This is a genomic window from Streptomyces sp. cg40, assembly GCF_050320165.1.
GTDB classification, from domain to species: domain Bacteria; phylum Actinomycetota; class Actinomycetes; order Streptomycetales; family Streptomycetaceae; genus Streptomyces; species Streptomyces hokutonensis.
On the sequence record NZ_CP190128.1, the window covers coordinates 8,808,469 to 8,922,787 of the forward strand.

96 protein-coding genes and 2 pseudogenes (2 of these 98 running past the window's edge) are annotated in these 114,319 nt (G+C 69.2%); 55 read left to right on the top strand and 43 right to left on the bottom strand.

What is annotated here, in order from left to right; translation table 11 throughout:
- The 3 genes from ACQHII_RS39795 to ACQHII_RS39805 all read left to right on the top strand — a co-directional run.
- Window positions 1-1,959 carry the 3' portion of an ATP-binding protein gene (locus ACQHII_RS39795; RefSeq protein WP_427923786.1) on the top strand. It extends 588 nt beyond the left edge of the window, so the window shows 1,959 of its 2,547 coding nt (coding positions 589-2,547); the start codon falls outside the window, past its left edge; it ends in the stop codon at window positions 1,957-1,959.
- A 53-nt stretch (window positions 1,960-2,012) separates the two neighbouring features.
- A complete protein-coding gene (locus ACQHII_RS39800) occupies window positions 2,013-3,458 on the top strand; it encodes a glycoside hydrolase family 43 protein (protein WP_427923787.1) in 1,446 nt (481 codons plus the stop codon).
- 92 nt (window positions 3,459-3,550) lie between these two features.
- A complete protein-coding gene (locus tag ACQHII_RS39805; protein ID WP_427923788.1) occupies window positions 3,551-4,594 on the top strand; it encodes an endo-1,4-beta-xylanase in 1,044 nt (347 codons plus the stop codon).
- Between the two features lie 105 nt (window positions 4,595-4,699).
- On the opposite strand, the gene ACQHII_RS39810 is transcribed toward ACQHII_RS39805, so the two are convergent.
- Window positions 4,700-4,891, bottom strand: coding sequence for a DUF5999 family protein (locus ACQHII_RS39810; protein ID WP_427925512.1), 192 nt, complete (start codon window positions 4,889-4,891; stop codon window positions 4,700-4,702).
- A 284-nt stretch (window positions 4,892-5,175) separates the two neighbouring features.
- Window positions 5,176-5,760: a hypothetical protein gene (locus ACQHII_RS39815; protein ID WP_427923789.1), complete on the bottom strand. Its 585-nt coding sequence runs from the start codon at window positions 5,758-5,760 to the stop codon at window positions 5,176-5,178.
- Between the two features lie 524 nt (window positions 5,761-6,284).
- Here ACQHII_RS39815 and ACQHII_RS39820 point away from each other — a divergent pair.
- The gene (locus tag ACQHII_RS39820; RefSeq protein ID WP_427923790.1) at window positions 6,285-7,802 is read left to right on the top strand and encodes a glutamate-cysteine ligase family protein; all 1,518 of its coding nucleotides are present in this window, start codon (window positions 6,285-6,287) and stop codon (window positions 7,800-7,802) included.
- A gap of 12 nt (window positions 7,803-7,814) precedes the next feature.
- On the opposite strand, the gene ACQHII_RS39825 is transcribed toward ACQHII_RS39820, so the two are convergent.
- The gene (locus tag ACQHII_RS39825; protein WP_427923791.1) at window positions 7,815-9,602 is read right to left on the bottom strand and encodes a substrate-binding and VWA domain-containing protein; all 1,788 of its coding nucleotides are present in this window, start codon (window positions 9,600-9,602) and stop codon (window positions 7,815-7,817) included.
- Between the two features lie 139 nt (window positions 9,603-9,741).
- Between ACQHII_RS39825 and ACQHII_RS39830 the strand changes: the two genes are divergently transcribed.
- Window positions 9,742-10,542 (top strand): CPBP family intramembrane glutamic endopeptidase, encoded by an 801-nt coding sequence (locus ACQHII_RS39830; protein ID WP_427923792.1) that lies wholly within the window; start codon window positions 9,742-9,744, stop codon window positions 10,540-10,542.
- 28 nt (window positions 10,543-10,570) lie between these two features.
- Here ACQHII_RS39830 and ACQHII_RS39835 read toward each other — a convergent pair whose 3' ends face one another.
- The gene (locus ACQHII_RS39835; RefSeq protein ID WP_427923793.1) at window positions 10,571-11,383 is read right to left on the bottom strand and encodes a PhzF family phenazine biosynthesis protein; all 813 of its coding nucleotides are present in this window, start codon (window positions 11,381-11,383) and stop codon (window positions 10,571-10,573) included.
- Between the two features lie 819 nt (window positions 11,384-12,202).
- Window positions 12,203-12,871 (bottom strand): class I SAM-dependent methyltransferase, encoded by a 669-nt coding sequence (locus ACQHII_RS39840; protein ID WP_427923794.1) that lies wholly within the window; start codon window positions 12,869-12,871, stop codon window positions 12,203-12,205.
- Here ACQHII_RS39840 and ACQHII_RS39845 point away from each other — a divergent pair.
- Window positions 12,870-13,427: a hypothetical protein gene (locus tag ACQHII_RS39845; protein ID WP_427923795.1), complete on the top strand. Its 558-nt coding sequence runs from the start codon at window positions 12,870-12,872 to the stop codon at window positions 13,425-13,427. The two genes, ACQHII_RS39840 and ACQHII_RS39845, sit on opposite strands and share 2 nt — an antisense overlap.
- Before the next feature lie 215 nt (window positions 13,428-13,642).
- Here the strand turns inward: ACQHII_RS39845 and ACQHII_RS39850 are convergent, their stop codons facing one another.
- Complete coding sequence (locus ACQHII_RS39850) at window positions 13,643-14,533, bottom strand: aminoglycoside phosphotransferase family protein (RefSeq protein ID WP_427923796.1); 891 nt, start codon at window positions 14,531-14,533, stop codon at window positions 13,643-13,645.
- 126 nt (window positions 14,534-14,659) lie between these two features.
- Here ACQHII_RS39850 and ACQHII_RS39855 point away from each other — a divergent pair, with 126 nt between their 5' ends.
- Window positions 14,660-15,295 carry a PadR family transcriptional regulator gene (locus ACQHII_RS39855; protein WP_427923797.1) on the top strand — a complete coding sequence of 212 codons (636 nt, stop codon included), beginning with the start codon at window positions 14,660-14,662 and terminating at the stop codon, window positions 15,293-15,295.
- A gap of 105 nt (window positions 15,296-15,400) precedes the next feature.
- Here the strand turns inward: ACQHII_RS39855 and ACQHII_RS39860 are convergent, their stop codons facing one another.
- Both ACQHII_RS39860 and ACQHII_RS39865 read right to left on the bottom strand, forming a co-directional pair.
- A complete protein-coding gene (locus tag ACQHII_RS39860; RefSeq protein ID WP_427923798.1) occupies window positions 15,401-15,829 on the bottom strand; it encodes a type II toxin-antitoxin system Rv0910 family toxin in 429 nt (142 codons plus the stop codon).
- 133 nt (window positions 15,830-15,962) lie between these two features.
- Complete coding sequence (locus tag ACQHII_RS39865; protein ID WP_019071081.1) at window positions 15,963-16,130, bottom strand: hypothetical protein; 168 nt, start codon at window positions 16,128-16,130, stop codon at window positions 15,963-15,965.
- A 219-nt stretch (window positions 16,131-16,349) separates the two neighbouring features.
- On the opposite strand from ACQHII_RS39865, the gene ACQHII_RS39870 reads away from it, so the two are divergent.
- The 3 genes from ACQHII_RS39870 (at window position 16,350) to ACQHII_RS39880 (ending at window position 19,114) form a co-directional block, all read left to right on the top strand.
- Window positions 16,350-16,901, top strand: coding sequence for a Clp protease N-terminal domain-containing protein (locus tag ACQHII_RS39870; RefSeq protein ID WP_427923799.1), 552 nt, complete (start codon window positions 16,350-16,352; stop codon window positions 16,899-16,901).
- An 88-nt stretch (window positions 16,902-16,989) separates the two neighbouring features.
- Window positions 16,990-17,994: an EamA family transporter gene (locus ACQHII_RS39875; protein WP_427923800.1), complete on the top strand. Its 1,005-nt coding sequence runs from the start codon at window positions 16,990-16,992 to the stop codon at window positions 17,992-17,994.
- Between the two features lie 175 nt (window positions 17,995-18,169).
- Window positions 18,170-19,114: a DMT family transporter gene (locus tag ACQHII_RS39880; protein ID WP_427923801.1), complete on the top strand. Its 945-nt coding sequence runs from the start codon at window positions 18,170-18,172 to the stop codon at window positions 19,112-19,114.
- Between the two features lie 6 nt (window positions 19,115-19,120).
- Here ACQHII_RS39880 and ACQHII_RS39885 read toward each other — a convergent pair whose 3' ends face one another.
- Window positions 19,121-19,753 carry an FMN-binding negative transcriptional regulator gene (locus ACQHII_RS39885; RefSeq protein ID WP_427923802.1) on the bottom strand — a complete coding sequence of 211 codons (633 nt, stop codon included), beginning with the start codon at window positions 19,751-19,753 and terminating at the stop codon, window positions 19,121-19,123.
- Window positions 19,753-20,439 (bottom strand): pyridoxamine 5'-phosphate oxidase family protein, encoded by a 687-nt coding sequence (locus tag ACQHII_RS39890; RefSeq protein WP_427923803.1) that lies wholly within the window; start codon window positions 20,437-20,439, stop codon window positions 19,753-19,755. Before ACQHII_RS39890 ends, ACQHII_RS39885 begins: the two co-directional genes overlap by 1 nt.
- 65 nt (window positions 20,440-20,504) lie before the next feature.
- Between ACQHII_RS39890 and ACQHII_RS39895 the strand changes: the two genes are divergently transcribed.
- Together ACQHII_RS39895 and ACQHII_RS39900 are read left to right on the top strand one after the other, a co-directional pair.
- On the top strand, window positions 20,505-21,836 hold the full coding sequence (locus tag ACQHII_RS39895; RefSeq protein WP_427923804.1) for an aminotransferase class I/II-fold pyridoxal phosphate-dependent enzyme: 1,332 nt from the start codon (window positions 20,505-20,507) through the stop codon (window positions 21,834-21,836).
- Between the two features lie 59 nt (window positions 21,837-21,895).
- Complete coding sequence (locus ACQHII_RS39900) at window positions 21,896-22,798, top strand: LysR family transcriptional regulator (RefSeq protein WP_427923805.1); 903 nt, start codon at window positions 21,896-21,898, stop codon at window positions 22,796-22,798.
- Window positions 22,799-22,940: 142 nt separating this feature from the next.
- Here ACQHII_RS39900 and ACQHII_RS39905 read toward each other — a convergent pair whose 3' ends face one another.
- The gene (locus tag ACQHII_RS39905; protein ID WP_427923806.1) at window positions 22,941-23,408 is read right to left on the bottom strand and encodes a pyridoxamine 5'-phosphate oxidase family protein; all 468 of its coding nucleotides are present in this window, start codon (window positions 23,406-23,408) and stop codon (window positions 22,941-22,943) included.
- A gap of 149 nt (window positions 23,409-23,557) precedes the next feature.
- Here ACQHII_RS39905 and ACQHII_RS39910 point away from each other — a divergent pair, with 149 nt between their 5' ends.
- A complete protein-coding gene (locus ACQHII_RS39910) occupies window positions 23,558-24,208 on the top strand; it encodes a cysteine hydrolase (RefSeq protein ID WP_427923807.1) in 651 nt (216 codons plus the stop codon).
- A 3-nt stretch (window positions 24,209-24,211) separates the two neighbouring features.
- On the opposite strand, the gene ACQHII_RS39915 is transcribed toward ACQHII_RS39910, so the two are convergent.
- Window positions 24,212-24,688, bottom strand: coding sequence for a Rieske (2Fe-2S) protein (locus ACQHII_RS39915; RefSeq protein WP_427923808.1), 477 nt, complete (start codon window positions 24,686-24,688; stop codon window positions 24,212-24,214).
- A 580-nt stretch (window positions 24,689-25,268) separates the two neighbouring features.
- Between ACQHII_RS39915 and ACQHII_RS39920 the strand changes: the two genes are divergently transcribed.
- The 7 genes from ACQHII_RS39920 (at window position 25,269) to ACQHII_RS39950 (ending at window position 31,335) form a co-directional block, all read left to right on the top strand.
- On the top strand, window positions 25,269-26,024 hold the full coding sequence (locus ACQHII_RS39920; protein WP_427923809.1) for a HipA family kinase: 756 nt from the start codon (window positions 25,269-25,271) through the stop codon (window positions 26,022-26,024).
- Window positions 26,021-26,437, top strand: a complete 417-nt coding sequence (locus ACQHII_RS39925) for a DUF3037 domain-containing protein (protein WP_427923810.1) — start codon at window positions 26,021-26,023, stop codon at window positions 26,435-26,437. The genes ACQHII_RS39920 and ACQHII_RS39925 overlap by 4 nt, the downstream gene beginning before the upstream one ends.
- A 142-nt stretch (window positions 26,438-26,579) precedes the next feature.
- The gene (fabG, locus tag ACQHII_RS39930; protein ID WP_427923811.1) at window positions 26,580-27,341 is read left to right on the top strand and encodes a 3-oxoacyl-ACP reductase FabG; all 762 of its coding nucleotides are present in this window, start codon (window positions 26,580-26,582) and stop codon (window positions 27,339-27,341) included.
- A 20-nt stretch (window positions 27,342-27,361) separates the two neighbouring features.
- Window positions 27,362-28,123, top strand: coding sequence for an SDR family oxidoreductase (locus tag ACQHII_RS39935; protein ID WP_427923812.1), 762 nt, complete (start codon window positions 27,362-27,364; stop codon window positions 28,121-28,123).
- 201 nt (window positions 28,124-28,324) lie between these two features.
- Entirely contained in the window at window positions 28,325-29,902 is a 1,578-nt protein-coding gene (locus ACQHII_RS39940) for an ABC transporter substrate-binding protein (protein WP_427923813.1), read from the top strand.
- 113 nt (window positions 29,903-30,015) lie between these two features.
- The gene (ung, locus tag ACQHII_RS39945) at window positions 30,016-30,699 is read left to right on the top strand and encodes a uracil-DNA glycosylase (RefSeq protein WP_019071064.1); all 684 of its coding nucleotides are present in this window, start codon (window positions 30,016-30,018) and stop codon (window positions 30,697-30,699) included.
- 102 nt (window positions 30,700-30,801) lie between these two features.
- Window positions 30,802-31,335, top strand: a complete 534-nt coding sequence (locus tag ACQHII_RS39950; protein ID WP_427923814.1) for a hypothetical protein — start codon at window positions 30,802-30,804, stop codon at window positions 31,333-31,335.
- A gap of 43 nt (window positions 31,336-31,378) precedes the next feature.
- On the opposite strand, the gene ACQHII_RS39955 is transcribed toward ACQHII_RS39950, so the two are convergent.
- Window positions 31,379-31,861: a hypothetical protein gene (locus ACQHII_RS39955; RefSeq protein ID WP_427923815.1), complete on the bottom strand. Its 483-nt coding sequence runs from the start codon at window positions 31,859-31,861 to the stop codon at window positions 31,379-31,381.
- A 120-nt stretch (window positions 31,862-31,981) separates the two neighbouring features.
- On the bottom strand, window positions 31,982-32,494 hold the full coding sequence (locus tag ACQHII_RS39960; protein ID WP_427923816.1) for a DinB family protein: 513 nt from the start codon (window positions 32,492-32,494) through the stop codon (window positions 31,982-31,984).
- A 98-nt stretch (window positions 32,495-32,592) separates the two neighbouring features.
- Between ACQHII_RS39960 and ACQHII_RS39965 the strand changes: the two genes are divergently transcribed.
- Window positions 32,593-33,504 (top strand): Gfo/Idh/MocA family protein, encoded by a 912-nt coding sequence (locus ACQHII_RS39965; RefSeq protein WP_427923817.1) that lies wholly within the window; start codon window positions 32,593-32,595, stop codon window positions 33,502-33,504.
- Here ACQHII_RS39965 and lnt read toward each other — a convergent pair.
- Both lnt and ACQHII_RS39975 read right to left on the bottom strand, forming a co-directional pair.
- Entirely contained in the window at window positions 33,422-34,996 is a 1,575-nt protein-coding gene (lnt, locus tag ACQHII_RS39970; RefSeq protein ID WP_427923818.1) for an apolipoprotein N-acyltransferase, read from the bottom strand. The two genes, ACQHII_RS39965 and lnt, sit on opposite strands and share 83 nt — an antisense overlap.
- 97 nt (window positions 34,997-35,093) lie before the next feature.
- Window positions 35,094-35,585: a nuclear transport factor 2 family protein gene (locus ACQHII_RS39975; RefSeq protein ID WP_427923819.1), complete on the bottom strand. Its 492-nt coding sequence runs from the start codon at window positions 35,583-35,585 to the stop codon at window positions 35,094-35,096.
- Window positions 35,586-35,745: 160 nt separating this feature from the next.
- On the opposite strand from ACQHII_RS39975, the gene ACQHII_RS39980 reads away from it, so the two are divergent.
- Window positions 35,746-36,486: an SDR family NAD(P)-dependent oxidoreductase gene (locus ACQHII_RS39980; protein WP_427923820.1), complete on the top strand. Its 741-nt coding sequence runs from the start codon at window positions 35,746-35,748 to the stop codon at window positions 36,484-36,486.
- Window positions 36,487-36,520: 34 nt separating this feature from the next.
- Here the strand turns inward: ACQHII_RS39980 and ACQHII_RS39985 are convergent, their stop codons facing one another.
- Entirely contained in the window at window positions 36,521-36,700 is a 180-nt protein-coding gene (locus ACQHII_RS39985; protein WP_026178900.1) for a hypothetical protein, read from the bottom strand.
- A 232-nt stretch (window positions 36,701-36,932) separates the two neighbouring features.
- On the opposite strand from ACQHII_RS39985, the gene ACQHII_RS39990 reads away from it, so the two are divergent.
- Window positions 36,933-37,238 (top strand): hypothetical protein, encoded by a 306-nt coding sequence (locus ACQHII_RS39990; RefSeq protein ID WP_427923821.1) that lies wholly within the window; start codon window positions 36,933-36,935, stop codon window positions 37,236-37,238.
- Here the strand turns inward: ACQHII_RS39990 and ACQHII_RS39995 are convergent.
- Window positions 37,235-37,522, bottom strand: a complete 288-nt coding sequence (locus ACQHII_RS39995) for a winged helix-turn-helix transcriptional regulator (protein WP_427923822.1) — start codon at window positions 37,520-37,522, stop codon at window positions 37,235-37,237. The two genes, ACQHII_RS39990 and ACQHII_RS39995, sit on opposite strands and share 4 nt — an antisense overlap.
- Window positions 37,523-37,662: 140 nt before the next feature.
- On the opposite strand from ACQHII_RS39995, the gene ACQHII_RS40000 reads away from it, so the two are divergent.
- A complete protein-coding gene (locus ACQHII_RS40000; RefSeq protein ID WP_427923823.1) occupies window positions 37,663-38,223 on the top strand; it encodes a carboxymuconolactone decarboxylase family protein in 561 nt (186 codons plus the stop codon).
- Window position 38,224: 1 nt separating this feature from the next.
- Here the strand turns inward: ACQHII_RS40000 and ACQHII_RS40005 are convergent, their stop codons facing one another.
- Window positions 38,225-39,100 (bottom strand): undecaprenyl-diphosphate phosphatase, encoded by an 876-nt coding sequence (locus ACQHII_RS40005; RefSeq protein WP_427923824.1) that lies wholly within the window; start codon window positions 39,098-39,100, stop codon window positions 38,225-38,227.
- A gap of 251 nt (window positions 39,101-39,351) precedes the next feature.
- Here ACQHII_RS40005 and ACQHII_RS40010 point away from each other — a divergent pair, with 251 nt between their 5' ends.
- From ACQHII_RS40010 to ACQHII_RS40020, 3 genes are read left to right on the top strand one after another with little or no spacing between them, the layout of a single operon-like run.
- A complete protein-coding gene (locus ACQHII_RS40010; RefSeq protein WP_427923825.1) occupies window positions 39,352-40,527 on the top strand; it encodes a Gfo/Idh/MocA family protein in 1,176 nt (391 codons plus the stop codon).
- The gene (locus ACQHII_RS40015; protein WP_427923826.1) at window positions 40,524-41,450 is read left to right on the top strand and encodes a PmoA family protein; all 927 of its coding nucleotides are present in this window, start codon (window positions 40,524-40,526) and stop codon (window positions 41,448-41,450) included. Before ACQHII_RS40010 ends, ACQHII_RS40015 begins: the two co-directional genes overlap by 4 nt.
- Window positions 41,402-42,178 (top strand): cupin domain-containing protein, encoded by a 777-nt coding sequence (locus ACQHII_RS40020; protein ID WP_427923827.1) that lies wholly within the window; start codon window positions 41,402-41,404, stop codon window positions 42,176-42,178. The genes ACQHII_RS40015 and ACQHII_RS40020 overlap by 49 nt, the downstream gene beginning before the upstream one ends.
- 13 nt (window positions 42,179-42,191) lie before the next feature.
- Here ACQHII_RS40020 and ACQHII_RS40025 read toward each other — a convergent pair whose 3' ends face one another.
- Window positions 42,192-42,674 (bottom strand): winged helix-turn-helix transcriptional regulator, encoded by a 483-nt coding sequence (locus tag ACQHII_RS40025; RefSeq protein WP_427923828.1) that lies wholly within the window; start codon window positions 42,672-42,674, stop codon window positions 42,192-42,194.
- A gap of 118 nt (window positions 42,675-42,792) precedes the next feature.
- On the opposite strand from ACQHII_RS40025, the gene ACQHII_RS40030 reads away from it, so the two are divergent.
- Complete coding sequence (locus ACQHII_RS40030) at window positions 42,793-43,962, top strand: thiolase family protein (protein ID WP_427923829.1); 1,170 nt, start codon at window positions 42,793-42,795, stop codon at window positions 43,960-43,962.
- A 4-nt stretch (window positions 43,963-43,966) separates the two neighbouring features.
- Here the strand turns inward: ACQHII_RS40030 and ACQHII_RS40035 are convergent, their stop codons facing one another.
- Entirely contained in the window at window positions 43,967-44,797 is an 831-nt protein-coding gene (locus tag ACQHII_RS40035) for a TVP38/TMEM64 family protein (RefSeq protein ID WP_427923830.1), read from the bottom strand.
- 50 nt (window positions 44,798-44,847) lie between these two features.
- Here ACQHII_RS40035 and ACQHII_RS40040 point away from each other — a divergent pair, with 50 nt between their 5' ends.
- From ACQHII_RS40040 to ACQHII_RS40050, 3 genes and pseudogenes are all read left to right on the top strand, one after another.
- Window positions 44,848-45,570 (top strand): DNA alkylation repair protein, encoded by a 723-nt coding sequence (locus ACQHII_RS40040; protein ID WP_427923831.1) that lies wholly within the window; start codon window positions 44,848-44,850, stop codon window positions 45,568-45,570.
- Between the two features lie 266 nt (window positions 45,571-45,836).
- Window positions 45,837-46,637: pseudogene (locus ACQHII_RS40045) on the top strand (GTP-binding protein); the annotation flags it as partial.
- Window positions 46,638-47,062: 425 nt separating this feature from the next.
- Window positions 47,063-47,449 (top strand): hypothetical protein, encoded by a 387-nt coding sequence (locus ACQHII_RS40050; protein WP_427923832.1) that lies wholly within the window; start codon window positions 47,063-47,065, stop codon window positions 47,447-47,449.
- A gap of 39 nt (window positions 47,450-47,488) precedes the next feature.
- On the opposite strand, the gene ACQHII_RS40055 is transcribed toward ACQHII_RS40050, so the two are convergent.
- Window positions 47,489-48,733: a hypothetical protein gene (locus ACQHII_RS40055; protein WP_427923833.1), complete on the bottom strand. Its 1,245-nt coding sequence runs from the start codon at window positions 48,731-48,733 to the stop codon at window positions 47,489-47,491.
- A gap of 151 nt (window positions 48,734-48,884) precedes the next feature.
- On the opposite strand from ACQHII_RS40055, the gene ACQHII_RS40060 reads away from it, so the two are divergent.
- The 8 genes from ACQHII_RS40060 to ACQHII_RS40095 all read left to right on the top strand — a co-directional run bounded on the left by ACQHII_RS40060 (window position 48,885) and on the right by ACQHII_RS40095 (window position 54,479).
- Window positions 48,885-49,106: a hypothetical protein gene (locus ACQHII_RS40060; RefSeq protein WP_427923834.1), complete on the top strand. Its 222-nt coding sequence runs from the start codon at window positions 48,885-48,887 to the stop codon at window positions 49,104-49,106.
- Between the two features lie 225 nt (window positions 49,107-49,331).
- Window positions 49,332-49,652 (top strand): hypothetical protein, encoded by a 321-nt coding sequence (locus ACQHII_RS40065; protein ID WP_427923835.1) that lies wholly within the window; start codon window positions 49,332-49,334, stop codon window positions 49,650-49,652.
- Window positions 49,652-49,909: a hypothetical protein gene (locus ACQHII_RS40070; RefSeq protein ID WP_427923836.1), complete on the top strand. Its 258-nt coding sequence runs from the start codon at window positions 49,652-49,654 to the stop codon at window positions 49,907-49,909. The genes ACQHII_RS40065 and ACQHII_RS40070 overlap by 1 nt, the downstream gene beginning before the upstream one ends.
- Complete coding sequence (locus tag ACQHII_RS40075) at window positions 49,906-52,050, top strand: type IV secretory system conjugative DNA transfer family protein (RefSeq protein WP_427923837.1); 2,145 nt, start codon at window positions 49,906-49,908, stop codon at window positions 52,048-52,050. The genes ACQHII_RS40070 and ACQHII_RS40075 overlap by 4 nt, the downstream gene beginning before the upstream one ends.
- 241 nt (window positions 52,051-52,291) lie before the next feature.
- Window positions 52,292-52,837, top strand: a complete 546-nt coding sequence (locus tag ACQHII_RS40080; RefSeq protein ID WP_427923838.1) for a hypothetical protein — start codon at window positions 52,292-52,294, stop codon at window positions 52,835-52,837.
- A gap of 5 nt (window positions 52,838-52,842) precedes the next feature.
- The gene (locus ACQHII_RS40085; RefSeq protein WP_427923839.1) at window positions 52,843-53,100 is read left to right on the top strand and encodes a hypothetical protein; all 258 of its coding nucleotides are present in this window, start codon (window positions 52,843-52,845) and stop codon (window positions 53,098-53,100) included.
- Between the two features lie 233 nt (window positions 53,101-53,333).
- The gene (locus tag ACQHII_RS40090) at window positions 53,334-54,062 is read left to right on the top strand and encodes a hypothetical protein (protein WP_427923840.1); all 729 of its coding nucleotides are present in this window, start codon (window positions 53,334-53,336) and stop codon (window positions 54,060-54,062) included.
- Between the two features lie 177 nt (window positions 54,063-54,239).
- Window positions 54,240-54,479 (top strand): hypothetical protein, encoded by a 240-nt coding sequence (locus tag ACQHII_RS40095; RefSeq protein WP_427923841.1) that lies wholly within the window; start codon window positions 54,240-54,242, stop codon window positions 54,477-54,479.
- Between the two features lie 983 nt (window positions 54,480-55,462).
- Here ACQHII_RS40095 and ACQHII_RS40100 read toward each other — a convergent pair.
- From ACQHII_RS40100 to ACQHII_RS40120, 5 genes are all read right to left on the bottom strand, one after another.
- Complete coding sequence (locus ACQHII_RS40100; protein ID WP_427923842.1) at window positions 55,463-55,885, bottom strand: hypothetical protein; 423 nt, start codon at window positions 55,883-55,885, stop codon at window positions 55,463-55,465.
- Window positions 55,878-56,696, bottom strand: coding sequence for a ParA family protein (locus tag ACQHII_RS40105; protein WP_427923843.1), 819 nt, complete (start codon window positions 56,694-56,696; stop codon window positions 55,878-55,880). The genes ACQHII_RS40100 and ACQHII_RS40105 overlap by 8 nt, the downstream gene beginning before the upstream one ends.
- A gap of 569 nt (window positions 56,697-57,265) precedes the next feature.
- A complete protein-coding gene (locus ACQHII_RS40110; RefSeq protein ID WP_427923844.1) occupies window positions 57,266-57,505 on the bottom strand; it encodes a hypothetical protein in 240 nt (79 codons plus the stop codon).
- A gap of 118 nt (window positions 57,506-57,623) precedes the next feature.
- Entirely contained in the window at window positions 57,624-57,950 is a 327-nt protein-coding gene (locus ACQHII_RS40115; protein WP_427923845.1) for a hypothetical protein, read from the bottom strand.
- A gap of 42 nt (window positions 57,951-57,992) precedes the next feature.
- On the bottom strand, window positions 57,993-58,409 hold the full coding sequence (locus ACQHII_RS40120) for an ATP-binding protein (RefSeq protein ID WP_427923846.1): 417 nt from the start codon (window positions 58,407-58,409) through the stop codon (window positions 57,993-57,995).
- A 351-nt stretch (window positions 58,410-58,760) separates the two neighbouring features.
- Here ACQHII_RS40120 and ACQHII_RS40125 point away from each other — a divergent pair, with 351 nt between their 5' ends.
- Window positions 58,761-60,203, top strand: a complete 1,443-nt coding sequence (locus ACQHII_RS40125; RefSeq protein WP_427925513.1) for an XRE family transcriptional regulator — start codon at window positions 58,761-58,763, stop codon at window positions 60,201-60,203.
- Here the strand turns inward: ACQHII_RS40125 and ACQHII_RS40130 are convergent.
- From ACQHII_RS40130 to ACQHII_RS40150, 5 genes are all read right to left on the bottom strand, one after another.
- Window positions 60,200-61,021 carry an alpha/beta hydrolase gene (locus tag ACQHII_RS40130; RefSeq protein ID WP_427923847.1) on the bottom strand — a complete coding sequence of 274 codons (822 nt, stop codon included), beginning with the start codon at window positions 61,019-61,021 and terminating at the stop codon, window positions 60,200-60,202. The two genes, ACQHII_RS40125 and ACQHII_RS40130, sit on opposite strands and share 4 nt — an antisense overlap.
- Window positions 61,022-61,086: 65 nt before the next feature.
- Window positions 61,087-61,815: a hypothetical protein gene (locus ACQHII_RS40135; RefSeq protein ID WP_427923848.1), complete on the bottom strand. Its 729-nt coding sequence runs from the start codon at window positions 61,813-61,815 to the stop codon at window positions 61,087-61,089.
- Window positions 61,816-61,840: 25 nt separating this feature from the next.
- On the bottom strand, window positions 61,841-63,400 hold the full coding sequence (locus tag ACQHII_RS40140) for an ATP-dependent nuclease (RefSeq protein ID WP_427923849.1): 1,560 nt from the start codon (window positions 63,398-63,400) through the stop codon (window positions 61,841-61,843).
- A 158-nt stretch (window positions 63,401-63,558) separates the two neighbouring features.
- Window positions 63,559-64,782, bottom strand: a complete 1,224-nt coding sequence (locus tag ACQHII_RS40145) for a hypothetical protein (protein ID WP_427923850.1) — start codon at window positions 64,780-64,782, stop codon at window positions 63,559-63,561.
- 54 nt (window positions 64,783-64,836) lie between these two features.
- Entirely contained in the window at window positions 64,837-65,226 is a 390-nt protein-coding gene (locus ACQHII_RS40150; protein WP_427923851.1) for a hypothetical protein, read from the bottom strand.
- Window positions 65,227-65,619: 393 nt separating this feature from the next.
- Between ACQHII_RS40150 and ACQHII_RS40155 the strand changes: the two genes are divergently transcribed.
- The 4 genes from ACQHII_RS40155 to ACQHII_RS40170 all read left to right on the top strand — a co-directional run bounded on the left by ACQHII_RS40155 (window position 65,620) and on the right by ACQHII_RS40170 (window position 68,044).
- A complete protein-coding gene (locus ACQHII_RS40155) occupies window positions 65,620-65,958 on the top strand; it encodes a histone-like nucleoid-structuring protein Lsr2 (protein WP_427923852.1) in 339 nt (112 codons plus the stop codon).
- A gap of 168 nt (window positions 65,959-66,126) precedes the next feature.
- Complete coding sequence (locus ACQHII_RS40160) at window positions 66,127-66,600, top strand: glycine-rich domain-containing protein (protein WP_427923853.1); 474 nt, start codon at window positions 66,127-66,129, stop codon at window positions 66,598-66,600.
- A 142-nt stretch (window positions 66,601-66,742) separates the two neighbouring features.
- Window positions 66,743-67,270 carry a class I SAM-dependent methyltransferase gene (locus ACQHII_RS40165; RefSeq protein ID WP_427923854.1) on the top strand — a complete coding sequence of 176 codons (528 nt, stop codon included), beginning with the start codon at window positions 66,743-66,745 and terminating at the stop codon, window positions 67,268-67,270.
- 108 nt (window positions 67,271-67,378) lie between these two features.
- Window positions 67,379-68,044, top strand: coding sequence for a GNAT family N-acetyltransferase (locus ACQHII_RS40170; RefSeq protein WP_427923855.1), 666 nt, complete (start codon window positions 67,379-67,381; stop codon window positions 68,042-68,044).
- Window positions 68,045-68,412: 368 nt separating this feature from the next.
- Here ACQHII_RS40170 and ACQHII_RS40175 read toward each other — a convergent pair whose 3' ends face one another.
- Complete coding sequence (locus ACQHII_RS40175; protein ID WP_427923856.1) at window positions 68,413-69,885, bottom strand: recombinase family protein; 1,473 nt, start codon at window positions 69,883-69,885, stop codon at window positions 68,413-68,415.
- 133 nt (window positions 69,886-70,018) lie between these two features.
- On the opposite strand from ACQHII_RS40175, the pseudogene ACQHII_RS40180 reads away from it, so the two are divergent.
- From ACQHII_RS40180 to ACQHII_RS40190, 3 genes and pseudogenes are all read left to right on the top strand, one after another.
- Window positions 70,019-70,408, top strand: a pseudogene (locus ACQHII_RS40180) (elongation factor Tu); the annotation flags it as partial.
- A 157-nt stretch (window positions 70,409-70,565) separates the two neighbouring features.
- Window positions 70,566-71,402, top strand: a complete 837-nt coding sequence (locus tag ACQHII_RS40185; protein WP_427923857.1) for a patatin-like phospholipase family protein — start codon at window positions 70,566-70,568, stop codon at window positions 71,400-71,402.
- 311 nt (window positions 71,403-71,713) lie between these two features.
- Entirely contained in the window at window positions 71,714-72,559 is an 846-nt protein-coding gene (locus ACQHII_RS40190) for a spermidine synthase (protein WP_427923858.1), read from the top strand.
- Here ACQHII_RS40190 and ACQHII_RS40195 read toward each other — a convergent pair.
- Complete coding sequence (locus tag ACQHII_RS40195; RefSeq protein ID WP_427923859.1) at window positions 72,521-73,828, bottom strand: MFS transporter; 1,308 nt, start codon at window positions 73,826-73,828, stop codon at window positions 72,521-72,523. The two genes, ACQHII_RS40190 and ACQHII_RS40195, sit on opposite strands and share 39 nt — an antisense overlap.
- A 74-nt stretch (window positions 73,829-73,902) precedes the next feature.
- Window positions 73,903-74,931: a hypothetical protein gene (locus tag ACQHII_RS40200; protein WP_427923860.1), complete on the bottom strand. Its 1,029-nt coding sequence runs from the start codon at window positions 74,929-74,931 to the stop codon at window positions 73,903-73,905.
- A 153-nt stretch (window positions 74,932-75,084) separates the two neighbouring features.
- On the opposite strand from ACQHII_RS40200, the gene ACQHII_RS40205 reads away from it, so the two are divergent.
- Window positions 75,085-75,522, top strand: a complete 438-nt coding sequence (locus tag ACQHII_RS40205) for a DUF4442 domain-containing protein (RefSeq protein WP_427925514.1) — start codon at window positions 75,085-75,087, stop codon at window positions 75,520-75,522.
- 69 nt (window positions 75,523-75,591) lie between these two features.
- Here ACQHII_RS40205 and galU read toward each other — a convergent pair whose 3' ends face one another.
- Complete coding sequence (gene galU / locus ACQHII_RS40210; protein ID WP_427923861.1) at window positions 75,592-76,545, bottom strand: UTP--glucose-1-phosphate uridylyltransferase GalU; 954 nt, start codon at window positions 76,543-76,545, stop codon at window positions 75,592-75,594.
- Window positions 76,546-76,964: 419 nt separating this feature from the next.
- Here galU and ACQHII_RS40215 point away from each other — a divergent pair, with 419 nt between their 5' ends.
- Genes ACQHII_RS40215 through ACQHII_RS40225 form a run of 3 tightly spaced genes read left to right on the top strand, consistent with a single transcriptional unit; the run spans window position 76,965 to window position 80,968 of the window.
- Window positions 76,965-78,719, top strand: coding sequence for a ricin-type beta-trefoil lectin domain protein (locus ACQHII_RS40215; protein ID WP_427923862.1), 1,755 nt, complete (start codon window positions 76,965-76,967; stop codon window positions 78,717-78,719).
- A 42-nt stretch (window positions 78,720-78,761) separates the two neighbouring features.
- On the top strand, window positions 78,762-80,258 hold the full coding sequence (locus ACQHII_RS40220; protein WP_427923863.1) for an amidohydrolase: 1,497 nt from the start codon (window positions 78,762-78,764) through the stop codon (window positions 80,256-80,258).
- A gap of 59 nt (window positions 80,259-80,317) precedes the next feature.
- Window positions 80,318-80,968 (top strand): isochorismatase family protein, encoded by a 651-nt coding sequence (locus ACQHII_RS40225; RefSeq protein WP_427923864.1) that lies wholly within the window; start codon window positions 80,318-80,320, stop codon window positions 80,966-80,968.
- Between the two features lie 84 nt (window positions 80,969-81,052).
- Here the strand turns inward: ACQHII_RS40225 and ACQHII_RS40230 are convergent, their stop codons facing one another.
- Window positions 81,053-82,363 carry a lysine N(6)-hydroxylase/L-ornithine N(5)-oxygenase family protein gene (locus ACQHII_RS40230; RefSeq protein WP_427925515.1) on the bottom strand — a complete coding sequence of 437 codons (1,311 nt, stop codon included), beginning with the start codon at window positions 82,361-82,363 and terminating at the stop codon, window positions 81,053-81,055.
- A 98-nt stretch (window positions 82,364-82,461) separates the two neighbouring features.
- Between ACQHII_RS40230 and ACQHII_RS40235 the strand changes: the two genes are divergently transcribed.
- Complete coding sequence (locus tag ACQHII_RS40235; RefSeq protein ID WP_427923865.1) at window positions 82,462-83,415, top strand: methionyl-tRNA formyltransferase; 954 nt, start codon at window positions 82,462-82,464, stop codon at window positions 83,413-83,415.
- Window positions 83,416-83,526: 111 nt separating this feature from the next.
- On the opposite strand, the gene ACQHII_RS40240 is transcribed toward ACQHII_RS40235, so the two are convergent.
- The 3 genes from ACQHII_RS40240 to ACQHII_RS40250 form a co-directional block, all read right to left on the bottom strand.
- Window positions 83,527-84,345: an ABC transporter ATP-binding protein gene (locus ACQHII_RS40240; protein ID WP_427923866.1), complete on the bottom strand. Its 819-nt coding sequence runs from the start codon at window positions 84,343-84,345 to the stop codon at window positions 83,527-83,529.
- Between the two features lie 220 nt (window positions 84,346-84,565).
- Window positions 84,566-85,633, bottom strand: a complete 1,068-nt coding sequence (locus ACQHII_RS40245) for a FecCD family ABC transporter permease (protein ID WP_427923867.1) — start codon at window positions 85,631-85,633, stop codon at window positions 84,566-84,568.
- Window positions 85,630-86,655, bottom strand: a complete 1,026-nt coding sequence (locus ACQHII_RS40250; RefSeq protein ID WP_427923868.1) for a FecCD family ABC transporter permease — start codon at window positions 86,653-86,655, stop codon at window positions 85,630-85,632. The genes ACQHII_RS40245 and ACQHII_RS40250 overlap by 4 nt, the downstream gene beginning before the upstream one ends.
- A 196-nt stretch (window positions 86,656-86,851) precedes the next feature.
- Here ACQHII_RS40250 and ACQHII_RS40255 point away from each other — a divergent pair, with 196 nt between their 5' ends.
- The gene (locus ACQHII_RS40255) at window positions 86,852-108,763 is read left to right on the top strand and encodes a non-ribosomal peptide synthase/polyketide synthase (protein WP_427923869.1); all 21,912 of its coding nucleotides are present in this window, start codon (window positions 86,852-86,854) and stop codon (window positions 108,761-108,763) included.
- Window positions 108,764-108,813: 50 nt separating this feature from the next.
- Window positions 108,814-109,017, top strand: coding sequence for an MbtH family protein (locus ACQHII_RS40260; protein WP_403658450.1), 204 nt, complete (start codon window positions 108,814-108,816; stop codon window positions 109,015-109,017).
- Between the two features lie 59 nt (window positions 109,018-109,076).
- On the opposite strand, the gene ACQHII_RS40265 is transcribed toward ACQHII_RS40260, so the two are convergent.
- The 3 genes from ACQHII_RS40265 to ACQHII_RS40275 are packed head-to-tail and all read right to left on the bottom strand — an operon-like array spanning window position 109,077 to window position 113,716.
- Window positions 109,077-110,153, bottom strand: a complete 1,077-nt coding sequence (locus tag ACQHII_RS40265; protein ID WP_427923870.1) for an iron-siderophore ABC transporter substrate-binding protein — start codon at window positions 110,151-110,153, stop codon at window positions 109,077-109,079.
- 48 nt (window positions 110,154-110,201) lie between these two features.
- Complete coding sequence (locus tag ACQHII_RS40270; protein WP_427923871.1) at window positions 110,202-112,010, bottom strand: ABC transporter ATP-binding protein; 1,809 nt, start codon at window positions 112,008-112,010, stop codon at window positions 110,202-110,204.
- Window positions 112,007-113,716 carry an ABC transporter ATP-binding protein gene (locus ACQHII_RS40275; protein ID WP_427923872.1) on the bottom strand — a complete coding sequence of 570 codons (1,710 nt, stop codon included), beginning with the start codon at window positions 113,714-113,716 and terminating at the stop codon, window positions 112,007-112,009. The genes ACQHII_RS40270 and ACQHII_RS40275 overlap by 4 nt, the downstream gene beginning before the upstream one ends.
- Window positions 113,717-113,934: 218 nt before the next feature.
- Between ACQHII_RS40275 and ACQHII_RS40280 the strand changes: the two genes are divergently transcribed.
- Window positions 113,935-114,319, top strand: the 5' portion of a protein-coding gene (locus tag ACQHII_RS40280) for a DedA family protein (protein ID WP_427923873.1). The gene runs 260 nt beyond the window's last position; only the first 385 of its 645 coding nucleotides appear in the window; its start codon is at window positions 113,935-113,937; its stop codon lies beyond the right edge, outside the window.

Below are 114,319 nucleotides of genomic sequence, written 5' to 3' on the forward strand. Positions count from 1 at the left end.
ACCGCGCTACGGGAGTTGGCGCTGCTCTGGCTCGCCGACCGGGTCGACGCCTACCTCCAGGAGTACCGCAGCGAGCACCGCGTCTCGGCGATCTGGGGCTCGCGCGAACGGATCGTCGTAGGACTGACCGGAGGCCCGGAGGGACGTACGCTCATCCGCCGCGCCGCCCGCCTGGCCGAAAAGGGCGCGGGCGGTGAGGTGTTGGCGGTCTACATCTCCCGCAGCGACGGCCTCACTTCCGCCTCCCCGAAGGAGCTCGCCCAACAGCGCACCCTCGTCGAGGACTTGGGCGGCACCTTCCACCAAGTCGTGGGCGAGAACATCCCGGTGGCGCTGCTGGACTTCGCGCGCGGGGTCAACGCCACCCAGATCGTCCTCGGCGTCTCCCGCCGCAAGGGCTGGCAGTACGTCTTCGGGCCGGGCGTCGGCTCGACGGTCGCCCGGGACTCCGGCCCCGACCTCGACGTCCACCTGATCACCCACGACGAGGCGGGCAAGGGGCGCGGACTGCCCGTGAACCGGGGTGCGCGGCTCGGGCGGGCCCGGATCGTCGGCGGCTGGCTGGCCGGTATCGGCGGACCGCTGCTGCTGACCTGGCTGTTGAGCAGTGTCGCACCCGAAGTGGGCCTGGCCAACGACATGTTGCTGTTCCTGACCCTGACCGTGGCGGCGGCCCTGCTCGGCGGACTCTTCCCCGCGCTGGCCTCGGCGGCGGTCGGATCGCTGCTGCTGAACTGGTACTTCACCCCGCCCGTGCACACCTTCACCATCGCCGACCCGAAGAACATCGTCGCCATCGCGATCTTCGTGGCCGTCGCGGTGTCCGTCGCGTCCGTGGTCGACCTGGCGGCCCGGCGCACCCACCAGGCGGCCCGGCTGCGCGCCGAGTCGGAGATCCTCTCCTTCCTCGCGGGCAATGTGCTGCGCGGCGAGACCAGCCTGGAGGCGCTCCTGGAACGGGTCCGGGAGACCTTCGGCATGGAGTCGGCCGCCCTGCTGGAGCGCGCCGGCGACGTCGAACCCTGGACCTGCGCGGGCAGCGTGGGCCCGCGCCCCTGCCAGAACCCCGAGGACGCGGACGTCGACGTACCGGTCGGCGACCACATGGCCCTCGCGCTCTCCGGCCGGGTGCTCCCCGCCGAGGACCGTCGCGTCCTCGCCGCCTTCGCGGCACAGGCAGCCGTCGTACTCGACCGCCGCCGCCTGCGCGAAGAGGCCGACCAGGCCCGCGCGTTGGCCGAGGGCAACCGCATCCGCACGGCCCTGCTGGCCGCCGTGAGCCACGACCTGCGGACGCCCCTCGCCGGCATCAAGGCGGCTGTCACCTCGCTCCGTTCCGAGGACGTCGCCTGGTCGGACGAGGACCAGGCCGAGCTGCTGGCCGGCATCGAGGACGGCGCCGACCGCCTCGACAACCTCGTGGGCAACCTCCTCGACATGTCCCGCCTCCAGACCGGCACCGTCACCCCGATGATCCGCGAGGTGGACCTCGACGAGGTCGTCCCGATGGCACTCGGCGGAGTCCCCGAGGACACCGTCGAACTCGACATCCCGGAGACACTGCCCATGGTCGCCGTCGACCCCGGGCTCCTCGAGCGCGCGGTGGCCAACCTGGTCGAGAACGCGGTGAAGTACAGCCCGGAGTCAACTCCCGTACTGGTCAAGGCGAGTGCCATCGCCGACCGCGTCGAGATCCGCGTGGTCGACCGCGGCCCCGGCGTCCCCGACGAGGCGAAGAACCGCATCTTCGAGCCCTTCCAGCGCTACGGCGACGCCCCGCGCGGCGCCGGGGTCGGCCTCGGTCTCGCCGTGGCGCGCGGCTTCACCGAGGCGCTCGGCGGCACACTGAGCGCCGAGGACACCCCCGGCGGTGGCCTCACTATGGTCCTCAGTCTGCAACTCGCCCCTGCGAGCGACCTTGCCCCCGTCGAAGGATCCACCTACAGTCCCGCTCCGTAAGGTTCGTAGAGCGGCCCGAATGTTTCGACGGGCCGGACGGAGGGCGGACACCCATGCGGACGTACGACAACCCGGTCATCGGCGGGTTCCATCCGGACCCCAGTGTGTGCCGGGTCGGCGAGGACTACTACCTCGCGTGCTCCAGCTTCGAGTACTTCCCCGGCGTCCCGCTCTTCCACAGCCGGGACCTGGTGCACTGGCGCCAGATCGGCAACGTCCTTGACCGGCCGGGCCAGTTGGACCTCCCGGACGACACCCCCGCCTCGGCCGGCATCTACGCGCCGACCCTCCGCCACCACGACGGCCGCTTCTACCTGATCACCACCGACGTGCGAGGCAAGGGCAACTTCCTTGTCACCGCCGACCGCCCCGAGGGCCCGTGGTCGGACCCGGTGCTCGTCGACGTGCCGGGCATCGACCCGGACCTGGCCTGGGACGAGGACGGCGCCTGCTGGTGCGCGGTCGCCGGGGTGAAGATCGCCCGCATCGACCCCACGACCGGCAAGGTCCTGGAGGGCCCGTTCCCCGTCTGGTCCGGCAGCGGACTCCAGCATCCGGAGGCCCCGCACCTCTACCGCGTCGGTGACTGGTGGTACCTGATGCTGGCCGAGGGCGGCACCGCACACGGCCACAGTGTCTCGATCGCCCGCGCCCGCTCCCCGCGCGGCCCGTACGAACCGGCCCCCGCGAACCCGATCCTCTCCCATCGCAGCACCGACCTCCCCATCCAGAGCACCGGCCACGCCGACCTGGTCACGGCCCCCGACGGCACCTGGTGGATGGTGCTGCTCGGCACCCGCCCCCGAGGCTGGTTCCCCGGCTTCCACGTGCTGGGCCGCGAGACGTTCCTGACCCCGGTGGAATGGGTGGACGGCTGGCCCCGGGTCGGTCCGGTACGGGAACAGCACCCGGCCCTGGCGGCCTGGCACCCCTTCCAACTCCCGCCGGTGCGCGACGACTTCGACGCCCAGACTCTCGCCTTCTCCTGGATCTCCCCGCGCAACAGGCCCGACGGCAGTTGGTCGTCGACCGAGCGACCGGGGTGGCTGACCCTCGACGCGCAGGCCGGCCCCGTCTTCCTCGGGCGCCGGCAGCAGCACCCCGACTGCCGGGTGGCGCTCCGCATCGACCCCGGCTCCGGGCCGGCCGGACTCTCCGTCCGCATGGACGAGGCCCATCACTACGACATCGAGGTCGCCGGGGGAGCGGTGAGCGTGGTCGGGCGGATCGGCCCGGTACGGCAGCGGGTCGTGGAGCAACCGGTGCCGCCCGGCCCGCTCACCCTCGCCGTCGCCATCAGCACGGCCGACACCAGCATGCGCGGCCCCGACACCCTCACCTTTTCCGTCGAGGGTCCCGAAGGCGCCGTAGAACTGGCCGAGTTGGACGGCCGCTATCTCTCCACCCAGGTCGCCGGGGGCTTCACCGGCCGTGTGATCGGCATGTACGTCACCGAGGGCACGGCGGCCTTCGACTGGTTCGACTACGAACGGCAGTAGCACAACTTTCTGGATGGATTCCGAAAGTTTCGACCCCTCACCGGTGCGGGCGCCAACCGACGTACTGCTCATCCATGGACAGGAGTCGCACCATGCCCAGAAACAGCCTGAGACTCGCGGGCGCGCTCACCGCCCTCCTCCTCGCCACGGGGATCGCCGGCGGCCCGCCCGCGCAGGCCCGGGAGAAACAGCCGAGCCTCGCCCAACTCGCCGAGCGCCACGGCCGCTACTTCGGCAGCGCCACCGACAACCCCGAGCTGACCGACACCGCGTACACGTCGGTCCTCGGCAGCGAGTTCGACATGATCACCCCCGGCAACGGCATGAAGTGGTACGCCACCGAGCCGCAACAGGGCGTCTTCGACTGGACGAACGGCGACCAGATCGTGGACCTCGCCCGCGCCAACCACCAGCGGGTCCGCGCCCACACCCTGGTCTGGCACAGCCAGTTGCCCGACTGGCTCACGTCCGGGACCTGGACGGCGGACGCGCTGCGGGCCGTACTGAAGAAGCACATCACCACCGAGGTGCGGCACTACCGCGGCAAGGTCTACTCCTGGGACGTCGTCAACGAGGCCTTCAACGAGGACGGCACCTACCGCGACACCCTCTGGTACCGGACGCTGGGCCCCGGCTACATCGCCGACGCGCTGCGCTGGGCCCACCAGGCGGACCCGCACGCGAAGTTGTACCTCAACGACTACAACATCGAGGCGACCGGCCCCAAGAGCGACGCGTACTACGCCCTCGCCAAGCAACTCAGGGCCCAGCACGTGCCGTTGGACGGCATCGGGCTCCAGGCGCACCTGGCGCTCCAGTACGGCTATCCGGCGAGCCTGGAGGACAACCTCCGCCGCTTCTCCCGCCTCGGGCTCGACACCGCGCTCACCGAGGTCGACGTACGGATGCAACTACCGGCGACCGACGCCAAGTTGGCACAACAGGCCGACTGGTACCGGGACCTGACCGGGGCGTGCCTCGCGGTGCGCCGGTGCGTGGGGGTGACCGTATGGGACTACACGGACAAGTATTCGTGGATTCCGGCGTTCTTCCCCGGTGAGGGTGCCGCTCTTCCGTGGGACGAACAGTTCGTGCCCAAGCCCGCCTATTTCGCGCTGCGGGAGGCGCTGGGATAGCGGTCGACTACGGGTCGACTACGCGGAGTGATCAGTCCCGGATATGCGTCGGGGCCGGTGCGCACCGAAGTGTGTGCGGCCGGCCCCTCATGTTCTCGGCAATGCTCAGGCGGCCGTCATCACCTGGCGGTGCGGGGCGATGATCTGGCCGTCGGGCAGGAGCTCACCGGTGTCCTCGAACAGGAGAACGCCGTTGCACAGCAGGCTCCAGCCCTGTTCGGGATGGCTCACCATGAGGCGGGCGGATTCCCGGTCGGCTGATTCGGCTGTGGGACACGGTGGCTGGTGCTTGCACATTGGTGGGATCTCTCGCTCTGTTGTGGTCATGTCCGTCCCCCGTGGTGTTGAGTTGGTCCGAACCCAGTGTTGCCCCACGGGCGTCAATCCGCAGGGATTTAGCGGCACCGCTTCTCACAGGTTGATGACGCATCACCCGCGCGGACGGTTCATCCCAATTCCCAGCTCGTACGAGCTATTTCCTGCTCGTACGAGCGTTGCGAGCATAAAGAGGATCGGAAACGCGATCGTACCCCGCCACCGGGAATTCGGTGACGGGGTACGGGAGTGACAGCGGAGAGAAGTCAGGCGGGTGAACTGAGTAGCGGCGCCGGAGTCACCCGATGAGTCAGCACCGGCAGCAACTCGGCGACCCGGTGCGGACGGTGGGCCGCGATGCCGGGGGGTGCCGGGGCCAGTGGGACCAGCAGATCGGCCGCGACGGGGTGGCCGCCGGTGCCGTCCGCGGTGAGATCGCCGTGCAGCCACAGCGTGAGCATGTAGAGGCCGGGCACGGACAGCAGGCGCGGCTGGTAGGCACCCTTCATGTTCTCGGCCTGGCGCAGCGCGCGCTCCGTCGCGGCGATGTAGGGGCCCTCGAAGAAGTGTGAGAACGCCCAGCCGTCGGGGGTCAGCATCGTCTCGGCGGCGGCGACCGCGCGGTCGCCGCAGCGGATCAGGAAACGCCACCCGGCCAGCGAGGTGACGGCCGTCCCCTCCGGCGTGACGCGGTCCAGCACATGGACGGGCAACGGGAGTTCGGGGGTGGCGGGCCCCTGGGCCGCGCGCAGAGAAGGTGTTCGGGCCTCGCGGACGGCGGTGGGGGAACCGAGTGCCGTGAGAACGGAGCGCAGTGCGGGCGCGGGAGCCGGGGGGACATGCAGCGGCATGGTGGGTCGCCTCTCATTCGACAGGCACGGTGGCGCGAGGGCGGGACGGGGGCGGACGGCGCTGTCAGCTCTCGGGGTCAGAGAGGCGGGGGCCGGGGGTGCTGTGAACATGGGTGCGGCCTGCCGCACGTCACCTCGACGGCAGGTTCCAGGACCGTGGCGCCAACCTTCTGCCTTGTTCGCGGAGTTTATACGACACGTGTTCAGACGGTGTTTCGTCTAACCGTTTCCCGTATGAACAACAAGGGACCATTCGGCCAGCGATTCGCGGGAATTATCCCGGTTCCGAAGCGGGTAAACGGCGATGACCTCGGGATATGTCACCCATGCGGTCGGCCAATTCTCGTCGGCGTTTTTCACGAGGTTCTCATTGCGCGCGGAACCGCGCATCGCCCCATGCCTCGTGAATGTGCCGCGGGTCACTTCGCACCAGAGTAGCGGGCGCCGGGCCGCCGCGGGACGTTATCGATCGCCAGGTCTGGGCATCATCCTTCCTGACCCGGGGACGAGGAGGTGACGCTTCGATGGGCGAGAAGGTGGTGGCGGGACCGTTCGAGCTGGCCGACCGCCAGCGCTACCGCGCCAAGCTGCGTCGGTGCCTGGCGGGACTGGAGCGGCTGCTGGCCGAGAAGCGGTTCGACCGCCCCAGGAACCTCATGGGGCTGGAGATCGAACTCAACCTCGCCGGTGCCGACGGCATGCCGAAAATGTTGAATGCGCAAGTCCTCGAACGCATCGCGAGCCGAGATTTCCAAACAGAACTCGCCATGTTCAATCTGGAAGTCAACATTGCCCCACATCGATTGGAGGGCCGGGTATTCGACCGGCTCGCCGAGGAGATCCGTACGTCACTGGCATATGCCCACCGGAAAGCGGGCGAGGTCGACGCCGGAATAGTGATGATCGGCATTCTGCCCACGCTCGACCGGGACGACCTGGTCTCCTCGAACCTCTCCGCGGTCGACCGCTACACCCTGCTCAACGATCAGATCGTGGCCGCCCGGGGCGAGGATTTCGTCCTCGACATCAACGGCGTCGAGCACCTCACCTGCACCTCCGGCTCCATCGCCCCCGAAGCCGCCTGCACCTCCGTGCAGTTGCACCTCCAGGTCACCCCCGACCGCTTCGCCGACGTGTGGAACGCGGCCCAGGCCGTCGCCGCCGCCCAGGTCGCCGTGGGCGCCAACTCGCCCTTCCTGTTCGGCCGTGAGCTGTGGGCCGAGTCCCGCCCGCCGCTCTTCCAGCAGGCCACCGACACCCGCCCGCCCGAACTCCAGGCCCAGGGCGTCCGCCCCCGCACCTGGTTCGGCGAACGCTGGGTGACATCGGCGTACGACCTCTTCGAGGAGAACCTCCGCTACTTCCCGCCGCTGCTCCCGGTCCACGACGACGAGGAACCCCTCGACGTCCTCGACGCCGGCGGAATCCCCACCCTCGCCGAACTCGTCCTGCACAACGGCACGGTGTACCGCTGGAACCGCCCGGTCTACGGCATCGCCGACGGCGTACCGCACCTGCGCGTCGAGAACCGCGTCCTGCCCGCGGGCCCCACCGTCACCGACGTCATCGCCAACACCGCCTTCTACTACGGCGTCGTCCGCGCCCTCGCCGAGGAGTCGCGGCCGGTGTGGACCCGGCTGCCCTTCGAGGCCGCCGCCGCCAACTTCGACACCGCGTGCCGCCATGGCATCGACGCCCGCCTGCTCTGGCCCCGGCGCGGACGGCTCGGCGGCACCACCGAGATCGACGCCGTGGCTCTCGTACGCGACGAACTGCTGCCGCTCGCCGAGGCCGGTCTGGACGCGTGGGGGGTCGAACCGGCCGACCGGGACCTCTACTTGGGCGTGATCGACGAACGCTGCCGGCGCCGGGCCAACGGCGCGACCTGGCAGTCCGCCACCTTCCACCGCGCTCTCGAACAGGGCCTCGGCAGAGAAGCCGCCTTCGCCGCGACGACCCGCCGCTACAGCGAGCTGATGCACCTCGGGGAGCCGGTCCACACGTGGCCGGTGGGGCTGCCTGAGCCGGCGTCCCTGGGGTGAACCGCCGTCGTTTCAGCCCGAGTTGGAGGAGGCGCCTGCCGCGCCGGCCGCGACGATCGCCTGGAGGATGACCGACTGGATCTGCGCGGGGTTGCTCACCTCGTGGCCCGAGCCGCCGGTCGCCTCGGCGATCTGCCGGGCCTCCTCCTTGTCGGCCTCGGGACCCACCGCGATCATGATCAGCGGCACCGGCCGTTCAGGGCTGGCGAGTTGGCGCAGCTCCTTGAGCAGCGTGGTGCGCGAGATGCTGCCCGGGTCCTGGTTGACCCCGTCGGTCAGAATCACCAGCGCGTTGAACTTCCCGTCCGCATAAGAGGATGTGGCCGCCTTGTACGCGGCCAGTGTGGTGTCGTAGAGCCCCGTCGCGCCGTTCGGCACCGGCTTCAGACTCCCGAACGCGGCCGACAGCCGGTCCCGTTGGGTGCCGCCGCCCACGCGGTCGCCGAGCCGCTCGGTGGGCACCAGGACGCGGTAGTCCTTGTCGCCGTCGAGCTTCGTGGAGAAATCCCACAGCCCGATCTCGTCCTCGGGCGTGAACGTGGCCAGCGCCTGCAACAGCGACGCCTTCGTGACGTCCATCCGCGACTGCCCGGTCCCCGGCACCGACTCCGACATCGACGACGACGCGTCCACGACCGTGGTGATCCGCGCGCTCTGCACCGTGATCGTCCACGTCCCCAGCGCCTCCTGGAGCGCCGCGTCGGAGGCCGGCTCGGCCGCTGCCACGGCGTACGGCTGGGGACTGCTGCCGCCGGCCTCGGCGACCACCGCCTTCGGCGCGTCCTCGTCATCGGTGCGGAACCCGTACTTCTCCATCAGCTTCTGCTGCGCCGGCTGACTGAGATACGTCATGAACCGGATCGCGGCCCGGCTCTGGTCCGTCGTCTGCCGCTCCCGGTCCACCAGGTTGTACGGGTAGTCCAGCCGGGGAGAGCCGTCCTTCGGATAGAACAGGTCGAGACTCCCGCCGCCGTCCGCCGAGGTGTTGTACGCGAACGCCGACTGCTCGCTCAGCACCAGCGCCTGGTTGCGCTTCGGATTGCCCTGCTCGGTGCCCGAGGAGTCGCGCGGCAGGGTGTCCAGGACCTGGCTGTCGGTGTCCGAGATCCGCTGCGACAGCGTCTTCATCATCGCCGCCGCCTGCGTGTCACCGCCCTTGACCTTCGCGGCGGCGGTACTCAACGCCGTCAGCGCGAGCAGCCCGGTCGCGCTGCGCGCCGGATCGGCCGCACCCAGCCGCAGCGAGTCGTCCTGGAGGGTGGCACCGGCCAGGTCCAGCCAGGTGTACGTCTTCTTCGGCCACCCCAGCGACTTCGCGGCGGCCGGGACCATCGCGACACCGACCGGGGTGGAGGCGACGTTGCCCGCGGGAGTCGCCTCCGTCGCGTCCGAGTCGGCGGCCGACGTGACCTGGTTCACCCACAACTCCGAGTCGGGCACCCACACCTGGACGTCCGGGTGCTTGCCCGACTTGAGCGCGTCCGCGAACTTGTACGACTCCTGGGCGGTCACCGAGATGTTCAGACACTGCCCGTCGGACGTGATGTTCTCGTCGCGCGCCTGTCCGGCCGCGGCACGCAGGGCGGGAGCCATGTCGGGGGAGGCGGCCAGTTTCAGTCGTACCGCGTCCTTGCGGCAGGAGGAACCGAAGGAGAGCAGTCCACTCTGCACCGCGACCGCGGTACCGCCGGCGACGGTCAGCACGAGCACCGTGGCGAGGGCCACCTTGCGGCGCCGCGCACGAGGACGGGGGTCGCTGCCGCCCGCCCGCTGCGGATCGGGCAAGCTGTGACGTCCCATGACGGTGGTGCCCCTCCCTGTTGAACCTCGTGCCTCCGTCTCCCCCAACGGCCTGTCGCGCACGATCTTCGTAAGTTCTTTCGAGACCCTAGCGGGGCGAAGATGGGCATGAGGCGGGATTTCCGAACTGAAGGCAGGTGTGCAGGTGGAGGCAGGGCAGGTGGCCGAAACTTTTCCGCTGGAGCGGCCCACACGGCGGATTCTCCGGTCCGAGGCGCTGCTCGTTCTGGGGCTTTCGCTCGGTGCGAGCGGAGTGTCCGCCCTGATCAGCTTTGTCGGATCGGTCACGAAACCGGGCGGTCTCAAGGACCAGGCGGCCACCCTCAACGCCTCGGCCGCACCCGGCCGTCCATGGCTCGATCTCGCCTGGCAGCTCTTCGGCATCGCGTCGGCCCTCGTCCCCGTCGCCCTCGTCGCGCACTTCCTCCTCAGGGAGGGCGAGAGCCTGCGCACGATCGGCTTCGACCGCACCCGGCCCTGGCCCGACCTCGGCCGCGGCGCGGCCATCGCGGCGGTCATCGGCAGCACCGGCATCGCGTTCTACCTGGCCGCACGGGGTCTCGGCTTCAACCTCACCGTGGTGCCCGAGGCGCTGCCCGACGTCTGGTGGAAGTACCCGGTCCTGATCCTCTCCGCGATGCAGAACGCGATCCTCGAAGAAGTGATCGTGGTGGGCTATCTCCTGCGCCGCCTCGGCCAGTTGGGCTGGACGCCGGGCACCGCGCTGGTGGCCAGTTCCGTACTGCGCGGTAGCTACCACCTCTACCAGGGCATCGGCGGCTTCGTCGGCAACATGGTGATGGGCGTGGTCTTCGTCTACCTGTACCGCCGTTGGGGCCGTGTGGGCCCCCTGGTCGTGGCGCATTCCCTGCTCGACATCGGGGCGTTCGTCGGCTACGCGCTGCTGGCGGGGAGGGTCGGCTGGCTGCCGACGGCGTAAGTCGCCCGAGCGGTCGGTCTGTTGAGGTTCAGGCGAGCAACTCGCCGTCGATGACGGTGACCGCGCGACCGGTCAACAGGGTCCGGTCGCCGCGCAGTTCGGTACGGACGCGCCCGGACCGGGGCGAGGCCTGAAGCCCGGTGAGGGTGGTGCGCCCGAGCCGCTCGGCCCAGTACGGAGCCAGCGCCGTGTGCGCGCTCCCGGTGACCGGGTCCTCGTCGATCCCGACGTTCGGGAAGAAACACCGGGAGACGAAGTCGTAGCCCCGCGTGGGGTCTTCGGCGCGGGCGGTGGCGATGATCCCGCGCTCGGAGTAGGCGGCGAGCGCCTTGTGGTCGGGCGCCAGTCCTACGACGGTCTTCTCGTCGGCGAGTTCGACGACCAGGTCGCGGATGTTCGGCCCGGTGTCGAAGGCGGTCAGCGCCTCGGCGCCCAGGGCCTCGGCGACGCCCTCCGAGATCTCGACCGGGGTGAGCGGCGCCGTCGGGAAGTCGAGGGTGATCGACCCGTCGGGCGCCGGTGTGGCGATGAGTACGCCGCTGAGGGTGGCGAACCGCACGGGGCCCTCGTGGACGCCGGTGGTGTGCAGCACGTGAGCCGTCGCGAGGGTCGCGTGTCCGCACATCGCGACCTCGGTGGCCGGCGTGAACCATCGCAGCGCCCAGTCGGCGGCGCCGCCCTCGGGCAACGGGTGCGTGAACGCCGTCTCGGCGTGATTGACCTCCATCGCGACCTGCTGCAGCCAGCCGTCGCCCTCCGGGAACGCGTCGAGAAGCACGACTCCGGCCGGGTTGCCGGCGAAGGGGCGGTCGGTGAAGGCGTCGACGATTCGAATCCGCATGCTTCGACGCTAGGTGGTTGCTGGCCTGTCTGACCAAGGCCAATTTGGGGATGGTGGACTGATTCGGTGCGGGGTGGGGCGGTGCGGTGCGGGGCGGGCAGGGGTGGGGTGGGGTGAGCGCGAGGGTGGCTCGGGTTGGTTCGGCGATGTGGGGCTTGGGGTGGTGGTGCTCGGGTGGTTCGGTGGTGCGATACCGGCTCGGTGGTGAAATCGGGCCAGTGGTGTGGGGTCCGGGGGGTGCACGGTCGGGTTGGTGGTGCGGGGCCGAGTCGGCGCCGACGGACTGATTCGGTCGTGCTGAGGTGGTTAGGCGGTGCTGGCCCGATTGCGTGGTGGTGGACCGGTCAGGCGGCTGGGTGCCGGTTCGGTGGTGCTGGATCGCGCCGGTGGTGTGGGGTCCGGGGGCGGTGCGGGGGCGGGTTGGTGGTGCCGGATCTGGCTGGTGGTGCGAGGTCCGGGGGCGGTGCTGGGGCGGGTTGGTGGTGCCGGATCTGGCCGGTGGTGCGAGGTCGGGTTGGTGGTGACGGACTGATTCGGTCGTGCTGCGGTGGTTCGGCGGTGCTGGGCTGATTCCGTGGCGGTGGACCGGAGTCGGTGGCGGTGGACCGGAGTCGGTGGTGCTGGACCGGAGTCGGTGGTGCTGGACCGGTTAGGCGGTGCAGCTCCGAATCGATGGTGCAGCCCGGAATCGACGGTGCGGCCCCGAATCGACGGTGCAGCTCCGAATCGGCGGTGCGGCCCCGAATCAGCGGGGCGATCGCGTCTCGCCGGTGCGGCCCCGAGTCGGCGGTGCGGCCCCGAGTCGCTTCGAAGAGGCCCCTATGACGGCGACGGCTGCTCCGGTTTCCGGGCCATGAAGGTGGCGTACGTCCTCTTCGATCCCGCGGCGGGCTCCTGGATCAACCGGGCGGTGATCTCGAACCCTGCCCGCTCCAGCAACCCGGCGATCCGCTCCGGCGGCAGCAGATGGGACTCGTAGGACACGGGATGCCCGCCGTACGCCTGCGTGGGGCGCCGGAGTTCGCCCTCTCCGACATGGCCGGCCAGCATCAGCTGGCCGCCTGGCGCGAGCGTGCGGTGGAACTCGCCGTACACGACGGGCAGTTGGTCCGGTGGGGTGTGGTGCGTGGAGAAGTAGGCCAGGACGCCGCCCAGTTCGCCGTCGCCGATCTCCGGCGCGGTCATCGAACCGACGGTGAAGGTCAGGTCCGGGTAGGCCCGGCGGGCCAGCTCGATCATCCTCGGGGACAGATCCATGCCGAAGACCGGCACCCCCAACTCCGCCACATACGCGGTGACTTTGCCGGGCCCGCACCCCAGATCCGCCACCGGCCCGAGCCCCGCCGACCGCACGGTCTCCGCGAAGGCGGCCAGCATCGCACGTGACAGTGGGTCCAACTCGGCCGGATTCTTGACGAGTTGGACGTAGTCGGCGGCGACGGTGTCGTACGACTCCCGGATCGCGGCGAGGTAGGAGGGCTCGGCCATGAGGGCGACCTTAGGGGAGTGGGCCGAGACCGAACGCGCGGAACGCCCGCTGCTTTTCCTGGACGTCGACGGAACGCTGCTGCCCCTCGGCGGGGCGCGGATGCCGTCGAGCCCTCAGGGGTGGGTGGACTGGCAGAGCACGTCGAACCCCCAGCTGGCGAAGATCGACACAGGTCATGTCCCGCGTCTGCTGGCACTGCCCTGCGAACTGATCTGGGCCACCGCTTGGATGGAGTACGCCAACGAGGTGCTGTCTCCGCTCCTCGGACTGCCGCGCTTCCCGGTGGCCGAACTCCCTGACCCACCGCAGGAGTACGAGCCCGCCGCACTCAACTGGAAGACCCGAGCCCTCGTCCGAGCCGCGGCGGGCCGCCCCTTCGTCTGGGTCGACGACGAGATCACCGACGTCGATCATGCATGGGTGTCGGACCATCACGGCGGACACGCCCTCCTCCACCGCGTGGATTCGACGACCGGCCTCACGGGGGCGGACTTCGGGGCGGTCGACGGCTGGTTGCTGGAGCGGGACGGGCGTCGTCGGCGGCGGAGCGAGTAGGTCGGCTCATGGCAGCCGTGCACGGCTGAGCACGCCTGTGCCGGCCGGATCCTGGAAGTGGTCGCCGCGCGTCCTATTGGCGAGCGATCGTCGAAGGTACGCGGCCCTGTGGCTTCCGGCGGACGCCTCGCCGAAGACTCCCGCCGCGGTCTCCTCCGCCGTCCTCCGTCCGCATTCGGCCTCGGACGGCTTCCAGCCGGGCTATCGGGCCCGCATCACTGTGTCGACTCGAGAATCCGGTCGAGTGTCCGGCGCCCCATCCTGCTCATCGCCGGATTGCTCTCGGCGTAGTACCAGACGAGCCCCATCGCCTGTTCGAACGCCCATGCCTTGCCGCGCTCCCATTCCAGGTCGTCGCAGGCCAGGGCCCGCCGGAGTACGTCCCGCGGGCCCGGCCGCAGCAGGTGCCAGGCGCTGACCAGGTCCAGTGCGGGGTCCGCCGGTCCGAAGCCGCCGGTGTCCAGGACGCCGCTGAGGCGGTCTCCCGCGACCAGTACGTTGCCGGGGATCAGGTCACCGTGGCTCATCGCGTCGGCGCTCGTGCGCGGCAACTCCCGATAGCGGTCCCACAGTTGCCGCAGCCGGGGTACGTCCAGCAGCCCCTCGCTCTCCTCGAAGCACTGCGCCATCCAGTCGTCGTGGTGGGTGAGGACGCCGCCGCGGTTGTCGCCGTCGAAGACCCGACCCCGTGTCTCGGCGTCCCGCATCGATGCGATGAAGGCCGCGAGGTCCTCGGCGAAGGCGTCGGAGCCGCTGGGGTCGGCGTCGAGGGCGATGGTTCCCGGCAGCCAGGTCTGGACGGACCACGGCATGGGGTAACCCGCTCCGGGCTTGCCCAGGGCGACGGGTTCAGGGACGCGGAAGCGGGACACCTGTGCCAGCTCCGCGCTCGCCCGGGCCTCCCGTTCCAGCAACGCCAGCACCTCGCCGGCATCGGCCGACCGCAGCGGGAACCGCGCGGAGAGGTCGTCCCCGATACGGAAGACGGCGTGGACCGTCCCCGTCGACGACAGGGGCCGGATCGCCCGGCCGCTCCACTGGGGGAACTGCTCCTGGATCAGGGCCGCGACGATTTCGCCGGTCACGTCAACTTGGTCGGCATGCATGGTCGTTCAGTTATCCATGCGTCGGGGGCCGGATCAACCGAGATTTTCCGGGGGGTTGTCATCCGAACAGTTCCGATATATCGTTGACGCATCGCGACAGATCAACGATGGAATGGAGTGATTGCGATGCGTACCCACGGATACGAGCGTGGACATGGACAGGAAGGCCACCCCCGGCGCGGCCGGGGCGGCCCCGACGGGCGGCGCGCGGCTTTCGGACCCTTCGGGCCGGGTGGCCCGGGTGGTCCCGGTGGCCCCGGCTTCGGACCGGGCTTCGGTCCCGGCCCCTGGGGTGGACGAGGGCGCGGCGGCCCGCGAGGCAGGGCACGGCGCGGCGACGTACGCGCGTCGATCCTCGCCCTGCTCAAGGACCGGCCGATGCACGGCTACGAGATGATCCAGGAGATCGCCGAGCGCAGCGGCGGCGCGTGGAAGCCGAGCCCCGGCTCGGTCTACCCCACCCTGCAGCTGCTGGAGGACGAGGGCCTGATCGCCAGCGCGACGGAGGGCGGCAAGAAGCTCTTCTCGCTCACCGATGCCGGCCGCACCACGGCCGAGGAAGGTCCGGACGCGCCCTGGGAAGAGGCTTCCCGAGGTGTCGACTGGGAGGCCCTGAGTGAGATCCGCCAGGCCGGCTTCGGTCTGATGGAGGCCTTCGGCCAGGTCTGGAAGACCGGCAGCAAGGAGCAGCGCGAGAAGGCGCTGACCGTCATCAACGACGCCCGCAAGAAGCTGTACCTGATCCTGGCCGACGAGGACTGATGTCCTCGGGGTCGGAAAGGGCAGCAGGTCAAGGCGCCCCACGGGAGTTCCGTGGGGCGCCTTCCCTGTGCGCGTTCCCGTTCCTGCGGTGCCCCGGCGCCTTCCTCAGGCCACCAGCCCGCCCAGTTTGCGCAGCGATTCCTTCAGGGCGGCCGTCCCCGAGTCCTTCAGTTTGCCCGCCATCAACGTCACCGCCGCACCCGTGAACTCACCGTCGATACGGACCGTCGTGGCGTCGCCGTCGGGCGTGAGCGTGTAGCGCGTGGCGACGTTCACGGCCATCGGACCCTTGCCGCGGATGGCCAGCACCCGGGCCGCCTCCACCTCCTCGACGGTCCACTCGACCTCCGCCGGGAAGCCCATCAGCTTCATGTTCTCCTGGAAGGTCGCGCCCGCTTCGAGGGTCTCGGGGCCGCCCTTGGGGAAGTTGGTGTGGGTCGTGTTCCACTCGCCGTACGCGGACCAGTCCGTGAGCTGCGTCCACACCTTCTCGGCCGGGGCCTCGATGCGTGCCTCCGCGCTGATTTCGGCCATACGACCACCTCTTCCTGTCGGGCTACGGTGCTGTCGGGCTACGGTGTCGCGGAACGTAGCCGCAGGGCGCGCAACATTCAATACTGATGAACCGTCAGGAAGTGTCCACGGCACCCGCATCGGGCACTCCGCCTCAGCCCACGCGCCGTATCACCGCAGCGTCGAAGAGATCCCACGCGCGCGGGTGGGCGCTCTCGTCGTGGCAGTGCCACGCGTCCCAGAACAGGTCGGCGGGCAGTGCGTCCTCCGGGGCGTAGACCCGGTACACGTACTGCCTGCCGTCGACCGCCGGCAGCGCCACCAGCCAGCACCTGCTCTCCACGTTCGCGAAAGACGTACGCCCGGTGCGGAGCGGTTGCGCAAGGGGCGCGCGGCAAGGCGGCGCGCGCCTCTCGGGGGTGAGGCGCGTGATCTCATCCGTAAGGAGGAGATCTCGTCGCCCCGGGTCCACTCTGTGTGGGAGGCCGAAATGCTTCCCTCCGGGGATGCCCTCAATGCGGGGGACTGATGGGGTAAGAGTGTGCAACCCCGTATTCCCAGGCAGTCGAACCGCGAGCAGGGCATTCACCGCGCGGACAGCGATGCCAGGCTCAGTGCAGAGCTGGCAGCGGTGGTGGCGGGTGCCCGCCGCCGGGCCCTGCGGGACGGGGACCGGCAGATCGACACGGCCCACCTGCTGCACAGCCTCCTGGAGTCGGACCCCGAGGCGCGTGCCGTCTTCGGCGACGGCCCCCAGATCGCCCGGCTGCTCGGCTACCTGGTGCAGCGCAGCATCGGCTACGGCCTGCGCTGGCAGGGCAGCGTCGAGGACTCCGGCGCGATCCCCGTGATCCCGGCGGCGGAGGGCTGGTCCCCGCTGGCCGCGGGCGCCCTGGAGTATGCCTGCGAGCGCGCCGAACTCCGCGGCGGCGACCTGGCGGGCGGCATCGACCTCCTCGCCGCGCTGGTCGCGGACCCCGAGGCCCGCGCCGTCGAGGTCCTCCACCGCGCGGGCATCGAGTCCCCCGAGGTGCTGGTGTGGATCGCGAGCCGGCCGGGGGAGTACGCCGCGGGCGGCGAGCCGGGCTGCTGACCGAGCCGGTCGCCGACCGCGCGGAGGGCGTCCACGCGCTGAGACAGGTGTCAACGGGGATGACGCTCATGTCATCCCCTGTCATCATGTGGCCGTGCATACGTCTGAGAGCAGTGCCGCCGGTGGTGCGAAGGGTGTCGGGCTGGGTCTGGCGCTCGGGTCCGCGCTCGCCTTCGGGGGATCCGGAGTCGCGGCCAAACCGCTGATCGAGGCGGGCCTCGACCCGCTGCACGTGGTGTGGCTGCGGGTGGCCGGCGCCGCCCTGGTGATGCTGCCGCTCGCCGTGCGCCACCGCGCGCTCGTCCGCCAACGCCCCGCACTGCTCCTCGGCTTCGGACTGCTCGCCGTCGCCGGCGTCCAGGCCTGCTACTTCGCCGCGATCTCCCGCATACCCGTCGGCGTCGCCCTGCTCGTCGAGTACCTCGCGCCCGCCCTCGTCCTCGGCTGGGTCCGCTTCGTGCAGCGGCGTCCGGTCACCCGCGCCGCCGCGCTCGGCGTGGTTCTCGCGGCCGGCGGCCTCGCCTCCGTCGTCGAGGTGTGGTCGGGCCTGAGCTTCGACGCCGTCGGCCTGCTGCTCGCGCTCGCCGCGGCCTGCTGCCAGGTGGGCTACTTCGTCCTCTCCGACCAGGGCAGTGACGCGGGCACCGAGGCACCCGACCCGCTCGGCGTGATCGCCTACGGCCTGCTCGTCGGCGCCCTCGTCCTCACCGCGGTGGCCCGCCCCTGGACCATGCACTGGTCCGTCCTCAAGGGCGACGCCCACATGAACGGCAACCCCGTCCCGGCCGCCCTCCTCCTCGCCTGGATCGTCCTGATCGCCACGGTCCTGGCCTACGTCACCGGAGTCGTCTCCGTCCGCCGCCTCTCCCCCCAGGTCGCAGGCGTCGTAGCCTGCCTCGAAGCGGTCATCGCGACGGTCCTGGCCTGGATCCTCCTCGGCGAACACCTCTCCGCCCCGCAGATCATCGGCGGAGCGGTCGTCCTGCTCGGCGCGTTCATCGCCCAGTCCTCGGCCCCCACGAAGGGCTCGGAGGAACCGGTCGCGACCGGCGGCCCCGAAAGGGAGTTGTCCCGCCGGGAAACGGCCGCCTAGGCTGCCGATCATGCATCGGAACGCGCTCGTTCTTCCGCCTCCGGCCGCCTGAGGCGGGCCTCCGGAATCCACGCCCGGCACCGCCGGGCGGAACGGTGCTGCCCGCAGAAGAAGTCCATGGACCCCGCCGACAGGGGCTCCTCGTCGCACTTCTGCACTTCTGCGGAGACCACTCGTGTCGAATGCTGTTCCTGGCCTGCCCGTCCGGCGAGGCCTGCTCTGTCTGATGGTGGCCGGGGTCGCCTGGGGGACCGCGGGCGCCGCTGCCTCCCTGGTCTACCGGGCCAGTGACCTCGGACCGCTCGCCCTGTCCTTCTGGCGCTGCGCCGCCGGATTCGTGCTGTTGCTCGTCGTCCGTCTCCTCGGCCGCCCGAGGGCCCGCCCAGCTGCCGCCGAGCCGCTCCGCCGCAAGGCCCTGCGGACCGTCACGACCGGCCTCGGACTGGCCGTCTTCCAGACCGCCTACTTCGCGGCCGTCGCGGACACCGGACTCGCCGTGGCGACCGTCGTCACGCTCGGCGCCGGACCCGTGCTGGTGGCCCTGGGGGCACGGCTGACCCTCGGCGAACGACTCGGCGCCGGGGGCACGATCGCCGTGGGCGGGGCGCTCTCGGGGCTCGCCGTCCTGTCGCTCGGCCCGGCGGCGACCGTACGTCCGTCGGGTGTCCTGCTCGCTCTCGTCTCGGCGGCCGGCGGCTCGGCCATGACCCTGCTGACCCGGCGATGGGGACGCGGCGGCGGGACCGACGCGTCCGAGACGGCCGTCTGGACCTTCGCGGTCACCAGCCTGTGCGTCCTGCCGTTCGCCCTGGCCGAGGGGCTGGTACCGCACACCGCCCAGCCGGTCCGGGTCCTGTGGCTGCTCGGCTACATCGCGACGGTCCCGACAGCTCTCGCCTACGCCCTCTACTTCATGGCCGCGGCCGTCGTACGCTCCGCCACCGTTTCCGTGATCATGCTCCTGGAGCCGGTGAGCGCGGCCGGCCTCGCGGTCCTCCTGCTCGGTGAACGGCTGACGCCCACGACACTGGTCGGCACGCTGCTGATGCTCGGCTCGGTCGCGGGCCTCGCGCTGACGGAGATGCGCACGGCGACGACAGACGAGCAGGCCCTCGGGTGACGCCCCTCAGACGTTCCGCCGCCGCAGCACATGCCCACGAGCCACCTCGTCCCTTACCCCATCCCGCCCCACCAGCCCGGCCGCGATACGGTCCTGGACCTCCGCCGACCGCTTGCCCGCGTACTTGAACTTGGCGCGTACGCCGGTGACTTCGAGGCGGAGGGCGCGGATGCCGGACAGCAGGCGGCCGTTCGGTGGTTCGCCGGGGGCGACCGGTGCGGTGCCGCCCTCCGGCTGGAAGTGGGCGACCTGGCGGTTGAGGAGGGCAGCCTTCTCGGTCGGGTCGTCCACGAGGTGGGCGGTGCAGCGGAGTTGGACGGCCGCGTAGAAGCTGGTCGGGACGCCGTGTTCCGGTGGGACGTCCGGGTCCGCCTGCCAGGGGCCGGGGATGAACACGTAGTCGTCGACGACGCTCAGCACCACCTGGGGATTCAACTCCAGCGCTGGCCACAGGGGGTTGGGGCGGGCCAGGTGGGTGACCGCCTCGCCGCGCTCGGCGTCGTAGGCGAAGTGGAGGGGTTGGACGAACGGGGGTTCTCCTGGTGGGCCGTTGACGGCGAGCTGGCCGAAGTCGTGGGCGGCGAGCCAATGTTGCCATTCGCTGTCGTCCTGGGGCGCGTCCCAGGGGTGGATCAGCATCACAACTCCGCCAGGTAGCCGGGGAGTTCGATGCCGGGGGACAGGTCGTCGTTCGGCAGCGGGGCGCCGTAGCCGGTGTTCAGCGGGAGGACGCCGGCCCAGTGGGGGAGGTCCAGGTCTTCGGGCTCGTCGTTCGCGCCACCGGTGCGGAGCTTGGCGGAGACCTCGTCGAGGTCGAGGCGGATCACCATGGTGGCGGCGAGTTCCTTCTTGTCGCCGGGCCGGGAGTCCGCGGAGCGGCCGGGCACGACATGGTCGACCAGCGCGTCCAGCGCCGTCCGCTTCTCCTCGGGGTCCGTCACCTGGTGGGCGATGCCGTGCACCACCACGGAGCGGTAGTTGATCGAGTGGTGGAAGGCGGAACGGGCCAGCACCAGACCGTCCACGTGGGTCACCGTCAGGCACACCGGGAGCCCCGGGTCGGCCTTCCCCGTCATCCGCAGCGGGCGCGCACCCGTCGAACCGTGCACGTACAGCCGCTCGCCGACCCGCCCGAACAGCGTCGGCAGTACGACAGGCCGGCCGTCGCGCACGAAGCCGAGGTGGCAGACGTAGGCCGTGTCGAGTATCGCGTGCACCAACTCCTTGTCGTACGACGCCCGGTCCGCGGAACGCGTGGGGACGGTCAGGTCGGTCGGCGTGTACGCGGCGGGCTGCGGTATCGGCTGCGAGGCGGTCCCCTGCATGACGTTCTCCGTGTTCATCGGTGTTCGAGTTGCGATGCGTATTGCACTAGTGCATAGTTGGTTTTGTGCTAGGAGAATACCGGATCGAAGGGCGGCGCGCAGCAGACATTGCTGCCGACGTCGAGCGCGCGGTCGGCTCGGGTGAGCTGGAGCCGGGCCAACTGCTGCCGCCGATGCGGGAGTTGGCCGTAGAGCTGGGGGTGAATCCCAATACGGTCGCGGCCGCGTACCGGACCCTGCGGGAGCGCGGGGTGATCGAGACAGCCGGGCGGCGCGGCAGTCGGGTGCGGCCGAAGCCAGCCACGACCGGGCGGGAGCACATCCGTGTGGATGTGCCGGAGGGGGTGCGCGGGGTGTCGCACGGCAACCCGGATCCCGCTCTGCTGCCCTCCCTCGCCGGGGCGTTCGCCTACGCCGCCGAGCTCTCCGACCGCGAACCGGTCATGTACGGCGACGACCCGGTCGAACCGGAGCTGGCGCGCATCGCGCGGACCGCGCTGGACGCGGACGGCGTGCCGGCCGGCCCCGTGGCCGTCGCCTCCGGATCGCTGGACGCCATCGAGCGCGTCCTCGCCGCCCATCTGAAGCCCGGTGACACCGTCGCCGTCGAGGACCCCGGATGGGGCAGCCTGCTCGACCTCGTACCGGCGCTCGGGCTGCGTGTCACCCCCGTCCGCGTCGACGACGACGGGCCGCGCCCCGACGACGTGCGCGCCGCGCTGGAGTCCGGCGCACGGGCCCTGATCGTCACCGACCGGGCGCAGAACCCCACCGGAGCCGTGGTGGGCGCCACGCGCGCGCGTGCCCTGCGTTCCGTGCTCCGCGACCACCCGGAGGTCCTGCTGATCGAGGACGACCATGGCCATGGCATCGTCGACCAGCCCCTGCACCCGCTGGCCGGCGCCACCCGCCACTGGGCCTTCGTCCGCTCGGTCGCGAAGGCCTACGGCCCCGATCTGCGCCTCGCCGTGCTCACCGGGGACACCGTCACCCTCGACCGGGTCCGTGGCCGCCAGCGCCTGGGCCCTGGCTGGGTCAGCCGGATCACCCAGCGTGCCGTGGCCCGGCTGTGGGCGGACGGCGCGGTGGACACCCCTGCGGTGGCCGCCGCCTACGGCCGCCGCAGGGACGCGCTGATCGCCGCGCTCGCCGACCACGGGGTCACGGCGTACGGCCGCAGCGGCCTCAACGTGTGGATCCCGGTGCCGGACGAGACCGGCGCGGTCGCCCGCCTCCTGCATGCGGGCTGGGCCGTCGCTCCCGGCGCCCGCTTCCGGATGAGCGCACCGCCCGGCATCCGGATCACCGTCTCGACCTTGGCCGCCGACGAGACAGGGCGGCTGGCCGAGGCGATCGCCTCGGCCTGCGGCCGGACGCCGATGCGCGGTTACGCGTGAGGACGTGACCTTGTAGCGCGAGCCGGATATGACTTCGGTTACCTCGTAGGATCGCTTACATGTTGAACCTGGAGCGGCTGCGCACCCTGGACGCCCTGGCCCGGCACGGGTCGGTCAGCGGTGCCGCCGAGGGGCTGCATGTGACGACCTCGGCCGTGTCGCAGCAGATGTCCAAACTGGAGCGGGAGGTGGGGCAGCAGCTCCTCGCCAAGAACGGGCGGGGGGTGCGGCTCACCGACGCGGGTCGGCTGCTCGCCGAACACGCGGGCCGGATCCTGTCCCAGGTGGAGCTGGCCCAGGCCGACCTGGAGGCCCAACGGGGGCAGGTCGTGGGCGAGTTGAGGCTCTCCGCGTTCCCGACCGCCGCGCGCGGTCTCTTCCCCGCCGCGCTCGCCGCATTGCGCGCCCAGCACTCCGCGCTGCGCGTCCGCTCCACCGAACTGGAGCCGGAGAGCGGGATCGCGGGCGTCGTGCGCGGCGATCTCGACCTCGCCGTCGTCCTCGACTGGTACAACAAGCCGATGCCGCTGCCCGACGGCCTGGTCAAGGCGCCGATCCTGGACGACCCCGCCGATGTGGCGATGCCGGCCGGGCATCCGCTGGCGGGCCGCGACGAGGTGGACCTCGGGGAGTTCGCCGAGGACGAGTGGATCACCTGGGCCGAGGGCGAGTTCTGCCACGAGTGGCTGATGTTCACCCTGCGCTCCCGGGGCATCGAGCCGATCATCGGCCACCGCGCCGCCGAGACGCACACCCAACTGGGCCTGGTGGCCGCCGGGTTGGGTGTCTGCATCGCACCCCTGCTGGGCCGCAGCCCGATGCCCGCCGGAGTCGTCACCGTCCCGCTGAAGCAGCGGGTGAGCCGCCATGTCTACGTCGTCTGGCGCGCTGACGCCGACCGCCGCCCCTCCATCCGCGCGGCGGTCGAGGCGCTGCGGGCTGCCGCCGAGACGGTGGTCTGACGGCCCGCCCGAGGCAACTCGCGGGCAGGGCCGCCGACTTGCGGGCAGCAGGGGCGGCTCGCCGTCAGGGCGGCCGGTGTGCGCGTGGCGAGGCCAATCCGCGCGGAGAGTCGCCGACGTGTGCCCAGCCCGGCGATCTCCCCTACAGCGCCGCCAACTTGCGGAAGTCCCAGGACGCGACCGTGTCCGGCGTCAGCCGGATCCACGCGTGCCGGCCGTCGTACGGCATCGCGTCCAAGCCGAAGTTCTTCTGCGCGAACAGCTTCTCCACCGCGACGAGTTCGGGATTCGGCTCGCCCGTGCGCGGGGACTCGCCCACGAACTCGACGGTCCCGGACAGCTCGACGCCGCGCAGCTCGTCGTAAGCGTGCCCGCCGTCGACGACCACGGCGACGCGCTGGTCGCGGCGCAGGTCGGCCCAGCGCTTGCTGCGGGTGATCGAGTACAGCCAGAGCGAGGTGCCGTCCCAGGCGAACCAGAGCGGGCTGACGTGCGGGGCCCCGTCGGCGGAGACGGTCGCGACGCGGCAGGTCCGCTCGGCGGCGAGGAACCCGTCCAGTTCCTCGGGCGTCATCATGATCTTCCGGCCTCGACGCTGAGTGGCGGTCATGCGATCCCCTTCGGCTACGGCGCGAGCGGCGGGCAGCCGCTTCTGACGGTGCGTCAGGAAACGTAGCCGGATGAGCGCCGCTCGTCTTCCGTACGCACGCGATGCTCGTTACTGTCACCCGCCCCGGCCGCCGACGACAAGGGAGCGCCATGCCGTCGCACGCACAACTCGGTGAGATCCTCGACACGGTGAGCACTGCCCTGCTCACCGTCGAATGTCAACAAGGGGTGGTCGGCCCGGACAGCGCGCTGCCCGAACTCGCCCTCGCCGCAAGGTCGTCGGGCGCGCTCGCCAATGTCGCCCGGCTGGTCGCCGCCGCGCACGAGAGCGGGGTCCAGGTGATCCACGCGCTCGCCGAACGCCGCCCGGACGGCCGGGGCGCCAACCACAACGCCCGCCTGTTCCGCGCCGCCGAACGCCTGCCCGTCCAGCAGCTCTCGGGCACCGCGGCGGTCCGCGTGGCACCCCCGATCGAGGTCGCCGAGGAGGACTTCGTCGTACGACGGCTGCACGGTCTGTCACCGATCCAGGGCACCGAAGTCGACGCGCTGCTACGGAACTTGGGCTGCCGCACACTGATCGTCACCGGGGTCTCGGCCAATGTGGCGATCCCCAACGCGGTGTTCGACGCAGTCAACCGCGGCTACACCGTCGTCGTACCGAAGGACGCCATCGCGGGGGTGCCCTCGGAGTACACCCCCGCGATGGTCCGCAACACCCTCGCATTGGTCGCTACGGTCGCGACCACGGACGAGGTGCTGGGCTGTCTGAAACGACCGCGCAGGGCCGATCGACGCTGACCGTCACGCCAGCGTGATGGAGTCCCCGGTCACGGTGATCTGCTCGGCGGGCAGCGCCTGGGTCGCGGGACCCTGCTTCACGCTGCCGTCGGTGATGGAGAACTCGCTCTTGTGGCACGGGCAGCCGATGACGCCGTTGGTGATCGTGGTCACGGCGCAGCCCTGGTGGGTGCACTTCGACGAGAACGCCTTGTAGGTGCCCGCCGTCGGCTGGGTGACCACCACGCCCTGGCTGGCGAAGATCTTGCCGCCGCCCTCGGGGATGTCGGTGGTCTTCGCCAGTTCGGTGCCGCCGGCGTCGCCCTGGGCCGTGGACGCGCCGGCGGTGGTGGTGGAGCCCGAGGTGTCCGAGGAGTCCGACGAGGAGTCGTCGCTCGACGAGCACGCGGTCAGCGCGACGGCGAGTCCCGCCGCGCCGACCGCCGCCAACGCGGTGCGACGGGAGGGCGTCGTAACGGGTTCGATCGAATCGCTGGTCATGCTGACGTTCCTTCCAGAAGAAAGCATTTGTGGGTCTGCAAAGGGGTACGGGATACGGATGACCGTCGTTCAGACGGTGTCGAGAGCTTGGCCTTATCGAGATCAGGCAGGCGTAAAACCTCGCTGTCGTTTCGCTGTCGGCCCTGCATAAGGCCTGAACACGCGCCCGGTGAAGACGCGAGTGAACCTCCTTGGTGCACGCGTGTACCACGACGGCCCTGGCCGGCCCCCAGGGCACGAAGGCACCCCAGCCGGACGCCCTCGGCGCGGACACCGACGTGGTCACCCTGACCATCGGCGGCACCGACCGGCCGGCGAGCGCTGGATCGAGCCCCTGGTCGCCGCGGCCCCGACCGCGCCCGCCCACCCCAACGCCCAGGGCCGGCAGGCCATGGCCGCCACCGTGGAGCGAGCCCTCCGCTGCGGCGCGCACCGCCGATGACCTGAGCGGGGAAGAAGGTGGTGTCGGCTGTCCCGGCCCTGGTGAGAGCGGGCGCCTCCCACTCCTCATAGAATGCCGACTCCGTGCCAAAGGCGCGTCCGAAGCGGTTGTGGACGGCAAGGCCAGGGAGTCTCGGAAGTGCTCAAGGAAGTCATCGCGACCCGCTACATCACGCCTCTGCGGGAGGGCGGCTCGCTGCCGGGGCTCGTCGAGGGCGACGACTTCGCGCCGTACGTCATGAAGTTCAGCGGCGCCGGGCAGGGCCGCAAGACGCTCGTCGCCGAGGTCGTCGTGGGGGAGCTGGCCCGGCGGCTGGGCTTCCGGGTGCCGCGGCTGGTGACGCTCGACCTCGACCCGGTGCTCGGGCTCGGCGAACCCGACCAGCAGGTACAGGAGTTGCTGAGGTCCAGCGGCGGCGCCAACCTCGGCATGGACTTCCTCTCCGGCGCGCTCGGCTTCGACCCGCTGGCCTTCACGGTGAGCGCCGAGGAGGCGGGCCGTATCGTCTGGTTCGACGCGCTCGTCAACAACGTCGACCGGTCCTGGCGCAACCCCAACCTGCTGATGTGTCACGGCGACCTGTGGCTCATCGACCACGGCGCCACCATGATCTGGCACCACAACTGGCCCGGAGCGGAGGCATCGGCGGCCCGTCCCTACGACGCCGCCGACCACGCCCTCGCCCGCTTCGCGCCCGACCTCGCGGCCGCCGCCGGGGACCTCGCACCGCAGGTCACCGACGCCCTCCTCGCCGAGGTCACCGCCGAGATCCCCGACGCCTGGCTGACCGGCGAACCCGGCTTCGACACCCCGGACCTCCTCCGTGAGGCGTACGCGGCACCCCTCCTCGCGCGCGTGCCCTTCATCCACGAGCGCATCAAGGGACTCCAGTGACCGAGCGCCACATCATCCGGCCCAGCGAGGCCAACGAACGGGACGTCTTCGAGTACGCCCTGCTGCGCGTCGTACCGCGGGTGGAACGCGGCGAGTGCATCAACGCCGGAGTCCTCGTCTACTGCCGAGCCCGGTCCTACGTCGGCGCCCGCACCCATCTGGACGAGGCGAGACTGCTCGCCCTCGACCCGGAGGCCGATGTGGCCGGGATCCGGGCCGCGCTCGGTGCCGTGGAAGGGGTGTGCGCGGGCGGTGACGCGGCCGGTCAGGCGGCGCTGGACGACGCCGGGCGGCGGTTCCGCTGGCTGATCGCGCCCCGGTCCACCGTCGTGCAGCCCGGGCCCGTGCACACCGGTCTCACCGTCGATCCGGCGGCCGAGACGGAGCGCCTGCTCGACCTGCTGGTGAGGTAATGAATCACACCCGGCTCATGTGGCGTTGACACCGAGTGCCAGGGCTTCTAGCGTCACGTCTGCCGAAGGTACTAAGCGGTCGCTCACCGGCGGGCCGCAGATTTCCAGGGCGAGAGATTCTCAAGGGCGAGGAGAGCCAGCAATGTCCACCACTGAGCAGCGGGTCGCGATTGTCACCGGCGGGGCGCGGGGCATCGGCGCCGCCACCGCCGTACGCCTCGCGGCCGAGGGCCGTGCGGTCGCCGTGATCGACCTCGACGAGGCCGCCTGCAAGGACACCGTGGAGAAGATCACCGCGGCCGGCGGCAAGGCCCTCGCGGTCGGCGCTGACGTCTCCGACGAGACGCAGGTCGAGGCCGCCGTCGCACGGATCGTCGCGGAGCTGGGCGCGCCGACGATCCTCGTCAACAACGCGGGCGTGCTCCGCGACAACCTGCTCTTCAAGATGAGCGTCTCCGACTGGGACACCGTCCTGAACGTGCACCTGCGCGGCTCGTTCCTGATGACCAAGGCCGTCCAGAAGCACATGGTCGACGCGGGCTTCGGCCGGATCGTCAACCTCTCCTCGTCCTCCGCCCTCGGCAACCGCGGCCAGGCCAACTACTCCGCCGCCAAGGCCGGCCTCCAGGGCTTCACCAAGACCCTCGCCATCGAGCTCGGCAAGTTCGGCATCACGGCCAACGCCGTCGCCCCCGGCTTCATCGCCACCGACATGACCGCCGCGACCGCCGCCCGCGTCGGCATGGGCTTCGAGGACTTCAAGGCCGCCGCCGCCACCCAGATCCCGGTGCAGCGCGTCGGCGAGCCCGACGACATCGCCAACGCCGTCGCCTTCTTCACGAACGAGGCGGCCGGCTTCGTCTCCGGCCAGGTCCTGTACGTCGCCGGCGGACCGCTCAACTAGGGAACACGGGAACACGCGAAATGACTGAACTGCCTGAACTCTCCGGCAAGGTCGCCATCATCACCGGCGCCAGCCGCGGCATCGGCTACGGCGTCGCCGAGGCGCTGCTCGCCCGCGGCGACCGGGTCTGCATCACCGGCCGCAACGAGGACGCCCTCAAGGAGGCCGTCGAGACGCTCGGCGCCGACCGCGTCATCGGCGTGGCCGGCAAGGCCCACGACGAGGCCCACCAGGCCGCCGTCGTCGAGCGCACGATGGAGGCCTTCGGCCGCGTCGACCACCTGGTCAACAACGCCGGCACGAACCCGGTGTTCGGCCCGATCGCCGACCTCGACCTGAACGTCGCCCGCAAGGTCTTCGAGACCAACGTCATCTCCGCGCTCGGCTTCGCCCAGAAGACCTGGCACGCCTGGCAGAAGGACAACGGCGGCGCCATCGTCAACATCGCCTCCCTCGCCGGGATCTCCGCCTCGCCGTTCATCGGCGCGTACGGCGTCAGCAAGGCCGCGATGGTCAACCTGACGCTCCAGCTGGCGCACGAGTTCGCGCCCGGCGTACGGGTCAACTCCATCGCCCCGGCAGTGGTGAAGACCAAGTTCGCCGCCGCCCTGTACGAGGGCCGTGAGGCGGAGGCCGCCGCCTCCTACCCGCTGGCCCGGCTCGGTGTCCCGTCCGACATCGGCGGCGCCGCCGCGTTCCTGACGTCGGACCAGTCCGACTGGATCACCGGCCAGACCCTCGTCGTCGACGGCGGCATCCTCCTGAACGCCGGAGTGGCCTGACCCGACGACCCGGGTGCCGGTTTCTTTGCTGTTCCCTTTACGGAACCGGCGCCCGTGTCGAGGTACGAAAACGCGCACAGCGGACTGACAACGTCGTCATAAAACCGCTGATCAAGCGCCCCGTCCGAACCTTGCTCAACCGGCCGGGGCGCTGCGGTATGGTCTGCCGACCCTTGGTATGGCGGATCGAGGAGCGTGCGCGTGTTCAACCGGAACCGAGGCCTGCGGAGAGCCGCGGCGATGACGTCGATATCCCTGGTGGCCGGATGCGGGGTGTTCTCGGACGGAAATCCGGACGGCGGGGGACCCATCGTCGTCGGCACCACCAGCGCCCCCAGCACGCTCGACCCGGCCGCCTCCTGGGACGGCTCGTGGGAGCTGTTCCGCAACATCTACCAGACGCTCCTCGCCTACCCGACCGGCGCGACCACCCCCGAGCCGGACGCCGCCAAGAGCTGTGGTTTCACGGACCGTTCGAACACGACGTACCGCTGCGAACTGCGCGCGGGCATGAAGTTCGCCGACGGGGACACCCTCGACGCCCAGGCCGTCAAGCACTCCATCGACCGCATCAGACAGATCGACGTCGCCGGCGGACCCGCAGGACTGCTGGGCAGCCTCGACCGCGTCCAGACGACCGGCGAGCGCGAGATCCTCTTCCACCTCAACAAGCCCGACGCCACCTTCCCGTTCGTCCTCGCCACCCCGGCCATGTCGATCGTCGACCCCCACGACTACCCCGCTCACTCCCTGCGCAAGGACGGCAAGGTCTTCGGCTCCGGGCCGTACACCCTGAAGTCGTACGACGACGGCAAGGAGGCCCAACTCGTCCGCAACGACCGCTACAAGGGCTTCGCCAAGCGCGAGAACAGCGCGGTGACGATCCGCTACTTCCAGGACTCCGGCGCCATGGTGAAAGCGCTGCGGGACAAGAAGATCGACGTCACCTACCGAGGCCTCGCCGCCGACGACATCGTCACCCTCCAGGGCAGCCCCTCCAAGGACCTGCAACTGGTCGACGGCGCCGGCACCGACATCAACTACCTGGTGTTCAATCCAAAGGACCAGTGGGCCAAGAACCCGGCCGTCCGCAAGGCCGTCGCCCAGGTCGTCGACCGCGGGGCGATCACCCACAAGATCTACCGCGACACCGTGGACCCCCTCTACTCCATGGTCCCGAAGGGCCTCACCGGCCACACCACCGCCTTCTTCGACGACTTCGGGGACCCCAGCGTCCCCAAGGCACGGACAATCCTCACCCGCGCGGGCATCACCGAACGCGTCCCGCTCACCCTCTGGTACACCAGCGACCGCTACGGCTCCGAGACCGCCCTGGAGTTCAAGGAACTCAAGCGGCAGCTCGACGCCTCGGGGCTCTTCACCATCACCCTGAAGAGCCGCCCCTGGAAGACGTATGTGACGGGCTACCAGAAGGGCGAGTACCCGGTGTTCGGGCGCGGCTGGTTCCCGGACTTCCCCGACGCCGAGAACTTCATCGCGCCCTTCGTGGGGCAGCAGAACGCGCTCGGCACGCCCTACCCCTCGCCGAAGATCACCGACGTACTGCTGCCCGAGTCCCGCAAGGAGACCGACCGGGCCGACGTGGTCAAGGAGTTCGAGGAGGCCCAGCAGATCCTGGTGGACGACACCCGGCTGCTGCCGCTGTGGCAGGGCCGGCAGTACGTGGCCGCCAGCGACGACATCTCCGGCGGGGAACAGGCCCTCGACCCGTCGACGATCATGATGATGTGGCAGCTGTACCGCAAGACGAGCTGGTGAACCGGATCGCGGCACCGGTTGTCAGTGGTCGCCTGTAGGTTCTGGGACATGGAGACGACCGCACCGCGCGGTCGCTCCGCATCGCAGTCGCCGCACACGGTAAGGAAGTTGACGTGACCGACATCTCCATGCTCCCCGAGTCCTGGCGCGGAGTCCTGGGCGACGAGCTTCAGCAGCCCTACTTCAAGGAGCTGACCGAGTTCGTCGAGGAGGAGCGGGCGAAGGGTCCGGTCTACCCTCCGCGCGAGGAGGTCTTCGCCGCCCTGGAGGCGACGCCGTACGACCAGGTGAAGGTGCTGGTCCTCGGTCAGGACCCGTACCACGGCGAGGGCCAGGGACACGGCCTGTGCTTCTCCGTCCGCCCCGGAGTGAAGACCCCGCCCTCCCTGCGGAACATCTACAAGGAGATGAAGGAGGAGCTCGACCTCCCGATCCCGGACAACGGCTATCTGATGCCGTGGGCCCAGCAGGGCGTCCTGCTGCTCAACGCGGTGCTCACGGTCCGCTCAGGCGAGGCCAACTCGCACAAGGGCAAGGGCTGGGAGAAGTTCACCGACGCGGTGATCCGCGCGGTGGCCGACCGCCCCGACCCCGCGGTCTTCGTCCTGTGGGGGAACTACGCGCAGAAGAAGCTCCCCCTCATCGACGAGGAGCGGCACGTGGTGGTCAAGGGCGCGCACCCTTCCCCGCTGTCCGCCAAGAAGTTCTTCGGCTCCCGCCCGTTCACCCAGATCGACGAGGCCGTCGCCAAGCAGGGCCACACGGCGATCGACTGGCGCATCCCGAACCTGGGCTGAGCCCGCCGGGCCGGTCCGGGGCCGCCTGACGGGGATTGTCAGTGGCGCCGGTTAGCGTCGACAGGGACGGCTGACGGTGGCTGACAAGGTGCGGAGGACGCTGTGACGGAGCGACAGGAACAGGCGGCGCCGGACGCCCTGCTGACGCGGATCGGACAGGTCGTCATGCTGCACCACGGCGGCGACCGCGAGGAGGCCAGGGAGCGGCTGCTCGGCCTGTGGACGGAGCTCGGTGAGGACGGCGACCCGCTGCACCGCTGCACGCTGGCCCACTACCTGGCCGACACCCAGGACGACCCGAGCGACGAACTCGCCTGGGATCTCCGGGCGTTGTCGGCGGCGGACGAGCTGACGGACGGGCGGGATACGGGGGACACCGGCCAGGAGGGGGCGGGCGCGGTGCGCGGCTTCTACCCCTCCCTGCATCTCAACCTCGCCGCCGACTACATCAAGCTCGACCGCCCGGACGCCGCCCGCACCCACCTCCGCCGCGCCCGCGCCGCCTCCACGGTCCTCGCCGACGACGGCTACGGCAACGGGGTGCGGGCCGCGATCGGCCGACTGGAGCTGCGGCTCGACACAGAGGGCGGTGCGGCCGGGGAAGGGAACTGGGGGCCGCCGAGACAGCGGCCCTAGAGCCCGGCCGACCTGCTCCCGGCCGTCTCATCGCCCTTACGCCTCAACGCCCGTACGTCTTGCCGCAGATGATCGACTGCGGGCTGTCCGACTTCCAGCCGCCGTACTTCCTGCCCAGGGCGCACACGTCCGACTGGCTCTTGGGCACCGACCTGACCACGTCCGGGATGTCCGCGCCCGGCTGCCGGGGGTGCTGCGGCTTCGGATGAGGGTGGGGGCGCGGATGCGGGTGCGCGCGGGGGACCGGTACCGGTGCCTGTGCCGCCCGCGGGGGCGCAGCCGGTGCGCGGTGCGGCGGATGCGTGGCCGGTTTCGGACGGTGCGAGGGGTCGATGAGTTCGAGCGCCTCCCGGGCCGGGGCCTGTACGACCTGTGGCTCCGCGCTGCCGTCCGGGCGCGGCACCGACGCTTGGGACGGTGCGGCCGGGGGAGCGGGAGCCGGTGGCCGCTGGACGGTCACACAGCCGGACAGGGCCGAGACAGCCACGGTGACCAGGAGCGTTGCGGTGGTCGTCGTTCGATGCACCCGCGCAACTCTGCTGGTTCCGGCCCGGTTTGGGGCGGCGGACGGGCGGATGATGCCCCACACGGGTGATCTCCGCCCCCTTACGGACGGCCCGGGCCCGCCCCGGGTGACGACGTGACGTCAGTCGCCGGTGCTGCCGTCGATCCGCTCCCGGAGCAGATCGGCGTGGCCGTTGTGGCGCGCGTACTCCTCGATCATGTGGGTGTGGATCCAGCGCAGGTTGAAGCGCTCGCCGGTGCGCCGGTGTTTGCCCAGGGAGAGGTCGTCCAGGGTGAACCGGGCCGCGATCACGTTCGCCGCCTCGATCTCGGCCCGCCAGGTCGCGTGGGCCTCCGCCCAGGTGTCCGTCCCGGCGGTGTGGAAATCGCCGTCCGGGTCCTCTTCGGTGAAGTAGATCGGGTCCGCCTGCTCGTCCGCCATGACCTTGCGGTACCAGCCCCGCTCCACCTCCGCCATGTGCCGCACCAGCCCCATGAGCGACAGCTCGGACGGCTCCACGGCGGTGGTCCTCAACTGTTCGTCGGTCAGGCCCTCGCACTTCAGGGCCAAGGTCTCGCGGTGGTAGTTGAGCCAGCCGTCCAGCATGGTGCGTTCGTCGGCGGTGGTCGAAGGTTCACTGCGCTCGATCGTCATGCCCGCATCCTCGCGCGCCCGGTCCGCCCGCACCACCGGATATCGCCCCGCCGTATGCTTCCGGGAACGTACCGCTGGGCGAGTGCCAGGGAGGCTCCGTGAAGGTCGGCTGCATCGGACTCGGTGACATCGCGCAGAAGGCCTACCTGCCGGTACTCGGCGCCCTGCCCGGCGTCGAACTGCATCTTCAGACCCGCACCCCCGCCACCCTCACCCGCGTCGCCGACGCCCTCCACCTGTCGGCGGACCGGCGCCACACGGACCTCGACGCGCTCCTCGCGCAGGACCTCGACGCCGCGTTCGTGCACGCGCCCACCACCGCGCACCCCGAGATCGTCACCACACTGCTGGCGGCGGGCGTACCGACGTACGTCGACAAGCCCCTCGCCTACCAACTCGCCGACTCCGAGCGGCTGGTGCGGCTCGCGGAGGAGCGGAACGTGTCGCTCGCGGTCGGCTTCAACCGCCGCTACGCCCCCGGGTACGCGCAGTGCGCCGACCATCCGCGCGAGCTGATCCTCATGCAGAAGAACCGCATCGGGCTCCCGGAGGAGCCGCGCGCGATGATCCTGGACGACTTCATCCACATCGTGGACACCCTGCGGTTCCTGGTGCCCGGGCCGGTCGACGACGTGACCGTGCGCGCCCGCACCCGGGACGGACTGCTCCACCACCTCGTGCTCCAGCTCTCCGGCGACGGCTTCACCGCGCTCGGGGTGATGAACCGGCTCAGCGGCTCGGTGGAGGAGATCCTGGAGGTCTCGGGCCAGGACACCAAGCGCCAGGTCGTCAACCTCGCAGAGGTCGTCGACCACAAGGGCCAGCCGACGGTACGGCGCCGCGGGGACTGGGTCCCGGTGGCCCGGCAGCGCGGCATCGAGCAGGCCGTGCTCGCCTTCCTGGACGCTGTACGGGCCGGGAAGGTGCTCAGTGCCCGGGACGCGCTGGCGACTCATGAACTGTGCGAGCGGGTGGTGCGAGCGGTCGCGGAGCGGTCCGCCGCAGCCTGAACGCCGTCGCGCCCTCACCGGCGCACATCGCCGCCAGCACCAGCAGTGCCAGGCCCACCGGCCAGGCGCCGTAGCGGACGTATGGCGTGATGCCGTGCGCGAGCGGGACGTCGTAGACCTGAGTCGTGTCCGAGTCCGTGCCGAGCCAGGGGCCGATGCGTTCGCCGCTCGGGCCGTAGACGGCGGAGACGCCGGTCAGGGTGGCGTGGACCATCGGGCGGCCGGTCTCGGCGGCGCGCAGGGCGCCCAGCGTGGCGTGTTGTTCGGGGGCCCAGCTGCTCTGGAACGAGGACGTCGACGACTGGGCGAGGAGGACGTCGGCGCCGTCCTGGGCGAGATGGCGGCTCATGTCGGGGAACGCGGTCTCGAAGCAGATCAGCGGGCCGATGCGCAGCCCGTGCCCCACGTTCATCACGACCTGCTCGGTGCCGTGCCTGCGGTCGACGCCCGCCGCCTTGCCGACGGAGGTGGCCCAGCCGAGCAGTGAGCGGAACGGGATGTACTCCCCGAAGGGGACCAGCCGCATCTTGTCGTAGCGGTCTCCGGTGAGCCCCTTCGGGCCGACCAGGACCGAACTCTTGTAGATGCCGGGCTTGTCGGAGCGCTCGGCGTCCACGTTGACCAGGATGTCGGCGCCGGTCTCCTTGGAGAGGGCGGCGATACGGCGGGCGAGATCGGGCCGCTTGCCGAGGTCGAAGCCGACGCTGCTCTCGCCCCAGGCGATCAGGTCGACGTGCTGCCCGGCGAGTTGGCGGGTCAGCTGCTCCTCGCGGTCGAAGCGCCGGTCGCCGCTGTCGTCGCCGTCGATGATCCCGGGCTGTACGACGGCGATCCGCACCCGGCCGTCGACGTCGGGGCGCGGCGACCACACCCAGGCCGCCGAGGTCACCGCGGCGGTGGCGACGAGCCCGGCGACGGCCGGCACCCGCACCTCACGGACCGCGACCAGCACGGCGACAGCCACATTGACGGCCACCACCAGGAAGCTCAGCAGCCACACCCCGCCGACCGAGGCGAGCCTCAACGCCGGTTCCACCTGCCACTGGGTGGAGCCGAGCAGACCCCAGGGGCCGCCCAACCCCTGCCAGGACCGCACCAGTTCGACCATCAGCCAGCCCGAGGGCAGGACCAGCAGCGCGGCGGCCCCGCGCCGGGGCGTCGGCACGCCACCGAGGAAGCGGCGCACCAGCCAGCCCCACGGCGCCCACAGCGCGCCCAGCAGCCCCGCGATGACCACGATGAACACGCTCAGGCTCGGCACCAGCCAGCTGTGCACGGCCAGCATGAACCCGAGCCCGCCGCACCAGCCGTCGTAGACCGCCCGCCGCGGGGTCGGTGCCGAGCGGGTCAGCAGGATCCAGGGGACCAGCGCGACGTAGGCGAACCACCACCACGACGGCGCCGGGAACGCGAACACAGGCAGCGCGCCCGCGAGCGCGGCGAGCAGCGAACGCCGCCATGGGGAGGCGAGCCAGTCGCCGAAGGTCTTCATACGGCACCTCCCTACCCGCTGATCGCTCCAGTGTGTGCGCCCCGGACGATCTCGCACAGAGGACGTCGCGCCAGTCACCTCGATCGACCCCATCGACTCAGTTGATCACGGCCTCCGGGCGCCGTTCGGGAAGACGCCGCCACTTCTCCGCCACGACGACCTCGGTCAGCCGCCAGCCGTCGTAGGTGCGCAACAGCCCGAACCGATAGCGCCCGCCGCACACGAAGTCGGGCGCGGTGGAGGTGTCGTCGGCGTCCTCCTTGGCGAAGCGCATCGGATTCACGTAGTCGGCCTGAACGCGCGCGGTGTCGTCGGTGTTCTGGTCCAGGGCGCCGAAACGGATGCGCCGGTTCACGATCAGATGCTGCCGCATCGGGAACAGCCGCATGCTCTCGGCGAGCCACCCGGCGATGTCCTCCGCGTTCCCCTCGATGCCTCCGGCGGACCGGTAGTCGGCCCGTCCGTTCGGCGCGAACAGTTTCCGGTACGCCTCCCAGTCGCCGTCGTCCACGGCCACCGCGTACTCGGTGATCACTTCGTCCACGGCCAGCCGGTCCATCACGATCGCCAGTTCCACACGCTGCGTCATCGGCCAAGTGTTGGTCACTCCGTGTGCCGAGCCAAGGGGTACGGGGGGACAACGTGGGGAACATTCGGTGGTGTTCGGACAGGCGTGCGCTTTCGAGGGCGGGCGCGGTCGGCTTCTCCCTCCTGGGAAAGCCTGGAGGGAAGCCCGGAGGGAGGTACGCGTGAAGCGTCTCGTCACGGTCGTCACCGGAGGCAGCCGGGGCATCGGCGCCGCGACCTGTCTGCGGCTCGCCGAGGACGGGCACGACGTGGTCGTGGGATACCTCCGGGACGCGAAGGCGGCCGAGCAAGTGGCGGACAGGGCAAGGCAGTCCGGAGTCCGGGCCGTGTGCGTCGGCGCGGACACGTCCGTGGAGGCGGACGTGGAGCGGCTGTTCACCTCCGCGGAGCGACAACTCGGGCCGGTCACCGGGCTGGTGAACAACGCCGGGGTGACCGGACCCTTCGGCCGGCTCGCGGATATCGACACCGCCGACCTGCGTCAGGTCGTCGAGGTCAACCTGCTGGGCACACTGCTGTGTTCACGCCGCGCCGCGCAGACCATGACGGCCCGGGGCAACGGCGTGATCGTGAACGTCTCGTCGTCCGCCGCCACGCTCGGCAGCCCGGGGGACTACGTCCACTACGCCGCGACGAAGGCCGCTGTCGACACCCTCACCATGGGCCTCGCCAAGGAACTCGGCCCCGACGGCATCCGCGTCAACGCGGTAGCGCCCGGCATCGTCGACACCGAGATCCACGCGAGAATGGGCGATCCCGACCGCGCGCAACGCGTGTCGTCGTCGATTCCGCTGCGCCGCCCCGGACAGCCCGAGGAGATCGCCGCGGCCATCGCCTGGCTGATGTCACCGGACGCGTCGTACACGACGGGCACGGTGCTGCGGGTGTCGGGCGGACGGTGAGGGGGCCGTTGATGGGGTGTGGCAGGCTCCCCGCTCAGGCGGCCTCGATGACCTCGTCGCGTATCGCCGCGGCCCACTCGACCACCAACAGCTCGTATTCCTCCCGCTCCTGGGTGGAGAGCGATCCGCCCGCGCGCAGCCAGAGAGCCCGGATCTGCTCGTTCACCTCGTAAGCAGACCGCACGGAACCAGGGGTCACGGAATCGGGGGACATGCGCAACAGCCTAGGGGCAAGGACTGACACTGCGCTACCGGACGGCTACTCAGACCGTATGGGGTTGGTCACGGGTGCGGCGCGGGCGTTCAGTCGACCCAGGTGACGACGCACTGCGCGTGGCGCGCGGCGGCTCGGTAGAACTCCCGCATGGCGACGAAGTGTTCGGTCAGGTGGCCCCGCACGTCGCCGCCGAACCCGGCACCGAACCCGCAGGCGGGGGCTGCCTCAGGTGATCGCGCAGCTCGCCCGCGCCGTCACGGGCCCCGACGGGGATGCGGAAATTCCTGAACCACGAGAAGATCTACGACGGTTTCGGCGACCCACCCGCCTGCTCACCCCGACCGCCGTCACCGACATCGCCGCCGCGCTGGACCGCATCCGACTCGACAGCCTCCTCTCGGAGTTGCCGACGTCCACCGAAGGCATCCGGCGGGTCCCACTCCGGGGACGCGTCGGACGCGGCGAGCGCCGAAGCGCGGCTGCGGTCGAGGTACTCGGACGTCACGCGGGCGAACTGCCGGGTCAGCTGCACTAGTTGGCGCTCCCTCGCCGCTCGGCCCACACCCGCGACCAGTTCAGCAGCGGCGCCATCGCCGTCACCAGGTCCGTGCCGAGCGGGGTGAGTTGCCAGGCCCCATCGGGCGTCTGTTCCGCGATGTCCGAGTCGCGCAGCTCCGTGAGGCGGGTGGAGAGGACGCTGGAGGACATGGCGTCGCAGTGGCGTTGGAGATCGCGGAAACCGATCGGGGCGGGGTGGCGGTGGAGCTCCCAGATCACGCGGAGCGTCCAGCGGCGCCCCAGGAGGTCGAGCGCTGCCATGACCGGACGCCCGGTGTCCGACCCGCGCACGGGGCGACCAGGCAGCGGGGTCGGTTCCAACGGGGCCTCCTCGTCCGACTCTTGGCGATCTCCCGACTCACTCTTGCGCTTCGATTTCAGAAGCGCAAGAGTCGGTGGACATGAAACAGCGCATCGACGGAGTCACCCCGCCCTACACCCCCGACACCGACCGCGCCCTGCGTCGCTGGATGCCGCCCGGTGCCGCCCGCGAACCCCTCATGCTCTTCAAGGTCCTCGAACGCCACCCCGAACTCGCCTCCCGTATGCGGGCGTTGGGCTCCGGACTCCTTGTCCACGGCCGCCTGGCCGCCGGCGACCGCGAACTCGTGATCGCCCGCGTCTGCGCCCGCGCCGGCTGCGCCTACGAGTGGGGCGTCCACATGGCGGCGTACGCCGAAGCCGCCCAACTCACCCTGGAGCAGGTCACGTTGACCGCGACCGGCACCCCGGACGACCCGGCCTGGTCGCCGCGGCAGTCCGCGCTGCTCCGGGCCGTCGACGAACTCGACGCCGACGCAGGGCTGAGCGACCCCGTCTGGTCGGCCCTGCGGGAGCACCTCGACGAGCCCGAGGCCCTCGAATTCCTCGTACTGGCCGGCTGGTACCGAACGATTGCCTACATCGCCAACGGCGTCGGAATCGCCCCCGAGCCCTGGGCCCTCGCCCTGCCCGGGCGGTAGTTCAGCCCGCCGACTCGGCCGCGTGCGGGCTCAGTACGCCTGCCGTCACCAGCGCGATGATCACGATGCCGAGGGCGATGCGATACCAGACGAACGGCATGAAGCTCTTGTGCGAGATGAACTTCATGAACCAGGCGATGACCGCGTATCCGACCGCGAACGCGATCACCGTCGCGAACATCGTCGGCCCCCACGCGATGTGTCCCTCCTCGGCCGCGTCCTTCAACTCGAAGGCGCCCGAGGCCAGTACGGCCGGCATGGCGAGGAGGAAGGAGTAACGGGCCGCCGCCTCACGGGTGTAGCCCATGAACAGGCCGCCGCTGATGGTCGCGCCCGAGCGGGAGACTCCGGGGACCAGCGCCATCGCCTGGCAGAGGCCGTACAGCAGGCCGTCCTTGGCGTTCAGGTCCACCAGCGTCTTGCGCTGCTTGGGTGCCCGGTGCCGGCCGCCCGTCTCGTCGCGGGCCGCGAGGCGGTCGGCGACGCCGATGATGACGCCCACCACGATGAGCATGGTGGCGGTGATCCGCAGATCCCGGAACGGCCCCTCGATCTGGTCCTTGAGCGTGACCCCGAGCACCCCGATCGGGATGGAGCCGACGATCACCAGCCAGCCCATCTGGGCGTCGTGGTCGCGCCGCATCTCCTTGTTCGTGAGCGACCGGAACCACGCGGCGAGAATCCGCCCGACATCCTGGCGGAAGTAGATCAGCACCGCCGCCTCCGTGCCGAGCTGGGTGATCGCGGTGAAGGCCGCGCCCGGGTCCTTCCAGCCGGAGAAGGCCGCCGTCAGCCGGAGATGCGCACTGGACGACACGGGCAGGAACTCGGTCAGCCCCTGGACGAGTCCGAGGACGAGGGATTCAAACCAAGACATGGAGTTACGGCGTCCAAGTGCTGCTCGCGGAAGGGCAAAGGACACACCAAAACGCCGCGCACGGTGATCGAGTGTGTGTGAGGGGCAGCGTAGCGTCCCGGTGTGACAGGCCCGACACAGGGGTTTGGCGGGCGGTCCGCCGACTCGGGGTGCGTGGTGTTGACCAGGCGCGGGGGCGGCGCATACGTTGCAGCGGAGGAAAGCGCTTGCTGGACGCGCTCGCTGTCTCCGGAGGAGTGCTGATCACGCCCATGTCCACACCCGCCACCAACGCCGGGGCGTTCCGGCCCTTGCCGCCGCTCACCGGCCGCCGCATCAGGGCAGCCGTGGTCGGCGCCGGTGCCATCGGCCGCGGCTCCCATTTCCCGGCGCTCGCCCGGCTCGCCGAGGAGGGCGAGACCGAGGTGGTCGCGGCCGTTGACATCGATGCCACCGCGGTCGGGTCCTTCTGTGCCGAGGCCGGGATTCCGCACGCCTACACGGACCTGGAGCAGATGCTCCGGGAACAGCGGCCCGATCTCGTCACCATCTGCACCCCGCCCACCCTGCACCGCGCGCAGACCGTCGCCGCGCTGCGGGCCGGCGCCTGGGTCTGGTGCGAGAAGCCGCCGGTTCCCACGCTGGCCGACTTCGACGCCGTGGAGGACGAGGAAGGGAAGGACGGGGGGCCGTACGCCTCGATCGTCTTCCAGCACCGCTTCGGGTCGGGCACCCGGCATGTGCGCCGGCTGCTCGCCGAGCAGGCCATGGGCCGGCCGCTCGTGGCGCACTGCCAGACCACCTGGTACCGCGACACCGCCTACTACGCCGTGCCCTGGCGCGGACGCTGGGCGACCGAGGGCGGCGGTCCCGCCATGGGACACGGCATCCACCAGATGGACCTGCTGCTCGATCTGCTCGGGCCGTGGAGCGAGGTCAAGGCCATGGCCGGGCGGCTGGTCCACGACGTGGAGACCGAGGACGTCTCGACCGCCCTGGTCCGCTTCGCCAACGGCGCGATGGCGACCGTCGTCAACAGCGTCCTGAGCCCTGACGAGGTCAGCCGCATCCGCATCGACTGCGAGCGCGCCACCGTCGAACTCACCCACCTCTACGGCCACAGCAACGACAACTGGCGCATCACCCCCGCCCCGGACGTCTCGGGCGAGGAGGCCGCGGCCTGGCAGAACTTCGGCCCGGACGTGCCGAGTTCGCACCTGGAGCAGCTGCGGGAACTCGTCGTCAGCATGCGGGCCGGAGAGCGGCCCCGCAGCAGCGGCACCGACGGGCGCACCAGCCTGGAGCTGATCACCGCGCTCTACAAGTCGGCGTTCACGGACACGACCGTACGGGCCGGCGAGATCGGCCCCGGCGACCCCTACTACACGGCGCTGCACGGCGGCGCCCCCGGCTGGGCGCCCGTGGCGCGCGAGGAGGTGTCGGCATGACCGGCCTGCGTATCGTCCATGCCCACGGCGACCGCATCACGGTGACCGAGCCGGCCACCGGCGTCGAACTGTTCAGCTACGTCTACCGGCCCGAGGCGGCCTGGGAGGCGCCGAAGCCGTACCTCCACCCGATCCGGACCCTGGCCGGCGACATCGTCACCGACTACCGGCCCAACGACCACCGCTGGCACAAGGGCTTGCAGTTCACCGCCTCGCATCTCTCGGGCCAGAACCTGTGGGGCGGCAACACATACGTTCACGGCGAGGGGTATCTCGAACTCCCGGAGCGGGTCGGGTCGATGGCCCATGTCGCCTTCGACGAGATCGACGCCGACGAGGACGGTCTGGTCATCGCCGAACGGCTCACCTGGCACCCCTACAGCGGCGAGCTCTGGGCCGACGAACAGCGCCGGATCGAGGTGCACGACGTCGACACGGAGTCGGGGTCGTGGGCGCTGACCTGGACGAGTTCCGTGACGAACCGCCGTGACGAGCCCCTGCTGTTCGGCAGCCCCACCTCCCACGGGCGCGAGGCGGCCGGCTACACCGGCCTGTTCTGGCGCGGCCCGCGCGCCTTCCGCGACGGCCGCATCATCGGCCCCGACGGCGAGGGCCCCGAACTGATGGGCTCCCAGGGCCCCTGGCTCGCCGTCTCCGGAGAGCACGACGGCACCGACGGCCACGCGACGATCGTCTTCGCGCACGCCCCCGAGAACGACCACACCGGCGCCCAGGGCACCCACCCCGCCCACTGGTTCGTACGCAACGAGCCGTTCGCCGGGATCGCCCCCTCCTTCGCCTTCTACGACGAGCTGGTGCTCGACCCCGGCGACACGCTCACCCGGCGCTACCGGGTCGTCGTCGCCGACGGAGCATGGGAGCGGGAGGAGATCGCCAAGTATTTGGAGGCGCGGCCGTGGTGAGCGCCGAGCGTTTCGGCGGACTGCCGGGCGGGGTCGCCGTCTCGCATCTCTCCGTCTACGACTGGCCCGCCGAGGCGGACGGTGACAGCAGGGTGTGCGGCGGAACTCCCCATATGCACCTGACCTGTTCGGAGGGGTACGTCGTCACCGGCGGGCGCGGCGCGGTGCAGACGCTCACGACGTCCGGCTACGAGGTGACACCCCTCGCCGCCGGAACGGTCGCCTGGTTCACGCCCGGGACCATCCACCGGCTCGTCAACGAGGGCGAGCTGCGCATCACCGTCCTCATGCAGAACAGCGGGCTGCCCGAGGCGGGCGACGCGGTGCTCACGCTGCCGCCCCAGTACCTCACCGACCCGGAGACGTACGCCGCCGTCACCGTCATCCCGGCCGGCGCGCCCGAGGCGGAACAGGAACGGGTCGCCCGGGCCCGCCGCGACCTCGCCCTGGAGGGCTACGAGGCGCTGCGTTCCGCCCAGGGCCCGGAAGCGCTTGCCGCCTTCCACCGGGCCGCCGCCGCGCTGGTCCGGCCCCGGCTCGCCGAGTGGCGCGAGCGCTGGGAACGGGGTGCGCGGGCCGCCGCCGCGGCCACGGGCGAGCAGCTCGACCGGCTCGGCCGGGGCGACTTCTCCCACCTCGCCGACGCCGCCGTACGGGCCGAACAGCCTTCGGTGTACGGGAAGTTCGGGATGTGCGGGCGGCTGGACGTCTACCCGGGGAACGTCTGAGGCGGAGAGGCCACTACGCCGCCGGGCCCTTCACCGTCCAACCGGGCACCTGCGGGTGGGCTGTCAGGTCCCCGTGGCGGACCGTGCCGCCGCAGGCGGAGCAGGCGACGGTCGCCACCAGTTCGTTGCCGCAGCTGTGCTCCAGCACCATGGGGTGGTTGTCCGCGTGCAGATGGCGGTCGCCCCACTCCTTCAGGGTCCACAGGACGGGCTCCAGTTCGAGACCCGCCTGGGTGGGCCGGTACTCGAAGCGCTGCGGGTGCTCGCTGTACGTCCGCCGGGTGAGGATCCCGGCGTCGACGAGGCGGCGAAGCCGGGTGGCCAGGACGTCGCGCGGGGCACCGATGTTGCGGACCAGCTGGTCGAAGCGGTGATTGCCCAGGCACACCTCCCGCAGGACGAGCAGGGAGTACTTCTCGCCGACGAGCGCGAGGGTGTCGGCGATCGAGCAAGGGCGCGGGTCTTTGGGGGCGGGCTTGCCTTGGGGAGCGGCCATGGCGTCCAGTCTAAGGGCGATTCCAGAGTGGGTTTGATTTTCCAACTTACAGGGCTATGGTGAGTTTGGATTTCCTACTCACTGGTAGTTCCCGCTGGTCATCCTGGAGGCCCGCATCATGCGTGACGCAGTGATCGTCGAAGCCGTACGCACCCCCGTGGGCAAGGGCAAGCCGAACGGCTCCCTCGCCCAGGTCCACCCCGTCGAACTCCTCTCGCACACCCTGCGCACCCTCGTCGAACGCACCGGGATCGACCCGGCCCTCATCGACGACGTCATCGGCGGCACGGTCACCCAGGTCGGTGAGCAGTCCGTCAACATCACCCGGCAGGCCGTGCTGTCGGCGGGCTTCCCCGAGTCGGTGCCCGCGACCACGGTGGACCGCCAGTGCGGTTCCTCCCAGCAGGCCGTGCACTTCGCGGCGCAGGGCGTGCTCTCCGGGGCGTACGACATGGTCGTGGCCTGCGGAGTGGAGTCCATGGGGCGGGTGCCGATGGGATCGGCCGTGCTGCCCGGCACGGACCCCTTCGGCCCCGGAGTCGCCGCACGCTACCCGGAAGGCCTTGTCCCGCAGGGCATCAGCGCTGAACTCATCGCCGCCAAGTGGTCGATGACCCGGGACCAGCTGGACGACTTCGCGCTCTCCTCGCACCTCAAGGCGGCCGCCGCCTGGGACGCGGGCCTCTTCGACGCCCAGGTGACACCCCTGGCGGGCGCCACGCGCGACGAGTGCGTGCGGCCCGGCAGCACCGCCGAGGTCCTGGGCGGCCTCAAGTCCGCCTTCTACGACCCGAGTTGGGCCGAGCGGTTCCCGGGGATCGAGTGGAACATCACCGCGGGCAACTCCAGCCCGATCAACGACGGCGCCTCCGCCGTTCTGATCACCTCCAGCGAGACCGCGGCCCGGCTCGGGCTGCGTCCGCTCGCCCGGCTGCACAGCTTCGCCGTGACCGGCTCCGACCCGCTGCTCATGCTCACCGGTGTCATACCGGCCACCGAGAAGGTGCTGCGCAGGGCCTCGCTCACCCTCGACGACATCGACCTGTTCGAGGTCAACGAGGCGTTCTCCAGTGTCGTTCTGGCCTGGCAGCAGGAGACGGGCGCCGATCTCGCCAAGGTCAACGTGCACGGCGGGGCCATCGCGATCGGCCATCCGCTCGGGGCCAGCGGCACCCGGCTGACGACCACGCTCGTGCACGCGATGCGGGACCGGGGAGCGCGCTACGGACTCCAGACGATGTGCGAGGCCGGGGGCCTCGCCAACGCGATGATCGTCGAGGCCGTCTGACGCGTCACCGGGCGCGCAGGTGGTGGCGCTTGCGCCAGGCCACCACCGCGCCGCCGAGGGCCGGCAGGGCGATGCAGGCCATCGCGATCAGGAAGGCCGGAGACGTGGGGCTGGAGGCCCGGGCGCCGGCGACGACGTACGCGGCGGTGTTCGGGAGCGAGCCGAGCGCCGTCGCGACCAGGAACGGCATCCAGCGCATACGGGAGACGGCGGCGCAGTAGTTCACGCCCCAGAACGGCAGTCCCGGGAAGAGCCGGGCCGCCATCATCGAACGGAAGCCGTGCCTGCTGAGCTGCCCGTCCGCCGCCTTGAGCCACCGGCCGCGCAGCAGCGGGCGCAGCGCGTCCTGGCCCAGGACACGGCCGAGACCGAAGGAGATCCCGGCCCCGAGCACCGTGCCCGCCAGCGCCGAGGCGGTGCCCAGCTGGGAGCCGAACAGCGCGCCCGCCGCGAGGTTGAGCAGCGGGCGCGGCACGAACGCCACGCTGCACAGGCCGTAGGCCGCGGCGAACACCAACGCGGCCATCGCGCCGGTGAGTTGCGGCGGCCAGCCGTCCGAGAGGAGTCTCTGCGGGTGGAAGAGCAGCACGGTCGAAGCCGCCCCGGCGAGCAGGACGAGCAGCAGCGACAGCCGGGACCACGGTGAGAGCAGGGCTCTCGTGCAACGCGCTGCGAAGCCGGTCGGTGCGCCGGGCAGCACGGGCGCGACGGCGACGACGGACGTGGCCGCGGGGACGGTCACGACCGCGGCCGGCTCCATGGCGGTGATCTTGGCAGTGGCCTGGGGAGTGGCCGTGGCGGTGCCCCCAGAGCGGGTGGTGGCATCGGCGAGCATGTCGGCGACCCTAACCGACCCGTGTATGTGATCGCCGTATGGTTCGTCTCATGACCGTCACAGGTGCGGGTACCCCCAAGGTGCCGGGCAGTGTTCTCGCCGACACCGTGCTGGAGCGGCTCACCGCCACCTACGCCGCCGCGGCCGACGCGGAACGGGCCGTACCGATGCGGGCCTACATGAAGGACATCGCGCCCTTCCTCGGTCTGACCACGCCCGTACGCAGGGCTTTGTCCCGCACGGTCCTGGAGGGCACGCCCCGCCCCGACGAGACCGACTGCACCGCGATCGCCCTGCGCTGCTGGGAGCTGCCGGAGCGCGAGTACCAGTACTTCGCGGTGGACTATCTGCGCAGCCATGTGAGGCACTGCACGTCCGGCTTCCTGCCCGTCGCCCGGCATCTCGTCTCCACGGTCCCCTGGTGGGACACCGTCGACGCACTCGCCTCCCACGTAGTGGGAGGCCTGGTCGCCGCCGATCCGAGGCTGACGGCCGACATGGACGCGTGGATCGTCGACGACGACCTGTGGGTCGCCCGTACGGCCCTCCTCCACCAACTGCGCTACAAGGAGCGCACCGACACCGAACGCCTCTTCGCGTACTGCCTGCGCCAGTCCGGGCACCCCGACTTCTTCATCCGCAAGGCGATCGGCTGGTGCCTGCGCGAGTACGCGAAGACGGACCCGGAGGCGGTGCGCGGTTTCCTGGCCCGGGAGAAGGGGCGGTTCGCGCCGCTGTCGGTGCGCGAGGCCCTGAAGAACATCGGGCCCTGAAGTCCCTTCCGGAATCCCGCCGCTGATAAATCGTTCGACGCGGGGCAAAGCGTCGGCAATGATCGGAGCCATGTTCCGGTACGCCTTCCACCTCGCAGCATCCGCGGTCGCGGATGCCCCGAAGGCTGCCGTTCCCGCACTCGTCGCCGCAGTCGACGGCGCCCGAAGCTGACCCTCTCCGGATCGTCCGGCGGACCCCGCAGGGGGAGGGTCGGCGAGTCCTCGGGGTCCCCGCAATCCACTTCACCAGGCTTCGAGGTACCGCCATGTCCAAGACGGCATACGTCCGCACGAAACCGCATCTGAACATCGGCACGATGGGCCATGTCGACCACGGCAAGACCACCCTGACCGCCGCCATCACCAAGGTCCTCGCCGAGCGCAGCGCGTCCACCTTCGTCCCGTTCGACCGGATCGACCGGGCGCCGGAGGAGGCCGCGCGCGGCATCACCATCAACATCGCGCACGTCGAGTACGAGACCGACACCCGGCACTACGCGCACGTCGACATGCCCGGCCACGCCGACTACGTCAAGAACATGGTCACCGGGGCCGCGCAGCTCGACGGGGCGATCCTCGTCGTCTCCGCGCTCGACGGGATCATGCCGCAGACCGCCGAGCACGTGCTGCTCGCCCGGCAGGTGGGCGTCGACCACATCGTGGTCGCGCTCAACAAGGCCGACGCCGTCGACGACGGCGAGGACACGGTGCTCACCGACCTCGTGGAGCTGGAGGTCCGCGAACTGCTCACCGCGAACGGCTACGGCGGCGACTCCGTACCCGTCGTACGGGTGTCCGGCCTCAAGGCCCTTGAGGGTGACCCCCGTTGGACGGCGTCGATCGACGCGCTGCTCGACGCCGTGGACACGTATGTGCCCATGCCCGAGCGGTACCTGGACGCGCCGTTCCTGTTGCCGGTCGAGAACGTGCTCACCATCACCGGACGCGGCACGGTGGTCACAGGCGCGATCGAGCGCGGCACGGTCCGGGTGGGCGACCGGATCGAAGTGCTCGGCGCCGCCGTCGAGACGGTGGTCACGGGCCTGGAGACCTTCGGCAACGCCATGGTTAGCGTATCCACCCCGTAGCGGCGGCACACCGCCCCGAGCACTCCCCTTCTGCTTTGCCCTGGTCACGGGCTAGATCGTCGGCCGAATACCCGCCTGACGGGGCGTCACATGCGTTCGCCAGGCGGCATCCTCCCGCCGGACACCCCCGCTCGTCGGCGCGCTCCGGCCGGACGGTCAGCCGCCGCCGCGCCCCGGCGCCACTGTGCGCGCGTACTCCGTGAAGCTGCCGGAGAAGTCGGCGCCAACTGTCTTACGCCAAGATGCTTTTGCTTGCATAACTTTCTTATTCATGAGATAAACATGGATTCATGCCGCGCCCCTGCTGAGGGATAGGGGTGCGGTCTGGATACAGAAGCCAGGCCCCAACCAAGTAAGGCTTGGCAATGACAGGAAAAATCAAGGGTGACGTTGAGCATCCCTCGATGAGTCTCAATCACCCCGAACCCGGCATAAGGTTCTACTCGTTGGATGACTTTTACGAGTGTATGAAGTCGAGTCGACGAAGTGAGTCAAAAACACTGTTGTTCGAGGCATGTGGATCGCTCACTGACACGGACGAGATCAACCGTTTTCCGCTCCGCATTACCCCCACGAGTCTCCGCGTTGTCTACAGTTGGGATGTCGAGGAAGACCTGCCCTGCTACGAGTTCGAGGGGTGGGTTGTTGGGGAATATCCCGAGAAGATTTGGGTCTACGGCATCCTGTACACCGGGATTGAAGGCCAGCTCGAAGAGGGCCACATCATCCGCCTTCTCAAGGGTGAAGAGGCTGGCACTACGCCAACGCCCGACCCCATCGGCTGGATGTAAGCAAGTACGACGCTCGATTATGAGGAGTCGTGGCTCACGCTACGGCTCCTCAATTTCTATAAGGCCGGACACCTCAAATATTACCGCAAGTTCTTCCGCGCCCTCCTTGGCAACCCATCCCAAGACGTCTTGCTTTGGGTCACTAGCCAATTCCCTGAACTCTCTATCCCTTCTGCCTGCTTCGTCATTCCAATGGATTACAAGGCCGAAAGGTTGACCTGCATGTAGGGAGTCGAACTCATAGATGCTGTGATACGTGCCGTATGCGGTTTGATGGGCATTGAAGATGACGCGGTGAGGATGGCCAACCGCACTGATTTCGACCGGCCTTGGGGTCGTGACTTCCACCGATACGGAACCGCTCATGCTTCCTGTCGGAGTTGCGATCAACTTGTAATTTTCGTCTCCAGGGCGAGCGCATGCGCTGCGCCCGCCTCGTGGATATTCGATATCGTAATAGTAAAACTTTCTTTTGGTTAATTGCCATATTTTCTCGAAAGGGACAGTCAAGATGGGGCTTCTGTCCTGGTCGATAGTCCTCTCTTTCAACGGGGTGGTAATTTGCTCCCCCGGCGCGTAGTCGGAGTAATGAGCCAGGCCACTGTCGAGGGATTGGGTGAGCGCATCTTTGGGTGCCAGCACACCCTTCCACGGGATCAAGTAGAAGCCGGTGTCTTCAAACGTCTGACACTCGCGCAGCGCTCGTACGTCGCAACTAACGTGGGCCCCTTCGAGCCGCACACCATGGGGCGAGTCTGTTTCTTCAATAAAGGAATATCTGACTTTGATGCGCTCGAACGTTACAGGACTGCGGCGCAGGACTATGAGGCTACGTGCCAGAACTCGCATCAGCTCAAACTCCGGCCCTACTCCGCGCCGCCGCATCGAAGTGACGGCAATGCCAAGCTCCAGTAACCCGATGACATGATCCCGTCTCTGTTTTCCTGAAGACTTCAGAGGGCGATCAATCTCATTAAGTAGATGACTTATAGCCTCGCGAAACTTCGTGGGTGCAATCAGCTCTTGTGACCAAACTCGGCCCCGCCTCAAAACTTGCTGCGGTCTGGTGATGGCTGAGACGGCTTGTCTAACCGACTTGCGCACGGCCAACAACTGATCGGCTGCCGTACTGAAATCATTCAATTGGCGGAGCACTTGGGGGAGTGCCATCAGCGTACCGAGTTCACTAATTTCTTGGTATTGCAGCCCCCCTTCTTGGCTGATGGCGTCTTGCAGCTCGGCAGCGAGACGTAGTTCAAGAGCTTCTTCTTCGGCGTTGCCCACTTGAACTCGGCTTTCCCTTGGTCGATCCCGGCTTGACCAAGATCATTTGCCAGCCCCTTGCCAAGGGGGATGTTGATGGCATGGCTCCATGAGTGAAGAGCGTCCCACTCGGGACGCCGACCCGGAAGACGATCGGAAGGAAGCAACCTAGATGAGTTCACACGACGGCATGCACGACGACGAGTGGGAGCGCGGCCTACTCCGCGTACTGCACGCCCTCATGGAGCTGGTAGGCGGACGCCACCGCTTCATCAAGGTCGTGATCGGTGCCGACCCCATAGCCCTCGGGCTCCTGCGCGAGATCGAGGAGTTGTACGCCCGGCTGTGTCGCCACGTCTCGTCCGGCTGGAGCCGCAACCGAACGCGTGACTGACTGCGCTGCCGCGCCGGGGTAGGTAGCCGCCGGCGCGGTGGCGCTGAGGGAGAGAAGCGTTGGAAGAAGACGAAAACAACTGGGCCGACGACGTCACCAGTTGGGAGGAATACCAACTGGAGCGGCGTATCAACGCACGCACCAAGTTCGATCAGTACATCACCGAGCGCCAACGTAGCGGCGCCAACCAGTGGAACACCTACCTAAAGAGGAGGAAGCAAGCCCATGAGCATCGAGCCGTACCAGGGACAGAACTACGACCTCATACCGATGAGGGAGGGAGCTAGCTACCAGGAGATACGCGGGCTTGAACGCACCGCCCGCCAAGCCGTCTTCATGACTCGGCTGGACGGGGCGATTAAAGCTCTTCGCCTAGCGGCCAGTTACCGCCTCCACATGGAGGTAGCGGAGAAGCACATCGAGTTTGGCGAGTACATCGCCCAGAAGATCACCAAGAACGACAACCCCATGGTGCGCGAAAAGCTGGAAAACCTCTTCGACGACTGGGAGCTCAACGCCAAGCGCATTATCAACGGAGGCTTCTGATGTCAGAGCTGGGGGTACTTGGCTTCTGCGTCTTCACTCCGCTAGCAATCATGCTATGCGCAGGAATAAGCCAGTGGTTGGACGACAACGGATTCAACGACGAGAAGCACGCGGACGCCGAAGCCCAGAAGAAGCTGGATTGGGCGCGAGACTACTACGTGGAGGACTTTGTGCGTAGTGAGCAGCGAGTGCATAACGAGCTCGCCGATCTGGAGCGCCGAACCCGGGAACAAATAGACCGTATTATGGGGGAGTGATTCTCGGTTGGTTCGACATAGCTGTCACCCTGAGCTGCCTTCTCGTTGTAGGTCTTTTCTGCGCACGGCTTTGGGGGCAACACCAGTTGGACACTAGCCACGTCACGTATCAACTCACGTTCCCGCGTGAACTCAAGCACGAAGACGCCGCGTTGTTGTTCACCTCGCTGAGGGGGTTATACCGGCCGGTGCGCCGTGTCGGTGAACCCCTCGGCCGCAACACCCTGGCGTTTGAAATCCTGGCTACCCACACCGGGATTCACTACCTGCTGAGCTTCCCGCCACATGTGGCAGACATCGTGCGTAGTCACCTCTCCGGAGTCATACCCGGCATCCGGATAGAGGAAGTAGCTCAGCAACCCCGGCGGTGGAACTACGCCGTTGAGCTCGAACACCACGACGTCATCGAGGAAGACGAGCACGGCACTTTCAAGGAGATCGAGCCTGACCCCAAGCTCATCCCCTCACTGCTACGCAGCCTCACCGGCTTGTATGAGAACGAAGCCGTCATCGTGCAGTTCGTCATGACGCCCATAGGCAGAGTCATCAACCCCAAGAAGGACTCTGCCTTTTGGGTGGTGGGGCGGCTGGCAGCGTCCGGCCATGACATCCGGGCGAAGGCCCTTCTGAAGCACACCCTCTCGGCCTACGGTGGCTTGCAGGTCTTCAAGACCCGCCGCCTGCGGCCGGAGTGGGTAGTGCGCATCAACAACCGCTCGGCCCCGACAGTGCGTTGGCCGGGACTACTCAGGGCGCACACGCTGGCAGTGGTTTGTGCTCTGCCCATCGGGACGCCCCAAGTACCCGGACTCTCTCTTGGGCAAAGCCGGAGGTTGGCAGCCGGCCACGACATGCCGCGGGACGGTATTCGGGTGGGAGAAAGTAACTATCCCGGCGATACACGCGACCTAACTTTGTCTGTGGATGCTCTCACACGCCATATGCATGTCCTAGGAGCCACGACAACTGGCAAGACGACCGTACTAGAGAATCTGTTCCTCCAAGCGGTTCAGAAGGGCTCTGGTGGCGTCTTCATCGACCCGCATGGCGACGCAGCCAACAACATAATTGACCGCATCCCCCACCACCGCCTCAACGACGTGGTGTGGTTCAACCCGGCAGACAGTAGTCGCTCCATTTCGCTCAACGTCTTCGCTGGCGACCCGTACATAGTCATGGACCAAATCTTGGCCGTCTTCGACAAGTTGTATGACATCCATCGCTTGCCCCAGACGGCCGACGTGTTGCGCTCCAGCGTACTTACCCTCGCCCAGGCCGGTATGACGCTCATGGACATGCCCGCGCTCCTGGGAGTAGACGCAGCTTCCAATACCTTCAGGTACGAGCTCACGAAGGATTTGGACGACCCAGCGCTCAAGAACTTTTGGCAGTGGTACAACGGCCAATCGCAGCAACGCCAACTCGACGTCACCGCTCCGGTGTTGCGGCGGCTCCGGGCCTTTGAAGTCCGGCCAAACCTTCGGGCCTGCCTCGGGCAAGCAGGCGGCGGCCTTGACCTTGAGGCCATTATTCGTCAACGTAAAATCCTGATCGTCTCGCTGAGTAAGGGGCAGCTCGGCGACGAAACGTCCCGACTGTTTGGCTCACTGCTCGTCACGAAGCTGTGGCAAGCCGTACAGGGCCGAAGCGCCGTACCCGTCGAGAAGCGCTCCCCTTTTCCCGTCTTCATCGACGAGTTCCAGAACTACATCAACATCCCCACCAACTTCGCTGACGCACTGGCCGAGTCGCGCAAGTATGGCGTTGGCTTCGTGCTCGCTCATCAGTACATGAGCCAGCTCTCGCCCAATATCCGCGAGTCCATCATGCCCAACACCCGCTCCAAAATCGTGTTCCCTTGCTCAGCTAATGACGCCCTCGTTATTGCGCGGGAGTTGGCGTGTGAGCTGACCGCCGCCGACTTCCAGACGCTCGACAAGTACGAGGTAGTGGTGAAGCTCGACGGTGGTGCGGCAGCCACTGCCCGAACCTTCCCGCCGACGCCATCACTTGGGACTCGGCAAACTGCTATCGAGAAGTCGGATAGCCGGTACGGCCGGAGCATTGAGGAAGTACTGAGCGCCCAGAAGAAGCGGCAGGGCGTTACCGGCCCGAGTGGTGCTCCGGAGGTGGCTTGGTGAGTGTCTTCATCGCTGTATGGATCGGTGTATGGATCGTTAGACACCTCGCAGGGTCGCTGACCTGGTCAGACGGCCCGCGAAACGACCGGACTGGGGGCGTCTTGTGACCCCCTCCCCTGGACTCTCCCCCCGTGACCTCGCCATCATCCAAACCGTCCTCGACTTCAAACAAGTCACCACTAGCCAAATCACCAGACTGCACTTCTACCGGGACGGCACCGATAGGTCGCGCCCTGGCAGAGTGAACCGCATTCTCACGACCCTTGTAGGGAAGGGCGAAATAAAGCGGATGCCGGGAGTGCGTAGAGTGGGCGGCTTTGAAAGTGGCAGCCACGGTTATGTCTACATGCCCCCCAAAAGTACAACCCGTTCGCGCGACATGCACGTGCACGATCTCGTTGAACTCCGGGTACTCCTGGCTATGGCCGCACACGATGGACTGTGCGGTCCGGTCACCTTCCGGCCAGAAGAGCAAGCCGCTTTGAGGGTCGGCATGACGCCGCTGAACCCGGATGCTCGGTTGCAAATCCAACTCGGCGCCAACCTACGAGACTGCTTCATTGAGTTGGATGAAGGTAGCGAGTGGGGCAAACGGATTCCCGGCAAGCTCCGTGCCTACTCGGCTGCACATCAGCAATGGACAGATGGACGGTTCCCTGCCGTCGTCTTCGTCGTTCAAGACGCCGGGCATTTTCCGTACATACAGCGAAAGATCATGGAGCACGGCGGCGCGAATCTATTCCGCTCCACTCACTTCGACCAGGCCGTACAGTTTCTCACCACCTAGGAGGCATGTTGCAAGAAGTGCTCATAGAAGACGTCGTGCAGCAACTTGGTCTGTTGTACGGCAGAGCTACCGACCTCGAACAAGCGTATTTGGACTATGCGACCTCCGTGAGGGGCGCGGTAGCCCTGGCGGCAGACGGCACAGATGGACAACTCCATGACGTGTGTCAGCAGATCGGAATGCTTGAGCTTGCCATTGGAGACATCATCGTCGAGCTTGCCAGCCTGAAGCAGCAGCAAGAGGAAGAGCACGAACGAGGCTAAAACCTATCCATTCCAAAGGAGTTGAACGCAACTGACACAATGTCACCTATTTAGTATGCTGAAACTGCGGCCGAGAGAAGGGAAACCTAATGGCTGACTCTCCGCCTGGCCGCAGTTGGGCGCGGCTAGGCTTTGGTGTAGGAATCGTGGCTTCAATCGCCGCGAACGTCGCCCACAGTTATCTCAAACCCGCCCGCGCGGCGGCTACTTGGACGCCACAAGGTGGGGCCATCGTGGCGGCGGCGTTCTGGCCGGTGGCGCTTCTAATCTCCATCGAGGTCATCTCACGTGTGCACTGGCCGGATGGTTGGCTTTGGAAACTCCTCCGGCACGGTGGCCTGACTGCCGTTGCCGGGATTGCCGCCGTGATCTCCTACCGCCACATGTCGGCGCTCCTGGCGTCGTACGGCGAGGACGCCGTGAGCGCGGCAATCGGCCCCCTGGCCGTCGACGGCTTCATGGCTGTCTGTAGTGGCGCGTTGCTCGCCATAGGGCACGCACAGGCGCGGCAGGCGGCCCATGATCGTGTGCCGGAGATTGCCGCCCACGGGCCCCCGGCAGACCATGATCCATTGCCGCCGCCGACAGTGGCTCCAGCGGCAGTTGATCATGGAAAAGTAGTCGAGTCACCGCAAGATCGTTTGCCGCCGGGCGCTACTGACTCCACCCAGGAGCCGGAGAAGGTAGCCGCTGCCGCGCCGGAAGTGCCGCCGCCGGCTGCTTACTCACCCGGCATTCAGCTGCACCGTACGACGCCCAAACAGCAGCGACCGCACGCCGCTTCACGGCAGGAAGAAGCCCAACGGGCTTACCTCCACAGTCTCGACAGTGGCAAGCCGCTCACGGGCAAGGAGCTCGGCGACCTCTTCGGCCGAGGAGAACGATGGGGCCGCGACCGCATCGCCGAGGCCAAACCGACGCCGAAGGTCGAGCCTGAGAAGCAACCCGCCACCGCCCCGTAAGGGGTTGTGGCACCGGCCCCGCTCATCCAGAGCGGGGTTTCGCTCGTTGTGGCGGGGAGTAGGTAGCAGCCGGCCAACGGACCTACCGGCGACCGCGGGGGTACTCACTGGGGCCGCAGACCAACGACGAGCGGTAGCGTGACGGCCCAACAGTTGGTAGCACTCCAGGGGGCGGACATGGCAGAGAAGCGCGAGCGAGTCTTCAACGAGCACTTGGAGTTGCCGGACGGCCGCAAGGTCCGAGTAGCCGCGTACGACGACGGCTCAGTGCGCTTCGTCCTCTCAGGTGCTCCGTACGTCATCCAGGAAGCGTTCCTGGGCGGCATGGGCAATGACGGCATTGTGATGCTGTCACCGGGCGGGCAAGGCAGTGCGGCTATGCGCGGCAAGGTCAAGCCTTCTGAAGAGATCGAGTAGCCGTGGGCTAGCTCTTCCACTGCAATCCCTGGGGTAACTAATCGGGGTCGCCCACGCGACGGCACGTTGTCTTGCCGCCTTATGCTCCGGGGTGCCGCTCTTTGAGTTCTGAGCCGTAACGCCGTGGCTTGTAAGGTGCTATGTGGTTGACAAGGCGTGTTGTTTATTGTGTCGCCTGTCTTCCCTTACAAGCCGTCTTAGACTCGCACGGTGCTTCATGCTCGGCGAACTCCCCTGTTGATGCAAACGCTCCAACCCGAGGGAGAAAATTAAAACCGGCGAAGCCAGCGGCGCAAGCTGCTTTTTACAAGGAACCGACGGTCCGCAGGACCCGAGGTTAACCAAGCGAAGCGCGGTAGGTAGCTGAAGCAGTTTCGGGATGGCATAGAGGGGGCCTCTACGGCCAATCTGGTGCCCTACCTGCTCGGCAACGTCCGAGTACGATTTCCTTTGTCTAGCGCTCGTGGGGGAGCCTATTAACAACTACTCCGCGCCCAGGTCCGGCATTACCGCGTATGTTTCGTTGTTAGGGGGTGTGGCCGGGACGCTCTCGTCTGGGGAGGCTCCATTTGACTGCGGGGGTCCGTTTGCTAGGCAGTGACGTTTACCCGGAGATAATTCCTTGTCGTTTTGCGCCCACGCGCTAGGTTCTGGTGGCAGTGGCGAAGCTGGGGTATCGACATTGTTCCAGCGGCCAGACCCGAAGGTCGCCCGGTGGGGCTGGCATAGAGAAAGCCCCGATCTGCTTTAGCTCGGGGCTTGAATCGCTGTTATGTGTGACGGACCCTAGTAATAGATCAATCTTAACACACCGCTTATGGTAGTCAACCCCCTCCCTCAGGAATGGGTAAACCACAAGACATTCAAGCCGCCGAGTTTTGGTAGGCTAGAAGTCCGGGATTACTAGGGCCCAAACAGCTAGCTTGCAACCATCATAATTGTTATGGCTACAACATTCAAGCAGCTTATGTTTTGCGCTTGGACTACTTCTTCTCGCGGTATTTAGCCTTAACGTACATCGCCAAGGCATCTTCTACGATCATCCATGGTTTGCGGTCTTCTTCAAATGCCATGTCCTTCAACTGTCTGCGGCGCGATGGATAGATGGACGCGCTAAAGGGAGCCGCGTTTTCGCCCTCAGTAAACTTGCTGATGAGTGGACGTGCTTTCGAGGAAGGTGAGGGTTCGATTCTTCCCTCTTTGCTCGTCGGCGGCGACTCGGGAGAGGGTTCCTCCGCGAGCACGATGGGATTGTCGCCGAGTTTGGGAGTATCGGTTGCGCCACTCACCTTCTCGTCGCCTGTTATTTCCTGCGGTGGATTCGGCACCCCCTCGAATGGATTAAATCTTACATCGGGTGTCGGCACCCCACCTTCCCGCATCTTGGCGTAATCCTTTTTACTCATTGACGAGCATCTCCGCTAATTTCATGTAAGACTGCGAACCGTCTTCCGTCGGGCGAGACAAAACCCCTGGTTGCCCAAATTCATTGGTCCAGTTGTACCAGGTGCGGCGCGGAATCCTGAAGGGGTATATGTGATCCGCATAGGGAATCAGGTCTTCGGCCACCTGCTTAGTGAACATAGTGCTGTCGGTCTTCGTCAGCAGGATTCCATGAATCGTCAGTTCGGGATTTGACTCGACTTGCACCTTGCGGATCGTCTTGAAGGCATTAATTAGGCCATCGAGATTGTACGCACCTGCTTCGTATGGAATGACGACATCGTTGGTTGCCGCCAGGGCCGCCAGCGTTATAAGACCTTCATCCGGAGCTGTATCGATGATGATGTAGTCGTAAGAGTCTCCGAGTTTCTGCACGAGGGCGCGAATGCTGTGTACGTTCCCGGATGGCCTCCTACTCATTCCCATTTGCGCCAGGGCTGTTTTCACGGCCATGTCTAGCCCTGCTGCATCGAGTTCATCGTGCGACGGAATTACATCTAGCGTGAGACCAGGCGCATGGTCAGTCCACTCCTTAGTCACTATCGCGGCGCGGGGGTCCTCCACCTTTCCCTCTAGGATCTCCAGGAGTGTCCACTTTGACGCTTCGCGGTTAATCCCAAGCCCTTTACTGGCGTTGCCTTGGGAGTCTGCATCCACTAGTAGAACCCTTTGGTTGAGTCGCATCAACGCGGCGGCCAGATTCGTCGATGTGGTGGTCTTTCCGGCTCCCCCTTTGCGTATTGCTACGGATATGACTCTCGCTTTCTTGTCCATGCATTCATGCACTCATTTATCCATGCAATCATAAATGAATTCATGGGTGCGTGCAATCTTTAATGCATTCATGAACCCATCCACTCATGCATGAATGCATGTTACGTTTAATGGGTAAATGGAGGCAGGCTACATATGCCTATAACTCGCGAAAGCTTTATTGAAGCAGCCAAGGGCTACGTGCAGCACGAGCTCAAGCTGAGCCCCGTGGCCGGAAACGGCACCGCACCCGAAACGTGGGTGTACCTAGCGGGGCGTCTCGTGTCGGGCAAGGGGGAAGGAGCCCAGCGGCTACGCCGTAGCGCCACACCCCGCCGCTGCCACAAGCGCCCGTGCTAGCCGCCAGGACAGCCGCCGCGGCGCAACCCACTCACAGGCACGGCCCGAGAAGGAGCATCCCTTCTCGGGCCGTTGAACGCAGGCCGGCGGTGAACTAACTCCGGGCAGAGAAGCACCCCCGTCGCCGGAGCCAGGCTCGGAACGCCTCGGGGAGGAGCGCTCATTTACGGCGGCGGGGGTGCGTATGGGGGTGGGTACTGTTGGCAGCACGGCGCAGTGGCGCGGCTCAACTACCGGGAAGCGTCGCAGCGGTGGCGTCCCTCGGAGCGCTTGCGGTAGCGCAGCCAGCTACACCAGGCGGGCCGGTGGGCGCGGTTGCGCGTACTCGGCGGGAGCTGCAAGAGGTGAAGCGGCCACGCCTGGCGGCCCGTCTCGATCCAGTGGCGCTGCTGCAACCGGAAGATGCAGAGATGGCAGGCGTACAACGGCATGGGCTTGCCGTACGAAGTGACGTCGCCAACGTGGGCCACGGGTATGCCGGTTGTGTCGCAGCGGAAGCACGTACCGCGAAACCAATCGAAGTGCTGCCATACGGTTGTGGGGGTCATAGTGGGGGACTCGCTCGCGTCGGTTGCGGTTGGCCGCTGGTTAGCTCTTTGGCGCGCAGACCTCGTGAAGTTCCGCCCTCGCATCGAGGGTGACAGCCTCGCGGATTACTAACTCGGCGATCGGGTGGTTGGCGATGCTCTTCATGGACGGCACCAATAGATGCTCAGCGCCGTGGCCGTGGAGCAGACGTACTAAGCGCCCGAGGGGTAAGTCGTCCCCGGTGTGTAACTCAATCTGGCACAGGTCTAACCCGTGCTCGTCGGCGTAGTCGCGGAACTGCTGTTCCTGCGCCGCCACTTGGGCGGCGGACGCCTCAGGGTCGAGCGGTATGTAGGCAATCGCCACCTGCTTGCACGGCGCGGACATGAGCAACCCTCTTCGCTACGTTGGGAGTTGAAACGGGTGGCTCTAGTCGAGCGCCATGACGCACCAGACGACTTTCCCGCCGGTTGGGGGCAGGTAGTAGCCCCACTCCTTCGAGATGGTGTCCACGATGAACAACCCGCGTCCGCTTTCATCTGAAGCGGCGGAGGCGGCATTGCCTACGGGTGGTCGGGTGTCGGGGTCGGCTACCTCAACAATGAGGTGCGTTTGGCGGTGCCGAAGCGTCAGTGTCGCCGGAGTAGGGGAGGGGTCGTCATCCGGTGGCGCGGCATGCTTTACGGCATTGGTGACGAGTTCTGAAACAGCGAGGGCAGTAGCGTCGATGTCGTCACCCGGCACGCTCCACGCGCTGAGTACGTCGCGGGTGTGTCTGCGTGCCCAGCGCACGGCTTCAGACTGCGCGGCCAACTCCAGGTGGCTAACGAAGCGTTCCGAGTTCATTGCGGTGCTCCCTTGCTGTTTCGCTTGGTGGAGAAGCACGCCAATGAGCATGGGCGGGTGGGCCGTTGGGGCGTCATGGCGCTGCCGCATGAGCGGATATGCGCGGGATGCATGGACGGCCGGACGCCAGACGTTTAGCGTCGGTAGGCTTGGCGCGAGCGCCAGCCGGGGAAGCAACGCACGAGCGCGAGGTAGCACATGACCAGGCAAGAAGCGCGGTATTGCTCCTGCGGCACGCGCCTAGCGCGGGACAACTCGGCCAACCTGTGCGCGGTATGCCTGCGTCGGGAACGGGCGCTGGAAGTAGTCAACCCGCCCGCCGTACCGCTGGAGTTCTGGCACCACCCGACGATGCGGGAAGCGCTCGAAAGTTGGCACATCGGGCGCGTGTTCTATGCGTACCGGCTACACCCGTGGCATGAGCGGGTGGTGTCGCAGGAAGCCATGGCAATGTGGCTCGACCTGAACCAAGCCCAACTAAGCCGGATCGAGAGCGGCAAACCCCCGCAAGACCTCGCCAAACTCATGAGATGGGCGCATAGGCTCGGGATTCCGGGCGACCTACTGTGGTTCAAGCTGCCCAATCAGCGACAGGTACTCCCCACCGAGAGCCCTGTTGTGGTGCCGCCGCCGAGAGAAGAGTCGTCGGCCGGCGCGCTTCTCCCGGTCGTGATCAACGGCCGTACTGTCCTCGTGCCGGTGGACGCACGAGCAATGGAAGCCAGCGGTTTGGGTGGCGTACTTGGTCCCTTGGCGGACAGTCCCGCCGCCGTAGCCGCCACAGAACGAGGCTTCATGAGCCCCCTCAACCGCCGCGACCTTCTCAAGGGTGGCATTGCCGCCGCCGCACTACCCGGCCTCGGACTCGAAGAGCTGCACCACGTTGCGGCCGCCCTGAACGATGCGCGCCGCTACCTCGACGGCCCGATGGTGGACTACTTCCGCCGCCAGCTCGACAAAGCGAAGCGCGACGATGGCGCGCGCGGCCCCAAGAAGACGCTGCCGGTAGTGCTCGGACTCATCGGTGCCATTGAAGGTAGCGCCCGCGACGTGAAGCCCAATGTGCGCCGGGAGTTGCTCACTGTGGGAGCAGAAGGCGCGGAGTTTGTTGGGTGGCTGTACCGAGACATCCAGGAACCCACCACGGCCGTCTTCTGGTACGACCGAGCCATGGAGTGGGCGCAGGAAGCGGGCAACGCCCCCATGCAGGGTTACGTACTCCTGAAGAAATCACAGATGGCGTACGACGAACGTGATGCGCTACGGATGCTGACGCTCGCCCAGGCCGCCACCCATGAGCGGTGGCAACTCCCGGTACGGGTCCGCGCTGAGGTCACCCAACAAGAAGCACTCGGCCGCGCCATGGTGGGCGATCCGCTCGACGTAGTGCGCGCCGGACTCGACAGTGCGCAGGCACTGTTGGACCGCGCTACTGAAGACGACTCGACCGAGTTGGGCGCGTACTTCACCGGGCACACCCGGCTGTTGCGCGACGCCATCACCTTCACGGAAGCGGGGAAGCCGGGCACTGCTGCCGAGATGTTCAGCGACGTAATAAGCGTGGGCGAGCTGTCGCATCGGGATACCGGCTTCTTCAACGCCAGGCGGGCGGCGGCGTTGGCGCTCAGCGGTGAACCTGACGAAGCGGCGCGAGTAGGCAAGGCGTCCGCCGAGGTAGCCCACGACGTGAAGTCGGAGCGCACCGTGCGGGTACTCGGAGAGGTGTTGGGGACACTCGACAGGTGGCGCAGCCGCCCAGCAGTACGGGAGTTCCGCGAGGCGCTGACGGCTTAAGCCGCGCCGGCCCCGAGCCACTGACTCACGGTCTGGATGACGAGTGCCTGGTACTCCTGGCTCTTGGGGTCTTTGTATTGGGGATCGTCGTGGACGGCGAAGCCGTGCTGTGAGCCCTCCACCGGCACCAACTCACAGGGTGCATTGAAACGCGCTACGGCTTCGCTGGATGAAGAGAAGGGCACCAGGGTGTCAGCCGTACCGTGCACGATGAGGGTGGGTGCCTGTACCTCTCCCAGCGCTTCATGGGGCCGGAGCCAAAACACCTCGTTCATGATGGGCCGACCATGACGAAGCGTGGGTGTGAACTGGATGGCTCCCCGCTCGTCCAGTTCGCGCGCCGCTTCTTCGCTGATGCTGTCGTTGTTCCAGTACGGCCGACTGTCGATGGTGCGCTTCTTGTAGTCGAGCTGGGGGTTGAAGAGCACCAGGCGCTGAACGTCCGCGGGGCACTTGGCGGCGTAGTAGGCGCACACACCACCCCCGAAGCTGGCGCCGAGAAGCGTCACCTCCTCGGCGGCCGTGGCCTCCTGTAGGTACGCCAACGTGGCCCGGATGTCGTTCAGGATCGTCGAGAGGGTGAGCTCTTCTTGTCGCCCCTCACTGTCGCCATGGCCGCGCAGGTCGAACCGGAGCGAGGCGACACCCGCTTTCCCCAGTCCGTTGGCTAGCCGGGTGAAGAAGCCACCTTCTTCCCGGGTGACGCCGCCACCGTGGACGAGTAGTACTGCCTGTGTGGTCGGCTGCTGTGGGCGTACAAGGGTGCCCGCCAGGTGCAGGCCGTCGAGGGTACGTACTGTCACGCTGTCCGCTGCCATGGTCGGAAGCGTAGTGAGCGGGGGACAGTGCCGACAGTAGGCGCCCACAGTGCGGGCGCCTACGCCTACTCATTCAGAGAGTCCCACCAGGCCACAACAAGCTTACGGATGAAGGCTTCGCCCTCGGCGAGGGTCATGGTTCGCTTCGGGGAGGCTCCCGGTAGGCGAGCGTGCCGCGCCTCGCTGCCGCTCACGTCGGGGCGATTCGCCGACCCTGTGAAAGCCGAGATGTCGGAGTCAGACACCCACGCTTTGGCCTTGAGTGCCTTGTCGCTCCCTACGTTGTGTCGCACGATCTCGTACACCTTGTAGAGGTCGACCCAAGTCATGGAGACGCTGGGCTTACCGAGGATGTCGAGAACCTCTGCTACGTCTGGGTGCTCCCCAACGAGTTGCATATACGACGGCCCCTGCGGTGGAGGCGGTGGCGGTGGCGGCGAACCATCGGCAGTTGTCACTACGCCGACGGCAAACGCTTTAGCGCGAATCTCTGCCGTGGCGGCCCCGACGACATGGTGGCGCTTGCCGTTGTCACTGTCGTCCATGAACTGGCCGGTGAGCGCGACAGGGCGGAAACTACTATCCAGAGCGCGAGCAATACCAACCACTCGACGCAGGAGAAGGGAAGCAATCTCGACGAGGCGACCAGCGTCGTCGATGAGGCCATCCAAGTCGTGTGATCCGAGGTAGTACCCGTCATTCTCTTTGCTGATCTGAGGCTCGCCAGCCGAGAACAGCTCACAGAGGGTATCGAGGTCAAATGCATGGCCTTCGATCCGAGCTTTTACCGCCATGAGCGGCCCTCCTTATGATGTACTATCACTGGAATAGAGCCGCCTCGATCTCTTGAAGGACGGCGATAACTTCGGCCGCGGATTGGGCCAGTTCCGTCTTAGCTAGCTCACGGTTGGCATCGCACCAGTCTTGCACTTCCTGTCGCAGCGCGCTTTTGGCTTCCTGCTGTTCACGCTTGGGTTTGCTAAAGGCGTCATCGATCTGCTCTTTAAACCGTGATGGGTAGTAGTCTTCAAAACGCGGCTCGCTGAAGAACCGAAACCTGTCACTCGGCCAAGTAGTGTACTTCGCCTTGAGCTTGGTCACCACGTCTTGTCCGCTAGGGTCGCCATCGACAACAACCCAGGCCCGATGCTTGAAAACTTCCTCGCGATGGACGAAGAGGACGAGTTTCCCGAACTCGCGGAACGTTGGCTCAACTCCTCCGGTACCACCAGCGGCGACGGTACGAATGCGCGTGAGCTTCGGCGCGAACCAAGGGATGAGGTAGTCGAGGATGATTCGTTCGGCGGAGGACTCTTCGAGGATGAGCCAACCTTCAGCCAAGTCAAAGTCGTGCAGGTCGTAGCCAAGGTCGCGGAGTACGGCAGCGCGGTCTTCGGCTGACTCGATGAGCTTCACGGTTGATGTGGGAACGCCTCGTGCGTCCGGATTTTGCTCCACCTGGAATAGACGGCTATCCGGAGCCGAAGCCAAGTACTTCACGACGATGTTCGAGTGCGTGGACACGATGAACTGATTGTTAGCGGACTTCTCGATGATGACATCGAGAAGTGCCTTGAGTCCTTCGGGGTGAATGTCGTTCTCGGGCTCCTCGATGAGGAAGAGTTGCCCTTCCGCCACGCACAGGTCTGTAATTAGGCCGAGCAGGCTTGAGATGCCTTCACCCATAGTTTCGATGGTGATGGAGCCCAGGCGGCCAACCGTGAAGCCGACGAGTTGGCCGTTCTCCACCATGACGGTTCCGAGTGACATCCCCAAGAGACGCTTGCACAAGTCGGCAAATTGCTCTGACCCCGGATATCCCGGACCAGTGAGACGGGCGACCTTCGCCGAGAGGAGCTGGAGGTTTCCTGTTACTTGGTCGGCCTTACTCTTGTCGACCTGACGGTCATAGTTTCCAACCTTCCGCTTGGAAAGATAGGGGTAGATGAAGTTGTCAGGCTCCGCCGGGGAGACCTTTGGGAAGCCACCGTGGACGTTTTCGCTAGTGCGTAGTACGTGCGTGATTTGAGCCCAGGAAGTATTTTGGCTTCGTTCGGGTCTCTTTAGGTGAGTCTCTACCTGAACCTCCGGAACCAAACCCTCCTCGGTAAGACCTGGCACCACTTCCCCAGGCGACAATCCTGGGGCATATCTCCGGACGTCGAAGTCTTCGAGGTCGTATTGGATAGTAGCCATTTCTGAGCCAAGCCGAATTTCACCCTCTGGCGCGTTGGCCCCTGTCTGGAGAAACTGTGCAGCTCGGATGAGTGCCGACTTGCCGCTGTTATTCCTTCCCACGAGCACATTAATCTGCGAGAGCCCGATCGTGGCGGTCTCGAAGCCCTTCCATCCGGAAACTGTCATGTTTTTGATACGCATGGCCGGATTGTACGATAGTGGGGGAGTTTCCGCTACCGCTTTGTCGCATCGTCGGTCCGTGCGGTAAGGGCAGGCGATCGGTGCTCCTTTCTCACACCGGGTTGCACAAGATGTATTGGAAACCGGCGGCCTGGATATGGCCGCCGGCCGCTACCTACTTACTCCGCAGGGGTGCCGCGTGAACCCTGTTCATCCAGCCATCCGATAATGGCCTGCCGACATACCCGCAGGGCTGCACTGGACAGTAGGTACTCGTAGGACGGCTTGGGTGTATGCCATCCGAAACCGACTTCTTCGTCGGCGCTCAGTAGTGATGTGCCGTGGGTGAGGTCTGAACGCTTGTCGTATAGCAGCTTCCGAGTCTTTCGCTCGGCATCGTCGTTCTCGTCCCGCATTGGGGCGTAGCGGTCGATGAAGATGCGGAAGTAGGCCGTAGGCCCGGCAAGGTGCGTCCTGCACTGCGGGCAACGCTCTCGGTGCGGGGCGTACTTGAGCATTGCTTCAACCGCTTGGATAAGCGATTGGAAGTAAGCCGACTTCGATACGTCCCAGACTTCCCGCGCATGATGCAACCAGTAAGCGGCGCGGAGAACACGGGCGCGGTCGTCGTCTTCTAGTCGCATGAAGGTGTCGAGCTTCTGTTCCAAGTCCTCGGGCAGCACCAATACTTGGTCGGCTTCAACGCCGACGGGCATCTTCGGCACCATCTCGATGGCGGGAAGGTCACCCTGCGGCGTCAACTCGGCGGTAAAGCTCTCGAAGTTCGGCAGGAAGTAGGCCTCTTGCGCCCACACGGAGCGCATTGCTCCGGGGGTAGCGTCCAGAATCCAATGCTTCCGGGAGTGGATTGGCGGCACGGTAATGCCCGGTACGACGAGAGAGAGGAACAGAGCGAGCTGCCGGGGCTCCTGTAGTGCGCGCATGTTCCTTAGCTGGCGGTCGGGGGAGCCGTCGAACTTCACCTCAAGGATGAGCGGATGCTCACCCATTACCATCTCCGGACGGGGTGCTTCATCTGGAGCGCGCCGAATCACGAGCTTGTCCCGGTACCGCCAGTAGCCCTCTGTAGGCACATGCGCGAACAAAGGTGTGCGATAGACGATCGGCGTGGCCGGAGTAAGTAGGGTCGCTTTGACCCGCTGCTCAATCTGTTTAAAAACCTCGTCGGTCAGGCGCGGCCCCGGAACGATGGCTCGTAGGCCACCCTTCTTGTAGTAGTGCAGAGTCAGCGCGGGGGAGACCCCACTCGGAAAATCCACCTGAAGTTCAGACGTAAATTCCGACTGCTGCACCGAGCTGGCAATAGCCCACGCAAGCTCTTGGGGGTTGACGGCGCGGAGTCCCAGCCGACGTTCAACCTCCTGTTGGGTCAGGTTCGTCATGGGTGGAGTGTACGGCGTTGTCCGATATGGGTGCAACGGATTTTAGTTCTGGCGCTACTGTTTGTCAGCCGAGTCCTGCCCGTCGTTGTTCTGCATATCTTTGAGGCGGCGGCTGCCTAACCCGGTCATTTTATAGGTCGCATTGGAATCACTGACTCTGGCGTCACCAATTCGAACCATCCAGCCGCGCCGTACGTTGCTCTCGCACGCCAGCGCTATCATCATTGATTGGCAATGATGATGGGCAGCATCGAAATCAAGGCTGTTTTTTTCTAGCTCGGCACCAGCAAAGTGGAGCGCCAGCGTCGTGACAGCCCTGTCCGTCCGCTTGTCTTCGCGATCGGCAAAAGTGTGTAACTGGTCGTCGGGGAGAGTGTCTAACCATCGCTGAAACGTTAGCCCCTCCCTGATCCTGGAAATTGTTTGTTCGATGTAGTCTTCCATTTGCGCTCTTCCTTCTGTTGTCCAATTTTAATTCATCGCCCAAGCCAAATCTATGAGCTCCTCGCTAAAAGCGCTGGACGCACGCAGGCACGTGCGAGGGTGGCAGTTTGGCAAGGTGCCCCGGAGTGGGGCGCGAATATAGAGGGGGCGCAACAGGGGATCGCGTCGCACAATGAATCTTTTGCGGCCCGCGAACGTAAGGCCCGCGCCGGCACCTACTTACTCTTGCCAAGCCTTCGAGTTAGTGGCGTAGCCGAGTGCGGTTTCGCATCTCTACGACAGCGCCCGAGGTAGTCGTCAAGAGCAAAACGACTACCGCTTGACTAAAGTTGTTAATAGTTCAAAATAAATCATGCACCTTACCCATTCCCGAGACCCCTGAGAGGGGTACAAATGGCACGGCGCGTGATAACGGTTGACGACCTCGACGGCAAGAGTGAGTCCGCCGAAAATATCACTTGGGGACTCGACGGCGAGTGGTATGAGATAGACCTCTCCGAGGTCAATGCCGCCAAGATGCGCGGCGTTCTCGAACCGTACAAAGCCGCTTCCCGTCCCACTTCTCCTCCCCGCCGCAATCGCAACGGCGACGACACCCAGGTCATTCGAGACTGGGGTATCCGCAACGGATTCGTCGTCTCGGATAAGGGGCCCATCCCCGGCGATCTGCGCACGGCGTACGACAAGGCCATGGCTACTGCCGTCGCCAATGGTGGCACTGCCACCAAGTAACATGGTCGCCGCTCCACCAAAAGCTGGCCGCAGGTTCCGCAACGAATGCGGAGCCTGCGGCCTTATCTGTTCATAATTGTCATGCTTTACTAATTGTTTACTTTCCTTTAAGGTAAATCGGTCTCTCGCGGAAAACCGCCGGAGAAGGCCTTACCCGAGGAGGATGCGATGACGGCAGCTACTGTGGAAACCACAGAGCAGCTCCATCCGTTCAGCACCACCCAGCAATACCGCGAACTCATCTCTCCCGTCCTCTACAACCGGCTCGTCGGCCGGATCGAGAAGGACGAGAAGATGGATCGCGTTCTGGCCGAGCGCATCATGGACTCGGCCCTCGGGTTCCTCAGCCTGATCGCCACGAACCCCGGCAACGACTACTCGCCGTCGGATCACGTGGACATCGGGTGGCACACGTTCATTCTCTACACCCGCGACTACGCCGAGTTCTGCCAACGCGTGGCCGGGCGCTTCATCCACCACGACCCTTCCGACGAGGAAGGCGTGGAGTACGGGACGGGCAACATCGCCCGCACCGTCGCGGCCCTGGAGGCCAACGGGTTCGCCGTCGACACCATGCTGTGGTGTACGGCCGCCTGTTGCTCCGACGGAGGCAGTTGCAGCAGTAGCTGCGGCAGCCACTGAGCCAGGGCTCATCGCAGTCTGCCCGGCCTACTCTCTACGAGTGGGCCGGGCGGGCGCCAGCACCATTAATTGAGTACGACCATTGCAATCATCTACCGATCAATACTGGAGCAACCTGTACGACCACGGGCGAGACTTCACCATGGCGAGCTCGGGGGACATCAGTAAGTTTTTGGCTTTCGCTGACGACGCTGCCATTAAGACGTGCCTCGACATCGGTTGCGGCACTGGGCAGTTGACCCGAGAGCTTTCCCATCGCGGATACCGTTGTGTGGGCATTGATGCTTCTGCGAGCGCTGTCAAGCGGGCGCAGTCGCTTACGGCCGTTCCGGCTGAGCATCTGAGCTACCTTCGCTTTGACATCGAGCACGACGATATGAAGCTTCTGCCTCGTGCGCAGTACAGCCTTATCACGTGCAAGCTCGTCTATGCCTTCATTGAAGATCGAGAGATCTTCTTTAGCCGTGTTGCGCAACTGCTCGCCCCCGATGGCTTGTTCGTCGTCGTAACGCCGCTGCCCGAAGACGTCACCCCCGAGAAGAGGGGCATCGCTGCCGCACCGGAAGCGATGCAGCAACTTGCCGAAGCGTTTGAGCAAGTGGCGCTCTACAAGTCGGGGACGCTTACCTACTTCGTCGGTCAGCACAGGGTTCCCTCTCTACGCGGCTAGCCGGCCTGTATGTTGCGCCGGGCGTAGTGAAACCCGGATGGCTTCTCATGTGAGGGCGGCCATCCGGGTTTCACTACAAGGGTGGAGCCAGTACCGAGGAGACCCACTATGGGTTTTGGCCCGCGTTTTGAGATACCCCACACCATCGACGGCGAGAAGGTGGTAGTGGTCATGCGACCGGCTCATGACGGCGACGCGGAAAAGATGGCCGCGCTGCTCCAGGACTTCACTGTCCAGCAGTTCCTCTATATCCAGGGCGGTGTAACCCCCAAGGATGAGGCGGAGGTCTTCGAGCGTGCACGTACATCGCGCGAACAAGTGTTGTGGATTGTGAGCTTGGTACGCGATACCGAGAGCGAGTCGATAGTCGGTATGACCAGCCTGCGTAAGCATCGAGGGAACCGCTACACCAGCTTCATCGTGCTGGCGGATCGCAACCATTGGGGCAAGGGCATAGCCCGACTCACGCATCAGCTCCGGACTTGGTACGCCTTCTGTGAACTCGGGGCGTACGCGATCAAATCCGGCTACATCGAAGACAACGTAAGTTCCGGCAAAGCCCTTACTGGCGTTGGCTACGTTGAGATTGGGCGAGACTGGAGAGCTCACCTTACAAACGGCCGGTGGTGCGACGAGGTTTCCATGGTCTGTTACAACCCATTGACGCTCGGAGTGCTTTGGCCGGATGGCGATGTACCTGAAGCCGTGCGCAAGGCTCTGCCGAAAACCCACTCTGCGTTTGAACTTGCACGCGACGTGCTCAAACCGCGCTGATTTTCCCCGCTGTTGCGGGGCGGGTTCCTTCAAGCGCTCCAGGGATAACTTCCCTGGAGCGCTTTTGCTCTGAGGTAGCGGCGACTGCTCACCTCGTTGCCAGGGACTTACCACCCACCCGCGCCGTAGTGCCGCACTGTGGGAACCATGCCGACCACCACACCGCTACTCCCCAACGTCGTCGCCCAGTTCGTGGGTGGCGCTTCTGTCCGCTGATGACATCGCCGAGTGGGTACGCCGCTCCCGCAGTGCCCAGCAGCTCCCCGAGAAGGTAGAAGACCCGGACACGATTGCGGCCCTGGCGAACCTCGTCCGCATCGCACTGGATACAGAGGAAGCCCGCCAGGGCCGCAATGAAGCGTGGAGTACTACACCTTCCACCTGATCTCGATGTACTCCGGGTTGAACTTGTAGCCGCGCCACATGCCGCGCCCGGACGTTGCTGGGTGCACTATGACGCGCTCAACGACCAGCGCCACCAGGGCACTACGCCACGCCAAACCGGCCGTCGCCCAGGCTTCCCGTATCGTCTGATCCGCCGGTACGAGTGCCAGTGTCTGAGCGTCTTGGTACTCAGTGAGTGCTTCCCGCGCTTCATCTACTGCGGCGGCGGCAATGCTCTTGGCCTGGGCGAACTCTTCCCGAGTGAGCAAGTCGTTGGCGTAGTCGGCCACTAGGGACTTGGCCTTGGCCTTGCGCCGCTCGAACTCCTCGACCAACGCCCGTACGGTCTTCTCGTCGTTGGCCGGGGCGAGGGTCACGGCCACCTTCGGGTCATCGAAGACGTGCAAGACGGCTTCTGTCACCAGGAGTTCCAGCGGGTCGGCGGCGCGGTACAGCTTGCCGCACCCGATAGTGCCGCCGTGGCCGTCGCCAGCGTGGCAGCGGTAGCGCCGTTGGGCAGCGCGGTCTTTCTCGGCCGTCCGGCCAGCACCCGTCATCTTGGCGTCGCACCGACCGCAGTAGGCCAGGCCGGTAAGTAGGTACTTGCGGGCGGGCTTGCCCTTTCGGGTTCCCCTGGAAGCGGCGGCCATCCGGCGGGCTGCCATCTGCTCGTGTTGGTCGCGAGTCAGGATGGCGGGCCACACCGCCGGGTACTCCACCCCGTTGTACTCACGGATGCCGATGTACCGCTTCTTGAGCAGGATGCGGGAGAGGCTTTCGACGCGCCACTTCAACCCTTGGGCGCTGGGTACACCCCGGGCGTTGAGGTCGCACACGATGTCGCTGACGGTTTCGCCGCTGATGTAGCGCTTGGCGCACTCGCGGATGATGGCGGCTTCGTACTCCCGCAGCGTTTTGCCGTCCGACTCATAGCCGTACGGTCGCCGTCCGCCGTGGTTCTTACCTGCCTCAGCGTTCTTCTTCTGCTTGCGCTTGACGCGCTTGGAGATGCGCGCCGCTTCCAACATGGCGTTGTTCACGGCGTTGATGGCTGCGTGTACGCCCTCTTCTGTTGAGAGGTCGTAGCTGATGCCGTCCGTCGTCTGGATGCGCCGGAGTGCCGTCGTCTCAGCGAGACGTATGAGGGTGAGTAGCTCCTCCAACCGCCGGTACAGGCGCGGCATTTCCGTGATGAGGATGATGTTTATGCGCCCCGCCCTGATGGCGGCGACAAGCCGGTTGTAGTCCGTGCGCGGCTTCTTCGAGTACTTCGACGCGCCAATGTCGTTGTCGGAGTAAGTACCAACGACCGGCCATGAGTTGGCGTCGGCGTAGCTCTGACACTCCGCTAGCTGGATGGTGACGTTTTCGCACTCACCGCTGCGGTCTTGGCTCAGCCGCGCATATAGCGCGGTACGGAGGAAAGTTGGAGGTACTTCGGGTAGTAGGGTCGGCATGGGTAGGGCTCCCTATTGTACCGATTCGGGAGCGTTCGCCTAGGTGTCTATTTCGGTGCAAAAGCCGCGCCGCGACCTCCTTCCGGGCCTCGCACCGACCCCTCACGCTGGGGTGCTTTGGCTATACGTGGCGAAGCCCATGGAGGAGGCGCAGGCCGGTGACAGCGTGGCGCTGCTGCTGCGCGGGGTGCCGCGCGACGCGGTCCGGCGCGGGCACATCGTCGCGGCGCCCGGCAGCGTCGTGCCCAGCCGTCGCTTCTCGGCCCAGGTGTACGTCCTCTCGGCCCGCGAGGGCGGCCGTACGACCGCGGTGTCGACCGGCTACCGGCCGCAGTTCTACATCCGCACCGCGGACGTCGTCGGCGACATCGACCTCGGCGAGGCGGCGGTCGCGAGGCCGGGGGACACCGTCACGATGTCGGTCGAGCTGGGCCGTGAGGTCCCGCTGGAGCCGGGGCTCGGCTTCGCGATCCGCGAGGGCGGCCGGACGGTCGGCGCGGGCACGGTGACGGAGGTCGGCTGAAGGAGCGAGGTGCCCGTCCCTGCGGGGGCGGGCACCTTCGCGCGTTCGAGGTTGGGGGTGAGGTGGTCCCGTCCGACCCGCGGCGGTCATTGTCAGTGCCGTGCGCCAGACTTGATCGCGGAGGCAGTCGTGGCGAGTGGTGGGAAGGCGGGGCACCATGGCGGGCAGGGCACTTGTGCTGGGCGGCGGGGGCATCAGCGGGATCGGCTGGATGGCCGGAATGCTGTACGGGCTGGGCGAGGCGGGCGTGGATCTCGGCGACGCCGACGTCGTGATCGGCACGTCGGCAGGTTCGGCCGTCGGCGCGCAACTGACCGCGGGCACGCTCAAGGAGCTCTACGAGCGCCAACTCGCGGCCCCCGAGGGCGAGATCCCCGGCCGGCTCGGCGTCGGCCTCCTGCTTCGCTACGTGTTGACGACCCTGACCTCGCGCACTCCCGAGGCGTACGGCCGGAAGATCGGCCGGTTGGCACTCGCCGCCAGGACACCCGACGCGGCGGCCCGGCGGGCCGCGATAGAGAGCCGACTCGTCTCGACGGAGTGGCCCGATCGTGCCCTGCGCCTCACCGCCGTGGACACCGCGACCGGGGAGCTGCGGGTCTTCGACAAGGACAGCGGGACGGCTCTGGCCGACGCCGTCGCCGCGAGTTGCGCGGTTCCCGGTGTGTGGCCCCCGGTCGCCATCGAGGACCGGATCTGGATGGACGGCGGCATCCACTCGTCCGCCAACGCCCATCTCGCCGAGGGCTACGACCGGGTCGTCGTCCTCGCCCCGATGGCTGTGGGCGGCGGCCCGCTGGCCTCGGCCGCGGACCAGACCCGGCGGCTCGCGGAACAGGGGGCCCGCGCGGTCGCCGTCCATCCGTCCCCGGAGGCGAAGCAGGCGTACGGCCGCAACCCGCTCGACCCGGCGGTACGGGCACCGGCCGCTCGCGCGGGGCGGGAACAGGCGGCGGCGCACGCGGCGGAGGTGGGGGAGGTGTGGGGGGTCTGACGGGCCGAGGGGACATGGCCTGCGGGCTTCAGGGCCGGTAGGTGTGCGGCTGGGCCGACTCGCACTCTCACGCCTCTGGCGTCCTCTCGCACCGCGCTCGTGCCTTGCCGGTGCGGCACGACCGGCGACTCCGCAGGGCGCCCGCACGCACCCGGGCCCGCCCGCGCCCGCGTCGGCCCGCACCCGGGCCCGCGTGACCTCGCGGCGGGCCGCTCCGACTCAAGTGCTCACGCTGCCCCACCCACCCGTGCCCGACCCCGCACCAAGCCGTACGAACCCGCCGCCTCCCGCCACCCCGGCACAATGGACCCGTGGACGAGCCGATACCCGTGACCCGGGACGTTGATCACGGGACCGCCAAGCTGATGCCCGACGTGGACCGGGCGCGGGCCTGGCTGCTGACCGTCGACGGGGCGCCGCAGTCGTATGTGGACCTGGACGCGCCGACGCATCTGGAGTTCGAGTACGCGCGGCGGCTCGGGCATGTGCTGGACACCGTCGCCGAGGCGGGGCGCCCGCTGGACGTGGTGCATCTGGGCGGCGGGGCACTCACCCTGCCCCGGTACCTGGCGGCGACCCGGCCGGGCTCGCGGCAGGACGTCGTCGAGGCGGACCTGGGGCTGCTGGCGCTGGTCGCCGAGCATCTGCCGGTGCCGGACGGTGCCGGTGTCACCGTGCACGGCGCCGACGCCCGGGCGTGGCTGGAGGCGGCGCCGGACGGTTCGGCGGACGTGGTCGTCGCGGACGTCTTCGGCGGGACGCGGGTTCCGGCGCACCTGACCTCCGTGGCGTACGCCCGCGAGGCCGAGCGCGTGCTGCGGGCCGACGGGTGCTACCTCGCCAACCTCGCGGACTCCGCCCCCTTCGCGTTCCTGCGTGCCCAACTCGCCACGTTCGGCGCGGTGTTCGGGGAGCTGGCGCTGATCGCGGAACCGGGGGTACTGCGCGGACGCCGGTTCGGCAACGCGGTGCTCGTCGCCTCCCACCGGCCGGTCGACACGGTGGCCCTGACCCGGCTCGTGGCCTCGGACGCCTTCCCGGCGCGGCTGGAACACGGGCTCGCGGTACGGGAGTTCATCGGCGGCGCGCGACCCGTCCGGGACGAGGACGCCGTACCGTCACCCGAGCCCCCCGACGGAGCGTTCGGCATCGGCTGAGCCGTTCGCGGCCTCCGGTCCGCCGTGGGCGGGCGGTCCGGTGCGCCGCCGTAGATTCCGGACCTCCGGTACACACAGTGCTCCCGCCGTGACCAGGATGACCAGGGCCGCGCACCCCCACAGAGCCGCCGTCCGGCCGAAGGCCGACTCAGCCGGGCCCGCCGCCGCGGCGGCGACCGGCATCAGCGCGATCGAGCCGAACCAGTCGTAGGCCGCGATCCGGGAGAGCTTCTCCTCGGGGATCTCCTGGTGCAGGGCCGTCATCCACGACACCCCGAACACCTCGACGGTGGCTCCGGCGACGAACATCACCACGCACAGGACACCGACCGGCACCGGCACGGCCAGCGCGGCGGACGGGAGGGCCAGGGGGAAGATGCAGAGCATGCCCGCGAGGAGCAGTCTGCGCGGTTTCCAGCGGGTCATCAGCAGGGCGCCGACCACCGTGCCCGCGCCGAACGCGGCCAGGGCCAGGCCCCAGGGGCCCGCGCCGCCGAGGCTGTCCCGGGCGACGAGCGGGCCGTAGACGCCGTCGGCCGCGCCGACCACCGCGTTGGCGACGGAGAACGCCACGACGATCGACCACAGCCAGGGCCGGCCGATGAACTCCCGCCAGCCGTCCCGGAGATCGGCCAGCATCCCGCCGCCCGGCGCGCGCGGCGGGATGTGGCTCACGTCGAGGAAGGAGCGCAGTGCCCCGGCGACCGCGAACATCGCCGCGTCGACCGCGAGCACCCACCCGGGGCCGACCACCGCGACCAGCGCGCCGCCGAGGGCCGCACCGCCCAGGGACGCGCCCTGCATCGCCATCCGGAACACCGCGAACGCCCGGCCCGCCTGCTCCCCGCCCACCGTGGACATCAGCATGCCCTCGGCCGCCGGACCGAAGAACGCCTGCCCGGTGCCGCCGAGCGCGGCCAGCAGCATCATCTGCCACAGCCGGGGCTCACCGGCGAGGACGAGCACCGCGAAGGCCGCCTGCGACACACAGCTGAGGGCGTTGGCCGCGACCATCACCCGGTGCCGGGGCACCCGGTCCGCGAGCGCGCCGCTGATCAGCAGGAACACCACCAGCGGCAGTGTGCGCGAGGCGGCCACCAGCCCCACGTCACCGCTGTCGCCGCCCGCGTCCAGCACGGCGAACGCGGCGGCGATCAGCGCACCGCTGCCGCCGAGACCGGTCGCCACCGCGGCGGTGGTCAGCAGGGTGTAGTTGCGGCCCGCCCAGTCGGGACGGCGCGGGTGGCGGAGGGCGGCGGTGGCGTTCACCGGCCGACTATCGCCGCCCGGACCGGACCCCGGCAAACCGTTTGCGGCCAGAATCCGGTCAGACCCTCAAGCCGTCAGCTGGTGCTGCCCGTCGGGTCCCCGTGCAGCCGTACGGTGCTGAGGATCTTCTGGATCGTCGCGTCGGGGATCTCCTCGCTGACGCCCTTGGCGCCGTAGAGGGTCCAGGAGACGAAGTCGCCCGCCGAGTTCTTGAAGGCGAACGTGGTCGCCTTGCCGTCGGTGGAGCACTTGCCGCTCTTCGGCACGCCGGTCGTGTACGAGGTGGCGACGCTGCCGGCGACCCCCGACTTCGTCGTGTACGGCTTTGCCGCGCCGATCTTCAGATACTTCTTGGAGGAGTCCTTCTGGTCCGTGTACCCGCCGAACGCGAACGCCGCCGCGTCACCGCGTGCCGTGCTCGCGGTGTCCTTCGCGCCGTCCTCGCCCTTGGTGCCGCTGGACGCCAGCGACGAGGTCTCCTTGGTGCCGTCCTTGTTGTCGTCGGACTCGCACCAGTCGTGCTTCAGATAGGCGGGCGCGGAGAAGCCGATGTAGGGGGAGCCGTCGCCCTTCTGCTCGTCCTCGAAGAAGGAGAAGGTGCCCGGAGTGCCGACCTCCCAGTCGGCGGGGACGTCGAAGGCGGTGCCGTACTTCTGGTTGACGACGACCTTCCAGCCCGCGACGGTCGGCTGCTCGCTCTCGGTGCCGCGCGGGTTGTCGTCGGAACCGGAGGAGGAGGCACTCGGGTCCGCGGACGCCGACGGCGACTTGCTCGACGTGTTCTTGCCGCCGTCCGCCTTGTCGTCCTTGTTCCCGCCCAGGACCAGGAATCCGGTCACCCCGGCGGCCACGACGACGGCCGCGGCGGCGACGATCGCGACCAGCTTCGTCCGGTTTCCGCCGCCCCCGCCCTGCGGCGGCTGCGGTCCGCCGGCGGGGCCCGGAGCACCCCACTGCGGTTGTTGCGCATAGGGGTTGGGCTGCTGGTAGCCGGGCTGCTGATACGGACTCGGCTGTTGGTACCCCGGCTGCTGGTACGGGTTGTGCTGCGGGTTCTGTTGCGGGTTCTGCTCGCCCCCGGGCGGCTGCTGTCCTGGCCACATGGGCAGTAACCCTAGTGCGGGGTGGGACACGGTGGGGTCACCGGGCCTTGTCAGGGTCGTACCAACTCGGGGATCGGACGGTCTTTGCCGGCGCACAGGTCTGGCCCGAATTGGCTACTCGTGGGTAACATGCCGTCCATGAGCGCAGATCAGATGTCCATCGGCGAGTTGCTCGCCGCCACGGTGCCGATGGTTCGCACGCTGAACCTGAAGTACCTGGAGACCAGTCCGGAGCGAGCCGTGCTGGCCCTGCCGGACCAGAGCGAGTACCGCAACCACGTCGGCGGGCCGCACGCCGGTGCCATGTTCACCCTCGGCGAGTCCGCCAGCGGTGCGATCGTCCTCGCCGCCTTCGGCGACCAGCTCTCGCGGGCCGTGCCGCTGCCGGTCAACGCCGAGATCGCGTTCAAGAAGATCGCCCTGGGCCCGGTGAAGGCCACCGCGACCCTCGGCCGCCCCGTCGCCGACGTCGTCGCCGAACTCGACGCGGGCGAGCGCCCCGAGTTCCCGGTCACGGTCGCCATCCAGCGCGAGGACGGCGCCGTGACGGGCGAGATGACGGTCACCTGGACGCTCCGGCCGAACGGCTGACCGTCACACCGGCGACAGAAGGGCCCGGTCATCGCCTACGGCGTGACCGGGCCCTCGTGCGTGCGGAGTTCAGGCCGCGAGCCGCTCGTCGTCGCTCGCGCCGCCTTCCAGTCCCGCCACGAACTCCTTGAGCCACGCGACGAATTCGGGTCCCAGGTCGGGGCGGTCGCAGGCCAGCCGGACCACCGTGCGCAGATAGTCGGCCTTGTCGCCGGTGTCGTAGCGCAGGCCGTCGAAGACGACTCCGTGGACCGTGCCGCCGGCGGCCAACTCCTGAAGGGCGTCGGTCAGTTGGATCTCGCCGCCGCGGCCGGGCGGGGTGCGCTCCAGGGTGGGGAAGATCGCGGGGTCGAGGACGTAGCGGCCGATGACGGCGTAACGGCTCGGCGCGTCCTCGCGGGACGGCTTCTCGACCAGGCCGGTGACCCGTACGACACCGTCCTCACCGGTCGGCTCGACGGCCGCGCAGCCGTACAAGTGGACCTGTTCTTCAGGGACTTCCATGAGGGCGACCACGCTGCCCGCGTACCGCTCGCGCACCTCCAGCATCCGGCTGAGCAGGGTCTCGCGCGGATCGATCAGGTCGTCGCCGAGGAGGACCGCGAACGGCTGGTCGCCGACGTGGTGGCGGGCGCAGAGCACCGCGTGGCCGAGGCCGAGCGGGTCGCCCTGGCGGATGTGGTGGATGTCGGCGAGGCGCGCGGGATCCCGTACGGCGTCCAGGCGCACCATGTCGCCCTTGGCGGCCAGGGCCTGTTCGAGTTCGAAGGCGTGGTCGAAGTGGTCCTCGATGGCGCGCTTGTGCCGGCCGGTGACCATCAGGATGTCGTCGAGTCCGGCCGCCGCGGCCTCCTCGACGACGTACTGGATCGCGGGCTTGTCGACGACCGGGAGCATCTCCTTGGGCGTCGCCTTCGTCGCGGGCAGGAACCGCGTGCCGAGACCGGCGGCCGGTACGACCGCCTTGCGGACCGTGGGGACGGGGGTGGATGCGGGGGTGGCTGAGGAGTGGGGGGCGATCATGCGGCTCATGGTGGCCCACGGCGATGAGAGCACCCCGAGAGAAACATCGGAGTTCCCTGTGCGCCGCCCTTAGTTCGCGGGAGAGTGGGAGATTTCGTGCAGACGCCTGTGGATACCGCCGGTAACCAATCTGAATTCACAGCGTTTTGAACATCGGTCACCCTAACTCCTTGTTTCCTGTCAGGCGCTTGTGCGAGTGTGAGCCACCTCATGAGGCCAGTCGTGAGAAGGCAATGGTCAGGGTCGTTTCTGACAGCTCATAGGTATGCACCAAACAAGCACCTACTTTCCGATGGTCGGGCATTCGTGTGCCGTCCTGCGGCTTGGAAGGAAATGGTCCCGTGCAATCCCCCTACCCCCCACGCCCGCCGTTCCCGCCTCGCCCCGGATCGAGTCCGGGGGAGTCGGACCGCAATCTCATGGCGCAACTCGGCGACAAAGCCGCGGGCACTCGCGCCGTCGCCCTGCTGCTCGCGCGCCACTGGCAGGCGACAAGCGAATATGCGGTCATCTGCCTCGCCACCGCCGAGAGTTCGGCGTCCATGGTGGCCGGTGCCGCCTTCCACCAGGTACTCGCGAGCCGGGTGACCGGTGGCGCCCTGCGGCCCCAACTCCTTGTAGCGGTAAGGGAGATGGTGAAGAAGTGGGCCGCCGACGAGCGAATTCCCGTGCTGTTGCCGGAACTTCGCAAACCCACCGGCGGCCGGGGGCTGAGCGCGGCGAGGCCCGGTACCTCCGAAAGGCGGAAGCTGGCGGAACGTGCTTTCGGCAAGCTGCCCGGCGCCTCCCAATGCCTCCTCTGGCACACCGAGGTCGAGGCCGAACCCATAACCGTACCGGCCGGTCTGTTGGGCGTGGACGAGGCCACCGCGACCGCCGCGCTGGACCAGGCACGTGAACAATTCAGGGCGGGCTGTGTCCGCGCCCACCACGAACTCGCGCCGACTCCGGAATGCCGCTACTACAACCGTCTCCTCGACGTCCCGATCCGCCGCGGCGGCAGTCTGCTGCCCGATGTGCAACGGCATCTCATGACATGCCGCTACTGCCGTTTCGCGGCGGAGCAGTTGAGTCATTTCGACGGTGGCCTCGAAGTGCTGCTCGCCGAGACCGTCCTCGGCTGGGGTGCCCGCCGCTATCTCGACTCACGGCCGGGCCGCGCGACGCCCGGGACCGCCGCCCGTGCCGTCCGCCGCCCGATGGGCCGCCACCGCCCCACCCCGGACGGCCTCTTCGCCTTCCCGCGCAGACACCCCAAGGCCGCGGTCGTGGGCGTGGGGCTGACCTCTCTCGCGCTGCTCGCGACCGTCCTCGTCTCCAAGGGCTGGACCCAGGGCAACAACCCCGACCCACAGGCCACCTGGGGTGCGCCCAGCGGCAGTTCGTCCCACCAGAGCCCGGTCGCCGCGCCCTCGTCGGCGGGCGCCGAGTCGCCTGCCGGTGCCGTCGGCGCGGGAGTCGTCCAACAGGGCGTGCTGCGCGCCCTCGCGTCCGGGCTGTGCCTCGACGTGGCCGGCGGGCGGGTGCGGAACGGGGCCGCCGTCACCCTGGCCGCGTGCTCCGGCTCCGGGGCGCAGCAGTGGTCGTACGACCAGGACGGTCTGCTGCGCAGCCTCGACGATCCCGGACTCTGCCTCGCCGCCGACACCGACAGGCGCACGGTCACGCTGGCCGGGTGCCTGGTGCACCCCGGCGACGTGCACTACGACCTGACGGTCCGCGGCGAGTTGCTGCTCCGCTGGACCCAGGGGCTGGCCGTCGCGCCCGAGAGCGGGAGGAAGGGGGCGCGGATCGTGCTGGCGGGACGGGACGGGTCCACCGGGCAGCGCTGGGCGCTCGGATCGGCCGCCGATGAGGGGGCCGAAAGCGGCGAACCTGCGGACGGAGGCGGAGGGGAGCCGGAGGGAAGGGGCGACGCGCCCCGGGATGGTGCTCCGACGACACCTGAGGGTGACGACGTGCCGCAGCCGCCCCCAGCGGACGTTCCCCAGCAGGACCAACCGCAGAACGCGCCCCGCGCCGTGCAGGTCGGCTGCTGCCGGGGTCCCGCGCCGGAGCCCGAGCCCACGCCCGTACCGGCCGTCGATCCCGTGCAGCCGGTGGTGACGGTCGTCGGGGACGTCGTGAACACTGTCACCGATGTCATCGCCGGGCTCGTTCCGGCCCGGCATTGATTTGGAGGTAAGGTAAGCCTAACTTTACCTAGGGGGTCTCGTATGGCAGACACCGCAAGCGCCCCGGCGCCCGCACGGACGCTCGCCCGGGTGCGGCTCGGCGCCGGTGGGCCGCTTGCCCGGCTGCGGGTGGCGGACGGCAGGATCACCCATGTCGTCCCCGAGGCGGGCGCGGACACGGACGCCGGGGCCGGCGGTGAACCCGTCCTCGATCTCGAAGGGCGGGTCCTGCTGCCCGGCCTCTGGGACGCCCACGTCCACCTCGCGGAATGGGCGAGTGCCCGGCACCGGCTGGACCTGGCCGGCACCGCCTCCGCCCGCGAGGTGGCCGACCTCGTCCGGGCGCGTGCCGGGGCGGCCGACGGCACGGTGCTCCACGGCTACGGGTTCCGCGACGGCCTGTGGCCCGACGCCCCGCACAAAGCGCTGCTCGACGCGGTGCTGCCGGACCGGCCGGTCGCCCTGGTCAGCGCCGATCTCCATGCCGCGTGGTTCAACTCCGCCTGCCTCGCCCTCGTCGGCCGCGCCGACCACCCCACCGGCCTGATCAGGGAACACGAGGCCCACGAAGCCCTCGCCACGCTCCCCGCGACCCCGGCGGAGGTGCTCGACGACTGGATCGAGGAGGCCTGCCGAGCCGCTGCCGCACGCGGGGTCACCGGTGTCATCGACTTCCAGTTCGGCGACACGGTCGCGGACTGGGAACGCCGCTCGGCCCGATTCCGGCCCGCCGTACGTGTGTTGGCGGCGGTGTATCCGAGCTACCTGGACGCCGCGATCAAGCGCGGGCTGCGCACGGGCGACGAGATCGGCTCCCTGGTCGGGGTGGGCCCGCTGAAACTCTTCACGGACGGCTCGCTCAACACCCGCACCGCCCTGTGCCGCGACCCCTACCCCGGCCTGGAAGGCACGGACGGCGCCCACGGCATCGAGGAGACGGCCCCCGACGAGCTCGTACGGCTCATGCGGCGCGCCGCCGCGCACGGCATCGAACCCGCGGTGCACGCCATCGGCGACCGCGCCAACACCGTTGCCCTGGACGCCTTCGAGGCGGTGCGCTGCCGCGGCCGGATCGAGCACGCGCAGCTGCTGCGCCCCGAAGACCTCCCGAGATTCGCCGAGTTGGGAGTGACCGCGGGCGTCCAGCCCCGGCACGCGACGGACGACCGCGACGTGGCGGACCGGCACTGGGCCGGACGGACCGAACGCGCCTTCGCCTACGGTGACCTGCTCGCCGCCGGCGCACGGCTGGAGTTCGGCTCGGACGCCCCGGTCTCGCCGCTCGACCCCTGGCTCGCCGTCGCCTCGGCCGTCAGCCGCACCGACGACGAACGCCCCGCCTGGCATCCGGAGCAACGCCTTTCCGTCCCGGACGCGTTGGTCGCCGCGGCCCGCGGCCGCCGGCTCATCAGGGTCGGGGACCCGGCCGACCTGGTGGTCGTGGACACGGACCCGCTGGACGCCGATCCGGACACCCTGCGCGCGATGCCCGTGCACGCCACGATGACGAACGGCCGCTGGACCCATGGCCCTTACTGAGCCGGTCCCGTCTCCTGACTTCCCCATGACGTCCGACGACCGGTGAGAGGCCGACGCGCATGCCGTCATCAGACATGATCCCGTACGACATGCCCGGCCCCGCCGCGCTGCCCCCGGACCGCACCGGCTGGTCCGTCGACGCGCGCCGCGCCGCCCTCGTCGTCCTGAACGTCCAGAACCACTTCCTGCACGTGCTGCGCGAGTCCTCCGCGCCGGTCGGTCAACTCCTCACCGGAGTAGGCCTGTTGGCGGAGTTGGCGCGGGCCGCGGGCATCCCCGTGCTGTACACCCTCAAGACCGCCGAGCGCGAACCGGACGGGCGCGAGACCAGTTTCGGGCATCCCCGGCTGCCCGGCGGCGAGGACTCCCGGGACGTCGTGGACGCGATCCGGCCGCAGGTCGGCGACAGCGTGCTGGTGGCCAAGCGGTTCAGCGCCTTCGCCGGCACCCGACTGCGGCGCAGGCTCACGGAGTTGGGGCGTGACCAGCCGGTGATCGTCGGTGTGTTCGCGCGTACGCAGGTGCTGCTGACCGCCGCCGATGCGTGGATGCAGGACATGGAGCCGTTCGTCGTCGCGGACGCGGTGGCCGACCGGGCGCACGAGGACCACCGGATGGCCGTGGACTGGATCGCGGCGACCTGCGGAGCCGTGCGGACGGTGCGCGGCGTTGTGGACGTGTTCGGTGAGCCGGTGTCCCAACGCCCTTGACTGTGTGGCGAGTTGACAGGTCGCAGGCAGAGACCCCGGGCCCGGAAGGGACCGTACCCTCCGGGCCCGGGGAGTCGTGGGGTGTCAGACGGCTACTGCCTTCGTCGCCCGTACCGAGCGGTGGATCTCCTCCGCCCGGACCGCGACCGTCGACAGCAGGGTGCTGGTCAGCCCGTGGGTGTGCTCGGTGCCGCCCTGGAGGTAGAGGCCGGCGGTCACCTCCGGGACGGTCTCGACCCGGTGGTCCCGGTCCACGCGGATCTCGTCGCCGTCGTCCCTGAGGCAGAGCTTGGCCGCCTCGCCGAGCAGTGAACCCAGGCCGCGGGACCGGTAACCGGTGGCGAGCACCAGTACGTCGGCGGACAGCACCTGCTTCTCGCCGGTGGGCAGGAACTCCACGGCGACGTCGAGACCGCCGTCCGCCCCGGCGTCCACGGCGCGGACCCGCGAGACGTTCAGGAAGCGCAGCCGCTCGCGTCCCGCCACCTTCTCCCGGTACGCGGTGGCGTACAGGGCCTCGATCAAGTCCATGTCGACCACGGAGTAGTTGGTGGACCGGTGGTAGTCGAGCAGCGACTGCTTGACCTCGGAGGGCGCCGAGAAGTAGACGTCCACCGCCTCCGGGTCGAAGATGCGGTTCGCGAACGGGCTGTCGTCGGCCGGGGTGTAGCCGTACTTGGCGAACACCGAGCACACCTCGGCGTCCGGGAAGGTGCGGTGCAGATAGTCCACCGCCTCGGCGGCGCTCTGGCCCGCGCCGAGCACCACGGCCCGCCGCACCGGCCGTCCCGCTTCGGCCAGTTCGGTCGCGCGGGGGATCAACTCGCTGTTGTGCCAGAGCCGTTCGCCCAGTTCGAGACCCGGCGGCACATGCGGTTCGAGACCCATGGCCACGCTGATGTTGCGGGCCCGGCGGGTCACCGTCGCGCCGTTCCCGGCGGGGTCCCGGCTGGTGACGTCGAAGAAGGCCACCTCGCCGTCGTCGCCGCGCACCGGGTCGACGGAGACGACCTCGCTGCCGTAGGAGACCAGGTGGGAGACCCGCTCGGCCGCCCACTCGAAGTACTCGTGGAACTCCACGCGCAGCGGGAAGAGGGTCTTCTGGTTCAGGAAGTCGATCAGTCTGCCCTGCTCGCGCAGGAAGCAGAGGAAGCTGTAGTCGCTGGTCGGATTCCGCAGCGTGACCAGGTCCTTGAGGAACGACACCTGCATCGTGGCGTCGTCGATGAGCATGCCCCGGTGCCAGCCGAACCGCGGCTGCCGTTCCAGGAACAGGGCATTGAGACGGCTGTCTGCCGGAAGGCTCCTGTTGTGCTCCTCAACCGCTATGGACAGAGCGAGATTTGACGGACCGAATCCGATTCCGAGTATGTCGTGGACCACTTCGGAATCCAGTAGCGGTGACTTCACCGTGGCATCGCCTCCCTCAGGCAGCCCAATGCTAGATAAGGTAAGGCTTACCTTGCAATGAGTCGTTGAAGGGAAGGACCGTCATGCGGGTCGTCATGCTCGGCTATCAGACCTGGGGTCACCGCACGCTTCAGGCGCTGCTGGACTCCGACCACGAGGTCGTCCTCGTGGTCACGCACCCGAAAAGTGAGCATGCCTACGAGAAGATCTGGGACGACAACGTCGCCGAACTCGCCGAGAAGAACGACGTCCCCGTCCTGCTGCGCAACCGCCCCGACGACACCGAACTCCTCGACGCCGTACGGGAAGCACGGCCGGACATCATCGTCGCCAACAACTGGCGGACCTGGCTGCCGCCCGAGCTGTTCGACCTCCCGCCGCACGGCACCCTCAACGTCCACGACTCGCTGCTGCCGTCGTACGCCGGGTTCTCCCCGATCATCTGGGCGCTCCTGAACGACGAGCCGCGCGTCGGCGTCACCGCGCACCGCATGAACGGCGAACTCGACGCGGGGGACATCCTGATCCAGCGCTCGGTCCCGGTCGGCCCCACCGACACCGCGACCGACCTGTTCCACCGCACCGTCGACCTCATCTCGCCCATCGTGCGCGAGTCGCTCGACCTGATCGCCTCCGGCCGCGACGCCGGCCAGTGGGTGCCGCAGGACCGCGCCCGCGCCAGCTTCTTCCACAAGCGGTCGGCGGAGGACAGCCGTATCGACTGGAGCTGGCCCGCGGAGCGCCTGGAGCGCCTCGTACGCGCCCAGTCGGACCCGTACCCGAACGCCTACGCCTTCCATCGCGGCCAGCGGCTCAGGATCGTCTCGGCGGCCGTCTCGGAGGGGCGCTACGGCGGCACCCCGGGCCGGATCTTCATCCGCGAGGGCGACGGAGTGGTCATAGTGGCGGGCCCGGAGGCCCATACCGGGCAGGGCCGTGGGCTGTTGGTGCGCCGGCTGCGCACGGACGACGGCGCCGAGTACGCGGCCGGCGACTACTTCCGCACGATGGGCGGGTACTTGACGTCCCGGCCCTGAGCCGACGAGCCTCCGCCGGTCGGCGTGTCGGGCCGGGCGGGGTGGGGGTTCAAAAAAGTGTGTCACTTCTCGCGGGAAGTGACACACTTTTTTGAAGTGGGTGCCGGACCCTCACCGGGTCGAAACGGCGTCCTCGGTCCGGGAGCTGCCGTCGTGGTGGTGCCGCCCCAGCGGGATCACCATCGGGGTGCCGCTGACCGGGTCGGGGGTGATCCGGCAGCGCAGGTCGAAGACGTCCTCGACGGTGGCCTCGGTGACGACGTCGGCCGGAGCGCCCTCGGCGACGATACGGCCGCCCTTCATGGCGATGACGTGATCGGCGTACCGGCAGGCCTGGTTGAGGTCGTGCAGGACCATCACGACCGTGCGGCCCTCGCGCCGGTTGAGGTCCGTGATCAGGTCGAGTACGTCGATCTGGTGGGCGAGGTCGAGATAGGTGGTCGGCTCGTCGAGCAGCAGGACCGGGGTGCCCTGGGCAACTGCCATGGCTATCCAGGCGCGTTGCCGCTGGCCGCCGGAGAGTTCGTCCACCGCACGGTCGGCGAGCTCCGTCAGATTGGTCGCCTCGAGGGCCGCGTGCACGGCCTCCTCGTCCGCGGCCGACCACTGCCGCCACCAGGTCTGGTGCGGGGACCGGCCCCGGCCCACCAGATCGAGGACGGTCAACCCCTCCGGTGCCACCGGCGTCTGCGGCAAAATGCCGAGTTTCCGGGCGAGTTCGCGCGTCGGCACGGAACGCAGCGCGACGCCGTCCAGCTCCACCACGCCCTGGCGCGGGGCCAGCAGCCGGGCGAGCGCCCGCAACAGGGTCGATTTCCCACAGGCGTTGGCCCCGACGATGGCCGTGATCCGGCCGGTCGGCACGGTGAGGTCCAGATTCTCGACCACCGCCCGCCCGTCGTAGGCGAGATGAAGATCACGTGCCCGCAACTCGGGCCCGGAGGCAGGTGATTCGGGGCTCCGCGGGACTTCGGTTCCGGAGCCGGGTGATGCGGGCGTTCGCAGGGCTTCGGTTCCGGAGGTGGGTGATGAGGGTGCCCGCAGGGCCTCGGTCCCTGTGGCGGGTGAATCGGGCGTCCGCAGCGTCTCGGTCCCCGTGGCGGGTGTTCCGGACGTCCGCGGGGCGCGCGGGTCAGTGGTCGACATGCGATCAGCCTCCAGAGCCCGCGCGGTTGACGCGGATGAGCAGCCACAGCAGGACCGGCGCGCCCAGGGCGCCGGTGACGATACCGACCGGCAGTTCCGTCCCGGGGATCGCCTCGCGGGCGAGGAGGTCCGAGCCGAGGACGACGAACGCGCCGGTGAGACCGGAGACCAGCGGGGGCGGTGACGACGTGCCCGCCAGCCGCTGGGCGATCTGCGGACAGGCCAGCGCGACGAACGCCACCGGACCGGCCGCCGCCGTCCCGAACGCGACCAGGCCCACCCCGGCCAACAGCAGTGCCAGCCGCACGACTTGGACGGGGGTGCCGAGCCCGGCGGCCACGTCGTCGCCGAGCATCAGCGTGCGCATCCAGCGCCCCATGCCCAGCGTGACCGGCAGCAGCACGGCCAGGGCGACGGCCAGGGAGTCCACCTGCCCCCAGGTCCGGCCGTTGAGGTTGCCGACCAGCCAGCCGAGGGCGGCCTCCGCCTCGAACCGATTGCCGCGCGCCACAAGGAAGTTGGTAGCGCTGGAGCAGATCCAGGACACCCCGATGCCGACGAGGATGATGCGGTACCCGGTGGCCCCGCCCTTCCATGCCAGCGCGTACACGAGCAGCGCGGTCACCAGCGCCCCGAGCAACCCCAGTGTCGACAGCCCGAGTCCACAGGTCCAGCCCAGAACCACCGCCGCCACGACGGCGGTTCCGGCGCCCTCGGTGAGCCCGATCATGTCGGGGCTGGCCAGCGGATTGCGGGTCATCGTCTGGAACACGGCCCCGGAGACCCCGAACGCGACCCCGACCAGCAGCCCGACCAGCGCGCGCGGCAGCCGCAGATCCTGTACGACGATGACCGTGCCCGCGTCGCCCGAACCCCACAGCGCCCGGACGACGTCGGTGAACGCGACCGGGTAGTCGCCGATCGTCAGACCCCAGCAGAACAGCAGGAACGCGCCGAACGCGACCCCGACTCCCGTAAGGAGCAGGCGCGGACGCAGTACGCCGGACACCGGGGGGAACGTGAGCCGGAACGGCCTGTTGCTCAGGACGGCTGGTGGTGCGGACACGCTCATACCTCCGCGAGCTTCCGGCGGCGGACCAGGACGATGAAGAACGGGCCGCCGAGGAAGGCGACGAGGACACCGGCCTGGATCTCGGTCGGGCGGTCCACCATCCGGCCCAGGATGTCGGCGGACAGCAGCAGCACGGGCGCGAGCGCGGCCGACAGCGGCAGCAGCCACCGGTAGTCGGGGCCGATGCCGACCCACTGGGCCAGGACCCGGGCGATGTGCGGGACGACCAGACCGAGGAAGACCACGGGACCGATGACGGCGACGGACGCGCCGGTCAACAGCACGACCGCGGTGACCCCTTGGAGCCGTACCAGACCCAGCCGCCGCCCCAGGGAGGCGGCCACGTCGTCGCCCAGGGCCATGCTGTTGAGGGCGGGCGCGCAGGACAGCGCCAGTACGGCGCCGACGGCGAGGAAGGGCAGGACGCGTACCAGATCGCCGGAATCCTGGTCGGCCAGGGTGCCGGCCGACCAGAAGCGGTAGCGGTCCAGCGCGTCCTGGTCGGTGAGCACGATGGCGCTGGTGAACGACTGGAGCAGCGAGGTGACGGCGACTCCGGCGAGCGCCAGTTTGACCGGCGTCGCCCCGGACCGGCCCAGTCGCCCCAGGAAGAAGACCACGACACTCGCGACCAGCGCCCCGCCGAACGCGAACCACACATAGCCGTACAGCGAGGTGGCCCCGAGCACCCCGACCGCCAGGACGATCGCGAAGGACGCGCCCGCGCTCACCCCGAGGATCCCCGGGTCCGCGAGCGGATTGCGGGTCAGGGCCTGCATCAGCGCGCCGGACAGGCCGAGCGCGGCGCCCGTCGTCAGACCGAGCAGGGTGCGCGGCACGCGTACCGACCAGATGACGTTGTCGATCAGCCGGCTGGGCGGATGGCCCAGAACCGAGCGCACGACCTGGTCGAGCGGAACGCTGAGCGCGCCCAGTGCGACGGACAGCAGGGACAGCAGAACGAGGAGGGCGACGACGAGGGTCACCAGCACCGTGGTGCGAAGCCTTCTGCCTGAAGCCACGTGCCGGTCTCCATGTCGTCGTCCCGGGTGTCACCGGACAGCCCGTCAGCAGATTAGGTGAGCATAACCTCAGTAGCTGTGACGTGGACCCGTGGTTCCCGGGAAGGTCTATCAAGTAAGGCAATGCTTACCTTACTATTCGAGCGGTCGCGGCTCCGCTGAGCCGTTCCGCACGCATTGGGAGGCACGGGCAGCTGTGGCGGGCAACACGCTTTCTTCCGCAGGGTCAACGGCGACGAACGAGTTCTGGCGACGGCGCTTCGCGTCACCGGTACCGGAGACGGCGCTGCCGCTGGACTTCCCCCGTCCGCCACGCCAGGACGGCCCGGTGTCCCGCGCGCGCCGCACGGCCGCATTCGACACCACGGCCGACGCGGCCACCCAACTCGCCGCCTTCGCCGCCCTGTTGCACCGCTACAGCGGCACGACGGCCACCGAGACGGTGGTCGCCCACGAGGGCCTCCCGCTGCGCGTCACGATCGACGGCGACATCCCGTTCGCTCAACTCCGCGATCAGATCGAGGCCGTACGCGCGGAGGCCGCCGCCCACCCCCTGCCGACGGCCGATCTGCTACGACTCCTCGCACCCGAACCCTTCCGCGGCGGCGGCCTGTTGTGCGCCACGGGCTTCGGCGCCGACCCCTGGCACGAGAGCGGCCCGCTGGACCTGGCCCTCGCGGTGACCGACGGGGAACTGTCGGCGGACTACCGCACGGACGTCCTCGCGCCCGCGACCGTCGACCTGATCCTCGGCCACTACGGCACGCTCCTCGCCGACGCCCTCGCCCGCCCGGGCGCCCCGGTCGCCGACCTCGAACTCCTCGGCGCCGACGACCGGCAGCGCATCCTGCACGGCTGGAACAACACCGCGCACGACGTGCCCGCGCTCACCTGGCCGCGTATGTTCGCCGACCAGGTCGCATCCCGCCCGCACGAGATCGCCCTCATCCACGAGGACGTCCGCCTCACCTACGCCGAACTCGACGCCCGGGCAGCCCAGTTGGCGCACGCGCTGGTGGCCAGGGGCGCCGGACCCGAGCGGGTCGTCGCGCTCGCCGTACCGCGCTCCGCCGACATGATCGTGGCCGAGGTCGCCGTCCTGAAGGCGGGCGCCGCCTATCTGCCCGTCGACACGGACTACCCGGCCGACCGCATCGCGTACATGCTCGCCGACGCCCGCCCGGTCTGCCTCGTCACCACCGCCGAGATCGCCCCCGACCTCCCGCCGGGCCTCGACCCGCTGGTGCTGGACGCCCCGGAAACGGTCGCCGAACTGGCCGCCCACCCCGCCCAAGGCCCCTCCACCGCCGACGAGTTGACCACCGCGCACGCCGCCTACGTCATCTACACCTCCGGCTCCACCGGCCGCCCCAAGGGCACCGTCCTGTCCCACGCGGGTGTCGCGAAACTGGTCGCGACCCAGCAGGAACGATTCGGAATCGGCCCGCACAGCCGGGTCCTCCAGTTCGCCTCGCCCAGCTTCGACGTCGCCTTCTGGGACCTGTGCCTCGGCCTGCTCTCCGGCGGCCGTCTCGTCGTCGTCCCCGCCGACCGCCGCGTCCCCGGCGCCCCCCTCGCGGACTACGCCGACGAGCACGGCATCACCTTCATGATCCTCCCGCCGGCATTGCTCGCCGCCATGCCGGAGGACGTCCGACTCCCGCCCACAGCAACCCTGCTGGCGGGAACCGAACGCGTCTCGCCCGAGCTGGTCGGCCGCTACGCGCGCGGCCGGATGATGTTCAACGCCTATGGCCCGACCGAGGCCACCACCAACTCCACCCTCGGCCTCTGCGACCCCGACACCCCGGCCGGCACCATCGTGCCCATCGGCATCCCCGACCCCGGCACCCGCGCCTACGTCCTCGACGACCGGCTGCGCCCGGTCCCCGCCGGGGTCACGGGAGAGCTCTACCTCGCGGGCGACGGTCTCGCGCGCGGCTACCTCGGCCGCCCCGCCCTCACCGCCGAACGCTTCGTCGCCGACCCCTTCGGCACACCCGGCGAACGCCTCTACCGCACGGGCGACTTGGTGCGCTGGAAGACCGACGGCCGACTGGAGTTCCACGGCCGCGTAGACACCCAGGTAAAGATCCGCGGCTTCCGTATCGAGCCCGGCGAGATCGAGTCCGTCCTGCGCTCCCACCCGGCCGTCGACCAGGCCGCCGTGGTCGTCCGCGAGGACCGCCCCGGCGAACGCCGCCTCGCCGCCTACGTCGTGCCCTCGCTGGACGCCGAGGCGACCCCCGACGAGGGCGTCGCCGACTGGAAGGACCTGCACGAACTCCTGTACTCCGCCGCCGGATCGGACGGTTTCGAGGAGAACTTCGCGGGCTGGAACAGCATGTACGACGGCCTCCCCATCCCCCTCGCCGACATGCGCGAGTGGCGCGAGGCCACCCTCGACCGCATCCGCGAGCTGCGGCCCCGCCGCATCCTGGAGATCGGCGTCGGCTCCGGCCTGCTGCTGTCCCGGCTCGCCCCCGACTGCGCCGAGTACTGGGGCACCGACCTGTCCGAGGAGGCCGTACGCGCCCTGGACGCCCAGGTGTCCGCGATCCCCGAACTCGCCGACCGCGTCACCCTGTTGGCCCGCCCCGCGCACGACCTCGCCGGACTGCCCGAGGGCCACTTCGACACGATCGTCGTCAACTCCGTCATCCAGTACTTCCCCGGCGGCGACTACCTCACCGACGTCCTCCGCAACGCCGCCGAACTGCTCGCCCCCGGCGGCGCGGTCTTCGTCGGCGACGTCCGCAACCTGCGCCTGCTCCGCACCCTGAGCGCCGCCGTCGAAAGCGGACGCGCACGAGAGGAGGCCGACGACGACAAGGAAGCCCTGCGCGCCGCCGTGGACCGGGCCGTCGCCTGGGAGGGCGAACTCCTCGTAGACCCCGACTACTTCACCACTCTCGACGGCCTCACCGCCGACATCCGCGTCAAGCGCGGCACCCACCACAACGAACTCACCCGCTACCGCTACGACGTTGTGCTGCGCGCCCGGTCGGACGCGCCCGAGGAGACCCCCGACTCGCCCTGGCCCGCGCTCGGTTCGGTGCAGGCGCTGGACGCACTGCTCGCCGGCCGTCCGCCCCGCTCGCGCGTCACCGGCATCCCCAACTCCCGCCTCGCCGACGACCTCGCCGCGCTCGACGCCCTCGCCGACAGCAGCAGGCCGGCCGCCGGACCGTACGGTGTGGACCCCGAGACCCTGTACGGGATCGCCGCCCGGCACGGCTACGAGCTGGCGCTCACCTGGAACGGGGACGCCGAGGACGGCAGCCTGGACGCCGTGTTCGCCCTCGACACGGAGGCGCAGGCGCCGTACCGCCCCGGGAGCGGCCACCCGCTCACCAACCGCCCCGCCCCCTTCCGCAACGTCAACGCCCTGATGTCGACCCTGCGGACGCACGCCACCGAGTACCTGCCCGACTACATGGTCCCGGCCGCCTTCGTCCCGCTGGACCGGCTGCCCGTCACCCCCAGCGGCAAGCTCGACGCCGCCGCACTGCCGGTCCCGGACCTCACAAGGCGACTCAGCGCGAGCCGCACGCCCGAGACACCGCGCGAACAACTCCTGTGCGACCTCTACGCCAAGGCCCTCAAGGTCCCCTCGGTCGGCGTGGACGACGACTTCTTCGCGCTCGGCGGTGACAGCATCGTCGCCGTCCAACTCCTCATCCTGGCCCGCCGGGCAGGCCTCGAACTCACCCCGCGAGACGTGTTCCGCCACCGCACGGTCGCCGAACTCGCCACGGTCGCCCGCACCGGCACGGCCGATCTCATGGAAGAAGACCCGTGGCAGACGCTGAGCGAGGACGAACTCGCCTCGCTCCAGGGCGAGTTCCCCGTCACCGTCCAAGAGGCGCTGCCGCTCGGTTTGCTCCAGGAGGGCTTCTTCTTCCACGCCCTCGTGGACGGCGCCGAACACGACGCCTATGTCGTGCAGCAGGTCGTCGAACTGTCCGGCCCGGTCGACGGCACCCTGCTGCGCACGGCCGCACAGCGACTTGTCGACCGGCACGCCCCGCTGCGCGCCTGCTTCCGCCAGACGCCCGACGGCCGCCCGGTCCAGCTGATCGCCTCCGGCCTCGAACTGCCCTGGCACGAAGTCGACCTGTCCGCGCAGGACGACCCCACGGTCCGCAACGCCCTCGCCGAGGCCGTCGCCGCCGACGAACGCGCCCACCGCTTCGACCTCGCGCACCCGCCGCTGATCCGCTGCGCCCTCATCCGCTTCGGCGAGGACCGCAGCCGACTGGTCCTGACGTTCCATCACATCGTCGCGGACGGCTGGTCCCTGCCCGTCCTGCACCGCGAACTCCTCGCCCTCTACGGCGAGAACCCGACCCCCCTCCCCGAAGTCGCCCCCTACCGCGGCTACCTCCGCCGGATCGCCGGCGCCGACCGCGACGCGGCCCGCGCTGCCTGGCGCACCGCGCTCGCCGGAGTCGACGAACCCACCCGCCTGGTCGAGGCCCCCGCGCCCGCAGGCCCCCTCGAACCCGCCCAGATCCGCGTCGAGTTGACCGAGCGGATCACCTCACGGCTCACCGCCCGCGCCCGCGAACGCGGAGTCACCCTGGGCACACTCGTCCAGGGCGCCTGGGGCCTGCTCGTCGGCCGGATGACGGGCCGCCAGGACGTCCTGTTCGGCACCACCGTCGCCGGACGCGACGCGGCCGTCGACGGCATCGAGTCGATGATCGGCCTGTTCATCAACACCCTGCCCACCCGGCTGCGTTGGGCCCCCGGAGACACCCTGGGCGGGCTCCTCGACCGGCTCCAGGACGAGCAGAGCGGGCTCCTCGATCACCAGCACCTCGGTCTCGCCGACATCCAGCGCGCCACCGGCCACGCGGGCGACGGCGAACTCTTCGACACCCTCGTGGTGTTCGAGAACTACCCCGGCGGCGAGGGCGCCCCCGGCATCACCGACCCCACCGGCACGATCGTCGTGGCCGGACACGCCTTCCACGACGCCGTGCACTACCCCCTCGCCCTCATCGTCAAGCCCGGCCGCCGCCTCGACCTGCGCCTCAAGCACCACGCCGGGCGCCTCGACGCCGACGCCGTGCAGTCCCTCGCCGACCGGCTCACCCTCGTCCTGCACGCACTGGCCGACGACCCCGGCACCCGCGTCGCCGACCTCGACCTGCTCACCCCGGACGAGCTGGCCGCCGCCCACCCGGCGGGGGAGACCCGGCCGGTCCCGGCCACCACCCTCGCCGCCGACTTCGCCGCACAGGTCGCGAGAACTCCGGACGCGACGGCTGTCGTGTACGACGGCGCTACCCCTCTCACCTACGCCGAACTCGACGCCCGGGCAGAGGTGTTGGCCGCCCGGCTGCGGGCCAGGGGCGCGGGCCGGGAGCGGTTCGTCGCCGTCGCCGTACCCCGCTCGGCGGAGCTGATGGTGGCGCTCCTCGGCGTACTGAAGTCGGGGGCCGCCTATCTGCCCCTCGACCTTGACTACCCGGCCGAGCGCCTCGCGTACATGCTGGCCGACTCGGGCGCGACCACGGTCGTCACGACGGAACGGGACGCGGACCGGCTTCCCTCGGTCGAGGGCCTGGACGTGCTGCGGGTGGACGCGGAGGGCGAAGAAGCTCTGTTCGGCGGAGCCGAGGACCTCGCTCGCCCCGACGACCCCGCCTACCTGATCTACACCTCCGGCTCCACCGGCCGCCCCAAGGGCGTCGTCGTCACCCACCGCGCCATCGGCAACCGACTGGCCTGGATGCAGGGCGCCTACCAACTCACTGCCGAAGACCGGGTGTTGCAGAAGACGCCGTCCAGCTTCGACGTGAGCGTCTGGGAGTTCTTCTGGGCGCTGCGCGAGGGCGCCGCCGTCGTCCTCGCCGCCCCGGACGGGCACCGCGACCCCGCCTATCTGGCCCGCCTGATCCAGGCCGAGGGCATCACCACGATGCACTTCGTCCCGTCGATGCTGGAGGCCTTCCTCGCCTCCGACGAGGTCACCGCCGACCCCGCGTGGGCGAGCAGCCTGCGCCGAGTCTTCAGCAGCGGCGAGGCCCTCTCCGGTTCCGCGTCCCACCGCTGGCACGAGCTGACCGGCGTCCCGCTGCACAACCTCTACGGCCCCACCGAGGCCGCCGTCGACGTCACGTACCACCCCTACGACGGCTCGCCCGACACCACCGTGCCCATCGGCCGACCCGTGTGGAACACCGGCCTGCGCGTCCTCGACTCCTGCCTGCGCCCGGTCCCCGACGGTGTCCCCGGCGAGCTGTACCTCACAGGCGTCCAGCTGGCCCGCGGCTACCACCGGCGCCCCGCGCTCACCGCGGACCGCTTCGTCGCGGACCCCTACGCCACCGAGCCCGGCGCCCGTATGTACCGCACCGGAGACCTCGTACGCCGCCGGCCCGACGGCACGATCGACTACCTCGGCCGCACCGACCGCCAGGTCAAACTGCGCGGCAACCGCGTCGAACTCGGCGAGATCGAGGCCGAGTTGACCCGCATCCCGGCTGTGGCCCGAGGCGCGGTCGTCATCCGTGACCAGCGGCTCATCGCCTACGCGGTCGCGGCGGCCGGGGCGGACGTGGACCCCGCCGCCCTGCGCGCCGCCCTCGCCGACGCGCTGCCCGCGCCCCTGGTGCCTGAGGCGTACGTCGTCCTGGCCGACCTCCCGCTCACCCCCAGCGGCAAGCTCGACCAGGCCGCGCTGCCCGCCCCCGAGGCCGAGCGCGCCGAACGCCGTCTGCCCGCAGGGCCGTTGGAGCGTCAGCTCACCGAGATCTTCGCGGCCGTCCTCGGCATCGAGGACGCGGGCCCCGACGACGACTTCTTCCGCCTCGGCGGCGACAGCATCAGCTCCATCGGCGTCGCGAGCCGCGCTCGCGCGGCGGGCCTGGACCTGAGCCCGCGTGACGTGTTCACCCACCGCACGCCGGCCGCCCTCGCACTGGCGGCCGGCACCGCAACGGCAGTAGCCACCAACCGTGTTGAGGCATTCACCCTCACCGCCGCCGAACAGGCCCGTGTCCGCGCTGTGGCAGCCCCGGCCGAGGTCGCCGACGTCTGGCCGCTGGCCCCTCTCCAGGAAGGCCTGTTCTTCCACTCGGCGTACGACGAGGGCGCGTTGGACGTCTACACCGTCCACGAGACCTTCGACTTCGCCACCCGGCTCGACACCACCCGGCTGCGCGCCGCCGTCCGCACGCTCCTCGACCGCAACCCGGGCCTGCGCGCGGGCTTCACCAGCGACGGCCTCGACCAGCCGGTGCAGTTCATCGTCGAGGACCCGGAGATCCCCCTCGAAGAGGTGGACCTCTCCCTCCTCCCGGCAGCAGAACAGGACGTACTCCTCAGGGAGTTGACGGACGCCGAGCGCAACCGCCGCTTCGACCTTTCGGCGCCCCCGCTCTTCCGACTCCTCCTGCTCCGCCTCGGCGCGGAGCGCGGCGACCGGCTCGTCATCGGCCGTCATCTGATCCTCTGGGACGGCTGGTCGGCCTGGCTGTTCCTCGACGAGCTGTTCGCGCTCTACGAGACGGGCGGCGACGCCGACGCCCTGCCCACGCCGGGCAGTTACCGCGACTACCTGACCTGGCTGGAGGAGCAGGACGACTCGGTCGCCACGGCCGCCTGGCGCACCGCGCTGGCCGGTCTCGACGAGCCGACCCTCCTCGCGCCCACCGCCGCCGACGGCCTCGAACCGGTCATCCCCGACCAGCTCGATGCCCGCTTGCCCGCCGAACTCGGCGACCGGCTCCGAGAGTTGGCCCCGGCCCACGGTCTGACCCTCAACACGATCCTCAACGCGGCCTGGGGACTCACCCTCGCCTCCGCGACCGGCCGCGCCGACGTCGTGTTCGGCACCACCGTCGCGGGGCGCCCCAGCGAGGTCCCGGACGTCGGCAACATCATCGGGCTGTTCCTCAACACCGTCCCGACCCGTATCGCCCTCGATCCCGCCGAACCGGTCCTCGACCTGCTCCGCCGAGTCCAGGGCGAACGCCTCGACCTGATGCCGTACGAGCACCTCAGCCTCGGTGTCCTCCAGGCCGAGACCGGCCACCGCAAGCTCTTCGACACGCTGTTCGTGCTGCGCAACAACGACACCCAGGAACGGCTCGCCGACCTCAAGACCCGGCACGGTGCCACGGCCGTCGCCAACGTCGACGCCACGCACTACCCGGCCAACCTCGTCATCACCCCCGGCCGCGAGATCGCCGTCACGCTCACCCACCGCCCCGACCTCGTCCCAACTGCCCAGGCGCAAGCGCTCCTCGACCGCTTCGCGCTGCTCGTCGACCGCCTCACCGCCGACCTCACGGCACCGGTCGGCTCCCTCGACGCCCTCCTTCCCGCCGAAGTCGAGGCGCTACGACGGGAGTCGGCGGCCAGCCGTGTCCCCGACCCCGAGGACACCATCGCCGACCTGCTGGCCGCACAGGCCGAACGCACCCCGGACGAGCGGGCCCTGGTCTTCGGCGAGCGCAGCATGACGTACGCCGAACTCGACGCGGCCGTCAACCGGATGGCCCGGCTGCTGATCGACCGGGGCGCGGGCCCCGAGCAGGTCGTCGCCCTCGGCCTCCCGCGCTCCCTCGACATGGTGGTCGCCCTCTTCGCGGTCCTGCGCACCGGAGCGGCCTACCTGCCCCTGGAGTTGGACCACCCGGCCGACCGCCTCTCCCTGATGCTGGCCGACGCCCGCCCGCTCCTCCTGCTCAGCACCACGGCCGTATCGGCCACGCTGGACGGCGAGATGGCGCGCGTCCTGCTCGACGACCCCTCAGTCAAGGGGGAGTTGGCCGATCAACCGGACACCCCTGTCCGCCGCCGCTTCAGCCTCGAACACCCCGCCTACGTCATCTACACCTCCGGCTCGACCGGCCGCCCCAAGGGCGTCGTCACCCCCTACCGGGGTTTGACGAACATGCAGTTGAACCACCAGAAGGAGATCTTCGAGCCCGCCATCGCCTCGGCCGGCGGCCGACGGCTGCGCATCGCGCACACCGTGTCCTTCGCCTTCGACATGTCGTGGGAGGAACTGCTCTGGCTGGTCGAGGGCCACGAAGTCCACGTCTGCGACGAGGAGTTGAGGCGCGACGCGGAGGCGCTGGTCGCCTACTGCGAGCGGCACCGCGTCGACGTCGTCAACGTCACGCCCACGTATGCGCGGCTGTTGATCGAGCAGGGCCTGCTGGAAGGCCACGTCCCGCCGCTCGTCCTCCTCGGCGGCGAGGCCGTCCCCGAGACCGTGTGGACGGCACTCCGCGACACCGAGGGCACGTACGGCTACAACCTTTACGGGCCGACCGAGTACACCATCAACACCCTCGGCGGCGGCACCCTCGACAGCGACACACCCACCGTCGGCAAGCCCATCCGCGGCACCCGCGCCCACATCCTCGACGCCTGGCTGCGCCCGGTGCCGGACGGTGTCCCCGGCGAGCTGTACATCTCCGGAATCGGCCTGGCCCGCGGCTACTTGGACCGGCCCGCGCTGACCTCCGAGCGCTTCGTCGCCGACCCGTTCGGCGAGCCCGGCGAGCGCATGTACCGCACCGGTGACCTGGTCCGCCGGGGCCCCGACGGCAATCTCGACTTCCTAGGCCGCACCGACGACCAGGTCAAGATCCGCGGCTACCGCATCGAGCCCGGCGAGATCGAGACCGCCCTCAGCCGCCACCCGCTGGTCTCCCAGGCCGCCGTGGTCGTCCGCGACGAACGCCTCGTGGGCTACGTCGTGCCGTCCGGCGCCGACCCGTCCGAGCGCACCGCGGCCGAGGCCGCGCAGGTGGGGGAGTGGCAGGAGATCTACTCCGACGAGTACGAGGAGATCGGCACCGCCGTCTTCACGGAGCAGTACGACGGCTGGGACAGCTCCTACGACGGCCGGCCCATCCCCTTCGAGGAGATGCACGAGTGGCGCGAGGCCACCCTCGCCCGCATCGGTGCCCTCAAGCCCCGCCGCATCCTCGAAGTCGGCGTCGGATCAGGCCTGTTGCTCTCCCGCCTCGCCCCGGAGGCGGAGGCCTACTGGGCGACCGACTTCGCCGCCCCCGTCATCCGCAAGATAGGCGAGGAGGTGCGGCGCGACCCCGACCTCGCCGCCAAGGTCGAACTCCGCTGCCGCCCCGCCGAGGACCTGAGCGGCCTGCCGTTCGGCTACTTCGACACGATCGTCATCAACTCCGTCATCCAGTACTTCCCGAGCATCGACCACCTCAGCACCGTCATACACGGCCTGATGGACCTGCTCGCGCCCGGTGGCGCCCTGTTCGTCGGCGACGTCCGCAACCTGCGGCTCGCCGGCACCTTCCACACCGAGATCCAGCGCGCCCGGGGTACCGCCGAGGCGGACCTGGAGCGGGCGGTGGAACGCGGCCTGCGCCTGGAGAAGGAACTCCTCGTGGACCCCGACTACTTCACCACCCTCGGCTACGGCGTCGACCTGCGCACCAAGCGAGCCGAGCACCACAACGAACTGTCCCGGCACCGCTACGACGTCGTCCTCTACGCCGACGACCCGGACCTACACCTGGACGCCATCCCGTCCGTCGACTGGGCCACCGGCAACACCATCGGCGAACTCCTGCGCGGCGACTGGTCGTCGGCCGAGGCGATCGGTGAACTCCTGGACGGCAACTGGTCGGCGACGGGGGTGGCTGGTGAACGCCCGCGCGGCGAACGCCCCGAGGCCCTCCGCTTCACCGGCATCCCCGACGGCCGTACGACCGGGACGGGCGTCGACCCCGAGCACCTGCACGAGCTGGGCACGGCGGCCGGATACCGCGTGCTGACGACCTGGTCCGAGCGGCAGGGTACGTACGACGCCGTATTCCTGAAGGCGTCCGAACTCCGCCTGACCGGCGGCCTGTTCAAGCCCGGCGGCGGCACCCACCCCTACGCCAACGACCCCACCGCCGCCCGCGAGGCGAGCGCGCTCGTACGTCGGCTGCGTGAGGACCTGGGCCGCGAACTGCCCGACTACATGGTCCCGTCGGCCTTCGTCACTGTCGACGGCCTGCCCATGAACGCCAACGGCAAGCTCGATGTCCGGGCCCTGCCCGACGCCGAACCGGCCGTCGCCCTCGGCGGCGGACGCGGCCCGCGCACCCCGCAGGAAGAGGTGCTCTGCCGCCTGTTCGCCGAGGTGCTGGGCCTGCCCGAGGTCGGCGCCGAGGACAACTTCTTCGACCTGGGCGGCCATTCACTCCTCGCCACCCGGCTGGTCAGCCGCGCCCGTACCGAACTCGGCGCCGAACTCGCCATCCGCGACCTCTTCGAGGCCCCGACTCCCGCCCTGCTCGCGGGCCGTGCGGACGCGGCGAGCCCGGCCCGTCCGGCGGTCACCCCGGTCACCGAGCGGCCCGACCGCGTCCCGCTGTCGGCCGCCCAGCGACGGCTGCTGCTCGTCGAGGAGATCACCGGCAGCGGCGTCGCCTACAACTTCCCGCTGGTCTTCCGACTGCGCGGCGACCTCGACACCGAGGCCCTGGCCGCCGCCCTGCGGGACGTCGCCGGCCGGCACGAGGCGCTGCGGACGGTGTTCCCGGCACACGAGGGAGAGCCGTACCAGCGGATCGTCCCGGCCGAAGAGGCGGCCCCCGTCTGCTCGGTCGTCGACTGCGCCGAGGACGAACTGCCCGCGCTGATCGAGTCCGCCCAGCGCCGCCCCTTCGACCTCACCACCGAACTCCCGTTGCGTTGTGAGGTGTTCAGGCTCGGCCCGGACGAGCGTGTGGTGGCCGTCGTCCTGCACCACATCACCACCGACGAGTGGTCCGACCGCCCCTTCCTCGCCGATCTCGACACCGCCTACGCGGCCCGCCGAGAGGGACGGGAGCCGGCGTGGGCGCCGCTGCCGGTGCAGTACGCCGACTACACGCTCTGGCAGGACGACCTCCTGGCCCGCACCGGCGAGGCCCAACTCGCCCACTGGGCCGACGCCTTGCGCGGTCTGCCCGACGAACTCGCCCTGCCCGCCGACCGACCGCGCCCGACCGAGCCGACCGGACACGGCGGCAAGGTCCGCCTCGAACTGCCCACCGCCACCGGCCACGCCCTGCGCGACCTCACGACCGCCACCGGCACCAGCATGTTCATGCTGTTCCAGGCCGCCACCGCCGCCCTGCTCAACCGGCTCGGCGCGGGCGACGACATCCCGCTCGGCGCTCCCATCGCCGGCCGCACCGACGAGGCCCTCGCCGACCTGGTGGGCTTCTTTGTCAACACGCTGGTGCTGCGCACCGATGTGTCCGGCGACGAGCTGACCTTCCGCGAACTCCTGGGCCGGGTAAGGGAGTCGTCGCTCGCGGCCTTCGAGTACCAGGACCTGCCCTTCGACCGGGTGGTGGAGGCCCTCAACCCGCCGCGCGTGGCGGGCCGCAACCCGCTCTTCCAGGTCATGCTCGGCTACCACCACCGCCCCGACGGCGACCCGGACGTGCTCGGCCTCGCGACCGAGTGGTTCGACATGGACACCGGCATGGCCAAGTTCGACCTCCACTTCACGTTCGTCGACGAGACCGGCCGCGACCGGGTGGTCCTGCTCCTGGAGTACGCGACCGACCTCTTCGACGAGTCGACCGCGGAGCGCATCGCCGCCCGTATGGCCCGCCTCCTCGATCGCGCGGCGGCCGAACCCGACCGCGCGGTAAAGGACTTCGACCTCCTGGACGACACCGAACGCGCTCTGGTCCTGGGGGAGTGGAACGCCACCGAGCACCCCGTGCCGGCCACCACCCTCCCGGAACTCTTCCGCGCCCAGGTGGCCCGCACCCCCGACGCCACGGCCCTCGTCTTCGAGGGACAGCGGCTGACGTACGCGGAACTCGACGCCCGAGTCGAGCGCACGTCAAGGGTGTTGACCGCGCTCGGCGCGGGCCCCGAGGAGACCGTGGCCGTAGCCCTCCCGCGCTCACTCGACCTCGTCGTCGCCCTGCTCGCCGTCCACCGCGCCGGAGCCGCCTACCTCCCGCTCGACCCCGACTACCCGGAGGACCGACTCGCCCTCATGGTCGAGGACGCCCGCCCGGTGTACGTCATCCGCGACACCCTGCCGACCGGCCCCGAGGCCCAACTCCCCACGTCCTACGACCCGTCGAGCCCGGCGTACGTCATCTACACCTCCGGCTCCACCGGCCGCCCCAAGGGTGTCGTCGTCCCGCACGAGGGCATCGCCAACCGGCTGCTGTGGATGCAGGACGCGTACGAACTCACCGCCGCCGACCGGGTGTTGCAGAAGACGCCGTCCAGCTTCGACGTGTCGGTGTGGGAGTTCTTCTGGCCGCTGATCACCGGCGCCACCCTGGTCGTCGCCCGCCCCGAGGGCCACCGCGACCCGGCCTACCTGGCCCGGCTGATCCGCGAACAAGGTGTCACCACGGCCCACTTCGTGCCCTCCATGCTCCAGCTCTTCCTGGAGGAACCCGCCACGGCCGACTGCACCGGCCTGCGCCGTGTCATGTGCAGCGGCGAGGCCCTGCCCGTCGCGCTCACCCACCGCTTCCACGACATCCTGACCACCACCGAACTCCACAACCTCTACGGCCCCACCGAGGCCTCGGTCGACGTGACGGCCGTCGAGGTCGGCCCGGACGCGCGGAACGTGCCGATCGGCCGCCCGGTGTGGAACACCCGCACCTACGTCCTCGACGCCGGCCTGCGCCCCGTCCCGCCCGGCGTCCCGGGCGAGCTGTACCTCGCGGGCGTCCAACTCGCGCGCGGCTACCTCGACCGGCCCGGCCTGACCGCCGAGCGCTTCGTCGCCGACCCGTACGCCACCGAGCCCGGCACCCGGATGTACCGCACCGGCGACCTGGCCCGCTGGAACACGGACGGGACGGTCGAGTACCTGGGTCGCACCGACGACCAGGTGAAGGTGCGCGGCTTCCGTGTCGAACCCGGCGAGATCGAGGGCGTGTTGACCACGCACCCGTCCGTCGCGCACGCGGTCGTGGTGGTCCGGGAGCAGACCCTTGTCGCGTACGTCGTCCCGGCCGGACCCGTCGAGGCGTCGGTTCTGCGGGCCCATGTGTCCACCGCGCTCCCCGCCCACATGGTCCCCGCCGCCTTCGTCACGCTCGACGCGCTGCCGCTGACCCCCAACGGCAAGCTCGACCGAGCCGCTCTGCCCGCCCCCGACTTCACGACCGCCGTAGGCACGGACGCGGGTGCCCCGCCCCGCGGCCCGCGCGAGGAGATTCTCGCCGGACTCTTCGGCGACGTCCTCGGCCTCGAACGCGTATGCGCCGACGACGACTTCTTCACCCTCGGCGGCCACTCCCTGCTCGCCATGCGCCTGGTAAGTCGCGTCCGCACGGCACTTGGCGCCGACCTCACCGTCCGTACCGTCTTCGAGGCCTCGACCCCCGCACAGCTCGCGGCCCGTCTCGACGACCGGGCCGGCGGCCTGCCCGCCCTCGTCCCCGCCGACCGCCCCGACGAACTCCCGCTCTCCTACGCCCAGCAGCGCCTCTGGCTGCTGCACCGCATCGAGGGCCCTGGTGCCACGTACAACATCCCGGCCGCCTGGCGCCTGACCGGCGCGCTCGACCGGGACGCGCTGGCCGCCGCCCTGGACGACGTGGCCCTACGGCACGAGAGCCTGCGCACGGTCTTCCCCGAGCGGGACGGCCGCCCCCACCAGGTCGTGCTGGACCAGGCCCCGGTACCGCTGCACCACAGCCGGGCGACCGAGACCGAACTGCCCGACCGACTCGCCGACGCAGCCGCGCGCGGCTTCGACATCGACCGTGAACTCCCGCTGCGCGCCCACGTGTTCGAGCTGGCCGAGGACCAGCACGTCCTGCTGCTGGTGCTGCACCACATCGCCGGCGACCAGTGGTCCGACGGGCCGCTGTGGCGGGACCTGGCCACCGCCTACGCGGCCCGCCGCGAGGGGCACGCACCGGCGTGGACCCTGCTGCCCGTGCAGTACGCCGACTACGCCCTCTGGCACCGCGAGGCGCTCGGCGACCCCGACGCCCCGGACAGCCGTCAGTCACGCCAACTCGCCTACTGGCAGTCGGCATTGGCGGGCCTGCCGGACGAGCTCGCACTGCCCACCGATCGCCCCCGCCCGCTGGAGAGCAGCCACCGGGGCGGTGCGGTCGGGCTGACCCTCGAAGCCCAACAGACGCGACAGCTCCGCGCGTTGGCCCGTCGCCACGGCGTCAGTATGTTCATGGTCACCCAGGCCGCCGTCGCCGCGCTGCTGCACCGCCTCGGCGCCGGGGACGACATCCCGCTCGGTGCTCCGATCTCCGGACGGGCCGACGAGAACCTGGAAGACCTGATCGGGTTCTTCGTCAACACCCTTGTCCTGCGCACCGACCTGTCCGGCGACCCCACCTTCGCCGACCTGCTCGCCCGCGTCCGGGACACCGACCTCGCCGCCTACGAGCACCAGGACCTGCCCTTCGAGCGCCTGGTCGAGGCGGTCAACCCGGCCCGCTCACTGGCCCGCCACCCGCTGTTCCAGGTGATGGTCGTCCACCTCGACGACGAGGGCGCCACCCCCGCCCTGCCCGGTCTCACCGCCCGCCGCGAGGAACTCGGCCAGCAGGGCGCCAAGTTCGACCTCAGTTTCGACTTCGTCGAGCAGGGCGAGAAGGGCATGCGGTGCTGGATCGAGTACAGCGCCGACCTCTTCGACGAGTCGACCGCCCAACTCCTCGCCCGACGGCTGGAGTCACTGCTCGCGCAGGTCGCCACCGACCCGGACCGACGCCTCACCACCCTCGACGTCCTCCGCGACGACGAACGCGCCCTCGTCCTCACCGACTGGAACGCCACCACCCGGACCGTCCCCGACCTCACCCTGCCCGAACTGTTCCGCTGCCAGGTCGCCCGCACCCCCGAGGCCACGGCCGTCGTCTTCGAGGGCACCGCCCTCACCTACGCCGAACTCGACCTGCGCGTGGAGAAGTTGGCCCACACCCTCGCCGCGCACGGCGCACGGGCGGAGGCCGTCGTCGCCGTCGCCCTGCCGCGCTCCCTCGCCCTCGTGGTCGCCCTGCTCGCGGCCCATCGCGCGGGCGCCGCCTATCTGCCCCTCGACACCGGCTACCCGGCCGACCGGCTCGCCTACACGCTCGCCGACGCCCGCCCGGTCTGCCTGGTCACGGCCGAGGGCGTGGCCTTCCCTGACACCGACGTGCCGACCCTCACGGTCGACACGGACGGCGCCCCCGACCACCCGGCACATGCACCCCTGCCCACCGCCCACGACCCCCGCCACCCCGCCTACGTCATCTACACCTCCGGCTCCACCGGCCGCCCCAAGGGCGTCACCGTCCCCCACCAGGGCATCACCAACCGCCTGTTGTGGATGCAGGACACCTACCGCCTCGACGCCGACGACCGCGTCCTCCAGAAGACCCCGGCCGGATTCGACGTCTCGGTGTGGGAGTTCTTCTGGCCCCTGATCACCGGCGCCACTCTCGTCGTGGCCCGCCCGGAAGGCCACCAGGACCCCGTCTACCTCGCCGAACTGATCAAGCGTCAGCACATCACCACGGCCCACTTCGTACCGTCGATGCTGCGCGCCTTCCTCGCCGAACCCAGCGCGGCCGAGTGCACGGGTCTGCGCCAAGTCATGTGCAGCGGCGAGGCGTTGCCCGTCCCGCTGGCCACCCGCTTCCACCAGGTTCTGCCGAGCGCACGTCTGCACAACCTCTACGGACCGACCGAGGCCTCGGTCGACGTGACGGCCGCGGAGATCGGACCGGAGGCACAAGGCGTGCCGATCGGCCGCCCGGTCTGGAACACCCGCACCTACGTCCTCGACGCCGCCCTGAGCCCGGTACCGCCGGGCGTGGCCGGCGAACTGTACCTGGCGGGGGTCCAGTTGGCGCGCGGCTACCTGGGTCGCTCCGCCCTGACCGCCGAGCGCTTCGTCGCCGACCCCCACGCCACCGTGCCCGGCGCCCGCATGTACCGCACCGGAGACCTGGCCCGCTGGACCAGGGACGGGGAGCTGGAGTACCTCGGGCGCGCGGACGACCAGGTCAAGCTGCGCGGCTTCCGGATCGAACTCGGCGAGATCGAGAGCGTGTTGGCCGCTCACCCGAGCGTCGCGCACGCCACCGTCCTCGTACGGGACGAGCGGCTCGTGGCGTACGTGGTACCGGCCGGCGCCCCCGCCGAATCCGCCGAACTCCGTGCTCACACCGCCCGTTCGCTGCCCGACCACATGGTCCCGGCCGCCGTTGTCACCCTCGAAGCCCTCCCGCTCACCCCCAACGGCAAGCTGGACCGCCGCGCCCTGCCCGCCCCCGACTTCGCCGCCGAGGTCACCGACACCCGGCCGCGCACAGCGCTGGAGGAGACCCTCTGCGCGCTCGTCGCGGACGTCCTCGGGCTCGAACGCGTCGGTGTGGAGGACGACTTCTTCTCCCTCGGCGGAGACAGCATCGTGGCCATGCAGCTGGTCGCCCGCGCACGTGCCGCCGGGCTCACCTTCAGCCCGCGTGACGTCTTCCGCCACAAGTCGGTGGCGGGGCTGGCCACCGTGACCGTGACCACGGTCACCGCCGAGCGCGCCGACGACACCGTGCTGCTCGACCTCACCGACGACGAGCGCGCCGAACTCGCCGCGCTGCCCGCCGGAACCGAGGTCCTGCCCGTCTCCCCGCTCCAGGCCGGCCTGCTCTTCCACGACGCCCTCGACTCCGGCGACGACGGACCGGACGTGTACACCGTCCAGGTCTCCTACGACCTCGAAGGCCCCCTGGACGCCGACCGGTTGCACACCGCCGCACAGGCCGTGCTCGACGCCCACGAGAACCTGCGCAGCGGCTTCCGGCACCTGTCCTCCGGACGGCCCGTGGCCGTCGTACCGCGTACGGCCGTACTGCCGTGGCGGCAGCTCGACCTGAGCGACGAGCCGGGGGAGTGGGAGCGGCTGCTCGTGCAGGAGCGGCGCCGCTTCGATCCCGAACACCCGCCGCTGCTCAGGCTGTTGCTGGCCCGTCTCGGTCCGGACCGGCACCGGCTCGTGCTGTCGCACCAGCACCTCCTGCTGGACGGCTGGTCGTTGCCGCTGCTGACCGCGGAACTGTGGGCGCGCTACGAGGGCCGTACCCCGGCCGCGCCCGCCCCCTACCGCGAACACCTGCGGCTGCTCGCCGCCCAGGACCCGGCCGCTTCCACCGCTGCCTGGGCCGGGGCCCTCGGCGGGCTGGCCGAGCCGACCCGGCTCGCGCCGGTCGATCCCGACCGTGCCGCCGTCGTACCGAGCACCCACACCGTGGAGTTGGACCCGGACCGCACCGCGGAGTTGGAGGCGTTCGCGCGCCGCCGGGGCGTCACCGTCAACACCCTTGTCCAGGCCGCCTGGGGCGTGCTGCTCGGCCGGCTCACCGGTCGCACCGATGTGGTGTTCGGGGCCACCGTCGCCGGGCGCTCGCCCGAACTGGCCGGTGCCGAGTCGATGATCGGCCTCTTCATCAACACCGTGCCGGTGCGGGTGAACGTCCGCCCGGAGGAGAGCACGGCCGCCCTGCTCACGCGACTCCAGGACGAGCAGTCCGCCCTCATCGCCCACCAGCACCTCGGTCTCGCCGACATCCAGCGGGCCGCCGGACTCGGTGAACTCTTCGACACCCTCGTGGTGTTCGAGTCGTACCCCGTGGCCGACGCGGAGGAGTCGGGGCACGGTCCGCGCGTCAGCGTCCGCGATCACGAGGACTCCACCCACTATCCGTTCGCGTGGGCCGTCGAGCCCGCCGAACGGCTGCGGCTGACCGCGGAGTTCCGCCCGGACCTGTTCCAGCCGGCCGTCGTACGACGGATCTCGGACGCTCTGACCACCCTCCTCGCCGGAATGGCGGCCGACCCCCAGCGCCCCGTCGGACGCCTCGACCTGCTCGGCCCCGCCGACCTGCACACCGTCCTGGAGAGCTGGAACGACACCGCGCTCCCGGAGGCCGAACGCCTCGGCACGGTCCCCGAGTTGTTCGCCGCGCAGGCCGCCGCGGGACCGGACGCCATCGCCGTCACGGACGGTCGTACGACCTGGACGTTCGCCGAACTCGACTTCCGTACCGACCAGTTGGCGCGCACCCTCGCCGGACACGGCGCCGGACCCGAGCGGATCGTGGCCCTCGCGCTGCCCCGCACCGTCGACCACATCGCCGCGATCCTCGCCGTGATGAAGGCGGGCGCCGCCTATCTGCCCCTCGACCCCGACCTTCCCGCCTCCCGACTGACCGGCATGCTCGACGACGCCCGCCCCGTGCTGATCCTGGCCACGGGCGAGACCGCCGCCACGCTGCCCCCAACCGCCGTACCGGTCTTGCGACTTGACGCCCCGGTCGACGGACTGCCGCAGGCGGAACCCGTCGCCCCCGGCCCCGACCACCCCGCCTACGTCATCTACACATCCGGTTCCACCGGCCGCCCCAAGGGCGTCGTCGTCACCCAGCGAGGCATCGCCAACCTCTTCCACAGCCACCGCCACGACCTGCACCGGGTGGCCAGGGAGCGCACCGGACTGCGCCGCCTGCGGGTCGGCCACGCCTGGTCGTTCTCCTTCGACGCCTCCTGGCAGCCGCAGTTGTGGCTGCTGGACGGGCACGCCCTGCACATCGCCGACGACGAGACCCGCCGCGACCCCGAACTCCTCGCCGAGTTCATCCGCGGCCGGGGCATCGACTTCATCGAGGTCACCCCGTCGCTGCTCGGGCAGATGGCCGACAGCGGACTGATCGGCACCGAGGGCGACTGCCCGCTCGCGGTCGTCGGCTTCGGCGGCGAGGCCGTGCCCGAGTCGCTGTGGACCCGCCTCGCCGCGCTGCCGGACACCGAGGCGTTCAACCTGTACGGCCCCACCGAGGCCACCGTCGACGCGCTCGTCGGCCGGGTCCGCGACAGCGCCACCCCGGTCGTCGGACGCCCCGTCCACGAGTCCCGCGCCTACGTCCTCGACACCGTCCTGCGCCCCGTACCGCCGGGTGTCACCGGCGAGTTGTACCTGTCCGGACCCGGTCTGGCCCGCGGTTACCTCGACCGCCCCGACCTCACCGCCGAACGCTTCGTCGCCGACCCGTTCGCCACCCGGCCCGGTGAGCGCATGTACCGCACCGGCGACCTGGCGCGCTGGACCGAGGACGGCCGGCTGGAGTTCGCCGGCCGCACCGACGACCAGGTCAAGATCCGCGGCTTCCGCATCGAACTCGCCGAGATCGAGGCCGCGTTGGACACCCACCCGGCCGTCACCCAGACCGTCGTAGTGGCCCGCGAACACCGGCCAGGCATCAGGCAGTTGATCGCCTACGCGGTCGCCGAGGACACGGACGGGGCCGCGCTGCGCGCCCATGCCGCCGCCGTACTGCCCGACTACATGGTTCCGGCCGCCGTGGTCGTCCTCGACCGGCTGCCGCTGATGTCCAACGGCAAGCTCGACCGATCCGCCCTGCCCGCCCCGGACTTCACCGCGACGGGCGGCGGCCGGGCCCCCGAGAACGACGCCGAGCGCACCCTGCGCGACCTGTTCGCGGACGCCCTCGGGCTGCCCGCCGAGGCGGTCGGCACGGACGACGACTTCTTCACCTTCGGCGGCGACAGCATCGTCGCCATGCAACTCGTCGCCCGTGCCCGGGCCGGCGGCCTGCGGGTCACCCCGCGCCAGGTCTTCCAGCACCGAACCGTGGCCGCCCTCGCGGCAGTTGCCGTCCCGCTCGGCACCGGCGAACGGCACGCCGTCCACGACGACGGCACCGGCACCGTCCCGCTCACCCCGATCATGCGCGGTCTGCTGGAGCGCGGCGGCCCCATCGCCGCGTACCACCAGGCGGCCCTCGTCCAGACCCCCGCCGACCTCACCGAACCCGGCCTGCTGGCCGTGCTCAAGGCACTCGCCGACCGGCACGACATGCTGCGAGCCCGGCTCGTGCGGGCACCGGAGTGGAGTCTGCGGGTGCCCGCAGCCCAGGACACCGACGTCAGCACCTGGCTCACCCGGGCCGATGTGCGCGGCACGGACGAGGCCGGACTGCGCGCCGCCATTTCCCAGCACGCCGAGACGGCACGGGCGGGGCTCGATCCCGACAGCGGCGCGATGGTGCGGGCCGTCTGGTTCGACGCCGGACCCGGACAGCCCGGGCGGCTGCTGATCCTCGTCCACCATCTCGTGATCGACGGCGTCTCCTGGCGCGTGCTCCTGCCCGACCTGGCCTCCGCCTGGGCAGCGGTCCGAGGCGGTCGTACGGCCGAACTCGCCCCTGTGGAGCTGTCGTTCGCCCGCTGGTCCAGGCTCCTGGGGACCCGCGCCACCGATCCCGCCACCGAGGACGAACTGCCGTGGTGGACCTCCGCCCTCGCCGAGGGGGCCGGTCTTCCGCTGGCCCGTCCGCTCGACCCGGTCCGGGACACCGTCGCCACCACCCGCTACCTCTCCCTGACCCTGCCCGCCGACCTCACCGAACCGCTGCTGAGCCGTGCCCCGGCCGCCTTCGGCGCCACGGTCAACGACGTCCTGCTCACCGCGTTCGCGCTGGCGGTCGGGGACTGGCGGACCCGGACACTCGGCGCGCAACACACGGGCGGGCCCGTCCTGGTCGACCTGGAGGGCCACGGCCGCGAGGAGCAACTCGCGGGCGACGCAGACCTGTCCCGCACGGTCGGCTGGTTCACCAGTGTCGTACCCGTACGACTCGACCCGGGCCGGGCCGACTTGGCGGACGCCTTCACGGGCGGGCCCGCGCTGGACACGGCCCTGGCCCGCGTCCGCGCCCACCTCACCGCGCTGCCCGCGGCCGGTATCGGACACGGACTGCTGCGTCATCTCAACCCCGGCACCGGGCCGCTCCTAGCCCAACTCGCCGAGCCGCAGATCGAGTTCAACTACATGGGCCGCTTCGACCGTCCGGCGGCGGCCGACTGGTCCTACGCCCCCGAGGACGACGCGGCCGACCTCGACGCCGACCCCGGCCAGCCGATGTCCCACGCCCTGACCCTCAACGCCATCACCGAGAACCGTCCCGAGGGCCCGCAGCTCAGCGCCCACTGGGCCTACGCGGCCGAACTCCTCACCGAGGAACGGGTCCAGGACCTGGCCCGCACCTGGTTCCGGGCACTGGAGGCCGTCGTACGACGGGGGGATGCCCTGAACAAGCCCTGACCGAAGCGCACTTACCCACCACAACGCACGAGAGGCAAGGAATCCCCGACATGAGCAACCCGTTCGAGAACCCCGAAGGCGTCTACTCCGTCCTCGTCAACGACGAGGGCCAGTACAGCCTGTGGCCCGACTTCGTGGACGTACCGGCCGGCTGGACGGTCGCGCACGGACCCGCCGCCCGGCAGGAGTGCCTGGACCACATCGAGGCCAACTGGACGGACATGCGGCCCAAGAGCCTGGTCGACGGGGCCTGAGCACACGAAAGGGGGGCCGGTCCGAGTGATGAACTCGGGCCGGCCCCCCTTCAGTTGTGTCAGGAGGCGGGCTGCTCCACCTTCGTCGACGTCTTGCCGTCCACCGCCGCCGCGAGCTGCGGCACCAGCCGGTCGAGGACGTAGGGGATGCTCAACACGGTGGAGAGGGATACCGCGTTGCCGTAGTCACTGGTCTCCTTGATGAAGACCTCGCGGCCCTGCTTCACCACGTTCAGGTCGCCGTAGATCTTGTCGTCGTGCAGCTTGGTGACGGCCGTGGTGGTGTCCGGCACGATCCACACGGCGACCTTCTGGTCGAGCAGGTCGTAGCGCTCCTTGCTGATGTTGGCGCCGAACGTGTCGCCGATGACCTTGTCGAGGTCCTTCGGGAGCGAGAAGCCCAGGTCGGACAGGAGGCGGGAGCGCGGGTCCTGGCTGCCGTAGACGAAGACGCCCTCGTACGGGGTGGCCATGACGGCCGAGGCGCCGGCGAAGGCGGGGTTGGCCTTCTTGGCCGCGTCGAACTTGGCCTCGACGCCCGCCACCAGGGTCTTGGCCTCGGCCGACTTGCCGAGGGCCTGGCCGATCTCCTCGGTCTGCTGCTGCCACGGCACGCCGTAGTCGTTGTACGCCTTCGGCTGGGCGACGACCGGCGCGAACTGCGACAGGCTCTGGTACTGGGCCTTGGTCAGGCCCGAGTAGACGGCGAGGATCAGATCGGGCTTGAGGGCGGCGATCTTCTCCACCTGCGGGCCGGTGCCGGTGTCCTTGAGGACGGTCGGCGCGGGCGAACTGCCCAGCTTGTCCGCGGCCCACGGGCCGATGGCGCCCTTGTAGCCGCCGAGCCACTCGGTCGTGCCGACGGGCACCTTGCCCAGGGCGAGGACGGCGTCCTGGTCGGTGAGGCCGACGGTGACGATCCGCTTGGGCTCGGACTTGATCGTCGTACTGCCGAACTTGTGGGCGATCGTCACGGGGAACGCGTCGGCGGAGACCTTCGCCTCCGAACCCGCCGTCTCCGAAGAGGACGAATCGGAACCGGAGTCGGAGGAACCGCAGCCCACCGCCGTGACGGCCAGCAGGAGTACGGAGGCGAGCAGGCCGGACAGCCGGGAGGCTCTGGTGGCGCGGGGCATCGGATGATCCTTCTGTTCGTCGCGATGGGTCGGCGGGGGGTGACAGGTTCAGGGGGTGTCGGCGGAGCGGCTGTCGGACCAGGCCTGCCAGAGAGCGGCGTACTGGCCCCGGGCGGCGAGGAGTTCGTCGTGCGTGCCGTTCTCCACGACCCGGCCGGCGCTGAGGACGACCACCCGGTCCGCGGAGGCGGCCTGGCTCAGCCGGTGTGCCACGACCAGCGCGGTACGGCCGCGCAGGGCCTGTTCGGCGGCCTCGTCGAGCTGACGGGCGCCCGAACTGCCCGCCTCCGCCGTCGCCTCGTCGAGCACGACGACCGGCGGGTCGGCCAACAGCAGGCGGGCCAGGGCGAGTTGCTGGGCGCGGTCGGCGGTCAGTCGGTGACCGCCGTCGCCCACGACCGTGCCCAGGCCCTCCGGCAGCGCCTCGGCCCAGCCGAGAGCGCCCACCGTTTCGAGCGCCTCGCGCAGTTCCTCGATGTGCGCGTCGGGGCGGGCCAGTCGCAGATCGTCGACGAGCGGCCCGGCGAAGACATGGACCTCCTGCGTGACGAGCCCGACCAACTGCCCGGCCTCGTCCGGCTCTTCGCCGCCGACGTCGATCCGGCCCGCCTTCGGGCGGTGCAGCCCCGCGACCAGTTTGGCGAGCGTCGTCTTGCCCGCACCGGTCGTCCCGACCAGCGCGACCCGCTCCTTGGGCCGGATCTCCAGGTCGACGTCGTGCAGCACCGGGCGGCCCGGCACGTACGCGTGCGAGACACCGGTCAGCGTCACAGACGGGGGTCCGGCCGCGGTCGTACGGTCGTCAGCGCGCGCGGCGGCCACCGGCGCGGGTTCGTCCACGACCCCAACGAGCCGTGCCAGTCCGGCCGTTGCCGACTGGGCGTCGTCCAGCAGCACCAGCGCGGTGTTGACCGGCCCGAAGAGACTGTGGAAGTACAGCGCGGCGGCGGTCGCCGTACCGACCGAGGCGGAACCGTCGCGCACCAGCAGGAACCCGGTGACCAGGACGGCGGACAGCCCCAGATACTCCGCGATGTGCAGCCGACTGTAGAAGCGCAGCATCAGCCGCACCCCTCTCATCGTCAACTCCACGGCGGCGCGCGAGCGTTCGGTGACCTGCCGGGTGTGCCCCTGCTGCAAGCGGTACGCCCGCACCGTCCGCGCCCCGCCGATGGTGTCCAGCAACTGCTGCTGCTGGGTACCGGTCGCGATGCGTTCCTTGGCGTACAGGGGAACGGCGTTGCGCACATACCAGCGGGCGGTGTGTGCCTGCACGGGCACGGCGATCAGCGCGGCGAGGAGGAAGCGCCAGTCCAGCAGGGCGAGCGCGCCCAAGGTCAGCACTATCGACAGCGCGGACCGCGCCAGTTCGGGCAGCGCGCCGCGCACCGCGTCCGCGACCCGTGAAACATCGCGCGTCACACGGGAGTTGAGGTCACCGGACCCGGCCTTCTCGATCCGGTCGAGGGGCAGCGACAGCGCCCGCTCGACGAACAGTTCACGCAGCCGCGCGAGCGCTGTCTCCCCGAGCCGGGACACCAGCGACATGCCGAGTGCGGTGGTCACGCCTTGAACGACGGCGACCCCGGCGAGCGCGACCACGGGCAGGGTGAGCGCGTCGGTGGAGCGGCGCTCGGTGACCACGTCGACGATGTGGCCCAGCAGCGGCTGGGTGAGCAGTCCCACGGCCGTGGCGACCACCATCAGCCCGAACCCTGCGAAGGCCAACCCCCGCTGCGGACGCAGGAGTTCACGGACCGCGGCACGGGTACGGGCGGGCGTGGCGGTGGGGAGCAGAGCGCGGTCGGAGGCCGTCGAGGTGTCTGCCGTGTCCGTCCGTATGTCTTCCGTCGTCATGCCAGCACCGCCGTCCGGTAGGTCGCGTCGGTCCGCACCAGGTCCGCGTGGGTGCCCTCGGCGCCGACCCGGCCGGCGTCGAGGAGGATCACGTGGTCGGTGACGGCGAGAAGTGCCGGACTGTTGGTCACGACGATCGTGGTCCGGCCCTGCCGGTACTCGCGCAGCCCCTCCGCGATCCGGGCCTCGGTCACCGTGTCCACGGCGGTCGTCGGATCGTGCACCACCAGGACCGGCGACCCGGCCCCCAACGCCCTTGCCAGCAGGACGCGTTGACGCTGCCCGCCCGACAGGGACCGGCCGCCCTCACCGACCCCGGTGGAGGCGCCGTACGGCAGCGACTCGGCAACCTCATCGGCACGGGCGGCGGCCATGGCGTGCTCGGTGCGGAGCGCAGCCTCCTCGCTCGCCGACTCCTCCTCCGGCGTCACGTTCTCCGCCAACGAGCCCTCGAACAGGGCCGCGTCGTGGGCAGCGACCAGCACCGCCGCCCGAAGTGCCGTCGGATCCAGCCGGGTCAGCGGCACACCGTCCAGCTCGACGGAGCCCGACTCGGGGTCGGTCTCCCGGCCCAGGCAGCGCAGCAGGGCCTCGGCGCCGGCCGGATCCGTCACCGCGATGCCGGTCAACTGCCCGGCGCGCAGGTCGAGATCGATGCCGTCGAGGCCGCCGAGCCGCACCCCCCGCAGTCGCAGTTCGCCGCGCACGGGCTCGGTGACGGGATCGTCGCCGTCCACGACGGCGGGCCCGGTCGCGAGCACCTCCGCGACCCGGGCGGCCGAGGCCCGGCCCTGCGCCAGCTCGGCGTTGACCCACGCGAACGTCTCCAACGGCCCCAGCAGGAACAGCGCGAGCCCCACCGCCGACACCAACTGGCCCAACGTAAGGGACCCGTTGAGAGCGAGCCGTCCGCCCACCAGGGCGATCAGCGCGATGAACCCACCCGTGAGCGCGAGCACGAGCCCGGTCTGCCAGGACTCGGCACGCGCCGAACGCAGCGTGGCGGCAAGGGAGATACGACTGGTACGCCGATACCGCTCGACGGCCGCCTGCTGCGCGCCCAGCCCCTTCAGCACCCGCAGCCCGGCCACCAGGTCGGCAGCCACCCCCGAGGCGTGCGCGGCCCGGTCCTGCTCGGCCTCGCTCCGCCGCTCCAGCGGCTTGCTCAGCAAATGCCCCAGCCACAGCAGAACGGGCGTGCCCAGCAACACGATGAGCCCGAGCGTCACGGAGATCAGCAGCAGCGCCACGGCGCTCACGGCGACTCCGGCGATCGCCCAAATCCCGCTCATCAGCGCCATGTTGACCGCGCCGACCCGCTTGGCGTCCTCGGTGGCGACATTGGCCAGCTCACCGGGCAGCCGCCCCTCCTCGGCGCCGCCGCGCGCATCGAGCACCCGGCCCACGATCGCCAACCGCAGTGTGTGTGCGGCCTCTTCGGCGCCACGCTCACCGGCCTTGGCGCCGAGCCGGAAGCTCCACGACAGCGTCACGTACATGAAGGCCAGCACGCCGAGCCAGAGCGCCAGCCGCCCCGCGTCCTGACCGGCGACGGCCTGGTCGATGACGACACCGATGAGCACCGGCACCAGGGCTTCCCCCAGTTGGTGCACGCATCCGAGCGCCGAGCCGAGAGCGACGCGCCGTAGCTGTCCCTTGACCGAGCGCGTCAGGACGTCCCGCCCCGACAGTTCCCCTGCTCCCACCAGCCACCCTCCGGAAACCGGCCAACTTAGGCAAGGCTACCTTAAGTGAATTGGAGGAAGTGGGAGCCCTTTCTGCCCGCTCAGTAGGTAACGGAGCGGTTCCGATACGGTCGATCGGCGGGGCGTCGACGCGCGACGCCGGGCGGTAGGCTTCCCGAGCGCGCCCTTTTGCGCGGCGCTCGCACGCAAGGCAGTACGTGAATTCGGGAGGACCGGCGTTGCACGTCCAGGAATGGCTCGACACGGTTCCCCCGGTGGCCGTCTACGCCGTGGTGGCGCTGGTCATCGGGGTGGAGAGCCTGGGCATCCCGCTGCCGGGCGAGATCGTCCTGGTCTCGGCGGCGCTGCTCTCCTCCCAGCACTCCGGCATCAACCCGATCGTCCTCGGCGCCTGCGCCAGCCTCGGCGCGGTGATCGGCGACTCCATCGGCTACGCGATCGGCCGCAAGGGCGGACGCCCCCTGCTCGCCTGGCTCGGCAACAAGTTCCCCAGACACTTCAGCGAGGGCCATGTGGCCACCGCTGAGCGCTCGTTCGAGAAATGGGGCATGTGGGCCGTCTTCTTCGGCCGCTTCATCGCCCTGCTCCGCATCTTCGCCGGCC

What these genes read in the sequence shown, in the direction of transcription:
- ACQHII_RS40205 (WP_427925514.1), top strand. Translation starts at nt 75,085, where the DNA reads ATGTCCATCGGCGAGTTGCTCGCCGCCACGGTGCCGATGGTTCGCACG.
- ACQHII_RS40125 (WP_427925513.1), top strand. Translation starts at nt 58,761, where the DNA reads ATGCGGGAAGCGCTCGAAAGTTGGCACATCGGGCGCGTGTTCTATGCG.
- ACQHII_RS39885 (WP_427923802.1), bottom strand. Translation starts at nt 19,753, where the DNA reads ATGCTGATCCACCCCTGGGACGCGCCCCAGGACGACAGCGAATGGCAA.
- ACQHII_RS40065 (WP_427923835.1), top strand. Translation starts at nt 49,332, where the DNA reads ATGAGCATCGAGCCGTACCAGGGACAGAACTACGACCTCATACCGATG.
- ACQHII_RS39995 (WP_427923822.1), bottom strand. Translation starts at nt 37,522, where the DNA reads ATGGCAGCGCTCGACCTCCTGGGGCGCCGCTGGACGCTCCGCGTGATC.
- ACQHII_RS40265 (WP_427923870.1), bottom strand. Translation starts at nt 110,153, where the DNA reads ATGCCCCGCGCCACCAGAGCCTCCCGGCTGTCCGGCCTGCTCGCCTCC.
- ACQHII_RS40015 (WP_427923826.1), top strand. Translation starts at nt 40,524, where the DNA reads ATGACCGGCCTGCGTATCGTCCATGCCCACGGCGACCGCATCACGGTG.
- ACQHII_RS40170 (WP_427923855.1), top strand. Translation starts at nt 67,379, where the DNA reads ATGGGTTTTGGCCCGCGTTTTGAGATACCCCACACCATCGACGGCGAG.
- ACQHII_RS39850 (WP_427923796.1), bottom strand. Translation starts at nt 14,533, where the DNA reads ATGCATGCCGACCAAGTTGACGTGACCGGCGAAATCGTCGCGGCCCTG.
- ACQHII_RS40050 (WP_427923832.1), top strand. Translation starts at nt 47,063, where the DNA reads ATGAGTCTCAATCACCCCGAACCCGGCATAAGGTTCTACTCGTTGGAT.
- ACQHII_RS39860 (WP_427923798.1), bottom strand. Translation starts at nt 15,829, where the DNA reads ATGGCCGAAATCAGCGCGGAGGCACGCATCGAGGCCCCGGCCGAGAAG.
- ACQHII_RS40115 (WP_427923845.1), bottom strand. Translation starts at nt 57,950, where the DNA reads ATGTCCGCGCCGTGCAAGCAGGTGGCGATTGCCTACATACCGCTCGAC.
- ACQHII_RS39810 (WP_427925512.1), bottom strand. Translation starts at nt 4,891, where the DNA reads ATGTGCAAGCACCAGCCACCGTGTCCCACAGCCGAATCAGCCGACCGG.
- ACQHII_RS40235 (WP_427923865.1), top strand. Translation starts at nt 82,462, where the DNA reads ATGCGGGTCGTCATGCTCGGCTATCAGACCTGGGGTCACCGCACGCTT.
- ACQHII_RS40150 (WP_427923851.1), bottom strand. Translation starts at nt 65,226, where the DNA reads ATGGAAGACTACATCGAACAAACAATTTCCAGGATCAGGGAGGGGCTA.
- ACQHII_RS40185 (WP_427923857.1), top strand. Translation starts at nt 70,566, where the DNA reads ATGGCGGGCAGGGCACTTGTGCTGGGCGGCGGGGGCATCAGCGGGATC.
- ACQHII_RS40145 (WP_427923850.1), bottom strand. Translation starts at nt 64,782, where the DNA reads ATGACGAACCTGACCCAACAGGAGGTTGAACGTCGGCTGGGACTCCGC.
- ACQHII_RS39835 (WP_427923793.1), bottom strand. Translation starts at nt 11,383, where the DNA reads ATGCGGATTCGAATCGTCGACGCCTTCACCGACCGCCCCTTCGCCGGC.
- ACQHII_RS40245 (WP_427923867.1), bottom strand. Translation starts at nt 85,633, where the DNA reads ATGAGCGTGTCCGCACCACCAGCCGTCCTGAGCAACAGGCCGTTCCGG.
- ACQHII_RS40020 (WP_427923827.1), top strand. Translation starts at nt 41,402, where the DNA reads ATGGGAGCGGGAGGAGATCGCCAAGTATTTGGAGGCGCGGCCGTGGTG.
- ACQHII_RS40165 (WP_427923854.1), top strand. Translation starts at nt 66,743, where the DNA reads ATGGCGAGCTCGGGGGACATCAGTAAGTTTTTGGCTTTCGCTGACGAC.
- ACQHII_RS40035 (WP_427923830.1), bottom strand. Translation starts at nt 44,797, where the DNA reads ATGCTCGCCGATGCCACCACCCGCTCTGGGGGCACCGCCACGGCCACT.
- ACQHII_RS39805 (WP_427923788.1), top strand. Translation starts at nt 3,551, where the DNA reads ATGCCCAGAAACAGCCTGAGACTCGCGGGCGCGCTCACCGCCCTCCTC.
- ACQHII_RS40260 (WP_403658450.1), top strand. Translation starts at nt 108,814, where the DNA reads ATGAGCAACCCGTTCGAGAACCCCGAAGGCGTCTACTCCGTCCTCGTC.
- ACQHII_RS39815 (WP_427923789.1), bottom strand. Translation starts at nt 5,760, where the DNA reads ATGCCGCTGCATGTCCCCCCGGCTCCCGCGCCCGCACTGCGCTCCGTT.
- ACQHII_RS40005 (WP_427923824.1), bottom strand. Translation starts at nt 39,100, where the DNA reads ATGTCTTGGTTTGAATCCCTCGTCCTCGGACTCGTCCAGGGGCTGACC.
- ACQHII_RS39890 (WP_427923803.1), bottom strand. Translation starts at nt 20,439, where the DNA reads ATGCAGGGGACCGCCTCGCAGCCGATACCGCAGCCCGCCGCGTACACG.
- ACQHII_RS40030 (WP_427923829.1), top strand. Translation starts at nt 42,793, where the DNA reads ATGCGTGACGCAGTGATCGTCGAAGCCGTACGCACCCCCGTGGGCAAG.
- ACQHII_RS40025 (WP_427923828.1), bottom strand. Translation starts at nt 42,674, where the DNA reads ATGGCCGCTCCCCAAGGCAAGCCCGCCCCCAAAGACCCGCGCCCTTGC.
- ACQHII_RS40215 (WP_427923862.1), top strand. Translation starts at nt 76,965, where the DNA reads ATGGCGCAACTCGGCGACAAAGCCGCGGGCACTCGCGCCGTCGCCCTG.
- ACQHII_RS39840 (WP_427923794.1), bottom strand. Translation starts at nt 12,871, where the DNA reads ATGGCCGAGCCCTCCTACCTCGCCGCGATCCGGGAGTCGTACGACACC.
- ACQHII_RS39825 (WP_427923791.1), bottom strand. Translation starts at nt 9,602, where the DNA reads ATGGGACGTCACAGCTTGCCCGATCCGCAGCGGGCGGGCGGCAGCGAC.
- ACQHII_RS39855 (WP_427923797.1), top strand. Translation starts at nt 14,660, where the DNA reads ATGCGTACCCACGGATACGAGCGTGGACATGGACAGGAAGGCCACCCC.
- ACQHII_RS39910 (WP_427923807.1), top strand. Translation starts at nt 23,558, where the DNA reads ATGCCGTCGCACGCACAACTCGGTGAGATCCTCGACACGGTGAGCACT.
- ACQHII_RS39900 (WP_427923805.1), top strand. Translation starts at nt 21,896, where the DNA reads ATGTTGAACCTGGAGCGGCTGCGCACCCTGGACGCCCTGGCCCGGCAC.
- ACQHII_RS39915 (WP_427923808.1), bottom strand. Translation starts at nt 24,688, where the DNA reads ATGACCAGCGATTCGATCGAACCCGTTACGACGCCCTCCCGTCGCACC.
- ACQHII_RS40155 (WP_427923852.1), top strand. Translation starts at nt 65,620, where the DNA reads ATGGCACGGCGCGTGATAACGGTTGACGACCTCGACGGCAAGAGTGAG.
- ACQHII_RS39960 (WP_427923816.1), bottom strand. Translation starts at nt 32,494, where the DNA reads ATGACGATCGAGCGCAGTGAACCTTCGACCACCGCCGACGAACGCACC.
- lnt (WP_427923818.1), bottom strand. Translation starts at nt 34,996, where the DNA reads ATGAAGACCTTCGGCGACTGGCTCGCCTCCCCATGGCGGCGTTCGCTG.
- ACQHII_RS40095 (WP_427923841.1), top strand. Translation starts at nt 54,240, where the DNA reads ATGGCAGAGAAGCGCGAGCGAGTCTTCAACGAGCACTTGGAGTTGCCG.
- galU (WP_427923861.1), bottom strand. Translation starts at nt 76,545, where the DNA reads ATGATCGCCCCCCACTCCTCAGCCACCCCCGCATCCACCCCCGTCCCC.
- ACQHII_RS40010 (WP_427923825.1), top strand. Translation starts at nt 39,352, where the DNA reads ATGTCCACACCCGCCACCAACGCCGGGGCGTTCCGGCCCTTGCCGCCG.
- ACQHII_RS39975 (WP_427923819.1), bottom strand. Translation starts at nt 35,585, where the DNA reads ATGACGCAGCGTGTGGAACTGGCGATCGTGATGGACCGGCTGGCCGTG.
- ACQHII_RS40135 (WP_427923848.1), bottom strand. Translation starts at nt 61,815, where the DNA reads ATGGCGGTAAAAGCTCGGATCGAAGGCCATGCATTTGACCTCGATACC.
- ACQHII_RS40200 (WP_427923860.1), bottom strand. Translation starts at nt 74,931, where the DNA reads ATGTGGCCAGGACAGCAGCCGCCCGGGGGCGAGCAGAACCCGCAACAG.
- ACQHII_RS40100 (WP_427923842.1), bottom strand. Translation starts at nt 55,885, where the DNA reads ATGAGTAAAAAGGATTACGCCAAGATGCGGGAAGGTGGGGTGCCGACA.
- ACQHII_RS40160 (WP_427923853.1), top strand. Translation starts at nt 66,127, where the DNA reads ATGACGGCAGCTACTGTGGAAACCACAGAGCAGCTCCATCCGTTCAGC.
- ACQHII_RS40085 (WP_427923839.1), top strand. Translation starts at nt 52,843, where the DNA reads ATGTTGCAAGAAGTGCTCATAGAAGACGTCGTGCAGCAACTTGGTCTG.
- ACQHII_RS39985 (WP_026178900.1), bottom strand. Translation starts at nt 36,700, where the DNA reads ATGTCCCCCGATTCCGTGACCCCTGGTTCCGTGCGGTCTGCTTACGAG.
- ACQHII_RS40060 (WP_427923834.1), top strand. Translation starts at nt 48,885, where the DNA reads ATGAGTTCACACGACGGCATGCACGACGACGAGTGGGAGCGCGGCCTA.
- ACQHII_RS40130 (WP_427923847.1), bottom strand. Translation starts at nt 61,021, where the DNA reads ATGGCAGCGGACAGCGTGACAGTACGTACCCTCGACGGCCTGCACCTG.
- ACQHII_RS40000 (WP_427923823.1), top strand. Translation starts at nt 37,663, where the DNA reads ATGAAACAGCGCATCGACGGAGTCACCCCGCCCTACACCCCCGACACC.
- ACQHII_RS40225 (WP_427923864.1), top strand. Translation starts at nt 80,318, where the DNA reads ATGCCGTCATCAGACATGATCCCGTACGACATGCCCGGCCCCGCCGCG.
- ACQHII_RS40140 (WP_427923849.1), bottom strand. Translation starts at nt 63,400, where the DNA reads ATGCGTATCAAAAACATGACAGTTTCCGGATGGAAGGGCTTCGAGACC.
- fabG (WP_427923811.1), top strand. Translation starts at nt 26,580, where the DNA reads ATGTCCACCACTGAGCAGCGGGTCGCGATTGTCACCGGCGGGGCGCGG.
- ACQHII_RS40105 (WP_427923843.1), bottom strand. Translation starts at nt 56,696, where the DNA reads ATGGACAAGAAAGCGAGAGTCATATCCGTAGCAATACGCAAAGGGGGA.
- ACQHII_RS39845 (WP_427923795.1), top strand. Translation starts at nt 12,870, where the DNA reads ATGAGGGCGACCTTAGGGGAGTGGGCCGAGACCGAACGCGCGGAACGC.
- ACQHII_RS39935 (WP_427923812.1), top strand. Translation starts at nt 27,362, where the DNA reads ATGACTGAACTGCCTGAACTCTCCGGCAAGGTCGCCATCATCACCGGC.
- ACQHII_RS40270 (WP_427923871.1), bottom strand. Translation starts at nt 112,010, where the DNA reads ATGACGACGGAAGACATACGGACGGACACGGCAGACACCTCGACGGCC.
- ACQHII_RS40175 (WP_427923856.1), bottom strand. Translation starts at nt 69,885, where the DNA reads ATGCCGACCCTACTACCCGAAGTACCTCCAACTTTCCTCCGTACCGCG.
- ACQHII_RS40040 (WP_427923831.1), top strand. Translation starts at nt 44,848, where the DNA reads ATGACCGTCACAGGTGCGGGTACCCCCAAGGTGCCGGGCAGTGTTCTC.
- ACQHII_RS39905 (WP_427923806.1), bottom strand. Translation starts at nt 23,408, where the DNA reads ATGACCGCCACTCAGCGTCGAGGCCGGAAGATCATGATGACGCCCGAG.
- ACQHII_RS39800 (WP_427923787.1), top strand. Translation starts at nt 2,013, where the DNA reads ATGCGGACGTACGACAACCCGGTCATCGGCGGGTTCCATCCGGACCCC.
- ACQHII_RS39820 (WP_427923790.1), top strand. Translation starts at nt 6,285, where the DNA reads ATGGGCGAGAAGGTGGTGGCGGGACCGTTCGAGCTGGCCGACCGCCAG.
- ACQHII_RS40220 (WP_427923863.1), top strand. Translation starts at nt 78,762, where the DNA reads ATGGCAGACACCGCAAGCGCCCCGGCGCCCGCACGGACGCTCGCCCGG.
- ACQHII_RS40070 (WP_427923836.1), top strand. Translation starts at nt 49,652, where the DNA reads ATGTCAGAGCTGGGGGTACTTGGCTTCTGCGTCTTCACTCCGCTAGCA.
- ACQHII_RS40120 (WP_427923846.1), bottom strand. Translation starts at nt 58,409, where the DNA reads ATGAACTCGGAACGCTTCGTTAGCCACCTGGAGTTGGCCGCGCAGTCT.